Origin of the sequence: Pseudomonas sp. PAMC 25886 (genome assembly GCF_000242655.1) — a bacterium.
In the GTDB taxonomy this organism is placed as follows: Bacteria; Pseudomonadota; Gammaproteobacteria; order Pseudomonadales; family Pseudomonadaceae; genus Aquipseudomonas.
Map to the genome: position 1 here is coordinate 5,001 of NZ_AHHC01000020.1, position 114,843 is coordinate 119,843.

Annotated in this window: 104 protein-coding genes and 1 tRNA gene (2 of these 105 running past the window's edge); 59 read left to right on the forward strand and 46 right to left on the reverse strand. The window is 61.3% G+C overall.

Annotation, left to right across the window (positions count from 1 at the left end):
• Window positions 1–38, reverse strand: the 5' portion of a protein-coding gene (gene tyrS / locus MUM_RS0103970; protein WP_010167201.1) for a tyrosine--tRNA ligase. The gene continues 1,162 nt to the left of window position 1, outside the view; only the first 38 of its 1,200 coding nucleotides appear in the window; its start codon is at window positions 36–38; its stop codon lies off the left edge, out of view.
• A 211-nt stretch (window positions 39–249) separates the two neighbouring features.
• Here tyrS and MUM_RS0103975 point away from each other — a divergent pair, with 211 nt between their 5' ends.
• On the forward strand, window positions 250–1,662 hold the full coding sequence (locus tag MUM_RS0103975; protein ID WP_010167202.1) for a peptidoglycan DD-metalloendopeptidase family protein: 1,413 nt from the start codon (window positions 250–252) through the stop codon (window positions 1,660–1,662).
• Between the two features lie 3 nt (window positions 1,663–1,665).
• Window positions 1,666–2,757, forward strand: a complete 1,092-nt coding sequence (locus tag MUM_RS0103980) for an anhydro-N-acetylmuramic acid kinase (RefSeq protein WP_010167203.1) — start codon at window positions 1,666–1,668, stop codon at window positions 2,755–2,757.
• Between the two features lie 66 nt (window positions 2,758–2,823).
• Here MUM_RS0103980 and erpA read toward each other — a convergent pair whose 3' ends face one another.
• On the reverse strand, window positions 2,824–3,174 hold the full coding sequence (erpA, locus tag MUM_RS0103985) for an iron-sulfur cluster insertion protein ErpA (RefSeq protein WP_003176443.1): 351 nt from the start codon (window positions 3,172–3,174) through the stop codon (window positions 2,824–2,826).
• Window positions 3,175–3,336: 162 nt separating this feature from the next.
• Window positions 3,337–4,371 carry an N-acetyl-gamma-glutamyl-phosphate reductase gene (argC, locus tag MUM_RS0103990; protein ID WP_010167211.1) on the reverse strand — a complete coding sequence of 345 codons (1,035 nt, stop codon included), beginning with the start codon at window positions 4,369–4,371 and terminating at the stop codon, window positions 3,337–3,339.
• A gap of 136 nt (window positions 4,372–4,507) precedes the next feature.
• On the opposite strand from argC, the gene hemJ reads away from it, so the two are divergent.
• The 6 genes from hemJ to coq7 all read left to right on the forward strand — a co-directional run bounded on the left by hemJ (window position 4,508) and on the right by coq7 (window position 9,022).
• Complete coding sequence (hemJ, locus tag MUM_RS0103995; RefSeq protein ID WP_010167213.1) at window positions 4,508–4,936, forward strand: protoporphyrinogen oxidase HemJ; 429 nt, start codon at window positions 4,508–4,510, stop codon at window positions 4,934–4,936.
• Between the two features lie 24 nt (window positions 4,937–4,960).
• Window positions 4,961–5,929: an NAD(P)H-dependent flavin oxidoreductase gene (locus tag MUM_RS0104000; protein WP_010167215.1), complete on the forward strand. Its 969-nt coding sequence runs from the start codon at window positions 4,961–4,963 to the stop codon at window positions 5,927–5,929.
• Between the two features lie 63 nt (window positions 5,930–5,992).
• On the forward strand, window positions 5,993–6,958 hold the full coding sequence (locus MUM_RS0104005) for a DUF805 domain-containing protein (protein WP_010167217.1): 966 nt from the start codon (window positions 5,993–5,995) through the stop codon (window positions 6,956–6,958).
• Window positions 6,959–7,020: 62 nt separating this feature from the next.
• Window positions 7,021–7,809, forward strand: a complete 789-nt coding sequence (locus MUM_RS0104010) for an SDR family NAD(P)-dependent oxidoreductase (RefSeq protein WP_010167219.1) — start codon at window positions 7,021–7,023, stop codon at window positions 7,807–7,809.
• 46 nt (window positions 7,810–7,855) lie between these two features.
• Window positions 7,856–8,194 (forward strand): histidine triad nucleotide-binding protein, encoded by a 339-nt coding sequence (locus tag MUM_RS0104015; protein WP_010167221.1) that lies wholly within the window; start codon window positions 7,856–7,858, stop codon window positions 8,192–8,194.
• Window positions 8,195–8,374: 180 nt separating this feature from the next.
• On the forward strand, window positions 8,375–9,022 hold the full coding sequence (gene coq7 / locus MUM_RS0104020) for a 2-polyprenyl-3-methyl-6-methoxy-1,4-benzoquinone monooxygenase (protein ID WP_010167223.1): 648 nt from the start codon (window positions 8,375–8,377) through the stop codon (window positions 9,020–9,022).
• Window positions 9,023–9,085: 63 nt separating this feature from the next.
• On the opposite strand, the gene MUM_RS0104025 is transcribed toward coq7, so the two are convergent.
• A complete protein-coding gene (locus tag MUM_RS0104025; RefSeq protein WP_005792019.1) occupies window positions 9,086–9,508 on the reverse strand; it encodes an OsmC family protein in 423 nt (140 codons plus the stop codon).
• Window positions 9,509–9,758: 250 nt separating this feature from the next.
• Here MUM_RS0104025 and crp point away from each other — a divergent pair, with 250 nt between their 5' ends.
• A complete protein-coding gene (gene crp, locus MUM_RS0104030; protein WP_010167230.1) occupies window positions 9,759–10,403 on the forward strand; it encodes a cAMP-activated global transcriptional regulator CRP in 645 nt (214 codons plus the stop codon).
• On the opposite strand, the gene MUM_RS0104035 is transcribed toward crp, so the two are convergent.
• The 4 genes from MUM_RS0104035 to MUM_RS0104050 are packed head-to-tail and all read right to left on the reverse strand — an operon-like array spanning window position 10,400 to window position 13,583.
• Entirely contained in the window at window positions 10,400–11,095 is a 696-nt protein-coding gene (locus tag MUM_RS0104035; RefSeq protein ID WP_029615773.1) for a lipoate--protein ligase family protein, read from the reverse strand. The two genes, crp and MUM_RS0104035, sit on opposite strands and share 4 nt — an antisense overlap.
• 2 nt (window positions 11,096–11,097) lie before the next feature.
• Window positions 11,098–11,934 carry an indole-3-glycerol phosphate synthase TrpC gene (trpC, locus tag MUM_RS0104040; RefSeq protein ID WP_010167234.1) on the reverse strand — a complete coding sequence of 279 codons (837 nt, stop codon included), beginning with the start codon at window positions 11,932–11,934 and terminating at the stop codon, window positions 11,098–11,100.
• Window positions 11,931–12,980: an anthranilate phosphoribosyltransferase gene (trpD, locus tag MUM_RS0104045; protein ID WP_010167236.1), complete on the reverse strand. Its 1,050-nt coding sequence runs from the start codon at window positions 12,978–12,980 to the stop codon at window positions 11,931–11,933. Before trpD ends, trpC begins: the two co-directional genes overlap by 4 nt.
• Window positions 12,981–12,989: 9 nt before the next feature.
• Window positions 12,990–13,583, reverse strand: a complete 594-nt coding sequence (locus MUM_RS0104050) for an aminodeoxychorismate/anthranilate synthase component II (RefSeq protein WP_010167237.1) — start codon at window positions 13,581–13,583, stop codon at window positions 12,990–12,992.
• Between the two features lie 411 nt (window positions 13,584–13,994).
• Between MUM_RS0104050 and estP the strand changes: the two genes are divergently transcribed.
• Complete coding sequence (estP, locus tag MUM_RS0104055) at window positions 13,995–15,917, forward strand: esterase EstP (protein WP_010167241.1); 1,923 nt, start codon at window positions 13,995–13,997, stop codon at window positions 15,915–15,917.
• A 138-nt stretch (window positions 15,918–16,055) separates the two neighbouring features.
• On the opposite strand, the gene trpE is transcribed toward estP, so the two are convergent.
• The 10 genes from trpE to MUM_RS0104105 form a co-directional block, all read right to left on the reverse strand.
• The gene (trpE, locus tag MUM_RS0104060) at window positions 16,056–17,537 is read right to left on the reverse strand and encodes an anthranilate synthase component I (protein WP_010167244.1); all 1,482 of its coding nucleotides are present in this window, start codon (window positions 17,535–17,537) and stop codon (window positions 16,056–16,058) included.
• 68 nt (window positions 17,538–17,605) lie between these two features.
• Window positions 17,606–18,424, reverse strand: a complete 819-nt coding sequence (locus tag MUM_RS0104065) for a phosphoglycolate phosphatase (RefSeq protein ID WP_010167246.1) — start codon at window positions 18,422–18,424, stop codon at window positions 17,606–17,608.
• The gene (rpe, locus tag MUM_RS0104070) at window positions 18,421–19,095 is read right to left on the reverse strand and encodes a ribulose-phosphate 3-epimerase (RefSeq protein ID WP_008434441.1); all 675 of its coding nucleotides are present in this window, start codon (window positions 19,093–19,095) and stop codon (window positions 18,421–18,423) included. Before rpe ends, MUM_RS0104065 begins: the two co-directional genes overlap by 4 nt.
• A gap of 84 nt (window positions 19,096–19,179) precedes the next feature.
• A complete protein-coding gene (locus tag MUM_RS0104075) occupies window positions 19,180–20,328 on the reverse strand; it encodes an iron-containing alcohol dehydrogenase (protein WP_010167248.1) in 1,149 nt (382 codons plus the stop codon).
• A gap of 196 nt (window positions 20,329–20,524) precedes the next feature.
• On the reverse strand, window positions 20,525–21,349 hold the full coding sequence (locus tag MUM_RS0104080) for an ABC transporter permease (RefSeq protein WP_010167249.1): 825 nt from the start codon (window positions 21,347–21,349) through the stop codon (window positions 20,525–20,527).
• Between the two features lie 13 nt (window positions 21,350–21,362).
• A complete protein-coding gene (locus MUM_RS0104085) occupies window positions 21,363–22,595 on the reverse strand; it encodes an ABC transporter permease (RefSeq protein ID WP_010167250.1) in 1,233 nt (410 codons plus the stop codon).
• Window positions 22,596–22,807: 212 nt separating this feature from the next.
• Window positions 22,808–23,848, reverse strand: coding sequence for an ABC transporter substrate-binding protein (locus tag MUM_RS0104090; RefSeq protein WP_010167251.1), 1,041 nt, complete (start codon window positions 23,846–23,848; stop codon window positions 22,808–22,810).
• A 43-nt stretch (window positions 23,849–23,891) separates the two neighbouring features.
• Window positions 23,892–25,004 (reverse strand): ABC transporter ATP-binding protein, encoded by a 1,113-nt coding sequence (locus MUM_RS0104095; protein ID WP_010167252.1) that lies wholly within the window; start codon window positions 25,002–25,004, stop codon window positions 23,892–23,894.
• Between the two features lie 214 nt (window positions 25,005–25,218).
• Window positions 25,219–25,848, reverse strand: a complete 630-nt coding sequence (locus MUM_RS0104100) for a response regulator (protein WP_003210977.1) — start codon at window positions 25,846–25,848, stop codon at window positions 25,219–25,221.
• A 25-nt stretch (window positions 25,849–25,873) separates the two neighbouring features.
• Window positions 25,874–28,261, reverse strand: a complete 2,388-nt coding sequence (locus MUM_RS0104105) for a PAS domain-containing sensor histidine kinase (RefSeq protein WP_010167260.1) — start codon at window positions 28,259–28,261, stop codon at window positions 25,874–25,876.
• 77 nt (window positions 28,262–28,338) lie between these two features.
• Between MUM_RS0104105 and MUM_RS0104110 the strand changes: the two genes are divergently transcribed.
• Window positions 28,339–29,313, forward strand: coding sequence for an alpha/beta hydrolase family protein (locus MUM_RS0104110; protein WP_010167262.1), 975 nt, complete (start codon window positions 28,339–28,341; stop codon window positions 29,311–29,313).
• Between the two features lie 118 nt (window positions 29,314–29,431).
• Here the strand turns inward: MUM_RS0104110 and MUM_RS0104115 are convergent, their stop codons facing one another.
• Genes MUM_RS0104115 through MUM_RS0104125 form a run of 3 tightly spaced genes read right to left on the reverse strand, consistent with a single transcriptional unit; the run spans window position 29,432 to window position 31,891 of the window.
• Complete coding sequence (locus tag MUM_RS0104115; protein ID WP_010167264.1) at window positions 29,432–30,199, reverse strand: TerB family tellurite resistance protein; 768 nt, start codon at window positions 30,197–30,199, stop codon at window positions 29,432–29,434.
• Between the two features lies 1 nt (window position 30,200).
• The gene (gene murU / locus MUM_RS0104120; protein ID WP_010167266.1) at window positions 30,201–30,875 is read right to left on the reverse strand and encodes an N-acetylmuramate alpha-1-phosphate uridylyltransferase MurU; all 675 of its coding nucleotides are present in this window, start codon (window positions 30,873–30,875) and stop codon (window positions 30,201–30,203) included.
• Window positions 30,872–31,891, reverse strand: coding sequence for an aminoglycoside phosphotransferase family protein (locus MUM_RS0104125; protein ID WP_010167268.1), 1,020 nt, complete (start codon window positions 31,889–31,891; stop codon window positions 30,872–30,874). The genes murU and MUM_RS0104125 overlap by 4 nt, the downstream gene beginning before the upstream one ends.
• Window positions 31,892–32,021: 130 nt before the next feature.
• On the opposite strand from MUM_RS0104125, the gene MUM_RS0104130 reads away from it, so the two are divergent.
• The 11 genes from MUM_RS0104130 (at window position 32,022) to MUM_RS0104180 (ending at window position 46,100) form a co-directional block, all read left to right on the forward strand.
• Window positions 32,022–34,820: an LPS-assembly protein LptD gene (locus MUM_RS0104130; protein ID WP_010167270.1), complete on the forward strand. Its 2,799-nt coding sequence runs from the start codon at window positions 32,022–32,024 to the stop codon at window positions 34,818–34,820.
• Window positions 34,801–36,138: a peptidylprolyl isomerase gene (locus MUM_RS0104135; protein WP_442962323.1), complete on the forward strand. Its 1,338-nt coding sequence runs from the start codon at window positions 34,801–34,803 to the stop codon at window positions 36,136–36,138. The genes MUM_RS0104130 and MUM_RS0104135 overlap by 20 nt, the downstream gene beginning before the upstream one ends.
• Complete coding sequence (gene pdxA, locus MUM_RS0104140; RefSeq protein ID WP_010167274.1) at window positions 36,135–37,124, forward strand: 4-hydroxythreonine-4-phosphate dehydrogenase PdxA; 990 nt, start codon at window positions 36,135–36,137, stop codon at window positions 37,122–37,124. Before MUM_RS0104135 ends, pdxA begins: the two co-directional genes overlap by 4 nt.
• Entirely contained in the window at window positions 37,121–37,933 is an 813-nt protein-coding gene (gene rsmA, locus MUM_RS0104145) for a 16S rRNA (adenine(1518)-N(6)/adenine(1519)-N(6))-dimethyltransferase RsmA (RefSeq protein WP_010167276.1), read from the forward strand. Before pdxA ends, rsmA begins: the two co-directional genes overlap by 4 nt.
• 107 nt (window positions 37,934–38,040) lie before the next feature.
• The gene (gene apaG, locus MUM_RS0104150) at window positions 38,041–38,421 is read left to right on the forward strand and encodes a Co2+/Mg2+ efflux protein ApaG (protein WP_003210996.1); all 381 of its coding nucleotides are present in this window, start codon (window positions 38,041–38,043) and stop codon (window positions 38,419–38,421) included.
• Window positions 38,421–39,272, forward strand: coding sequence for a symmetrical bis(5'-nucleosyl)-tetraphosphatase (locus tag MUM_RS0104155; RefSeq protein WP_010167277.1), 852 nt, complete (start codon window positions 38,421–38,423; stop codon window positions 39,270–39,272). The genes apaG and MUM_RS0104155 overlap by 1 nt, the downstream gene beginning before the upstream one ends.
• A gap of 34 nt (window positions 39,273–39,306) precedes the next feature.
• Window positions 39,307–39,636: a thiosulfate sulfurtransferase GlpE gene (glpE, locus tag MUM_RS0104160; RefSeq protein WP_010167278.1), complete on the forward strand. Its 330-nt coding sequence runs from the start codon at window positions 39,307–39,309 to the stop codon at window positions 39,634–39,636.
• Window positions 39,637–39,921: 285 nt separating this feature from the next.
• Window positions 39,922–41,844, forward strand: coding sequence for a PrkA family serine protein kinase (locus MUM_RS0104165; RefSeq protein ID WP_003210999.1), 1,923 nt, complete (start codon window positions 39,922–39,924; stop codon window positions 41,842–41,844).
• A gap of 126 nt (window positions 41,845–41,970) precedes the next feature.
• Window positions 41,971–43,242, forward strand: a complete 1,272-nt coding sequence (locus tag MUM_RS0104170) for a YeaH/YhbH family protein (RefSeq protein ID WP_003211000.1) — start codon at window positions 41,971–41,973, stop codon at window positions 43,240–43,242.
• On the forward strand, window positions 43,239–44,801 hold the full coding sequence (locus MUM_RS0104175) for a SpoVR family protein (RefSeq protein ID WP_010167279.1): 1,563 nt from the start codon (window positions 43,239–43,241) through the stop codon (window positions 44,799–44,801). The genes MUM_RS0104170 and MUM_RS0104175 overlap by 4 nt, the downstream gene beginning before the upstream one ends.
• A gap of 63 nt (window positions 44,802–44,864) precedes the next feature.
• A complete protein-coding gene (locus MUM_RS0104180; protein ID WP_010167281.1) occupies window positions 44,865–46,100 on the forward strand; it encodes a multifunctional CCA addition/repair protein in 1,236 nt (411 codons plus the stop codon).
• Here MUM_RS0104180 and folK read toward each other — a convergent pair.
• On the reverse strand, window positions 46,070–46,588 hold the full coding sequence (gene folK, locus MUM_RS0104185) for a 2-amino-4-hydroxy-6-hydroxymethyldihydropteridine diphosphokinase (protein WP_010167283.1): 519 nt from the start codon (window positions 46,586–46,588) through the stop codon (window positions 46,070–46,072). The genes MUM_RS0104180 and folK overlap by 31 nt on opposite strands.
• Window positions 46,579–46,932 (reverse strand): dihydroneopterin aldolase, encoded by a 354-nt coding sequence (folB, locus tag MUM_RS0104190; RefSeq protein WP_003211007.1) that lies wholly within the window; start codon window positions 46,930–46,932, stop codon window positions 46,579–46,581. The genes folK and folB overlap by 10 nt, the downstream gene beginning before the upstream one ends.
• 74 nt (window positions 46,933–47,006) lie before the next feature.
• Here folB and plsY point away from each other — a divergent pair, with 74 nt between their 5' ends.
• Entirely contained in the window at window positions 47,007–47,576 is a 570-nt protein-coding gene (plsY, locus tag MUM_RS0104195) for a glycerol-3-phosphate 1-O-acyltransferase PlsY (RefSeq protein WP_010167285.1), read from the forward strand.
• Between the two features lie 32 nt (window positions 47,577–47,608).
• Here the strand turns inward: plsY and tsaD are convergent, their stop codons facing one another.
• Entirely contained in the window at window positions 47,609–48,634 is a 1,026-nt protein-coding gene (gene tsaD / locus MUM_RS0104200; protein ID WP_010167287.1) for a tRNA (adenosine(37)-N6)-threonylcarbamoyltransferase complex transferase subunit TsaD, read from the reverse strand.
• A gap of 203 nt (window positions 48,635–48,837) precedes the next feature.
• Between tsaD and rpsU the strand changes: the two genes are divergently transcribed.
• The 6 genes from rpsU to MUM_RS0104230 all read left to right on the forward strand — a co-directional run bounded on the left by rpsU (window position 48,838) and on the right by MUM_RS0104230 (window position 57,993).
• Window positions 48,838–49,053 (forward strand): 30S ribosomal protein S21, encoded by a 216-nt coding sequence (rpsU, locus tag MUM_RS1000000133000; protein WP_002551877.1) that lies wholly within the window; start codon window positions 48,838–48,840, stop codon window positions 49,051–49,053.
• A 445-nt stretch (window positions 49,054–49,498) separates the two neighbouring features.
• On the forward strand, window positions 49,499–51,460 hold the full coding sequence (dnaG, locus tag MUM_RS0104210) for a DNA primase (RefSeq protein ID WP_010167378.1): 1,962 nt from the start codon (window positions 49,499–49,501) through the stop codon (window positions 51,458–51,460).
• Between the two features lie 67 nt (window positions 51,461–51,527).
• Complete coding sequence (gene rpoD, locus MUM_RS0104215) at window positions 51,528–53,378, forward strand: RNA polymerase sigma factor RpoD (RefSeq protein WP_010167380.1); 1,851 nt, start codon at window positions 51,528–51,530, stop codon at window positions 53,376–53,378.
• A 121-nt stretch (window positions 53,379–53,499) separates the two neighbouring features.
• On the forward strand, window positions 53,500–57,243 hold the full coding sequence (locus MUM_RS0104220) for a bifunctional diguanylate cyclase/phosphodiesterase (protein ID WP_010167382.1): 3,744 nt from the start codon (window positions 53,500–53,502) through the stop codon (window positions 57,241–57,243).
• A gap of 15 nt (window positions 57,244–57,258) precedes the next feature.
• Window positions 57,259–57,335, forward strand: a tRNA-Ile gene (locus MUM_RS0104225).
• 145 nt (window positions 57,336–57,480) lie between these two features.
• Window positions 57,481–57,993 carry a cupin domain-containing protein gene (locus MUM_RS0104230; protein WP_010167384.1) on the forward strand — a complete coding sequence of 171 codons (513 nt, stop codon included), beginning with the start codon at window positions 57,481–57,483 and terminating at the stop codon, window positions 57,991–57,993.
• Window positions 57,994–58,002: 9 nt separating this feature from the next.
• Here MUM_RS0104230 and MUM_RS0104235 read toward each other — a convergent pair whose 3' ends face one another.
• Both MUM_RS0104235 and MUM_RS0104240 read right to left on the reverse strand, forming a co-directional pair.
• Entirely contained in the window at window positions 58,003–59,253 is a 1,251-nt protein-coding gene (locus MUM_RS0104235; protein WP_010167386.1) for an amidase, read from the reverse strand.
• Between the two features lie 10 nt (window positions 59,254–59,263).
• Window positions 59,264–59,689, reverse strand: coding sequence for a VOC family protein (locus tag MUM_RS0104240; RefSeq protein ID WP_010167388.1), 426 nt, complete (start codon window positions 59,687–59,689; stop codon window positions 59,264–59,266).
• A gap of 113 nt (window positions 59,690–59,802) precedes the next feature.
• On the opposite strand from MUM_RS0104240, the gene MUM_RS0104245 reads away from it, so the two are divergent.
• Window positions 59,803–60,669, forward strand: a complete 867-nt coding sequence (locus MUM_RS0104245) for a LysR family transcriptional regulator (protein WP_010167390.1) — start codon at window positions 59,803–59,805, stop codon at window positions 60,667–60,669.
• A 41-nt stretch (window positions 60,670–60,710) separates the two neighbouring features.
• Here MUM_RS0104245 and MUM_RS0104250 read toward each other — a convergent pair whose 3' ends face one another.
• Window positions 60,711–63,071, reverse strand: coding sequence for a glucose/quinate/shikimate family membrane-bound PQQ-dependent dehydrogenase (locus MUM_RS0104250; protein WP_010167391.1), 2,361 nt, complete (start codon window positions 63,069–63,071; stop codon window positions 60,711–60,713).
• A gap of 193 nt (window positions 63,072–63,264) precedes the next feature.
• Here MUM_RS0104250 and MUM_RS0104255 point away from each other — a divergent pair, with 193 nt between their 5' ends.
• From MUM_RS0104255 to pqqE, 10 genes are all read left to right on the forward strand, one after another.
• A complete protein-coding gene (locus MUM_RS0104255) occupies window positions 63,265–64,176 on the forward strand; it encodes a sugar ABC transporter substrate-binding protein (protein WP_010167392.1) in 912 nt (303 codons plus the stop codon).
• Window positions 64,177–64,232: 56 nt separating this feature from the next.
• Complete coding sequence (locus MUM_RS0104260) at window positions 64,233–64,715, forward strand: Lrp/AsnC family transcriptional regulator (protein WP_050543199.1); 483 nt, start codon at window positions 64,233–64,235, stop codon at window positions 64,713–64,715.
• 167 nt (window positions 64,716–64,882) lie between these two features.
• Window positions 64,883–66,565, forward strand: a complete 1,683-nt coding sequence (locus MUM_RS0104265) for a flavin monoamine oxidase family protein (RefSeq protein WP_029615775.1) — start codon at window positions 64,883–64,885, stop codon at window positions 66,563–66,565.
• Window positions 66,566–66,575: 10 nt separating this feature from the next.
• On the forward strand, window positions 66,576–67,370 hold the full coding sequence (locus MUM_RS0104270; RefSeq protein ID WP_010167394.1) for a carbon-nitrogen hydrolase family protein: 795 nt from the start codon (window positions 66,576–66,578) through the stop codon (window positions 67,368–67,370).
• A gap of 50 nt (window positions 67,371–67,420) precedes the next feature.
• A complete protein-coding gene (gene pqqF, locus MUM_RS0104275) occupies window positions 67,421–69,784 on the forward strand; it encodes a pyrroloquinoline quinone biosynthesis protein PqqF (protein WP_010167395.1) in 2,364 nt (787 codons plus the stop codon).
• 168 nt (window positions 69,785–69,952) lie between these two features.
• Complete coding sequence (gene pqqA, locus MUM_RS1000000133005; protein ID WP_003194766.1) at window positions 69,953–70,027, forward strand: pyrroloquinoline quinone precursor peptide PqqA; 75 nt, start codon at window positions 69,953–69,955, stop codon at window positions 70,025–70,027.
• 77 nt (window positions 70,028–70,104) lie between these two features.
• Complete coding sequence (gene pqqB, locus MUM_RS0104285) at window positions 70,105–71,016, forward strand: pyrroloquinoline quinone biosynthesis protein PqqB (RefSeq protein ID WP_010167410.1); 912 nt, start codon at window positions 70,105–70,107, stop codon at window positions 71,014–71,016.
• Between the two features lie 11 nt (window positions 71,017–71,027).
• Complete coding sequence (pqqC, locus tag MUM_RS0104290; RefSeq protein WP_010167412.1) at window positions 71,028–71,780, forward strand: pyrroloquinoline-quinone synthase PqqC; 753 nt, start codon at window positions 71,028–71,030, stop codon at window positions 71,778–71,780.
• On the forward strand, window positions 71,777–72,052 hold the full coding sequence (gene pqqD, locus MUM_RS0104295; protein WP_010167414.1) for a pyrroloquinoline quinone biosynthesis peptide chaperone PqqD: 276 nt from the start codon (window positions 71,777–71,779) through the stop codon (window positions 72,050–72,052). The genes pqqC and pqqD overlap by 4 nt, the downstream gene beginning before the upstream one ends.
• Complete coding sequence (pqqE, locus tag MUM_RS0104300; protein ID WP_008434380.1) at window positions 72,045–73,184, forward strand: pyrroloquinoline quinone biosynthesis protein PqqE; 1,140 nt, start codon at window positions 72,045–72,047, stop codon at window positions 73,182–73,184. The genes pqqD and pqqE overlap by 8 nt, the downstream gene beginning before the upstream one ends.
• Before the next feature lie 6 nt (window positions 73,185–73,190).
• Here pqqE and MUM_RS1000000133010 read toward each other — a convergent pair whose 3' ends face one another.
• Both MUM_RS1000000133010 and MUM_RS0104310 read right to left on the reverse strand, forming a co-directional pair.
• Window positions 73,191–73,349 carry a YqaE/Pmp3 family membrane protein gene (locus MUM_RS1000000133010; RefSeq protein WP_003211049.1) on the reverse strand — a complete coding sequence of 53 codons (159 nt, stop codon included), beginning with the start codon at window positions 73,347–73,349 and terminating at the stop codon, window positions 73,191–73,193.
• 185 nt (window positions 73,350–73,534) lie between these two features.
• Complete coding sequence (locus MUM_RS0104310; RefSeq protein WP_010167418.1) at window positions 73,535–74,815, reverse strand: aspartate aminotransferase family protein; 1,281 nt, start codon at window positions 74,813–74,815, stop codon at window positions 73,535–73,537.
• Between the two features lie 209 nt (window positions 74,816–75,024).
• On the opposite strand from MUM_RS0104310, the gene MUM_RS0104315 reads away from it, so the two are divergent.
• Window positions 75,025–75,915: a LysR family transcriptional regulator gene (locus tag MUM_RS0104315; protein ID WP_010167419.1), complete on the forward strand. Its 891-nt coding sequence runs from the start codon at window positions 75,025–75,027 to the stop codon at window positions 75,913–75,915.
• A gap of 226 nt (window positions 75,916–76,141) precedes the next feature.
• On the opposite strand, the gene MUM_RS0104320 is transcribed toward MUM_RS0104315, so the two are convergent.
• From MUM_RS0104320 to bioB, 10 genes are all read right to left on the reverse strand, one after another.
• Window positions 76,142–77,920: an acyl-CoA dehydrogenase C-terminal domain-containing protein gene (locus MUM_RS0104320; RefSeq protein WP_010167421.1), complete on the reverse strand. Its 1,779-nt coding sequence runs from the start codon at window positions 77,918–77,920 to the stop codon at window positions 76,142–76,144.
• A 122-nt stretch (window positions 77,921–78,042) separates the two neighbouring features.
• Window positions 78,043–79,827 carry an acyl-CoA dehydrogenase C-terminal domain-containing protein gene (locus MUM_RS0104325; RefSeq protein WP_010167423.1) on the reverse strand — a complete coding sequence of 595 codons (1,785 nt, stop codon included), beginning with the start codon at window positions 79,825–79,827 and terminating at the stop codon, window positions 78,043–78,045.
• A gap of 90 nt (window positions 79,828–79,917) precedes the next feature.
• The gene (locus MUM_RS0104330; RefSeq protein WP_029615777.1) at window positions 79,918–81,207 is read right to left on the reverse strand and encodes a GGDEF domain-containing protein; all 1,290 of its coding nucleotides are present in this window, start codon (window positions 81,205–81,207) and stop codon (window positions 79,918–79,920) included.
• A gap of 205 nt (window positions 81,208–81,412) precedes the next feature.
• The gene (locus MUM_RS0104335; RefSeq protein ID WP_008434376.1) at window positions 81,413–83,218 is read right to left on the reverse strand and encodes a phenylacyl-CoA dehydrogenase; all 1,806 of its coding nucleotides are present in this window, start codon (window positions 83,216–83,218) and stop codon (window positions 81,413–81,415) included.
• Between the two features lie 337 nt (window positions 83,219–83,555).
• Complete coding sequence (locus MUM_RS0104340) at window positions 83,556–83,837, reverse strand: hypothetical protein (RefSeq protein ID WP_010167428.1); 282 nt, start codon at window positions 83,835–83,837, stop codon at window positions 83,556–83,558.
• 107 nt (window positions 83,838–83,944) lie between these two features.
• The gene (gene bioD / locus MUM_RS0104345; RefSeq protein ID WP_010167429.1) at window positions 83,945–84,625 is read right to left on the reverse strand and encodes a dethiobiotin synthase; all 681 of its coding nucleotides are present in this window, start codon (window positions 84,623–84,625) and stop codon (window positions 83,945–83,947) included.
• Window positions 84,622–85,434 (reverse strand): malonyl-ACP O-methyltransferase BioC, encoded by an 813-nt coding sequence (bioC, locus tag MUM_RS0104350; RefSeq protein WP_010167430.1) that lies wholly within the window; start codon window positions 85,432–85,434, stop codon window positions 84,622–84,624. Before bioC ends, bioD begins: the two co-directional genes overlap by 4 nt.
• Window positions 85,427–86,158, reverse strand: coding sequence for an alpha/beta fold hydrolase (locus MUM_RS0104355; RefSeq protein WP_003211068.1), 732 nt, complete (start codon window positions 86,156–86,158; stop codon window positions 85,427–85,429). The genes bioC and MUM_RS0104355 overlap by 8 nt, the downstream gene beginning before the upstream one ends.
• Window positions 86,151–87,329: an 8-amino-7-oxononanoate synthase gene (gene bioF, locus MUM_RS0104360; protein ID WP_010167431.1), complete on the reverse strand. Its 1,179-nt coding sequence runs from the start codon at window positions 87,327–87,329 to the stop codon at window positions 86,151–86,153. Before bioF ends, MUM_RS0104355 begins: the two co-directional genes overlap by 8 nt.
• A 154-nt stretch (window positions 87,330–87,483) precedes the next feature.
• Entirely contained in the window at window positions 87,484–88,539 is a 1,056-nt protein-coding gene (gene bioB / locus MUM_RS0104365) for a biotin synthase BioB (protein WP_010167432.1), read from the reverse strand.
• Window positions 88,540–88,629: 90 nt separating this feature from the next.
• Between bioB and MUM_RS0104370 the strand changes: the two genes are divergently transcribed.
• From MUM_RS0104370 to rarD, 5 genes are all read left to right on the forward strand, one after another.
• Window positions 88,630–89,367, forward strand: a complete 738-nt coding sequence (locus MUM_RS0104370) for a ComF family protein (RefSeq protein ID WP_010167433.1) — start codon at window positions 88,630–88,632, stop codon at window positions 89,365–89,367.
• Window positions 89,368–89,424: 57 nt separating this feature from the next.
• On the forward strand, window positions 89,425–90,189 hold the full coding sequence (locus MUM_RS0104375; protein ID WP_010167435.1) for a TOBE domain-containing protein: 765 nt from the start codon (window positions 89,425–89,427) through the stop codon (window positions 90,187–90,189).
• A 71-nt stretch (window positions 90,190–90,260) separates the two neighbouring features.
• A complete protein-coding gene (locus MUM_RS0104380; protein WP_010167437.1) occupies window positions 90,261–92,159 on the forward strand; it encodes a PhoX family protein in 1,899 nt (632 codons plus the stop codon).
• Window positions 92,160–92,321: 162 nt separating this feature from the next.
• Window positions 92,322–93,296, forward strand: coding sequence for a serine/threonine protein kinase (locus MUM_RS0104385; RefSeq protein ID WP_010167439.1), 975 nt, complete (start codon window positions 92,322–92,324; stop codon window positions 93,294–93,296).
• A 107-nt stretch (window positions 93,297–93,403) separates the two neighbouring features.
• A complete protein-coding gene (gene rarD / locus MUM_RS0104390; protein WP_010167440.1) occupies window positions 93,404–94,288 on the forward strand; it encodes an EamA family transporter RarD in 885 nt (294 codons plus the stop codon).
• 222 nt (window positions 94,289–94,510) lie between these two features.
• Here rarD and MUM_RS0104395 read toward each other — a convergent pair whose 3' ends face one another.
• Window positions 94,511–95,029, reverse strand: a complete 519-nt coding sequence (locus tag MUM_RS0104395) for a glycine cleavage system protein R (protein ID WP_010167442.1) — start codon at window positions 95,027–95,029, stop codon at window positions 94,511–94,513.
• A 420-nt stretch (window positions 95,030–95,449) separates the two neighbouring features.
• Between MUM_RS0104395 and MUM_RS0104400 the strand changes: the two genes are divergently transcribed.
• On the forward strand, window positions 95,450–97,627 hold the full coding sequence (locus MUM_RS0104400) for a malate synthase G (RefSeq protein WP_010167444.1): 2,178 nt from the start codon (window positions 95,450–95,452) through the stop codon (window positions 97,625–97,627).
• Between the two features lie 63 nt (window positions 97,628–97,690).
• Here MUM_RS0104400 and MUM_RS0104405 read toward each other — a convergent pair whose 3' ends face one another.
• On the reverse strand, window positions 97,691–98,137 hold the full coding sequence (locus tag MUM_RS0104405; RefSeq protein WP_010167446.1) for a response regulator: 447 nt from the start codon (window positions 98,135–98,137) through the stop codon (window positions 97,691–97,693).
• Window positions 98,138–98,383: 246 nt separating this feature from the next.
• Between MUM_RS0104405 and MUM_RS0104410 the strand changes: the two genes are divergently transcribed.
• The 8 genes from MUM_RS0104410 (at window position 98,384) to MUM_RS0104445 (ending at window position 107,128) form a co-directional block, all read left to right on the forward strand.
• Complete coding sequence (locus MUM_RS0104410) at window positions 98,384–100,306, forward strand: putative nucleotidyltransferase substrate binding domain-containing protein (protein ID WP_010167448.1); 1,923 nt, start codon at window positions 98,384–98,386, stop codon at window positions 100,304–100,306.
• Complete coding sequence (locus MUM_RS0104415; RefSeq protein ID WP_010167450.1) at window positions 100,303–101,013, forward strand: 3'-5' exonuclease; 711 nt, start codon at window positions 100,303–100,305, stop codon at window positions 101,011–101,013. Before MUM_RS0104410 ends, MUM_RS0104415 begins: the two co-directional genes overlap by 4 nt.
• A gap of 102 nt (window positions 101,014–101,115) precedes the next feature.
• Window positions 101,116–101,634, forward strand: a complete 519-nt coding sequence (locus MUM_RS0104420; protein ID WP_010167452.1) for an RNA polymerase sigma factor — start codon at window positions 101,116–101,118, stop codon at window positions 101,632–101,634.
• Window positions 101,631–102,608, forward strand: coding sequence for a FecR domain-containing protein (locus MUM_RS0104425; RefSeq protein WP_010167455.1), 978 nt, complete (start codon window positions 101,631–101,633; stop codon window positions 102,606–102,608). The genes MUM_RS0104420 and MUM_RS0104425 overlap by 4 nt, the downstream gene beginning before the upstream one ends.
• A gap of 86 nt (window positions 102,609–102,694) precedes the next feature.
• Entirely contained in the window at window positions 102,695–105,124 is a 2,430-nt protein-coding gene (locus MUM_RS0104430; RefSeq protein WP_010167458.1) for a TonB-dependent siderophore receptor, read from the forward strand.
• 62 nt (window positions 105,125–105,186) lie between these two features.
• The gene (locus MUM_RS0104435) at window positions 105,187–106,290 is read left to right on the forward strand and encodes a PepSY-associated TM helix domain-containing protein (RefSeq protein ID WP_010167460.1); all 1,104 of its coding nucleotides are present in this window, start codon (window positions 105,187–105,189) and stop codon (window positions 106,288–106,290) included.
• The gene (locus MUM_RS1000000134565) at window positions 106,287–106,463 is read left to right on the forward strand and encodes a hypothetical protein (protein ID WP_010167463.1); all 177 of its coding nucleotides are present in this window, start codon (window positions 106,287–106,289) and stop codon (window positions 106,461–106,463) included. Before MUM_RS0104435 ends, MUM_RS1000000134565 begins: the two co-directional genes overlap by 4 nt.
• Window positions 106,464–106,498: 35 nt before the next feature.
• The gene (locus MUM_RS0104445; protein ID WP_010167465.1) at window positions 106,499–107,128 is read left to right on the forward strand and encodes a glutathione S-transferase; all 630 of its coding nucleotides are present in this window, start codon (window positions 106,499–106,501) and stop codon (window positions 107,126–107,128) included.
• Window positions 107,129–107,333: 205 nt separating this feature from the next.
• Here MUM_RS0104445 and creD read toward each other — a convergent pair whose 3' ends face one another.
• From creD to rloA2, 4 genes are read right to left on the reverse strand one after another with little or no spacing between them, the layout of a single operon-like run.
• Window positions 107,334–108,665: a cell envelope integrity protein CreD gene (gene creD, locus MUM_RS0104455; RefSeq protein WP_010167469.1), complete on the reverse strand. Its 1,332-nt coding sequence runs from the start codon at window positions 108,663–108,665 to the stop codon at window positions 107,334–107,336.
• Between the two features lie 52 nt (window positions 108,666–108,717).
• On the reverse strand, window positions 108,718–110,157 hold the full coding sequence (gene creC, locus MUM_RS0104460; RefSeq protein ID WP_010167471.1) for a two-component system sensor histidine kinase CreC: 1,440 nt from the start codon (window positions 110,155–110,157) through the stop codon (window positions 108,718–108,720).
• Window positions 110,157–110,825 carry a two-component system response regulator CreB gene (gene creB, locus MUM_RS0104465; RefSeq protein WP_010167473.1) on the reverse strand — a complete coding sequence of 223 codons (669 nt, stop codon included), beginning with the start codon at window positions 110,823–110,825 and terminating at the stop codon, window positions 110,157–110,159. The genes creC and creB overlap by 1 nt, the downstream gene beginning before the upstream one ends.
• 9 nt (window positions 110,826–110,834) lie before the next feature.
• On the reverse strand, window positions 110,835–111,335 hold the full coding sequence (gene rloA2 / locus MUM_RS0104470) for a retropepsin-like aspartic peptidase RloA2 (protein ID WP_010167475.1): 501 nt from the start codon (window positions 111,333–111,335) through the stop codon (window positions 110,835–110,837).
• A gap of 173 nt (window positions 111,336–111,508) precedes the next feature.
• Between rloA2 and MUM_RS0104475 the strand changes: the two genes are divergently transcribed.
• A complete protein-coding gene (locus MUM_RS0104475) occupies window positions 111,509–112,396 on the forward strand; it encodes an acyltransferase (RefSeq protein ID WP_010167477.1) in 888 nt (295 codons plus the stop codon).
• Here MUM_RS0104475 and MUM_RS0104480 read toward each other — a convergent pair.
• The gene (locus MUM_RS0104480; RefSeq protein WP_010167480.1) at window positions 112,393–112,962 is read right to left on the reverse strand and encodes a DUF2780 domain-containing protein; all 570 of its coding nucleotides are present in this window, start codon (window positions 112,960–112,962) and stop codon (window positions 112,393–112,395) included. The genes MUM_RS0104475 and MUM_RS0104480 overlap by 4 nt on opposite strands.
• Window positions 112,963–113,115: 153 nt before the next feature.
• On the opposite strand from MUM_RS0104480, the gene MUM_RS0104485 reads away from it, so the two are divergent.
• From MUM_RS0104485 to MUM_RS0104495, 3 genes are all read left to right on the forward strand, one after another.
• Window positions 113,116–113,751 (forward strand): sigma-70 family RNA polymerase sigma factor, encoded by a 636-nt coding sequence (locus tag MUM_RS0104485; protein ID WP_032881804.1) that lies wholly within the window; start codon window positions 113,116–113,118, stop codon window positions 113,749–113,751.
• The gene (locus MUM_RS0104490; RefSeq protein ID WP_010167484.1) at window positions 113,748–114,425 is read left to right on the forward strand and encodes an anti-sigma factor; all 678 of its coding nucleotides are present in this window, start codon (window positions 113,748–113,750) and stop codon (window positions 114,423–114,425) included. Before MUM_RS0104485 ends, MUM_RS0104490 begins: the two co-directional genes overlap by 4 nt.
• Window positions 114,426–114,510: 85 nt before the next feature.
• Window positions 114,511–114,843, forward strand: partial view of an anti-sigma factor domain-containing protein gene (locus MUM_RS0104495; protein WP_010167486.1) — the 5' portion only. Its footprint extends 126 nt past the window's final position; the window shows 333 of its 459 coding nt (coding positions 1–333); the start codon lies at window positions 114,511–114,513; its stop codon lies beyond the right edge, outside the window.

The window sequence follows — 114,843 nt, forward strand, 5'->3', positions numbered from 1 at the left end:
CGTTTGATCAGCGCTAGCTGCTCTTCAACCGACTTCATAACAGACCCGCAAGGCTCAGATTCAAAAGGGAACCAACCATACAAGATCAGGGACTAATTACAAGTTTTGCCCTGCGCACGGACACCGTTCAGCAAGCCTAGCGTTCGCAAGCTTGCACCACAGATGATTTGGTTATATTTTATACAGTTATTTCATCTTCATCATGTCATTCATCTTTTCCAATTCATCTTTTCAAAGTCAAAATTACTTATGACCACAGAACCGTCTAAAGCGCCGCCGCTTTACCCGAAGACCCACCTGCTCGCCGCAAGTGGGATCGCCGCCCTTCTGAGCCTGGCACTCCTGGTATTCCCTTCCAGCGATGTAGAAGCCAAACGAACGACACTGAGCCTTGACCTTGAAAGTCCGGTTGAGCAACTGACACAAGATCAAGACGCTTCCGACGCACTACAAGCCACAAATGGCGCCGCAGAATCGCCGTTTGCCCAGATCGAAAACAGCGCCGAAGACACTAAAGAGACTGCACAGGCCGAGCCTGCAGTAGAAGCACCCAAGAACCCGCTACACCGTGAAGTGATTGTTGCCAAAGGCGACACCCTTTCGACCCTGTTCGAAAAGGTCGGCCTTCCTGCCGCGACAGTTAACGATGTGCTGGCCAGCGACAAGCAGGCCAGGCAGTTCACCCAGCTCAAGCACGGCCAGAAGCTTGAATTCGAATTCACCCCCGACGGCCAGTTGAACAACCTGCACAGCAACGTCAGTGACCTGGAAAGCATCACGCTGACCAAAGGCGCCAAGGGCTTTGCGTTCAATCGCATCACCACCAAGCCAGTCATGCGCTCTGCCTATGTACACGGCGTGATCAACAGTTCGCTGTCGCAATCCGCCGCCCGCGCCGGCCTGTCCCACAGCATGACCATGGACATGGCCAGCGTGTTTGGCTACGACATCGACTTCGCCCAGGACATTCGCCAGGGTGACGAATTCGACGTGATCTACGAACAGAAGGTCGCCAACGGCAAGGTCGTCGGCACCGGCAACATCCTTTCTGCGCGGTTCACCAACCGCGGCAAGACCTACACCGCCGTGCGCTACACCAACAAACAAGGCAACAGCAGCTACTACACCGCCGACGGCAACAGCATGCGCAAGGCTTTCATCCGTACTCCGGTTGACTTCGCCCGTATTAGCTCGCGTTTCTCGATGGGTCGCAAGCATCCAATTCTGAACAAAATTCGCGCTCACAAAGGCGTCGACTACGCCGCCCCGCGTGGCACGCCGATCAAGGCCGCCGGTGACGGCAAAGTATTGCTGGCGGGTCGCCGTGGCGGCTATGGCAACACGGTGATCATCCAGCACGGCAACACCTACCGTACGCTGTATGGCCACATGCAAGGCTTCGCCAAAGGCGTTCAGACGGGCAGCAACGTCAAGCAAGGCCAGGTGATCGGCTACATCGGCACCACCGGCCTGTCCACCGGCCCGCACTTGCACTATGAGTTCCAGGTCAACGGCGTGCACGTCGACCCGCTGGGTCAGAAGCTGCCGATGGCTGATCCCATCGCCAAGGCCGAGCGCGCTCGCTTCCTGCAGCAGAGCCAGCCACTGATGGCCCGCATGGATCAGGAGCGCTCTACCCTCCTGGCCTCGGCGAAACGCTAAGCCATGTCGCTCTATATAGGTGTGATGTCCGGGACCAGCCTTGATGGCCTGGACGTTGCGCTGATCGAGCAGGCCCCGGCGATCAAGCTGATCGCCACCCACTACATCCCCATGCCTGAGCCCCTGCGTTCCGAGCTGCTCGGCCTTTGTGCCAGCGGCCCGGATGAGATTGCCCGCTCGGCGATCGCCCAGCACCACTGGGTGACACTCGCCGCCCAAGGCATTCATGCCCTGCTGGACCAGCAGAAGCTCAAGCCCCAGGACATTCGCGCGATTGGCAGCCACGGGCAGACCATTCGCCACGAACCTGCACGGGGTTTTACCGTACAGATAGGCAACCCGGCGCTGCTCACCGAACTGACCGGAATCACCGTCGTCAGTGACTTCCGCAGCCGCGATGTCGCCGCCGGTGGCCAAGGCGCGCCGCTGGTGCCCGCCTTTCATGAGGCATTGTTTGGTGAGCGTACCGGCAACCGCGCCGTGTTGAATGTCGGCGGCTTCAGCAACCTCAGCCTGATCGAGACCGGTAAACCGGTCGCAGGCTTCGACTGCGGCCCGGGCAATGTCCTGCTCGATGCCTGGGTTCACCAGCAACGCGGCGAGAACTTTGACCGCGACGGCCAGTGGGCGGCCACAGGAAAGGTTGAACCGCAGCTACTCAAGGCGTTGCTCAGCGACCCATTCTTCGTGACCAAAGGGCCAAAAAGCACTGGGCGCGAAGTCTTCAACCTGGGATGGCTGGAACATCACTTGGGCCGGTTACCGTCATTCGCACCTCAGGACGTGCAAGCCACATTGCTTGAGCTGACCGCCCAGACGATCGTCGAGTCCCTGCAAACCGCACAACCTCAAACCGAGACCCTGCTGGTTTGCGGCGGCGGCGCCCACAACACGACCTTGATGAACCGCCTGAGCGCCTTACTGCCCGCCACTCAAGTGAGCAGCACCGCCACCTACGGCGTAGACCCCGACTGGGTCGAAGCCATGGCCTTCGCCTGGCTGGCCCATTGCTGCCTGGAAGGCATCGCCGCCAACCGCCCCAGCGTCACAGGCGCCCGTGGCCTTCGCGTACTCGGCGCCATCTACCCCGCCTGAACTCCACACAGCAAAACGCCGCTTGACCCTATCCAGGCCAAGCGGCGTTTTTACTTCCGCTGTCGATCAGATCGAGAACGAAGACCCGCAACCACAAGTGGTGGTGGCATTCGGGTTCTTGATCACGAAGCGCGAACCTTCCAGACCTTCCTGATAGTCCACCTCGGCTCCTGCCAGGTACTGGAAGCTCATCGGATCGACGACCAGGCTTACGCCCTCGCGCTCAACGATGGTGTCGTCATCGGCCACGTCTTCATCGAAGGTGAAACCGTACTGAAACCCTGAACAACCGCCGCCCGTAACAAATACGCGCAGCTTCAAGCGATCATTACCCTCTTCATCGACCAGGCTCTTCACCTTGTGCGCAGCACCGTGGGTGAATTGCAAAGCCGTGGGGGTGAAGGATTCAACGCTCATGCTGATAATCTCCCGGCGTAGCGCCGCCATATGCGTGATGGCGGGCATTATCCGCTTCTCCTAGAAAAGCGGTCAACTATTGTTACGGTATATCAATCTGCGCAGCGGCCATTAAAAACACGAAAGGCCCGATCAACGGGCCTTTGCGCAACAGCAGAAAACTTACGGCAGCATGCCCGCGTGGGACAGGCCCAGCTTCTCATCCAGGCCAAACAGGATGTTCATGTTCTGCACGGCCTGGCCAGACGCGCCCTTGACGAGGTTATCGATCACCGACAACACCACCACCAGATCACCATCCTGCGGACGATGCACCGCGATACGGCACACGTTGGCACCGCGCACGCTGCGGGTTTCCGGGTGGCTGCCCGCCGGCATCACATCGACGAACGGTTCATTGGCATACCGTTTTTCAAACAGCGCCTGCAGATCCACCGAACGATCGACGACGGTTGCATACAGGGTGGAGTGGATCCCGCGGATCATCGGCGTCAGGTGCGGCACAAACGTCAGGCCAACCTCTTTGCCGGCTGCGCGACGCAACCCTTGGCGAATTTCCGGCAAGTGACGGTGGCCTTTGACCGCATAGGCTTTCATGCTTTCCGACGTCTCGGAGTAAAGCGAACCGACTGCAGCGCCACGACCAGCGCCGCTGACGCCCGACTTGCAGTCAGCAATCAGCCGCGATGCATCCGCCAACCCGGCCTCCAGCAAGGGCAGGAATCCCAACTGCGTGGCGGTCGGATAGCAACCTGGTACGGCGATCAGTCGCGCTTGCCTGATCTGCTCGCGATTGACTTCCGGCAGGCCATACACCGCCTCTTCCAGCAGCTCCGGCGCGCCGTGTGGCTGGCCGTACCACTTGGCCCACTCATCGGCGTCCTGCAGGCGGAAGTCTGCCGACAAGTCGATCACCTTGGTGCCAGCGGCCAGCAACTCGCCCGCCAGGGCATGGGCAACACCGTGGGGGGTGGCAAAGAACACCACATCACACGCACCCAGCGTCGCGATGTCCGGAACGCTGAACGCCAGGCCGTCGTAATGGCCTCGCAGGTTCGGATACATGTCGGCCACCGCCAGGCCGGCCTCGGATCGGGAAGTGATCACCACCACCTCAGCTTGCGGATGCTGAGCCAACAGACGCAGCAATTCGACACCGGTGTAACCCGTGCCGCCGACGATACCGACCTTGACCATAAACCTGCCCTCAACAAACCCACTGGAAAGCCGTCGATAATAGGGTCCGTATCGTCCTGCGACAACCGTCAACGTGACGTGTAGACGCTTGAGCCACTACTATCTTCAGCTACCGTGAACCTGGGAATAACTAAAAATGCTTTATCTATGGGTCAAAGCCTTTCATATCGTCAGCATCGTCTGCTGGTTTGCCGGGCTGTTCTACCTTCCGCGCCTGTTCGTCTATCACGCCCAAAGCGAGGACACCGTCAGCAAGGAACGCTTCAGCATCATGGAGCGCAAGCTGTACCGCGGCATCATGGGCCCGGCGATGATTGCCACCCTGATATTCGGTGGCTGGCTGATCTACCTCAACCCCGCCATCTTTCAATCCGGCACATGGATCCACGCCAAGTTGACCCTGGTGGTGTTGCTCATCGGCTACCACCACATGTGCGGCGCGCAGGTAAAACGTTTTGCCCGTGGCGAAAACACCCGCAGCCATGTCTTTTATCGCTGGTTCAATGAAGTGCCGGTTCTGATATTGCTGGCTATCGTAATTTTGGTCGTGGTCAAACCGTTCTAATTCCTATTACTCGGGGTACTTCCAATGTCGCTGCCCGCTTCGCTCGAACAAAACCTGCGCCTGCCCGTGGTGGCTGCGCCGATGTTTCTGATTTCCAACCCGCAACTGGTCCTGGCTTGCTGCCGTAACGGGATCGTCGGCAGCTTCCCGGCGCTCAACCAGCGGGAAAGCAGCGGCTTCAAGGCGTGGCTGGAAGAGATCGAAGCGGGCCTGGCGCTGCTGGACAAACCGGCGCCCTATGCGGTCAACCTGATCGTGCACAACAGCAACCCGCGTGTTGAAGCTGACCTGGCGATCTGCGTCGAGCACAAAGTGCCGATCGTCATCACCAGCCTGGGCGCGGTGAAAGAATTGGTGGACGCCGTACACAGCTACGGCGGCCTGGTCTTCCACGACGTCACCACCCGGCGTCATGCCGAGAAAGCCGCTGAAGCCGGCGTGGATGGCTTGATCGCCGTGGCAGCGGGCGCCGGTGGCCATGCCGGCACCTGGAGCCCGTTCTCGCTGATTGCAGAAATCCGTCAGTTCTTCGACAAGACCCTGCTGCTCGCGGGCTGCCTCAACCACGGCCACGAGATCCTGGCCGCGCAACTGCTCGGCGCCGACCTGGCCTATTTCGGTACCCGTTTTATCGGCACCACCGAAAGCCATGCCCCGGATGCCTATAAAGAGATGCTGCTCACATCGCGCGCCGCCGACATCGTGCACACTCCAGCCGTCTCCGGCGTTCCCGCAAGTTTCATGCGCCAGAGCCTGGAAAACGCCGGTTTCGACCTCGCTGCGCTGCAAGGCAAAGGCGAAGTCAATTTCGGCTCCAAGCTCAAGCCACTCAACGACGAAGCCAAAGCCTGGAAGACCGTGTGGTCTGCCGGCCAGGGCGTCGGTGAAATTGATGATTTGCCCAGCGTCGATGAACTCGTGGCCCGCCTGGATGCCGAATACCGCAAGGCGCTCGAGCACGCGGCGCAATTGCCTAAACGCTGGCCACGCTGATCCGCGATGTAAAGCCTGCTGATCGAAGCAGGCCTCCCCCCTTCAAGTGACAAGGATGCCCGCATGAGCGACAACCGTTTCAAGATTGTGTTTGATGGCGCATTGCTCCCGGGTGTCGAAAGCACCACCGCCAAGCTGAACCTCGCCGAGCTGTTCAAAAGCGAAGTGGAAGCCATCGAAAAGCTCTTCACCGGCCGCCCGGTCGCCCTGAAACGCGACCTTTCCCGCGCCGATGCCGAGACCTACCTGCAAGCGCTGAAAAACGCCGGGGTCGATGCGCGCATTGAAGAAGAGCAACCCGTCGCCTTCAGCCTTGCCGAAACCCACGAAACGGACTCCGCCAGCGCCGCTGATTACACCCGCCCGGCCGCTTCGCCTTACGCCCCGCCCCGGGCCGCCGTCGGGGAGAACCTGCCGGAGTTTTCCACCCTTAAAGTATTCACCGTCAACGGACGTATCGGGCGCCTGCGCTTCCTGGCATGGACGCTGGTGTTAAGCGTGGTGATGCTGCTCGTCTCGGGCGCGTTCTTTACTGTCGGGCTGGGGATCGCGGCGGTGTCCCCGACGATTGCCATGGTCATTGGCTTCTTGGTCGGGATCGCCCTCCTCGTGGCCGCGGTGTGGGTGAGCGTGCAGATCACGGTGCAGCGCCTGCATGACCTGGGTTGGTCTGGCTGGCTGTGGTTCCTGCACCTGGTGCCCTTCGTAGGCAGCATCTTCCCGATTCTGCTGATGGTTCTCCCGGGCAATACAGGCGCCAACCAGTACGGCGCACCACCGCCGCGCAACTCTACCGCGGTAAAAATCCTGTCCGCCCTGTGGCTGGCATTCATTCCGCTGGTGTTTGCCGGCGCAGTGTTAGTGGGCATGAGCGGCTACCTGGATCAACTGGAAAGCGACGTAGGCGGCAGCTACGAAAGCAGCTCCATCAATTCCGATGACGACAGCGACCAGGCCACCACGGTCGATGAAGTCGACGTGCAAAGTGCTGACGACACAGCCGAACCTGTAGACTCTACGCAACAGTGAAAAACGCCCGACGCCTGTGACGCCTCTGTCACAGGCCCGGTAGCGTTGCGATGGAGAAACGCATGACCCGTTACGCTCTGATCACCGGTGCCTCCAGCGGTATCGGCCTGGCCTTGGCCGAAGCACTGGCCCGTCGCGGCCGCAGCTTGATTCTGGTGGCCCGCCAGCGTGATCAGTTGGAAAGCATTGCAATCGAATTGACTCAGCGCTTTGGCGTCGAGGTGCTGTTCCGCGCCTGCGACCTGGGCGAGCCCTTGCGGCTGTCCGGGTTCCTGCTGGAGCTTGAGGAAGGCGAACGGCAGATCGACCTGCTGGTCAACTGCGCCGGCATCGGTACCAGCGGCCCGTTCCTGGCGCAGGACTGGATGACCGAGCAGGACCTGATGGAAGTCAACATCCTGGCCCTGACCCGCATGTGCCACGCCCTTGGCAATGCCATGGCCCTGCACGGCGGCGGGCAGATTCTCAACGTCGCGTCGGTTGCCGCTTTCCAGCCGGGGCCGTGGATGAGTACCTACTACGCCAGCAAGGCCTACGTGCTGCACTTCTCCGAAGGCTTGCGCGAGGAACTGAAGACCTGCGGGATCAAGGTCTCGGTACTCTGCCCCGGCCCGACCCGCACGGCGTTCTTCGGCACAGCACAAATGGACACCGCCAAGCTGGACCGCAGCCAACAGCTGATGAGTCCCGAGGAAGTCGCGCTCTACACCGTGCGCGCCCTGGCCAAGAACAAAGCCATCATCATCCCTGGCCGGCGTAATCGCTGGCTGGCGTTCAGCCCGCGGCTGAGCCCGCGCTGGCTGACGCGCAAGATCGCCGGCGCTATCAACAAGGCCTATTGCCCGCGCTGATCGCCTGCGTACACTCACCCTGCACTTTCACAATGGAGAAACAGCTGTGGATACTCTGTTCACCAAGATCATCAACAGAGAAATACCCGCGCGGATCATCTACGAAGATGACCAGGTCCTGGCCTTCCACGACATCGCACCAATGGCACCCGTGCATTTCCTGGTGATCCCGAAAAAGCCGATCCGCACCCTTAACGACCTCACCGAGGAAGACAAGGCTCTGGCCGGGCATATCCTGTTCACCGCCCAACGCCTGGCCGTTGAACAAGGCTGCGAAAAGGGCTTCCGCGTGGTGATGAACTGCAACGAAGACGGCGGGCAGACCGTTTATCACATCCATATGCATGTACTGGGTCAGCGCCAGATGAACTGGCCGCCGGGCTGAGCACTACCTGTGGCGAGGGAGGTTGCTCCCGCTGGGCCGCATAGCGGCCGCATAAAACCGGGAGCGCTGCGCACTCCAGCGGGAGCAAGCTCCCTCGCCACACAAGCAATTTGACCCAGCGCAAACGCTTCCCTCTCTCTTGCGGTAAACTGGCCGCCGAGATTCTTCCCGGAGGTCAGCATGACTACCCAACGTCACTACTCGCCGATTGATCGCCTGTTGCTGCAAGCCGATACGGCCATGCGCACGCTGCTGCCCTTCAGCGGCCAGCCGCACCGCCCGTCGCCCGCCATCGTGCAGCCAGAAGCGCAGATGAGCGAGACCGAGACCCGCCACGTCGCCGGCCTGATGCGCATCAACCATACCGGCGAAGTCTGTGCCCAGGCGCTGTATCAAGGCCAGGCCCTGACCGCCAAGCTGCCGCAAGTGCGCGCCGCGATGGAGCATGCTGCTGAAGAAGAAATCGATCACCTGGCCTGGTGCGAACAACGTATTCGCCAGCTGAACAGCCACCCGAGCGTGCTGAACCCGCTGTTTTACGGTTTATCGTTTGGCATTGGCGCAGTGGCCGGGCTGATCAGCGACAAAGTCAGCCTGGGTTTTGTGGCCGCCACCGAGCATCAGGTGTGCAAACACCTCAATGAGCACCTTGAGCAACTGCCGGCCGAGGACGAAAAATCCCGGGCGATTCTTGAGCAGATGCGCATTGATGAAGAACATCACGCCGAAAGCGCGCTGGACGCGGGCGGTTTCCGCTTCCCGGCACCGGTGAAATTTGGCATGAGCCTGCTGGCCAAGGTCATGACCAAGAGCACTTACCGCATCTAGTTCCAGCAGAAAACAAAAAGGGCGCTTTTTAGCGCCCTTTCTTTTTGCCTGCCGATTGAAGAATCAGCCCAACTCAATGATCTCGTAGTCATGAGTGATGGCAACGCCGGCAGCGCCCAGCATGATCGAGGCCGAGCAGTACTTCTCTGCCGACAGCTCAATGGCGCGCTTGACCTGGGCTTCTTTCAACGCCCGGCCCTTGACCACGAAGTGCATGTGGATCTTGGTAAACACCTTCGGGTCTTCGGTCGCACGCTCGGCTTCCAGGAACGCTTCGCAGCTTTCCACCGCCTGGCGGGACTTCTTCAGGATGCTGACCACGTCGAAATTGCTGCAACCGCCTACACCGAGCAGGAGCATTTCCATCGGGCGTACGCCCAGGTTGCGGCCACCGGCCTCCGGCGGGCCATCCATGACCACCACGTGGCCACTGCCCGACTCACCGAGGAACATGGCTTCGCCCGCCCATTGGATGCGTGCCTTCATCGCCCAGACTCCACTGCTAAAAAAGGGTCGCCAGCTTAGCACAGGGCTTTGGGCCGGCAGCGTTTCCCATGAAAGCGATCAACAGCAGCGTTTGCTGGGTAAATTCCCTAATGGAGTCAGAATGTGTCTGTTAAGCTGGCGCCAAATCAATGGCGCATTGCCATCCACCGGATGATGTAGCTTAACCGTTGATCGCGCTGGACAAAAAAACAAGCTCAACAACACCGTGCAGTCTTTTCGGGATACAACCATGGTTGCTATTACTCCCACACCCAAAATCAAGAACCTCGACAAACTGCTGATGCATTGTCAGCGCCGGCGTCATCCGGCCAAGCACAACATCATCTGCGCGGGCGAGCGCTCGGAATCCCTGTTCTTCATTATCAAAGGCTCGGTCACCATCCTGATCGAGGATGACGATGGTCGCGAAATGATCATCGCCTACCTCAATACCGGTGATTTCTTCGGTGAACTCGGGCTATTCGAACAAGCCGGCAAGGAACAGCAGCGCAGCGCATGGGTGCGGGCCAAGGTTGAATGCGAAGTGGCGGAGATCAGCTATGCGAAATTTCGCGAACTGGCCCAGCAGGATCCCGACATTCTGTACGCCCTGAGCGGCCAGATCGCCCAGCGCCTGCGAGACACCACGCGTAAAGTCGGCGACCTGGCGTTCTTCGACGTCACCGGCCGGGTTGCCCGCTGCCTGTTGGAACTGTGCAAGCAACCAGACGCCATGACCCATCCCGACGGCATGCAGATCAAGATCACCCGCCAGGAGATTGGCCGGATCGTGGGTTGCTCAAGGGAAATGGTAGGCCGGGTGCTCAAGGACCTGGAGGAACGCAACCTGGTCCATGTCAAAGGCAAGACCATGGTGGTATACGGCACCCGTTAATCCGGCAGGAAACTCGCGAGCATCTGGCGGTATAACGTGTCGAGCCGGGCGATCGCGTCTGGCGCAGCAAAGGCCTCGTGCAGGGCGATGTGGCTTTCGGCACGCACCCGTTGTTCCAGGCCGCAGGCTCGATTGAAGCGATTGACCGCCGCGATCAACTCGACGCGATCGTCATCCAGCAGCAATGCACCATGCACCAAGCCCACCGGACGCCCGCCACTCTGGCGCCAGCGCTGGGCGGTACCGACCATTTTGCGGCCATCGAGGTTGACGTTGTAGCGACCGTCGCAAAACGCACCGTCGATCTCACCCACCGACGCATTGCCGCCCAGTTCGATAAGCAGGTCGCAAATCGGCTGGCACAAACGCTGGTAGCCGGTTTCGATGCGGCCTTGGTCACCTTCACTGCGCGGCGGCGCGTAGACCAGCGCGATATTGACCGTGGCGGCCGATTGCGGGACGGGCTCACCGCCCGTTTCCCGCAACAGCACTGGCCAACCGGCGTCAGCCGAGACCTGACTGGCGGTTTCGAATGCCGGAAGCCGGCTCAGACGACGAGGCATCACCAGCGCTTGGTCACTCGGCTGCCAGAACAACAGGCCGAAGGGTTGCTCACCCGCGCAGACGGCGGCGAGCAAATCCTGCTCGGCCTTAAGGCCTGCCTCCACCGTCATCGCCACCGGCTGGGTCATCATCAATCCAGGGTCGAGCCACTGACGGCAACGCCACGCTCCGGGAAGAACAGGCGCTGCAACTCGGCCCCCGGGTTCTCGGCACGCATGAAGGTTTCGCCCACCAGGAACGAGTACACGCCGCTGATCTCCATCAGTTCAACATCGGCGCGATTGACGATGCCACTTTCGGTAATCACCAACCGGTCACGCGGAATACGCGGCAACAGGTCGAGGGTGTTTTCCAGGCTGACTTCAAAGGTGTGCAGGTTGCGGTTGTTGACGCCCACCAACGGTGTGTCGAGGGTTTTCAGTGCGCGCTCCAGCTCATCACCGTCGTGCACTTCCACCAGTACATCGAGGCCGACGCTTTTGGCCACGGCAGCCAGTTCGGCCATCTTCACATCGTCCAGTGCGGAGACGATCAGCAGCACGCAATCGGCGCCCAGCGCGCGGGCTTCGACGATCTGGTACGGGTCGACCATGAAGTCCTTGCGGATCACCGGCAGCGAGCAGGCGGCACGCGCTTGCTGCAGGTACAGGTCGGAACCCTGGAAGTAGTCGATATCGGTCAACACCGAGAGGCATGTCGCGCCGCCCTTCTCATAGCTCTTGGCAATGTCTTCAGGGACGAAGATCTCGCGAATCACGCCCTTGCTCGGCGAAGCCTTTTTGATTTCAGCGATGACGGCCGGCTGCTTGTCCTTGGCCTGCTTGATCAGCGCATTGGCAAACCCGCGCGGTGCATCGGCGCTTTTAGCCAGGCCTTCCAGCTCGGCCAGGCTGACCCGGGCACGGCGCTCGGCGACTTCTTCTGCCTTGCGGGCCAGGATTTTTTCCAGAACGGTCGGAACACTCATCCTTCATTCTCCACTTTGAACACCGCAGTAAACGCACCCAGTTCTTCGAGCTTTTCGCGCGCCAGCCCGGTGTGCAATGCATCATGAGCGAGGGCAACACCCTCTTTGAGACTGTAGGCGTGATCCGCGGCATACAGTGCCGCACCGGCATTGAGCACGATCATTTCTGCGGCTTTCTGGCCGTTTTCGGTCTTGCGACGCCCCAGGGCATCGCGAATCAATTCAAGGGAGGCTGCCGGGCTTTCCACTGCCAGGCCGTGCAGGCTCTGGCTTTTCATGCCGAGGTCTTCGGGTTCGACCCAATACTCGGTGACTTCATCGTTCTTCAGCTCCGCCACGAAGGTCGGTGCTGCCAGGCTGAACTCGTCCAGGCCGTCTTTGGAATGCACCACCAGCACATGCTTGCTGCCCAGGCGTTGCAACACTTCGGCCAATGGCCGGCACAACGCCTGGCTGAACACGCCCACTACCTGATGTTTCACGCCGGCCGGATTCGTAAGCGGGCCAAGCATGTTGAACAGGGTGCGCAAGCCCAACTCTTTGCGCGGGCCGGCGGCGTGTTTCATCGCGCCATGATGGGACTGGGCAAACATGAAGCCGATGCCGACGTTATCAATGCAGCGCGCCACTTGTACGGGGGTCAGGTTCAGGTAGATACCTGCCGCTTCCAGCAAGTCCGCACTGCCGCTTTTGCCCGAAACCGCACGGTTACCGTGTTTGGCCACGGTGCAGCCGGCGGCCGCCACCACAAAGGAAGAAGCCGTCGACACGTTGAAGATATTTGCGCCGTCGCCGCCGGTGCCGACCACGTCGACCACGCCGTCGAGGGTCTTGAGTTCGACCTTGTCCGCCAACTCACGCATCACCGACACGGCGCCGACGATTTCGTCGATGCTTTCGCTCTTCATGCGCATGGCCATCATGAACGCGCCAATCTGTGCGTCGGTGCATTGACCGGTCATGATCTCGCGCATCACATCGCTCATTTCAGCGGTGCTCAGGTCCAGATGGCCGACGATACGGCTCAGGGCAGTCTTGATATCCATAAAAAGTCCTTAGCGCGTGCCGCCGCTCTGCTTGAGAAAGTTAGCGAACAGCTCGAAGCCCTGCTCGGTCAGAATCGATTCCGGGTGAAATTGCACCCCTTCAACGTTCAATGTCTTGTGACGCAGGCCCATGATCTCGTCGACGGAGCCGTCTTCCAACTGGGTCCAGGCCGTCAGCTCAAGGCACTCGGGCAGGGTTTCACGCTTGACCACCAACGAGTGGTAACGGGTCACCGTCACCGGCAGGTTCAAGCCGTGGAATACGCCCTGGTCCTTGTGGAACACCGGGCTGGTCTTGCCGTGCATCACCTGGCGGGCGCGAACCACGTCGCCGCCGAACGCCTGGCCGATGGACTGGTGACCCAGGCACACGCCCAGGATCGGCAGCTTGCCGGCGAAATATTGGATGGCTTCGAGGGAGATGCCGGCTTCGGTCGGCGTGCACGGCCCCGGGGAAACGACGATGCGTTCCGGGTTCAACGCGGCGATTTGCGCCACGGTCAGTTCGTCATTGCGCACCACCTTGACCTCGGCGCCGAGCTCGCCCAGGTACTGCACAACGTTGTAGGTAAAGGAATCGTAGTTATCAATCATCAGCAACATGTGGGCTAAAACCTCTTGAATTCACTGACTTCTAATGACGGCCTTCCAAGGGAGTGACCCGCTGCCAGACGCACGTTCCGGTTGCCGGCGTTGGCCGGCAAGGGGCGTCAAACAGAGGGTGAAGAAGGCAAATCGGTACAGGTCCGGCGTGGCCGGTAGAGAAAAGTTAGGCGCGCCAACGCCAACGGGCGTGTGCCTTGACTACTCGCATCAAGAGTTTGCTGATGATCAACACGGGGAGGGTCTCATTCATACGTCCAAGCACAGTAACGTAGCCTCGCCAGCGGTGCAATATGGAGCCGCAAATACGGGGAAAACTGCCCGACCGATAATTGGCGTCAATTTTTCAGAACCCTTAGGAGGTCGCTACAGTCATAGTGCAGACAAAAAAATAAAAGCATGGACGGACTCATGACCAAAAAGCCCTACTTCGCCCCACTCGTCGGCTGCCTGTTAACCCTGGCCTGCTCCCAGGCGTTTGCCGCACCGTCGCCCTACTCGACCATGATCGTGTTCGGCGACAGCCTGGCTGATGCCGGGACATTCGCCGACCCTGGCGCCCCCGGCTCAACCTATCGCTTCACCAACCGCACCGGCCCGCAATACTTTGACGGCAGCGGCGAAAGCACCTCGCTGATTTCCTCGACGTTATTGGGCGGCAAGCTGGGGGTTGCCCCGGGCGACCTGAATGCCTCCACCTCGCCGGAGCGGGCCGCGCAGGGCCAGGCAGACGGCAACAACTGGGCGGTCGGCGGCTACACCACTCAGCAGATCTACGATGCCATCACCGGTAACTCCACCGTCACCGATAGCGACACCGGGCAAGTGTTGCGTACACGCCCCGGATACCTGGCATCAACGGGTGGCCGAGCCGACCCCAACGCGTTGTACTTTCTCTCCGGCGGCGGTAATGACTTCCTCGACGGCCTGGTCCTCAGCCCCGATCAGGCTTCGGCCGCAGCCGGGCGCCTGGCCAACAGCGCCCAGGCCCTGCAACAGGCAGGCGCCCGCTATGTGATGGTGTGGATGCTGCCGGACCTGGGCCTGACACCTGCGGTCAATGGCACGCCGCTTCAAGGCACCGTCAGCGCCTTGGCCGGCGTCTTCAACCAGACCCTGGTGCAGCGCCTGTCGCAGATCGATGCGCAAATTATCCCGCTGAACATTCCGTTGCTGCTCAAGGAAACCTTTGCCGACCCCGGGCGTTTTGGCTTTGCCACCGACCAGAACCTCAACCAGACCTGCTTCAGCGGCACCACCTGCAGGAATCCGGTGTATGGCGTGGGCGGCACCAACCCGGACCCGACCAAGCTGATTTACAACGACACCGTCCACCCCACCGAAGCCGGCCAGGTATTGATCGCCGACTACGCCTATTCGTTGCTCGCCGCGCCCTGGGAAATCACCCTGCTGCCGGAAATGGCCCAAGGCACCTTGCGCGCCCATCAGGATGAACTGCGCAACCAATGGCAAGCCGACTCCGGCAACTGGCAGGCGGTGGGCCAATGGCGCGCGATTGTCGCCGCCGGCGGCCAGCACCTGGACTTCGATGATCAAAACAGCTCGGCCAGCGGGGACGGCAGCGGCTACAACCTGAACATCGGCGGCAGCTACCGGCTCAATGACGAGTGGCGCGTGGGTGTGGCAGCAGGCCTCTATCGCCAGAGCCTTGAAGCCGGCGCCAGCGATTCGGACTACAAGCTCAACAGTTATATGGGCACCGCGTTCGCCCAGTATCAGGAAGATCATTGGTGGGCCGACGCCGCGTTGACCGGCGGCAAGCTGGACTTCGACAACCTCAAGCGCAAGTTCGCCCTGGGCGTCAGCGAAGGCACCGAGAAAGGCGACACTGACGGCTGGCTATGGGCCTTGAGCGCACGCGTTGGCTACGACATCGCCGAACCGAACAGCGAATGGCACTTCTCGCCGTTTATCAGCGCCGACTATTCGCGGGTCGAGGTGAAGGGTTATTCAGAGAAAGACGTGCGGTCTACGGCGTTGACCTTTGATGACCAACAGCGTGACTCCAAGCGTCTGGGGATCGGCTTGCAAGCCAACTACCGCGTCACTCCGCAAACCCTGGTGTTCGGCGAAGTGGCCCACGAGCACGAGTTTGAAAACGATACGCAGCGGGTAGGCATGTCACTCAACAGCGTGCCGGGGATTGATTTCAAACTGGACGGCTACACGCCACGCAGCAATTCGGATCGCTTGAACCTGGGAATCACCCACAAGCTGACCAAGGACCTCGCGTTGAATGCGGCCTATAACGTGAGAAAGGATGACAACTTTACCCAGCAAGGGGTGAGTGTCGGGGTGAGCCTGGATTTCTGAGGCGATCTTAAATCCCTCACAAAACAACTGTGGGAGCTGGCTTGCCTGCGATAGCGGTAGATCAGTCAACTAATCTGTCGACTGTCACACCGCCATCGCGGGCAAGCCCGGCTCCCACATTTGGATCGAGATCAGCAATTAGCCCTGCGGGGTCTGCTCAGCCAACGCCACCGCCCGGAACATCGCCCGGCGCTTGTTCAGCGTTTCTTCCCATTCCAGGGCCGGCACCGAGTCGGCCACAATCCCGCCGCCCGCCTGCACGTGCAGCTCGCCGTCCTTGATCACCGCCGTACGGATCGCGATCGCGGTGTCCATATTGCCGTTCCAGGCGAAATACCCCACCGCCCCGCCATACACGCCACGCTTGACCGGCTCCAGTTCGTCGATGATTTCCATCGCGCGAATCTTCGGTGCGCCCGACAAGGTGCCCGCCGGCAGGATCGCCCGCAGTGCATCCATCGCGGTCAACCCGGCCTTCAGCTCACCGGTGACGTTGGACACGATGTGCATCACGTTGGAGTAACGCTCGATCACCATCTTCTCGGTGAGCTTCACCGAACCGATTTCCGAGACACGCCCGGTGTCGTTGCGACCCAGGTCGATCAGCATCAAGTGCTCGGCGATTTCCTTGTCGTCGCTCAACAGGTCCTGCTCCAGCGCCAGGTCAGCCTCTTCGGTCGCACCGCGAGGACGCGTGCCGGCAATCGGGCGCACGGTGATCAGGTTGTCTTCGACCCGCACCAGCACTTCCGGCGAACTGCCCACTACGTGGAAGTCGCCAAAGTTGAAGAAGTACATGTACGGCGTCGGGTTGAAGCAGCGCAGCGCCCGGTACAAATCAATCGGGGCGGCCTTGAAGTCGATGGACATCCGTTGCGACGGCACCACCTGCATGCAGTCACCGGCAAGGATGTATTCCTTGATGGTATCGACCGCACGCTCGTAGTCATCCTGGGTAAAGCTGGAGCGGAACACCGGGTCCGCCGCCGGCGGACGGCTGAGGTCCAGGCCACGGCGCGGGGTGATCGGCTGGCGCAGTTTTTCCAGCAGCGCTTCGAGGCTGGCCTGGCCTTGCTCGAAGGCATCGGCCTGGGACGGATCCGCCAACACAATCGCGTGCATCTTGCCGGCAAGGTTGTCGAACACCACCACCGCGTCGGAGACCATCAACAGAATGTCCGGCACGCCCAACGGATCGGGGTTCGGGCACTTGCCCAGGCGTTTCTCCACGTAGCGCACACAGTCGTAGCCGAAGTAACCCACCAGGCCGCCGTTGAAACGCGGCAGGCCGGCGATGGTCGGTACGTTGTAGCGCGCCTTGAAATCCTCGACGAAGGCCAGCGGGTCTTCCACGTCGTGGCTTTCGATTTCGACGCCATCCAGGGTGATGCTCACATGGTGATCATGTACGCGCAGCACCGTGCGGCACGGCAGGCCGATGATCGAATAACGGCCCCATTTCTCGCCGCCCTGCACCGACTCCAGCAGATAGGAGTTGGGCTCATCGGCCAGCTTCAGGTAGATCGACAGCGGGGTGTCGAAGTCGGCCAGGGTTTCGCAGGCCATGGGGATACGGTTGTAGCCGGCAGCGGCCAAACGCAGGAATTCTTCGCGGATCATGAGGTGCCTCGTGGCGTGAGGGTCTAACGGTCAGGTGTGCAAACGTGCCGCAGCGCGGCCAGGATCAGTCAGGCGCGCCAACGCCAGCGGGCCAGGGCCTTGATGACTTTCATCCAGAGTTTGCGAGTGACCACCACGATGGGATTTCCAGAAGGGGATGGAACAGCGTCGGGCAACGTTATCTCAGCGCCCGCTCCCAAGCAACCGGGGATTAACAGGCGCAGGTCATCAATCACCAGCGCCGGGGATTCTTCGGCGATCGGCCGGCCATGGTTGTAGCCATAACTCAAGGCCACGCACTTGACCCCCGCCGCCTTCGCCGCCAGCACATCGCTGCGCGAATCGCCGACAAACAGCGATTGGGAGGCCGGGATATTGGCCATTTTCATCACGAAGAACAGCGCCGCCGGGTCCGGCTTCTTCTGCGGCAAGGTATCGCCACCGATAATCCAGCGGAAATACCGGCCGATCTTCATCTGGTCCAGCAGCGGCGCGACAAAACGCTCCGGCTTGTTGGTGATCAGGGCCATTTCCACACCCTGTTTGTGCAGCCACTTCAGGGTGTCGCGCACACCGGGATAGACCACGGTCAGCTCGTGGCCGTTTTCATACGCCACGTTGAACAGCTCAAGGGCATGCTCGGCCTCCACCTCATCGACACCCTCGGCGTCGATGTTGTTGGCCAGGGCCCGGCGTACCAGCATCTGCACGCCGTTGCCAACCCACTCGCGCACCGACTCGACACCCGCCGGCTTGCGACCGAGCTTGAGCAGCATGGCGTCCACCGCAGCCGCCAGATCCGGCACGGAATCGATCAACGTACCGTCCAGATCGAACATCACCAGCCGTGGCAGTTTGCCGGGGAATAGCTGCTCAAAGCCGCTCATGGACGCGCCAGCGCCAGTTCTGCACGCATCTTGGCGATCACTTCCTGATAATCCGGCGCGTTGAAGATCGCCGAGCCGGCCACAAAGGTGTCGGCGCCAGCGGCAGCGATTTCGCGGATGTTGTTGACGTTGACGCCCCCGTCGATCTCCAGGCGGATATCCCGGCCCGACGCATCGATCAGCGCCCGCGCTTCACGCAGCTTGTTGAGGGTACCGGGGATGAACTTCTGCCCACCAAAGCCCGGGTTGACGCTCATCAACAGGACCATGTCGACCTTGTCCATCACGTACTCAAGCACGCTCAGCGGGGTGGCCGGGTTGAACACCAGGCCGGCCTTGCAACCGCCCTCGCGGATCAACTGCAGGGTGCGGTCCACGTGCAGCGTGGCTTCCGGGTGGAAGGTGATGTAGGTCGCGCCGGCTTCGATGAAGTCGCCGACGATGCGGTCCACCGGGCTCACCATCAAATGGGCGTCGATAGGCGCAGTCACGCCGTATTTACGCAGGGCGGCGCAGACCATCGGACCAATGGTCAGGTTCGGCACATAGTGGTTGTCCATGACATCGAAGTGAACGAAGTCGGCACCGGCGGCCAACACGTTGTCCACTTCCTCGCCCAGGCGGGCGAAGTCGGCGGAGAGAATCGATGGAGCAATGACGAAGGGCTGCATGACGCACCTTTTTTGAGCTAAATCACGATGGCGCGCATTGTATACCTCATGCTTTGCCGCGCGCACCGTGACCTCGCTCAATGGTTAGAACGCTGCCCGGTAGATTTTCTCGATATCCGCCGCGCTCAGCTTGCGCGGATTGTTGCGCATCAACCGCTCGATCCCCGCCGCTTCTACCGCCATGGCCGGGATCGCGTCCTCGGGCACACCGAAGCTGCGCAGCCCTGACGGGATCTCGACTGCGGCACACAGTCGCGTCATCGCATCGACGGCCTGGTCGGCGGCATCCACCGCACTCAGCCCCGTTACATTCACGCCCATGGCCTGGGCAATCTCCTGCATGCGCTCCACGCACGCCAGCTTGTTCCAGTGCATCACGTAGGGCAGCAGCAAGGCATTGCTCACGCCGTGGGCGATATTGAAGCGCCCGCCCAGCGGATACGCCAACGCATGCACCGCGCCCACGCCAGCATTGCCGAACGCCATGCCGGCCATCAGGCTTGCGGTGGCCATGTCGTCACGGGCCTGCAGGTTGGCGGGGTTGGCGTAGGCCTTGGGCAGCGCCTTGGCGATCAGCTTGATCGCGCCGATGGCCAGTGCGTCGGTAATCGGCGAAGCATTCAGCGACAGGTAGGACTCAACGGCATGCACCAGCGCGTCCACACCACTGGCGGCCGTGACGCTGCGGGGGCAGGTCAGGGTCATTTGCGGGCTGATCAGGGCCACGTCCGGCAGCAGGTAATCGCTGACGATGCCTTTTTTCAGCTGCGCGACCTTGTCCGACAGAATCGCCACATTGGTCACCTCCGAACCGGTGCCGGCGGTGGTGGGAATCGCGATCAGCGGCGGGCCTTTGCGTGGCACCTGGTCGACGCCGAACAGGTCGGCCAGGGCACCGTGGTAACCGGCGTAGGCCGCGACGCTCTTGGCGATGTCGATGGCACTGCCGCCGCCGACGCCGATCAGGCCGTCATGCCCGCCTTCGCGGTAGACGCGCATGCAATCTTCGACGATGGCGATTTCCGGGTCGGGCAGCACGCGGTCGAAAATTTCATAGGTCCGTTCGCCCAGGTGTTCCAGCGCCAGCCCCACGGTACCGGACTTGACCAGCGCCGCGTCGGTGACAATCAGCGGGTTGTCGACATCCAGCCGCGTCAGCTCGGCGGCCAGTTGCTCGATGGCACCTGGGCCGGTGAGCAGTTTGTGGGCGATCTTGAATGAGGAAGTACTCATGTGCGCGGCCTCTTATCAGTTATGGGCTGGCACAAGAGTAGCTTCAGATTGCAGGTTGTCAGCCATTCAGCAGCTGAATGGCACGTTCCCTGTGGGAGCTGGCTTGCCTGCGATAGCATCAATTCGGTGCAACTGAAAAACCGAGTCGCCCGCATCGCAGGCAAGCCAGCTCCCACATTTAACCGAGAGTCGGCCTTTAGACTTGGGCCGTACGCAGTTTCTCGCTGCGCCCGCGCAGCCATTCCAGGGTCAGCAACAGCACCACCGAGAAGGCGATCAACAAGGTCGCCGCCGCCGCAATGGTCGGGCTGAGATTTTCGCGGATACCGCTGAACATCTGCCGGGGCAACGTCGCCTGCTCGGGCCCGGCGAGGAACAGCGTCACCACCACTTCATCGAACGAGGTGGCAAAGGCAAACAGCGCACCGGAGATCACCCCCGGTGCAATCAACGGCAAGGTCACCCGGCGAAACGCCGTCAGCGGGGACGCGCCCAGGCTTGCCGCCGCCCGCACCAGGTTATGGTTGAAGCCCTGCAAGGTTGCCGACACAGTGATGATCACAAACGGCACGCCCAACACCGCGTGCACCACGATCAGCGAGAAGAAGCTGTTGCCCAGGCCCAGCGGCGCGAAGAACAGGTAACTGGCCACGCCGATAATCACCACCGGCACCACCATCGGCGAAATCACCAGGGCCATTACCAGTGCCTTGCCGGGAAAATTCCCGCGCGTCAGGCCAATCGCCGCCAGCGTGCCGAACACCATCGCCAGCACCGTCGCCGCCGGGGCGACGATGATGCTGTTCTTCAGGGCGCGCATCCACTCCGCCGAACCGAAGAAGTCCTGGTACCAGTGCAACGAGAAACCTTGCAGTGGGTACACCAGGAAACTTCCACTGTTGAACGACAGCGGGATGATCACCAGCACCGGCAAGATCAGGAACAACAGGATCAGGCCGCAGAGAATCCGCAAGCTGTAGAACCAGACCCGTTCCACGGGGGACATATAAGGGCTCAGCATCGCAACGGTCTCCTCAGCTCAGGCGCAGGCGGCTGGCGCCTACCAGCCAGTTGTAGATCAGGTACAGCACCACGGTAGCCAGCAGCAGCAAGCCGCCCAGGGCCGTAGCCATGCCCCAGTTGATGCTGGTGTTGGTGTAGAAGGCCACGAAGTAGCTGACCATCTGGTCGTTCGGGCTGCCCAGCAAGGCCGGGGTGATGTAGTAGCCGATCGCCAAAATGAACACCAACAGGCAGCCGGCGCCGACGCCCGCGTAGGTCTGCGGGAAGTACACGCGCCAGAAGCTGGCGAACGGGTGGCAGCCCAGTGAAATCGCCGCGCGCATATAGGTGGGCGAGATGCCTTTCATCACGCTGTAGATCGGCAGAATCATGAACGGCAGCAGGATGTGCACCATGGAGATGTAGACCCCCAGCCGGTTGAACACCAGCTCCACCGGTTTGTCGATCAGGCCCATGCCCATCAGCGCACTGTTGATCAAGCCGCCGGACTGCAGCAACACAATCCAGGCCGCCACCCGCACCAGCACCGACGTCCAGAACGGCAACAGCACCAGGATCATCAGCAGGTTGCTTTGCCGCGCCGGCAGGTTGGCCAGCAGGTAAGCCAGCGGGTAGGCCAGCAGCAGGCAGCACACGGTGATGACCAGGCCCATCCAGAAGGTACGGGCGAAGATGTCGAGGTAGATCGCCTGGTCCGGCGTGGCCGGGGCGATTTCGCCGAGGTCGTCGATGCGATGATCGACGGCGGCCAGCAAGTAATAAGGCGTGAGGCTGCTGGTGTTGCGCCGGATCGCCTGCCAGTACGCCGGGTCGCCCCAGCGTTCGTCGAGGTTTTCCAGCGCTTCTTTATAGGAGGCGGGCGCTTCGGTAAACGGCAGCGCCCGCGCGGTTTTCGTCAGCAGGCTGCGATAGCCCGCCAGTTCCATGTTCAAGCGTTTTGAGAGGTCGCCCAGGGTCGAGTTTTTCCGGGCTTCGCCCAGGTCTTCGCTGATGGCCTGGTACACCGGCTCGCCGGGCAGGCCACGACCGTCCCAGGCCGTCACCGCCACCACCGTGCGCGGCAGGCCGCCCACCACTTCCGGGTTGCCGACGCTTTTGTACAGCAGCGCCACAATCGGCACCAGGAACACCAGCAGCAAAAACACCACCAGCGGCGCGATCAAGGCCTGGGCCTTCCAGCGGTTGAGCCGCTCGGCACGCGCCAGGCGCTGTTTCAGGGTGGGGCTGGGAATGGCGATGGCCATGGCGAACTCCGGATCGTAAAAAAGAATGCAGACCTGTGAGGGCCCATACCTGTGGCGAGGGGGCTTGTCCCCCGTTGGGCTGCGCAGCAGCCCCAGTAAAGCCACCGCGGTTTTTCAGGCTGACCGCGGTGGCTGGTTTCAGGGCCGCTTCGCAGCCCAACGGGGGACAAGCCCCCTCGCCACAAAAAGCCCATTCACCCTGGGTGTGGTGGTTACTTGGCCGCCCACGCGTTAAAGCGCTGCTCCAGTTGCTCACCGTTATCCGCCCAGAAGCTCACGTCGATCTGAACCTGGTTGGCGATATTCTCCGGGGTTGTCGGCATGTCCTTGAGGATGTCCTTCGCCAGCAACGGTACCGCCTGGGTATTGGCCGGGCCGTAGGCGATGTTTTCCGAGTAGGTCTTCTGCTGCTGCGGCTGCACCGAGAAGGCGATGAATTTCTTCGCCGCGTCGGCACGGTCTTTCGCCAGGCCTTTTGGAATCGCCCAGGCGTCGAAGTCGTAGATCCCGCCGTTCCACACCACTTTCAGGTTGCTTTCTTTCTGCACGGCAGCGATCCGGCCGTTGTAGGCAGAACTCATCACGACGTCGCCAGAAGCGAGGTATTGCGGCGGTTGGGCGCCCGCTTCCCACCACTGGATGTACGGCTTGAGCTCATCGAGCTTCTTGAACGCACGGTCCTGGCCATCTTTGCCGGCCAGCACTTTGTACACATCCTTCGGTGCCACGCCGTCAGCCATCAAGGCGAATTCAAGGGTGTACTTGGCGCCCTTGCGCAGGCCGCGTTTGCCCGGGAATTTCTTGGTGTCCCAGAAATCTGCCCAGCCGCCTGGCGGTGCTTTCAGTTTGTCGGCGTTGTAGGCCAGCACGGTGGACCACACAAAGAAGCCCACGCCACACGGCTGGATCGCGCCCTTCACATAGTCGCCCGGGTTGCCGAACAGTTTCGGGTCCAGGGGTTCGAACATGTCTTCGTCACAGCCACGGGAGAGCTCCGGCGACTCGACTTCCACCAGGTCCCAGGACACGCTCTTGGTGTCGACCATGGCCTTGACCTTGGCCATTTCACCGTTGTACTCGCCGGCGACGATCTTGCCGTTGCCCGCGCTTTCCCACGGGGCGTAGAAGGCCTTGACCTGCGCCGCCTTGTTCGCGCCACCGAAGGACACGACCGTCAAATCGGGGCCTGCCATGGCCTGTGTCGCGCCCATCAAGCTCAACGCCAGGGCCGAATATTTCAGGGATCTCAACATTGTTGTTCTCTCCACGTGCGAGGTTGGTGAAGCAAGGGGGCGATCAATTCGCCTCTAGAAGTGGGTCGAGTGCGCGAACGTGCTCGACTTGCCAGCCAATCGGTACCACGTCGCCGACCGCCAGGGCTGTGTCCAGCTCGGCGATTGGTTGTTTCACAAAAAAATCGGACTTGCCGCAGACCTCCAGGCGCACCCGCACGTGGTCGCCCAGGTAGATAAATTCCGCCACGCGCCCGGAGAAGCGGTTGACGCAGCTCTCGCTGGAGCCATTCAGGCTGACGCGCTCCGGGCGTACCGACAGGGTCACCGGGCCGCCGACCTGGCCGACGTTCACCGCCAGTGCCTCGACCTTCTCGCCGCGCGCCAGCTCGACCACGCAGCGGTCGCCGGTGTGGCTGTGCAGGCGGCCATTGAGGCGGTTGTTCTCACCGATGAAGTTGGCGACGAAGGTGTTTTTCGGTTCTTCGTACAGGGTGCGCGGCGCGGCAATTTGCTGGATCTCGCCCTGGTGAAATACCGCCACCCGGTCGGACATGGTCAGCGCTTCGCCCTGGTCGTGGGTCACGTACACCACGGTGACGCCGAGGCGCTGGTGCAGGTGCTTGATCTCCATCTGCATGTGTTCGCGCAGCTGCTTGTCGAGGGCGCCGAGGGGTTCGTCCATCAGCACCAGCTGAGGTTCAAACACCAACGCACGGGCCAGGGCCACACGTTGCTGCTGGCCGCCGGAGAGTTGCGCCGGGTAGCGCTGGGCGAAGGCATCGAGCTGCACCATGCTCAGCACGCGCTTGACCCGCTCGCTGATGTCGGTCTTGCTCAGGCCGCGCACCGAGAGCGGAAACGCCAGGTTCTCGGCGACGGTCATGTGCGGGAACAACGCATAGTTCTGGAACACCATGCCGATGTCGCGTTTGTGGGGCGGCACGTTGTTGATGGAGCGACCGGCCAGCTGGATCTCGCCGGCGGTGGGGGTTTCAAAACCGGCGAGCATCATCAGGCTGGTGGTCTTGCCCGACCCGGACGGCCCGAGCAGGGTCAGGAACTCGCCCTTGCGAATCTCCAGGTTGAGGTCTTTGACGATCAGGTTCTCGCCGTCGTAGCTCTTTTGCACGCCACGGAAGCTGACCAGCACATCATTTGAATCCACCTCGCTCATACCCGCACCTTTTTGTTTTGGACTGCCATGGAACAAGCGTAGTCCTACCGCAAGGCCCCGCAAATCGGGGGCCCGGAGAGAATGGCATCAGCAATATGGAAGGTTTGGGGTAGGGATTGCCCTACACGGATGGCGGGGAGGGGACAGTGCGACAGCCACAGGTCGCAGGAATGGGTTTGTTGTGCTCGCGGGGTGGTCGCAAACAGGTATGCGCCTATAGAAGCTTATGCTCCATGGCGTACTTCACCAGTTCCGCCAGGGAGGTAATGTTGAGTTTTTGCATCAGGCGCGCCTTGTGGGTGCTGATGGTCTTGCTGCTCAACGCCAACTGCTGGGCGATGTCGTTGACGTTGGCGCCCTGGGCCAGGCGCTCGAATACCGAGAACTCGCGCTCCGACAGCAGCGAGTGCAAGGGCCGGGAGTCGGTGAGGCCGACTTCGAAGACCATGCGGTCTGCCAGGTCCGGGTCGATGTACCGCCCACCCGCCGCGACCTTGCGGATTGCCGTCAACAGCAGCGCCGGGTCGCTGTCCTTGGTGGCATAACCGGCAGCGCCGACCTTCAGCGCGCGGGCGGCCATTTGCGCCTCGTCGTGCATCGACAGCACCAGGATCGCCGGTGGATTGTTCAGCGCACGAATCCGCGGGATGGCTTCCAGGCCGTTGACGCCCGGCATCGAGATGTCCAGCAACACCACCTCGCAGGGCACATGGCGCAGGGTTTCCAGCAACTGCTCGCCATTGCTCGCCTCGCCCACCACCAGCAGGTCCTTGGCCAGGCCGATCAGTTGCTTGATGCCTTCGCGAACGATGGTGTGGTCTTCAGCTACCAGTACACGGATCACAGTGGATGTCCTCTTCTTTTGGTTATCAATCCAGCGGCACCGTCACGCTCAGGGTGGTGCCCTCGCCCACTTCGCTGTCCAGGCTCAGGTGCCCGCCCATGATCAGCACCCGCTCGCGCATGCCCACCAGGCCAAACGACACCGGGCGCCCGGGCGCCTGCACAAAACCTGCGCCATCGTCGCTGATGGTCAGCCGCAGGTGTGCACCCTCCACCACCAGTGTCAGCTCGACAGTATGCGCCTGGGCATGGCGCATCACATTGGTCAGCGCCTCCTGCAGGATGCGGAACAGGCCGATGGCCTTGGCGTCGCTCAGCACCGGCAGGTTGTCCGGCACCTGCACCAGGCAGGGAATCTGGGTGCGGGCCTCGAAACGCCGGGCCTGCCACTCGATCGCCGAGGCAATCCCGGCATCCAGGATCGGCGGGCGCAAAGCAGTCGCCACATCGCGCACCAGCTGGAACAGCTGGGCAATCAGGCGCTTCATACTGTTCAGGCGCTCGTGCAGGCCGGGGTCCAGTTGCGCGTAGCTCAGCTCACACATCGAGGTTTCCAGCTTGAGCACGGTGAGCATCTGCCCCAGCTCATCGTGCACTTCCCTGGCGATGCGGGCCTTTTCTTCCTCGCGCACGGTTTCCAGGTGAGCAGACAATTCACGCAGTTGCGCGCGGGAGGCATCCAGCTCCAGTTCGATGCGCTTGCTCTCGCTGATGTCCCAGACAATCCCGTCCCACACCACGGCGCCGTCGTCCAGGCGCCGGGTCACGGCCTTGATGTCGGCCCAGCGCTGCTCGCCCAGGCGGGTCAGGATGCGGCCCTGCCAGGCCCAGTTGCTCTCGGTCTCGATGGCCTGGTCCTGGGTGCGGTGATAACTGGCGCGATCATCGGGATGCACCAGGCTGCGAATGCCCATGGCCGGGTGGCTGAGCACCTCGGGGGCGTAACCCACCAGGCCCTCGCTGCCCTGGCTGATATAGGCGAACTCGATCGCTTCACTGTGCGGCAAGCGCTCCAGGCGAAACACCAGCCCCGGCACGTTGGCGGCAATCCCTTGCAGGCGCGCTTCACTTTCCTGCAAGGCCGCGAGGGCCCGGCGGCGCTCGGTGACATCGTTGAGGTAGACCACCAAATACTCGCCTTCGGCAAAGCGCAGGAAACTCAGGGACACATCCGCCGGCAGCACACTGCCATCGGCGCGCAGGCAATTGGTCGCAAAACTCTGCGGCCCGTCTTCACTGGCCCGGGCGCGCTTCCACAAGTTGAGCCAGCGGTCCATGGTCAGCGTCGGGTCGAACTCGATCAGCGGCCGCTCGATCAACGCGCCGGGGGCGTAGCCGAGCATGGTTTCTGCCGCCAGGTTGGCGTAGCGCACATGGCTGTCCCAATTGACCCACAGGATGCCGACGGTGCTTTGGTCGATGGAGAACTGCGTCAGGCGCAGGGCTTCCGCACCGGCGGCGCGGGCGGCGCTTTCTTCCCGGGCGGCCAGCAGGTTGTGTTCCAGCCCGCGTTGCTGGCGGCGCTGCCAGAACACCACGGCCAGGCTGGCCAGTAACAAGAGCCCCAGCAACAGAGTGAGGTTTTGCCAGAAGCCGGGGGACTCGGTCACCCGCGGGTATTTGGGTTGCAGCCAGCGCGTGTGCAGTTGGTCGAGGTCTCTGGCGGGAATCGCACGCAAGGCGCTTTGCATGATGTCGGCCAGTTCCGGCCAGTCGCGTCGCGTTGCCACCCGCAGCAACTGCGGCAGGCCGATGTCGCCCACCACGGCGAGGCCGGCGAACTCGGTTTCGCCAGACAAACGGCTCAATTGCGCCTCGTCCACCACCGCGTACCGTGCTTGCTGGCTCACCAGCAGTTGCAGGGCCTGGCGCTCCATGGGCACGCCTTGCAGGTTGAGGCTCGGGTAGGTGCTGCGCAGGTAATCCGCCACCGCGCTGGGCATGCGCACGGCGACGCGGGATTGGTCGTCGAGTTTCTCCAGGTCAACCGCCGTGCCGCCATCGCGAACCCCGACGATGTGCTGGGGCACACGCATATACGGGTCGGAGAACAACCACAGGCGCAGACCGGCCGGGGTTTGCAGCAGGCCGGGGGCGAGGTCGACCTCGCCGTCACGCACCGCCGCCTCCAGTTGCTCCTGATTGGGGAAGTTGCGCCAGGTCAGCTCGATATCCAGCGCCTTGGCCAGCCATTGCATCAGCTCGACGTTGGCCCCGGACAGCCGCTGCAAACGCCGATCGTATTGGGCATAAGGCGCCTGCAACACCAGGCCGACCCGCAGGTCCGGGTGCTGGCCCAGCCATTCACGCTGGCCGGCATCCAGCTGCGCCTGGTGAGTGGCAGGCGCAGGCACCGCGCCCGCAATCAAGGGAAAGCATAAACAGCCGATAACCAGCAGGTAGCGAAAACCCATGATCCACGTCTCATCTCACTGACAAACACTGACCAACCCATTAGGCTGCCGGAATCACTTCTGGCCGGAAATCAACGATGCCACTTCTCCACCGCTCGGCACTGCCAGCATTGTGCCTGTCGCTGCTGTTTACCAGCGCCTTTTGTGTCGAGGCCGCCGACACTCCCGCTCCCGCCCCGGAAAAACCCGTGGCGCGCCAGCCTTTGCCGGAACGCAGCCAGGAAGAAGCCAACGCCCTGGAGCGACAAATCCCGCAACAGGAGCAGCAACAGCTGCAAGCAGGCAGCGATTCCTTCCTCGCCCTGTGGAAGCCGGCCAACAGTGGCGAGCCTGAAGGCGTGGTGATTATCGTCCCGGGCAACGGCGAAAGTGCTGACTGGCCTCAAGCAATCGGCCCATTGCGCCAGAAACTGCCGGACGCCGCCTGGGGCACCCTGAGCTTGTCACTGCCGGACCTGACCCTCGACACGCTGCCGCCACGGGTCATCGAATCACCCAAAGCGGCGGTGGACACCAGCAGCAAAGACGCGAGCACCGTTGCCAAACCCGTTGAGCAAGCTGCCAGCGCTGAAGCCGAAGGCACCGACCCGGCCGTGGTTCCCGGCAGCGATGAACAAGACAAGACTGACGCCTCGCGAATCTTCGCGCGCATTGATGCCGCCCTCGCCTTCGCCCAGACCCAGAACGCCCGCAGCATTGTGCTGCTCGGCCACGGCACCGGCGCCTGGTGGGCGGCACGTTACCTGAGTGAAAAACAACCGGCGCAGGTGCAGAAATTCGTCATGGTCGCCGCGCAGACGCCAGTGGGCCGTGAACCGGACCTGCAACAACTGGCACCCAAACTGAAGCTGGCGACGGCGGATCTGTTCTATCAGGACAGCGAGCAGGCGCGCAAAACCGCCCTGGAACGTTCCCAGGCCAGCAAGCGCTTGAAGAATGACAACTACAAGCAGGTGTCCCTGAAGGCCTTCCCCGATAACAGCGCGGCCGGACAAGAGCAACTGTACCGGCGGGTACGCGGGTGGTTGAGCCCACAAGCCAGCGGGAGTTGAGCGCAGTTTTTGAAACGCATGAAGACCAACTGTGGGAGCTGACTTACCTGCGATGGCATCACCTCGGCGCATCAGTGAGACCGAGTTGCCCGCATCGCAGGCAAGCCAGCTCCCACCTTTAGCGAAAGTCCCGCCGTTCGCGAATCAGCGCATAGGCGTTATGCAACTCCCGGGTACGTTCGGTCGCCTCGCGCACTTGGGCCGGGCTGGCGCCACTGCCGGCAATCTTGTCCGGGTGATGCCGGCTGAGCAGGCGCCGGTACGCGCGTTTGATCACTGACGGCTCGGTGGTGGCGGTCACCCCCAGAATCCGCAGCGCTTCCTGATACGCCCCACCGCGATTGGCCAATGGCTTGCGCTCAGGCTCGTAGTCAGCGGCCAGTGCCTGGATCTGCTGAACCGTCCACCCCAACCATTTGCCCCATTGCTCAATCAATTCGCGCTCGGCAGTACTGGCCTTGCCGTCCGCCCAGGCCATGCGCCAACAGGCACGCAGCACGCCTTCCGCTGCATGGGGTTGGGCCTTGAGCACGCCCAAATAACTGCGCACCCGGTCCGAGCCGGACTTGCCGCGATTGAACGCGGCAATGGCGCGGCGTTGGGCCGGCTCGGCCATGTCCAGCGAGCGCATTTCCTGGCGCGCCTGCTGGATATGCCCGTCCACCACCCGGCCATTGCTCTTGGCCAGGCGGCCCAGCAACACGAACAGTAATTCATCGTTACGCAGCGCCGGCCGACCGCCGAGGCGCTCGCGCAATTGCGCCCAGCTTTGCAGCTCCAGGCGCCGGTCCAGCGCCTGGCCCAGCAGTGCGCCCAACATGGCCCCCGGAATGCTGGCAATGGCAAAGCCCGCCCCGGCTCCAATCAGAGTCCCTGGCCACAACATCCTAGTGCCCCGCTGTCAGCAGGGTTTCGACTTGCGCCAGGCGCTCCAGCGTCCCGACATCGATCCAGCGTCCACTCATGTGCTCCCCCGTCACCAACCCTTTGGCCATGGCGTCACGCAGCAGCGGCGCCAGCTTGAAGGCACCCGCACTGCACCCCGCGAACAACTTCGGGTCGAGCACGGAAATGCCACTGAAGGTCAGGTTATCGGCACCGGGGGCGGCATCATGAAGCGCACCGTCCTTTATGTAGAAGTCACCGCCGGACGGATGATGCGCCGGGTTGTCGACCATCACCAGGTGGGCCAGGCCGTTCAATGGCCGGTCAAGGCTGGCGAAGTCGTAGTCGGTCCAGATATCGCCATTGACCACCAGGAACGGTTCGTCACCCAGCAGCGGCAAGGCTTTGAAAATCCCGCCGCCGGTTTCCAGCGGCTCGCCTTCAGCCGAGTACTGGATGCGTACGCCGTACTGGGAACCGTCACCCAGGTAGCCTTCAATCTGCTGGCCGAGCCAGGCATGGTTGATGACGATATCGGTAAAGCCCGCTTTCGCCAGCGCCTCAAGGTGATACTCGATCAGGCGCTTGCCGCCGGCCTGGATCAGCGGCTTGGGCGTGTGCAAGGTCAGCGGACGCATCCGCTCACCTTTGCCGGCGGCCAGGATCATGGCCTTCATAAGACCGCCTCGACGCGCAGGCTCGCCAGCAACTCACCCAGTTCGCTCAGCTCTGGCCGGTCCGCCAGCACCGCCTCTATATAAGCAAAGAAGCGCGGCACGTCCGCCAGGTAGCGTGGCTTGCCGTCGCGATGGCAGATGCGCGCGAAGATCCCGATCACCTTCAGGTGACGCTGCACGCCCATCAGGTCGCTGGCCCGCAGGAATTCCTCGAAGTCCGCCTGCACCGGGATGCCCAACGCGCCGGCACGTTCCCAGTACCCGCGCTGCCATTCCCGCACGCGAGCCTGGGGCCAGCTGAGGAATGCGTCCTTGAACAGGCAGGTGATGTCGTAGGTCACCGGGCCGTAGACCGCATCCTGGAAATCCAGCACGCCGGGGTTTGGCTCGCTGATCATCAGGTTGCGCGGCATATAGTCGCGATGCACCAGCACCTTGGGTTGGGCCAGGGCGCTGTCGATCAGGTGGTCGCTCACGCGCTGCCACAGGGCAAGTTGCCGGGCATCAAACTCAATGCCCAGCTCACGGCGAACGTACCACTCCGGAAACAATTCCAGCTCGCGACGTAACAGCGCAACGTCATAGCTGGGCAACGGGGCCTCCATCGGCAATTGCTGGAAAGCCAGCAAGGCGTCGATGGCATCGACGAACAATTGATCGGCATTTTCAGCCTCAATCACGTCTAAATAAGTTTTTTTCCCCAGGTCGCTCAGCAAAAGAAAGCCGCGAAGCAGATCTTGCGCATAAATTTTCGGAACATTTATTCCCGATTGTTCGAGCAAATGAGCGATATCGACGAAAGGTTTGCAGTTTTCCTGGGGGGGTGGAGCGTCCATTACGACGAAACTGCGACCGCCTCCATCCCATCGGAAGTAACGCCTGAAACTCGCGTCACTGCTGGCCGCAGTCAACGTGGCCGGGGGTACGACACCCCAACCCTGAGCGGTAAAAAGGCGAGGCAATTGCTCATCAAGCCAGACTTGCAGCTGTTGCAAACGTAGATCTTGGTCGGGCATTACAAGGGTCTCCGACGGCGCTAGCCGTCAAGCGGGTCATGCTTTATTATCACGCATCTTTTTCAGACCATCGAGAGGCGTGCGGCCCACACCGCGGGCAGATGGCACGCAGGAAGCCCGGACTAATAAGATGGCATTGAAATCCCCCGCGTTTCGTAGAAAATTTCCGTTGCTGGTAACCGGCAGTCTGCTGGCCATGCAACCTTTCGCCACCTCATTCGTGGTCGCCGCGGAACAGTATGACTGCTCAGTCTCTGCTTCGGGTGCCTGGGATTGCGCGCCGAAGACGGCCGCAGCCCCGCTGCCACCACGCCCGGTGCATGACGGCAGTGCCGTCAGCTCCGCCAGCGGCACGCCGCAAGGCGAGTCTGCCGGTGGTGCCGAGGCCGTGCCGCAGACCGCACTGGTCACCGAAGCCAAGGGCCGGGGCCTGCGTTCGCGCAGCGCCGACTACAGCCATCTGGACTGGGTCCCTCGCGAGAAGCTCACCGCTGCGCAACTGGCCGAAACCGGCCCGTATTGCTCCGGCGCGTACATCGAGCCGATTCGTCCTGGCATGAACGACAAGACGAACAAGAGCGACGCACCGACCTTCATCGGTGCCAAGGCCTCTCGTTACGAGCAGGAACAACAGATTGCCTCCCTGGCCGGTGACGTCGTCATGCGCCAGGGCAGCATGCAGGTCGAGGCCGACGAGGCCAACCTGTACCAGGCCGAGAACCGTGGCGAGCTGAACGGCAACGTCCGTCTGCGCGACAACGGCGCCCTGCTGGTGGGCGACCACGCCGAAGTCCAACTGGACACCGGCGCCGCCAAGGTCGACAACGCCGAATACGTGATGCACAAATCGCGCATCCGCGGCAACGCGCTGTACGCCAAGCGTGCAGAGAACGCGATCATCCGTCTCAAGGACGGTACGTACACCACCTGTGAGCCGAACAGCAACGCCTGGCAGCTCAAGGGCAACAACATCACGCTCAACCCGGCTACCGGTTTCGGTACCGCGACCAACGTGACGTTGCGAGTGAAGGACATTCCGATCCTTTACACCCCGTACATCTATTTCCCGATCGACAACCGTCGTCAATCCGGCTTCCTGCCGCCGAGCTTCAGCACCGGCGGCGAGACTGGCTTCACGTTGGTTACGCCGTACTACTTCAACCTGGCGCCGAACTACGACGCCACGTTGTACCCGCAATACATGACCAAGCGCGGCCTGTTGATGGAAGGCGAGTTCCGCTACCTCACCAAGTCCAGCGAAGGCCAGTTCGGCGGCGCGTACCTGAACGATGATAACGACGAGCGCAAAAACCAGACCGACTACGAAAAAACCCGCTACATGCTCAACTGGCAGCACAAGGGCGGTCTGGATTCACGCCTGCTGACACAGGTCGACTACACCAAGATCAGCGACCCGTATTACTTCCAGGACCTGAAGTCGTACCAGATTGGCGTTCAGAGCCAGGAATACGTCAACCAACAGGGTTCCGTAAGCTATCGCGGCGACAGCTATACGGCGCGATTGAACGTCCAGGCTTATCAGCTGGCGACTATCTCCAATATTACGCCTTACAACAGGCTGCCCCAGCTCACGTTCAACGGCACGCTGCCATATCATCCAGCCGGTCTGGAGTTTGCCTATGAGACTGAGGCAGTCAGGTTCGAACGAGACCTTGAGAACGGCACGTTTACCGACGAGGACGGCCTTACATCTGACCGACTCGATAAAAACGTAGCCGGCCTGAACCGTGCGAACGGTAACCGCCTGAACCTGGCACCTAGCGTCTCGCTGCCACTGAACTGGACCTACGGTTTCATCACGCCGAAGTTGAAGTACGTTTACACCAAGTACGATCTGGACTTGGACAGCATCGGCAAGAATGACCTGGTCACCAATCGCCTTGGCTCCTCCTCGCTTGGCGAGAGCTTCAAAAGCTCTGAGGACCGTGCAGTACCGATCGCCAGTATCGATAGCGGCCTTTACTTTGACCGCAATACCCAATGGTTCGGCGACAACTATCGCCAAACCCTGGAACCACGCTTGTTCTACCTCTATGTACCTGAGAAAGATCAAACCGACATTCCGGTATTCGACACCAGTGAGACAACGTTTAACTACTCATCGCTGTTCCGCGACAACCGCTTCGTCGGAAGCGACCGTATCGGCGACGAGAACAAACTGTCCCTCGGCGTGACCAGCCGCTGGATTCAGGACAACGGCTTCGAGCGTCAACGCGTCTCCATCGGCCAGGCCCTGTACTTCAAGGATCGCGAAGTCCAGTTGCCAGGTATTGATGCCAAGACCCGCGACGATGCGCACTCGAACGTCTCCCCTATCGCACTGGATTACGAGTTCCGCTTCAACCGCGACTGGCGCGCTACTGCAGACTATAACTGGGACACCGACAGCCACAGCCCACGCTCCGGGAGCGCGATGTTCCACTATCAGCCGGAAGACAACCCGAACAAGGTTATCAACGTCGGCTACCGCTATCGCAATGACCAGGTCGTCTACAACCAGTCGACGGGCAAGTGGCAGTTCGGCGGCGACTATGGCACTCCGGGCACCGACAACTTCGTGAAGGATTACTACAAAATCCAGCAACACGACTTCTCGATGATGTGGCCGATCATTCCGCAGTGGAACCTGATCACCCGCTGGCAGTATGACTATGCCCGCAACCGCACCCTGGAAGCCTTTGGTGGTTTCGAGTACGACAACTGCTGTTGGAAACTGCGTGTAATCAACCGTTACTGGGTCTCCAACGACGAATACACCCAGGCTGCCCCGCTGAACGAAAAGGGTGACCACGGGCTCTTCTTCCAAGTCGTCCTTAAAGGACTCGGCGGCCTGACCGGCGCCAAGGTAGAGAGCTTCCTCGACAAAGGCATTGAAGGTTATCGTGAACGTGAAGACCAAGCTTTCTGATTGTCTGCGCCCGCTGATGCTGGGCGCGCTGTTCCTGGGTACTGCCGCCGCTCACGCGGCGGTTCAACCGCTGGACAAGGTAGTGGCCATCGTCGATAACGACGTGATCATGCAGAGCCAACTGGACCAACGGGTCAAGGAAGTTCAGCAAACCATCGCCAAACGTGGCGGCGGCGTCCCCCCTACCAGCGTGCTGGACCAACAGGTGCTTGAGCGCCTGATCGTTGAAAACCTGCAACTGCAGATCGGCGATCGTTCCGGTATCCGTATCAGCGACGAAGAATTGAACCAGGCTGTCGGCACCATCGCCCAGCGCAACAACATGAGTGTTGATCAGTTCCGCGCCGCCCTGGCTCACGACGGCCTGTCCTATGAGGACGCCCGTGACCAGATTCGTCGCGAAATGATCATCAGCCGTGTGCGTCAGCGCCGTGTGGCCGAGCGGGTTCAGGTGTCCGAGCAGGAAGTGAAGAACTTCCTGGCCTCTGACCTCGGCAAGATGCAGCTTTCCGAAGAGCTGCACCTGGCCAATATCCTGATCCCTACGCCAGACAGCGCGAATGCCGAACAGCTCAATGCTGCAGCGGCGAAAACCCAGGCTATCTATGACCGTCTCAAGCAAGGTGCTGACTTTGCGCAGATGGCCATTGCCCAGTCCGGCAGCGATAACGCCCTCGAAGGCGGTGACATGGGCTGGCGTAAAGCCGCGCAACTGCCACCTCCGTTCGACCGCGAGCTGAGCGCCATGGAAGTCGGTGGCATCACCCAGCCGGCCCGTACGCCGGGCGGCTTCATCATCCTCAAGTTGCTCGGCAAGCGTGGCGGCGAAGAAGCCCAGATGAAGGACGAAGTTCACGTTCGTCACATCCTGGTCAAGCCAAGCGAGATCCGTACCGAAGCACAAACCAAGGAACTGGCGCAGAAGCTCTATGACCGCATCGAAGCGGGCGAAGACTTCGGCGAACTGGCCAAGAGCTACTCCGAAGACCCGGGTTCGGCGCTTAACGGCGGCGATTTGAACTGGATCGATCCGAAAGCATTGGTTCCAGAGTTCCAGGACGTCATGGCCAAGACTCCGCAAGGCGTATTGTCCAAACCGTTCAAGACCCAATACGGCTGGCATGTGCTGGAAGTCCTTGGCCGTCGCGCCACTGACAACACCGCTCAGGCCCGCGAGCAACAAGCACTGACCGTACTGCGTAACCGCAAGTACGATGAAGAGCTGCAGACTTGGTTGCGTCAGATCCGTGACGAAGCCTACGTTGAGAACAAGCTTCCTGGTGCCGACCAAACAGGCACCGACCAGGCAGCCCAGTGAAACCCAAGCGTTTCGCATTGACACCCGGCGAGCCGGCCGGCATTGGTCCTGACCTGTGCCTGCTGCTCGCCTCGCACCCCCAGCCACACCCCCTGATTGCCATTACCAGCCGCGACCTGCTCATTGAGCGGGCCGCGCAGCTGCGTGTGGTTGTCGATCTGCTGTCGGTAGGCCCGGGCAACTGGCCTGATCTGCCGGCGCCGGCCAACAGCCTGTACGTGTGGGATACCCCGCTGCCAGCCAAGGTCGTCGCCGGGCAACTGGACAAGGCCAATGCTGCCTTTGTCCTGGAAACCCTGACACGGGCCGGCCAAGGCTGCATCGACGGGGATTTCGCCGGGATGATCACCGCCCCCGTGCACAAGGGCGTGATCAACGAATCGGGCATCGCCTTTTCCGGCCATACCGAATTCCTCGCTGAGCTGACCCTTACCGAACAAGTGGTGATGATGCTGGCAACGGGCGACCTGCGGGTGGCACTGGTGACCACTCACCTGCCCCTGCGCGAGATTGCCGACGCCATTACCCCCGAGCGACTGGAGCGTGTCACACGCATCCTGCACGCCGACCTGCAACAGAAATTCGGCATCGCCCACCCACGCATCCTGGTCTGCGGGCTCAACCCCCACGCCGGTGAAGGTGGCCACCTGGGCCATGAAGAAATCGACATCATCGAACCAACCCTGGAGCGTCTGCGCCTTGAGGGCATGGACCTGCGCGGCCCATTGCCTGCCGACACTCTGTTTACCCCCAAATATCTGGAGCACTGCGATGCAGTGCTGGCGATGTACCATGACCAGGGGCTGCCCGTGCTGAAGTACAAAGGCTTCGGCGCTGCGGTCAACGTGACACTGGGCCTGCCGATCATCCGCACCTCCGTCGACCATGGCACCGCCCTGGACCTCGCCGGCAGCGGCAAGATCGATACCGGCAGCCTGCACGTGGCCCTGGAAACCGCCTATCAGATGGCCGAGACCCGTATATGACCGAGCATTACCAACACCGGGCGCGCAAGCGCTTCGGGCAAAACTTCCTGCACGACGCTGGCGTGATTGATCGCATCCTGCGCTCCATTCACGCCAAGCCCGAAGACCGCCTGCTAGAAATCGGCCCGGGCCAGGGCGCCCTTACCCAAGGCCTGCTGAAGAGCGGCGGCCAGCTGGACGTGGTTGAGCTGGACAAGGACCTGATCCCGATCCTCAACCAGCAATTCGCCAGCATGCCCAACTTCAACCTGCATCAGGGCGATGCACTGAAGTTCGACTTCAACAGCCTCAACGCCGCGCCCAACAGCCTGCGTGTGGTCGGCAACCTGCCGTACAACATCTCCACCCCGCTGATTTTTCACCTGCTGAACAACGCCGGCATCATCCGCGACATGCACTTCATGCTGCAAAAGGAAGTGGTCGAGCGTCTGGCTGCGGGCCCTGGCGGTGGTGACTGGGGTCGTCTGTCGATCATGGTTCAGTACCATTGCCGGGTTGAGCATCTATTCAACGTTGGGCCTGGCGCATTCAACCCGCCGCCGAAGGTCGACTCCGCCATCGTGCGCCTGGTGCCTCACGCGGTGTTGCCGCACCCGGCCAAAGATCACAAATTGCTGGAGCGCGTGGTGCGCGAAGCGTTCAACCAACGCCGCAAGACCCTGCGCAATACGCTCAAGGCCTTGCTCAGCAACGCCGAAATCGAAGCCGCCGGCGTCGACGGCAGCCTGCGCCCCGAGCAACTGGACCTGGCCGCCTTCGTGCGCCTGGCTGATCAGCTCGCCATTCAGCCAGCGCCAGCGGCTGAATAAAGCAAAGTCGGGCACGGCCAGACAGCATGTCTGGCCTAGTGCCCATCAGTTGGCCTAGACTGACCGGCATCCGCTGTTCCCCCGCTTTTGCTTTTAAGGCCTCTTGCATGTCCGATCCTCGTTATCAGATCGACGTCAGCGTCGTCACCCGCTTTCTGGCGGAACAATCGCAACCCGAGCAGAACCGTTTTGCGTTCGCCTACACCATTACGGTGCAAAACAACGGTGAACTGCCCGCCAAGCTGCTGTCGCGCCACTGGGTCATCACCGACGGTGACGGCCAGGTCGAGGAAGTACGCGGCGCCGGCGTGGTCGGCCAACAACCGCTGATCGCCCCCGGCAAGAGCCACACCTACAGCAGTGGCACCGTCATGACCTCCCGCGTCGGCAATATGCAAGGCAGCTACCAGATGCTCGCCGACGACGGTAAACACTTCGACGCCATCATCGCCCCGTTCCGCCTGGCAGTGCCGGGAGCCCTGCACTGATGGCGACGTACGCTGTCGGCGACCTGCAAGGCTGTCTGGAACCGCTCAAATGCCTGCTCGACCGTGTGGCCTTCGACCCGGCCAAGGATCGCCTGTGGCTCGTGGGCGACCTGGTCAACCGTGGCCCGCAATCCCTGGAGACCCTGCGCTTCCTTTATGGCATGCGCGATTCCCTGGTGTGCGTGCTGGGCAACCATGACCTGCACCTGCTGGCGGCCGGCAATAACATCGAGCGCCTGAAAAAGGGCGACACCCTGCGGGAAATCCTCGAGGCGCCGGACCGCGCCGAGTTGCTTGACTGGTTGCGCCGGCAAAAAATCATGCACTACGACGAAAGCCGCGACATGGCGCTGGTGCATGCCGGCATTCCGCCACAGTGGACGCTGAAGAAAGCCCTGAAGTGCGCAGGCGAAGTCGAAGCTGCCCTGGCCGACGACAACCTGTACACAGCTTATCTGGACGGCATGTACGGCAACGATCCCGTGAAGTGGGATAACGAACTCACCGGCGTCGCCCGCCTGCGGGTGATCACCAACTACTTCACCCGCATGCGCTTCTGCACCGCCGAAGGCAAGCTGGACCTCAAGAGCAAGGAAGGCGCCGACACTGCCCTGCCCGGCTACAAACCCTGGTTCGCTCACAAGGAGCGCAAGACCCGTGACACGAAGATCATCTTCGGCCACTGGGCAGCCCTGGAAGGCAAATGTGATGAACCGGGCGTGTTCGCCCTCGACACCGGTTGCGTGTGGGGCGGCGCCATGACCCTGATGAACATCGACACTGGCGAGCGTTCCAGCTGCCAGTGCGACGCCCCGATCCCCGAACAACTGCAGGCCACGGCAAAGCGCTGAACCGCGCTTTCATACAGGCCAAAAGGAGCCCGCCATGACTGAATTCAAACGTATCCCGCCCGAACAAGCCCAGGCCCTGCGCGAGCAAGGCGCCGTGGTGGTCGACATCCGCGACCAGCCGACCTACATCGCCGGCCACATCACTGGCGCCCAACACCTGGACAACCACAACATCGCCGACTTCATCCGTGCCGCCGACCTCGACGCGCCGGTGATTGTGGCGTGCTACCACGGCAACTCCAGCCAAAGCGCGGCGGCCTATCTGGTCAGCCAGGGCTTCTCCGACGTCTACAGCCTGGACGGTGGCTTTGAGCTATGGCGTGCGACCTATCCTGCAGAAATTGCCGCAGGCGACGCGCAATAATTTTTTTCAAACCCCTCTATCCCGCGTGACGCTTGGCCTAGCGCCGTTTCTGACGAACGGCGCGGCCAAACTAATTTCGTATCGCGCCTTGACCTCCCTGATTCCGAACTATCCTTAAGCGCAGGCCATCCAAAACAGGGGAGAGCCGGTACACCGGCGTGCGGGTCATCGGTAGCGTTTCAGGGTGTTCTGGGGGGAAAACGGCCATTGGTGTCCACCAATGACTGCCAGCATCGACTGATTGATCCGGCGTCGGCTCCACGTATCGAGCGAGGTGACGACGTCATGAGTATTTTTAGCCACTTCCAACAACGCTTCGAGTCCACCCGCCAGGAAGAGCTCTCGCTTCAGGAGTATCTCGAACTGTGCAAAAAGGACCGCAGCGCCTACGCGTCTGCCGCTGAACGCCTGCTACTGGCGATCGGCGAGCCGGAGCTGGTAGACACCGCAGCCAATTCGCGCCTGTCGCGAATTTTCTCGAACAAGGTGATCCGCCGCTACCCGGCCTTTGAAGACTTCCACGGCATGGAAGAATGCATTGACCAGATCGTCTCGTATTTCCGCCATGCCGCCCAAGGCCTGGAAGAGAAGAAACAGATCCTCTACCTGCTCGGTCCCGTCGGCGGCGGCAAGTCGTCCCTGGCCGAGAAACTCAAACAACTGATCGAGAAGGTGCCGTTCTACGCCATCAAGGGCTCGCCGGTGTTCGAGTCGCCCCTGGGGCTGTTCAACGCCACGGAAGATGGCGCGATCCTCGAAGAAGACTTCGGCATTCCACGACGCTACCTCAACACCATCATGTCGCCCTGGGCGACCAAGCGCCTGGCCGAGTTTGGCGGCGACATCAGCCAATTCCGGGTGGTGAAGCTCTATCCATCGATCCTCAACCAGATTGCCGTGGCCAAGACCGAACCGGGTGACGAAAACAACCAGGACATCTCGGCGCTAGTGGGTAAGGTCGATATCCGTAAACTGGAAGAATTCCCGCAGAACGATGCCGACGCGTACAGCTACTCGGGCGCACTGTGCCGGGCCAACCAGGGCCTGATGGAATTCGTGGAGATGTTCAAGGCCCCTATCAAGGTGCTGCACCCACTGCTCACCGCCACCCAGGAAGGTAACTACAACAGCACCGAGGGCCTGGGGGCAATTCCGTTTACCGGGATCCTGCTGGCCCACTCCAACGAATCGGAATGGCACACCTTCCGCAACAACAAGAACAACGAAGCCTTCATCGACCGGATCTACATCGTCAAGGTGCCGTACTGCCTGCGGGTCAGCGATGAAATCAAGATTTACGACAAACTACTGTTCAACAGCTCCCTGGCCAAGGCCCATTGCGCGCCTGACACCCTGAAGATGCTTGCCCAGTTCACCGTCCTGTCGCGCCTCAAGGAGCCGGAAAACTCCAACATCTACTCGAAGATGCGGGTATACGACGGCGAAAACCTCAAGGACACCGATCCGAAGGCCAAGTCGATCCAGGAATACCGCGACACCGCGGGCGTGGATGAAGGCATGAACGGCCTGTCGACACGCTTTGCGTTCAAGATCCTGTCCAAGGTCTTCAACTTCGACCCGCACGAAATCGCCGCCAACCCGGTGCACCTACTCTACGTGCTGGAACAGCAGATCGAACAGGAACAATTCCAGGCTGAAACCCGCGAGCGCTACCTGCGCTTCCTCAAGGAATACCTGGCACCGCGCTACATCGAGTTCATCGGCAAGGAAATCCAGACCGCGTACCTGGAGTCCTACAGCGAATACGGCCAGAACATCTTCGACCGCTACGTGCTGTACGCAGACTTCTGGATTCAGGACCAGGAATACCGCGACCCGGAAACCGGCGAAATCCTCAACCGCGTAGCCCTCAACGAGGAGCTGGAAAAGATCGAAAAACCCGCCGGCATCAGCAATCCGAAGGATTTCCGCAACGAAATCGTCAACTTCGTGCTGCGCGCCCGGGCCAACAACAACGGCAAGAACCCTACCTGGCTCAGCTACGAGAAGCTGCGGGTGGTCATCGAGAAGAAAATGTTCTCCAACACCGAGGATCTGCTGCCGGTCATCAGCTTCAACGCCAAGGCCAGCAAGGAGGATCAGCAAAAACACAACGACTTCGTCACTCGAATGGTCGAGCGTGGCTACACCGACAAACAGGTACGACTGCTCTCCGAGTGGTACCTGCGGGTTCGCAAATCGCAGTAAGGCAGCGACAAGCGTGAAAGGCCAGGCTCCCGGTACGCCGGACAGCCTGGCAATCGACCGCTTGTCTTTAAGCTTCCAGCTTGCCGCTTGAAGCTTGTAACTTGAAGCTGCCCGGAGGGCTCCCACATGAGCTATGTGATCGACCGACGTCTCAATGGCAAGAACAAGAGCACGGTAAACCGCCAGCGTTTCCTGCGGCGTTACCGTGACCACATCAAAAAGGCCGTCGAAGAGGCCGTCAGCCGCCGCTCCATCACCGACATGGAGCATGGCGAACAGATCAGCATTCCCGGACGTGACATCGATGAACCGGTGCTGCACCACGGCCGGGGCGGCAAACAGACTGTCGTGCACCCCGGCAACAAGGAATTCACCAGCGGCGAACATATCCAGCGCCCCCAAGGCGGTGCGGGCGGCAAAGGCCCGGGCAAGGCCGGCAACTCTGGTGAAGGCATGGATGAATTCGTGTTCCAGATCACCCAGGAAGAGTTCCTGGAGTTCATGTTCGAAGACCTGGAACTGCCCAACCTGGTCAAACGTAATCTGACCGGTACCGACACCTTCAAAACCGTACGTGCCGGCATCAGCAACGAAGGCAACCCGTCACGGATCAACATCATCCGCACCCTCCGCTCGGCCCATGCGCGACGTATAGCCCTGTCTGGCAGCAGCCGGGCGAAACTGCGGGATGCCAAAGCCGAACTGGAACGCCTGAAACGCGAAGAACCGGACAACTTCGGCGATATTCAGGAAATCGAGGCCGAAATCGCCAAACTCAGCGCTCGGATTCACCGCGTGCCGTTTCTCGACACCTTCGACCTGAAGTACAACCTGCTGGTCAAGCAACCCAACCCCAGCTCGAAGGCCGTGATGTTCTGCCTGATGGACGTGTCCGGCTCCATGACCCAGGCGACCAAGGACATCGCCAAGCGCTTCTTCATCCTGCTGTACCTGTTCCTCAAGCGTAACTACGACAAGATCGATGTGGTGTTCATCCGCCATCACACCAGCGCCCGGGAAGTCGACGAAGAGGAGTTCTTCTACTCGCGGGAAACCGGCGGCACCATCGTTTCCAGCGCCTTGAAGCTGATGCAGGAGATCATGGCCGAGCGTTACCCGGCCAACGAGTGGAACATCTACGCCGCCCAGGCTTCCGACGGCGACAACTGGAACGACGACTCGCCGATCTGCCGCGACATCCTGATCAACCAGATCATGCCGTTCGTGCAGTACTACACCTACGTCGAAATCACCCCGCGCGAGCATCAGGCCCTGTGGTTCGAATACGAGCGCATCAGCGAAGCCTTCGCTGACACCTTCGCACAGCAACAATTGGTCTCGGCCGGCGATATCTATCCGGTCTTCCGTGAACTCTTCCAGCGCAGGTTAGTGACATGACCGCCAAAGAGCATAAGCGCCAACCCATATCCACGGGGTCCGAATGGACCTTCGAACTGATCCAGGCCTATGACCGGGAAATCAGCCGCATCGCGGCGGGTTACGCCCTGGATACTTACCCCAACCAGATCGAAGTGATCACCGCCGAACAGATGATGGACGCCTATGCGTCCGTGGGCATGCCCTTGGGCTATCACCACTGGTCCTACGGCAAACACTTCCTCAGCACCGAAAAGTCCTACACCCGCGGCCAGATGGGCCTGGCCTACGAAATCGTCATCAACTCCGACCCATGCATCGCCTACCTGATGGAAGAAAACACCATCTGCATGCAAGCGCTGGTGGTAGCCCACGCGTGCTACGGGCATAACAGCTTTTTCAAGGGCAACTACCTGTTTCGCACCTGGACCGATGCCAGCTCGATCATCGATTACCTGGTGTTCGCCAAGCAGTACATCATGCAGTGCGAGGAGCGCCACGGCATCGATGCGGTGGAAGACCTACTGGATTCCTGCCACGCCCTGATGAACTACGGCGTCGACCGCTACAAGCGCCCTTACCCGATCTCCGCCGAAGAAGAACGCCTGCGCCAGAAGGACCGGGAAGAGCACCTGCAAAAGCAGATCAACGACCTGTGGCGCACCATTCCCAAACGCGCCGGCAAGAACAGCGACAAGGACAATGCGCGCTTCCCCGCCGAACCGCAGGAAAACATCCTGTACTTCCTCGAAAAACACGCGCCGTTGCTGGAGCCCTGGCAGCGGGAAATCGTGCGGATCGTGCGCAAGATTGCCCAGTACTTCTATCCACAGCGCCAGACCCAGGTGATGAACGAGGGCTGGGCCACGTTCTGGCACTACACCCTGATGAACGACCTGTACGACGAAGGCCTGGTCACCGACGGCTTCATGATGGAGTTCCTGACGTCCCACACCAGCGTGGTGTTCCAGCCGGGCTTCGACAGCCCCTACTACAGCGGTATCAACCCGTATGCCCTGGGTTTTGCCATGTACCGGGACATCCGGCGCATGTGCGAACACCCCACCGAAGAAGACCGCCGCTGGTTCCCCGACATCGCCGGCAGCGATTGGCTGTCCACCATCAAGTTCGCCATGAGCAGCTTCAAGGATGAGAGCTTCATCCTGCAGTACCTGTCTCCCCAGGTGATTCGTGACCTCAAGTTGTTCAGCATCATGGATGACGACCTCAAGGACGATCTGCTGGTACCGGCGATCCATGACGAACCGGGTTACCGCACCATCCGCGAAACCCTGGCGGCGCAGTACAACCTGGGCAACCGCGAACCCAACGTGCAGATCTACAGCATCGACGTACGCGGCGATCGCTCGCTGACCCTGCGCCACCAGCAGCACGACCGCAAACCGCTGGGAGAGTCCACTGAGGAGGTCCTCAAGCACCTGCACCGGTTGTGGGGGTTCGATATCCACCTCGAAACGCTGCAAGGCGATCAGGTGATGAAAACCCACCATGTTCCACCCCGCAACGACCACAGCGATAATGACTACGGGCGCCTCGACCTGGCCGTTGTGCATCTGTGAAACCGCAAAGCCTCCATTGGCGCGCTGCAGGCGTTATCCTGTGCCGCTAATGGAGGCTTTTTCATGCAAATCTACAAAGTCGGTGGTGCGGTACGTGATCGCCTGCTGGGCATCCCCGTTACCGATGTCGACCGCGTCGTAGTCGGTGCTACCACTGAAGAAATGCTCGCCTTGGGCTACAAGCCCGTGGGCGCTGACTTCCCCGTATTCCTTGACCCGAAAAACGGCGACGAGTACGCCCTCGCCCGTACGGAGCGCAAGAGCGGCCGGGGTTATGGCGGGTTTGTGTTTCACGCCAGCCCCGAAGTCACCCTGGAAGAAGACCTGATCCGCCGCGACCTGACCATCAACGCCATGGCCGAGGATGACAACGGCAACCTCACCGATCCGTATCACGGCCAGGAAGATCTGGAAGCACGCATTCTGCGCCACGTTTCTCCCGCATTTGCCGAAGATCCGCTCCGTGTCCTGCGCGTTGCCCGCTTTGCTGCGCGTTACGCCAGCCTCGGCTTTGCCGTCGCACCAGAAACCCTGGAGCTGATGCGCGAACTCAGCGACTCCGGCGAACTGGGAGCCCTCACGCCCGAACGCAGCTGGAAGGAGATTTCCCGCGCCCTGATGGAAAATCAGCCGCAGGTGTTTATCCAGGTACTGCGCGATTGCGGCGCCCTGAAAACCCTGATGCCGGAAATCGACGCGCTGTTTGGCGTACCGCAGCCCGAAGCTCATCACCCCGAGATCGATACCGGCGTGCACACCCTGAGCGTGCTGGAACAGGCTGCCCTCCATGCCCAACCGCTGACCGTGCGCTGGGCCTGCCTGTTGCACGATCTGGGCAAGGGCATCACGCCTGTGGACAAGTTGCCGCAGCACATTGCCCATGAGCATCGCGGCCTGAAGCTGATCAAGGCGGTGAACGAACGCTTCAAGGTGCCAAGGGATTGCCAGGAACTGGCGCTGCTGGTGGGCGAATATCACACCCACGCCCATCGAGCGCTGGAGCTGAGGCCCTCGACGTTGCTGGAGTTGCTGCAAAGCTTTGACGTTTACCGTCGCCCGCAGCGTTTTGAAGAGTTCGTGGTGGCGTGCGAAATGGACGCCCGCGGCCGCAAAGGCCTGGAACAGAGAAGTTATCCACAGGCGGATTATTTACGTGGCGCGGCGCTGGCGGCCAGAGGTGTGGCGGTCGCGCCGCTACTGGAACAAGGCTTCAAAGGCCCCGAGCTGGGCGAAGCGCTCAAACGCGAACGCCTCAAGGCGTTGAAAGCCTACAAGAGCGCATCCGGCGTCAACGACTGATCCCGCCACACGAATGCGACCGGCGCCAATACCTGATCGATCTGTGCATCCTGCCAAAGCGCGGCAAATGACTTGCCCGCCTCAGGATGCACACGCTCCGGCGCCATCAACGACAGCGGCCACAGCACAAACGCGTTCTTCAGGATCTCGGCCCGGGGCAGAATCAGGCCATCGAAGTTACCCACCAGCTCGCCGTACAGCAGCACGTCGATGTCCAGAGGCAAGCCCTTGCGGTCCGGGGCGTAGCGGCCATTGTCGGCCTCAATGAACTTCAGTCGGCGGTCCAGTTCCATCAACGGCAGGTCGGTATAGGCCGACACCACCAGATTGAAGAATGGCCCGCTCTTGATGCCCACCGGCTGACTTTCAAACACCGGCGAGCAACGAATATCCGTCAGGAAGCCCGCCAGCGCGTCGAGGCCTGCGCACAAGTGCGCCTCACGCTCGATATTGCTGCCAAGGCCAAGGTAAACCTGAGTTAGCGACATCCGCGCTCGATCTCCACGCCCACGCCCTTGGCAGCCGGAACGGCGCCGGGCTTGGTCAGTTTGAGGTGCAGCCAGGGAATCTGGAATTCACTCATCAATACTTCGGCCAGGCGCTCGGCGAAGGTTTCCACCAGCTGGAATTGTGCCTGCTCGGCAAAGGCCTGGATGCGGGCGGACACGCTGGCGTAATCCAGGGCCAGGGTCAGGTCGTCACCGGCAGCGGCCGGGCGGTTATCCCAGGCGAAGCTCAGGTCCAGACGCAGGCATTGCCGGATACCGCGCTCCCAGTCGTAAGCCCCGATCACGGTGTCGACTTCCAGGCCTTCGATAAACACTCTGTCCAAGCACTCTTCTCCGCTGCACGACAAGGGCGCGATGCCCCGTTAGAATCAGGGCGTCCTCGCCCGGAATAGTTAGCATGTTTTGGTTACTGGCGACTCTCGCCTACCTGCTCGGCTCGCTGTCCTTCGCCATTTTGCTCAGCCGCCTGACGGGAAATCCCGACCCGCGAATGAGTGGCTCAGGCAATGCCGGCGCCACCAACATGTTGCGCCTGGCCGGCAAGAAACTCGCCGTACTGACGCTGTTCGGCGACGTCTGCAAGGGCCTGTTGCCGGTGCTGATCGCCGACCTGGCCGGGCTTTCGCTGCAACAGCAAGCCTGGATTGGCGTCTGCGCCGTACTCGGCCACCTGTTCCCACTGTACTTCCGCTTTCGCGGCGGCAAGGGCGTCGCGACAGCGGCCGGCATGCTGCTGGGGATCTACCCACCGGCGGCGCTGCTGGCCATCCTGGCCTGGCTGCTGACCTTCTACCTGACCCGCACCAGCTCGCTGGCCGCACTGATCGCCACGCCCCTGACCCTGCCATTGCTGGCCTGGCAGGCGCCGGCGGCGCTGGTGCCGATGAGCGTGCTTACGCTGCTGATCGTCTGGCGCCACCGGGGCAATTTACGCGACCTGTTTGCCGGGCGCGAACGGCATTTTTAAATACGCCCGTCGAACCTGGCTCACGTTGCCGATTACAACGGCGGCAACTGCTCCATCGGCCAGCGCGCCTGCACGCTGATAGCCAGGCTCTCATGTTGGCCGGCCTGCAAGCGCTGGCAACCGGCATAGGCGATCATCGCGCCATTATCGGTGCAGAATTCGGGACGGGCATAAAACACATCGCCCTTCATGTCGCCGAGCATTTTCTCCAGTGAGCTGCGCAATGCCTTGTTGGCGCTGACGCCGCCGGCGATCACCAGGCGCTTCATACCCGCCTGCTTCAGGGCCCGCTTGCACTTGATGGTCAAAGTCTCCACCACGGCCTGCTGGAACGCCAGAGAGATGTCGCAACGGGCTTGCTCACTGTCGTCTCCGGCGCTGACGCTCTGCTGCCAGGTGTTCAGGGCAGAGGTTTTCAGGCCGCTGAAGCTGAACATCAGGCCCGGGCGATCACACATCGGACGCGGGAAGGTGTAGCGCCCCGGGATGCCTTTTTCCGCCAGCCGCGCGATTTCCGGGCCGCCTGGATAATTGAGGCCCATCATCTTCGCGGTCTTGTCGAATGCTTCACCGGCGGCATCGTCCAGGCTTTCGCCCAAAAGCGTGTACTGGCCGATTCCGTCCACCTGAACCAGCTGCGTATGGCCACCCGAGACCAACAAAGCGACGAACGGGAACTGCGGCGGATTTTCTTCCAGCATCGGCGCCAATAAATGGCCTTCCATGTGGTGCACGCCGAGGGCCGGAATACCCCAGGCAAAGGCCAGCGCCTGGGCGCAAGAGGCCCCAACCAGCAGGGCTCCGACCAATCCAGGGCCTGCGGTATAAGCAATGGCGTCGATCTCGGTCGGCACGCAGCCGGCCTCGTCCAACACCTGGCGAATCAAAGGCAGCATGCGTTTGACATGGTCACGGCTGGCCAGCTCCGGCACCACGCCACCATAGGCACGATGCAGGTCGATCTGACTGAACAGCGCGTCGGCCAAAAGCCCGCGTTCACTGTCGTAAAGTGCGACACCGGTTTCGTCGCACGAGGTTTCTAATCCCAGAACTAGCATGGGTTTGCGCCTTGTAGAGGCTGAATTCGAAGGCGCGCATAATAGTCGTCGCTCCCCCTCCCGACTAGCGGTTTTCGATCAGAGGCTTTGCATTCCGGGCAATGAGGGGTTAACATCCGCAACCCTTAAAAACCGACGACCTCAGCCGCGAATTTTTTGCGACGAGAACGTTGATTCCCGGTAATGAAAGAAGGTAGCTCTGGATGCCAGCCGTCAAAGTAAAAGAGAACGAACCCTTCGACGTAGCTCTGCGTCGTTTCAAGCGCTCCTGCGAAAAAGCCGGTGTTCTGGCTGAAGTTCGTAGCCGCGAATTTTATGAGAAGCCAACTTCTGAGCGTAAGCGTAAAGCAGCAGCCGCTGTTAAGCGTCACGCCAAGAAAGTTCAGCGCGAGCAGCGCCGCGCCGTTCGTCTGTACTAATACACAGACGTTCGTAGCAAGCTTCTGCCAAGCCCGGCCCTCAGCCGGGCTGTTGGCATTTGCGGATATCGCTTGATGCTTCATCGTTGACGCCGCACATGCGACTGAAACGAACTGCTTCACACGTCAGGACTGGCTCTTTTGCCAGCGGTGCACGTCTCTTCTGACGAGCCTAACAAGGCTACTGACGAGCACACTTACTTTTTAACAGGCGATCAACAGGTCGGCTGCGCCCACCGATGAGCTTCCGAGGCCCCCACATGGCCAAGACCGGACTCCCGGGCAACATTTCTACGCCGGGCACTGATCGGAACTAACGTCAGTGAATGTTCGGCAGATACACTTCCTGACAGACCAAGCAGACGACAGTTGATCGAGCCGCACACCCTGCGTGCCTTGAGCACGTTGCGGGCCCTCTTTTACACGCAGTGATGACGAGAACGCCATGGCCGGGCTAATTCCCCAGAGCTTTATTGACGACCTTCTGAACCGCACCGACATCGTCGATGTTGTCAGCTCGCGCCTGCAAATGAAAAAGGCCGGCAAGAACTACACCGCCTGCTGCCCGTTCCACAAGGAAAAGACGCCATCGTTCAGCGTCAGCCCCGACAAGCAGTTCTACTACTGCTTCGGCTGCGGCGCCGGCGGCAATGCCCTCGGCTTCATCATGGACCACGACAACCTGGACTTCCCCCAGGCCGTCGAGGAACTGGCGAAAGCCGCCGGCATGGAAATCCCCCGCGAAGAAAGTGGCCGCCCGCACAAACCGCGGCAACCCACCGATTCGCCGCTGTACCCGCTGCTCACCGCCGCCGCCGATTTTTACCGCCAGGCGCTGAAAAGCCACCCGCAGCGCAAAGCCGCCGTCGATTACCTCAAGGGCCGCGGCCTGACCGGTGAAATCGCCCGCGACTTCGGCCTCGGCTTCGCCCCGCCTGGCTGGGACAATCTGTACAAGCACCTGAGCAGCGACACCCTGCAGCAAAAAGCCATGATCGACGCCGGCCTGTTGGTGGAAAACGCCGAGACCGGCAAGCGTTATGACCGTTTCCGCGACCGGGTGATGTTCCCGATCCGCGACAGTCGCGGCCGTATCATCGCGTTCGGCGGCCGGGTGCTGGGGGACGACAAACCCAAATACCTGAACTCACCGGAAACCCCGGTGTTTCACAAAGGCCAGGAACTCTATGGCCTGTTTGAAGCGCGCAAGAACAACCGCAACCTCGACGAAATCATCGTGGTTGAAGGCTATATGGACGTGATTGCCCTGGCCCAGCAAGGCTTGCGCAACGCCGTGGCGACCCTGGGTACCGCGACCAGCGAAGAGCACTTGAAGCGCCTGTTTCGCGTGGTGCCCAACGTACTGTTCTGCTTCGACGGCGACCAGGCTGGCCGCAATGCGGCATGGCGCGCCCTTGAATCGACGCTGTCGAGCCTGCAGGACGGGCGGCGCGCGCGCTTCCTGTTCCTGCCCGAAGGCGAAGATCCGGACACCCTGGTCCGCTCCGAAGGCACCGACGCGTTCCGCGCGCGCATCAACCAACATGCACAACCGCTGGCCGATTACTTTTTCCAGCAACTGACCGAAGAGTCCGACCCGCGCTCCCTCGAAGGCAAGGCCCACATGGTCACCCTCGCGGCACCGCTGATCGACAAGGTCCCGGGCGCCAACCTGCGGACCCTGATGCGTCAGCGCCTGCTGGAAATTACCGGTTTGAGTGGCGAGGCCGTCAGCCAGCTGGTGCACAGCGCACCGCAAGAGGCACCGCCGGCCTACGACCCGGGCATGGATTACGACGCCATGCCGGACTATTCCGACTTCCACCAACCGCAGGAGGCCTACACGCCCCAGCAGGAGTGGACACCGAAGAAACCCGGCGCCGGCGGCAAGAAATGGGACAAGAAACCCTGGGACAAAAACGGTAAACGTGGCGGTGACCGTGACGAACCGCGCGGCCCACGCGTCCCAGCAGCAGTAGAGCCACCCACCATGGCGGCCCTGCGTACGTTATTGCACCACCCGCAGTTGGCACAAAAAGTCGAAGACGCGGGGCACTTTGCGGCCGAAGACCACACCAATACACAACTGTTGGTGGCCCTGCTCGAAGCCGTACAGAAGAATCCTAAGCTAAACTCATTCCAGCTGATTGCACGCTGGCACGGCACTGAACAGGGCCGCTTGCTGAAGGCATTGGCAGAAAAGGAATGGCTGATTGATGGCGATAACCTTGAACAACAGTTTTTCGACACCATTACTAGCTTGGTAGCTCGTCAACGCGAGCGAAACCTGGAACAACTTCTTCGAAAAGCGCGTCAGAGTGAATTGACCGCCGAAGAGAAAAATCAACTGCGCGACCTTTTAAGTCGCAATGTTTCCGCATCAAACCCGACCTCAGCTGGCGTGTGAGGTCATAGCTCGGGTATAATCCTCGGCTTGTTTTTTGCCCGCCAAGACCTTCAGTGGATAGGGTGTTATGTCCGGAAAAGCGCAACAGCAGTCTCGTATCAAAGAGTTGATCACCCTTGGTCGTGAGCAGAAGTATCTGACTTACGCAGAGGTCAACGACCACCTGCCTGAGGATATTTCAGATCCAGAGCAGGTGGAAGACATCATCCGCATGATTAATGACATGGGGATCCCCGTACACGAGAGTGCTCCGGATGCGGACGCCCTTATGTTGGCCGACGCCGATACCGACGAGGCAGCCGCTGAAGAAGCAGCCGCCGCGTTGGCAGCGGTCGAGACCGACATCGGTCGCACGACTGACCCTGTGCGCATGTATATGCGCGAAATGGGTACGGTAGAGCTGCTGACACGTGAAGGCGAAATCGAAATCGCCAAGCGTATCGAAGAGGGCATCCGTGAAGTGATGGGCGCAATCGCGCACTTCCCAGGCACGGTTGACCACATTCTCTCCGAGTACACTCGCGTCACCACCGAAGGTGGCCGCCTGTCCGACGTCCTGAGCGGTTATATCGACCCGGACGACGGCATTGCGCCACCTGCGGCTGAAGTTCCGCCACCGATCGATGCCAAGGCTGCGAAAGCAGACGACGATACCGACGACGACGAAGCTGAAGCCAGCACCGATGACGAAGAAGAAGTCGAAAGCGGTCCGGATCCGATCATCGCAGCCCAGCGTTTCGGCGCGGTCTCCGATCAGATGGAACTGGCTCGCAAGGCCCTGAAGAAGCACGGTCGCGGCAGCAAGCAGGCAACTGCTGAATTGCTTGCACTGGCTGAACTCTTCATGCCAATCAAACTGGTACCGAAGCAATTCGAAGGCCTGGTTGAGCGGGTTCGTAGCGCCCTTGAGCGTCTGCGTGCACAAGAGCGTGCGATCATGCAGCTCTGTGTCCGTGATGCGCGCATGCCGCGTGCAGATTTCCTGCGCCAGTTCCCGGGCAACGAAGTCGACGAAAGCTGGACCGACGCACTGGCCAAAGGCAAAAGCAAATACGCTGAAGCCATTGGTCGCTTCCAGGCCGACATCGTTCGTTGCCAGCAGAAGCTGACTGCATTGCAGACCGAAACCGGTCTGACGATCGCCGAGATCAAGGACATCAACCGTCGCATGTCGATCGGTGAGGCCAAGGCCCGCCGCGCGAAGAAAGAGATGGTTGAAGCGAACTTGCGTCTGGTGATCTCCATCGCCAAGAAGTACACCAACCGTGGCCTGCAATTCCTCGATCTGATCCAGGAAGGCAACATCGGCTTGATGAAGGCTGTAGACAAGTTCGAATACCGTCGCGGCTACAAGTTCTCGACTTATGCCACCTGGTGGATCCGTCAGGCGATCACTCGCTCGATCGCCGACCAGGCCCGCACCATCCGTATTCCGGTGCACATGATCGAGACGATCAACAAGCTCAACCGTATTTCCCGGCAGATGTTGCAGGAAATGGGTCGCGAACCGACCCCGGAAGAGCTGGGCGAACGCATGGAAATGCCTGAGGATAAAATCCGCAAGGTATTGAAGATCGCTAAAGAGCCGATCTCCATGGAAACCCCGATCGGTGATGACGAAGACTCCCATCTGGGTGACTTCATCGAAGACTCGACCATGCAGTCGCCAATCGATGTGGCTACCGTTGAGAGCCTGAAAGAAGCGACTCGCGACGTACTGTCCGGCCTCACTGCCCGTGAAGCCAAGGTACTGCGCATGCGCTTCGGCATCGACATGAATACCGACCACACCCTTGAGGAGGTTGGTAAGCAGTTCGACGTTACCCGTGAGCGGATTCGTCAGATCGAAGCCAAGGCGCTGCGCAAGCTGCGCCACCCGACGAGAAGCGAGCATTTGCGCTCCTTCCTCGACGAGTGATCACAAAAACCCCGGCCCAGGCCGGGGTTTTTGCTTTCTGCAGTTTAAATTCTCCCCGCCTCACCTCCCCCGCAATGCCCGTCTACACTCGAAACATTCCCCGTGCCATAACGAGACCGTTATGCCCAGATTGCCGACCGTGTTACTGCTGTCGCTGCTGACCTGGACCGCAACGGCTGGCGCGTTGACTCTCACTGATGAAGAGCGTGTCTGGTTGGCGGACCACCAAGAGTTGCGCCTGGGCGTCGATGCGTCTTGGCCACCCTTTGAATACCGCGATGAAGACGGTCGTTACCAGGGCCTGGCCGCTGATTACGTGCGGCTGATGCAGGATCGCCTTGGGGTCCGGCTGAAGCTGATTGAGCCGGTGAACTGGAGCGCGGTGCTGGAGCAGGCCCGCAACAACCAACTCGACCTGCTGCCGGGCATCATGTCCACGCCGGAACGCCAGGGCTTCCTGTCGTTTACCCGGCCTTATCTCGACTTCCCCATTGTCATCCTCGCCCATGAAGGCGGCCCGCAACCGCGCAACCTCAAGGACCTGTATGGGCTGAAGGTGGCCGTGGTGGAAAACTACGCCCCTCACGAACTACTGCGCACTCACCACCCGGACCTCAACCTGGTGGCCATGCCCAACGTCAGCTCGACGCTGCAGGCCCTGGCCACCGACAAGGTCGATGCAGTAGTCGGCGACCTGGCGTCCAGCGTATGGAGCCTGCGCCAGCTCAAACTGGAAGGCTTATACGTCAGTGGCGAAACGCCCTACCGATATCAATTGGCCATGGGCGTACCCAAGGACGACAAGATGCTGGTAGGCATCCTCGATAAAGTCCTGGCCGACATCAGTCCGGCCGAGACCGAGGCTATCCAGCAACGCTGGGTCGGCAATGTCATCGACCACCGCACACTCTGGACCGACGTGCTGCTCTACGGGCTGCCGGCCGTGCTGTTGCTGAGCACTGTGCTGGCCGTGGTTATCCGGATCAACCGCCGGCTCAGCTCGGAGATTTCCCGCCGGGTCGCCCTCGAACAGGAATTGCGCAGCAGCGAATACCATTATCGTGGCCTGGTGGAGAGCCTTTCCGCGATCGCCTGGGAAGCCAGCATCAGCGATTTCACCTACAGCTACGTGTCGCCCCACGCCGAGGAACTGCTGGGTTATCCGCGGGCCCATTGGCTGATCCCGGGCTTCTGGCGCAACATCATTCACCCCGCCGACCTGACCCGCACAGAGTCCTATTGCTACGCAGAAACCCGAGCCAACCGCGACCACAGTGTCGACTACCGGGTGATCACCGCCGATGGCCGCTGCCTGTGGGTGCGGGACATCGTCAGCCTGATCGAACACGGCCACGAGCCGGTACTGCGCGGCCTGATGATCGACATCAGCGAAGCCAAGCGCACCGAGGAAGCGTTGCAGCTTTCGGAGCAGAAATTTGCCTCGGTGTTCCAGCAATGCCCGGACATCCTGGTGATCGCCCGGCTGTCCGACGGCTGCCTGATGGAGGTCAACAAGGCCTTCGAAGACCAGATCGGCCTGAGCGCCGAAGAAGTCGTGGGAAAAACCGCCACCGAACTGAATATCTGGGGCATTCAAGGTGTAGGCCCCGGCCTGCTGCAACGGGTACAGACCACCAGCATCCGCAACCTGGAAATGCCGTTCCTGCGCAGCAACGGCCAGGCCTTCACCGGACTGATTTCCGCCGAACCGTTTCAACTCGACACCATCGAAGCCCTGGTGGTGGTGGTGCGCGACATCACCCAACTGAAAGAAACCCAGCAGCGCCTGCAAACCTCCGAAGAGAAATTCGCCAAGGCCTTCCACGCCTCGCCCGACGGCCTGCTGCTATCGCGTCAAAGCGACGGCCTGCTGATTGAGGTCAACGAAGGCTTCAGCCGCATCACCGGTTTCAACAGCGTAATGTCACTGGACCAGTCAACCCTGGACCTCGGCATCTGGGTCGACCTGAACGAACGCAAAGACATGCTGGAGCGGCTGCAACGGGACGGGTTTGTCCGCGACTTTGTCTGCCACATCCGCCGCAACGACGGCGAGATTCGCCTGTGTGAAGTCTCCAGCCGCCCGCTGCCCATCGGCGACGAGGACTGCATGCTGACCATCGCCCGGGACATCACCGAGCGCCAGCTGATGCAGGAAAAACTGCAACAGGCCGCCACCGTCTTCGAGAGCACGGCCGAAGGCGTACTGATCACCGACACCCGGCAAAACATCAGCGCCGTGAACCGCGCCTTCAGCGAGATCACCGGCTACAGCGAAGCCGAAGCCCTCGGCCAAACCCCGCGCCTGCTTGCCTCGGGCCTGCACGACAGCGCCTTCTACGCAGCCATGTGGCACCAACTGACGGCCAACGGCCACTGGCAGGGCGAGATCTCCAACCGGCGCAAGAACGGCGAGTTGTACCCCAGCTGGCTGACCATCAGCGCGGTGCGCAATCGAGAGCAGTCGATTACCCACTTTGTTGCCGTGTTTGCCGACATCTCCAGCCTCAAGCACGCCCAGGCGCGCCTCGATTACCAGGCCCACCACGACCCATTGACCGGCCTGCCCAACCGCACCCTGTTTGAAAGCCGCCTGCAGGCCGCCCTCAACCATCAACAGGAAACCGGCAGCCAGGGCGCCGTGCTGTTCCTCGACCTCGACCGTTTCAAACACATCAACGACAGCCTAGGCCACCCGATTGGCGACCTGCTGCTCAAGGACATTGCGGTGCGCCTCAAGGACCAACTGCGGGACGTCGACACCGTTGCGCGCCTGGGCGGCGACGAATTCATCATCCTGTTGCCCGGCCTGCAACAAGCCAGCGACGCCGAACACCTGGCCAATAAACTGCTGGCCTGCTTCACCCCGCCGTTCCAGGCGGGCGAACATGAGTTCTTTATCAGCGCCAGCATCGGCACCAGCCTGTACCCACGGGACGGCGTCGACGTTGCGACCCTGGTGAAAAACGCCGACGCCGCCATGTACCGCTCCAAGGCAAAAGGCCGCAACCGCGTCGAAAGCTACACCGAGGACCTCACCGCCCAGGCCAACGAACGGGTGGCGCTGGAACACGAACTGCGCCGGGCGATCGAGCGCGACGAACTGTTCCTCTACTACCAGCCAAAACTGAGCCTCGACACCCAACAACTGATCGGGGCCGAAGCGCTGATTCGCTGGCTCCACCCCACCTTTGGCGAAGTGCCGCCCGAGCACTTCATCGCCCTGGCCGAAGAGAACGGCATGATCCTGCAGATTGGCGACTGGGTACTGGAACAGGCCTGCCGGCAGATGCACGACTGGAGAGAGGTCTTTGATGACTTCGGCCCACTGTCCGTCAACCTCGCCGGCGCGCAACTGCGCCACCCCAACCTGCTCGCGCGCATCGAACAGCTGCTGCGGGACAACCACCTCGAGCCCGGCTGCCTGCAACTGGAAATCACCGAAAACTTCATCATGAGCCAGGCCGAGGAAGCACTGGAGGTGCTGCACCAACTCAAGGGCCTGGGCGTGCAACTGGCCATTGATGACTTCGGCACTGGCTACTCGTCCCTCAGCTATTTGAAGCGCCTGCCGCTGGACTTCCTGAAGATCGACCAATCCTTCGTCCGCGGCCTGCCCGATGACCCACACGACGCGGCCATCGTGCGCGCCATCATTGCCCTGGGCCACAGCATGCAATTCACCATCATCGCCGAAGGCGTGGAAACGCCTGCCCAGCAAGCGTTTCTGGCGGCTGAAGGCTGCGAACAGATGCAAGGCTACATCGTCAGCCTGCCGCTGCCGCCGGACGTTTTCGCCGCTACGTTCCTTCGCATGAGTGTTTCGGACTTTTCGGATGGCACAGCGAAGAAACCATCGCTATAATCCGCGGCCTACTGAGGGCCTATAGCTCAGTTGGTTAGAGCAGGGGACTCATAATCCCTTGGTCGTAGGTTCGAGTCCTACTGGGCCCACCATCTTGAAAGCCGCGCATTGCGCGGCTTTGTCGTTTCTGGCGCCTGAAGCGTGCAGCCATGAAACATTAGTTAGTTGTCCCGCACGGCTACGGCTAAGACCATGATTCCCAGTCAACGCCACTCCAGCACGAGGGAAACTTGTTCCATGCATCCGAAGAAACGTTCGCCGCACAACCCAATCCACCGCCTGGGCCTGCGTGCCGCGGCCACCGTCGCAATCACCCTCGCCACCTTGAGCGGTGCACAAGCCGCCCCCGCCAACACTGACACCATCAAGGCATTCAAGCTGTGCACGGGCGCCGACAACAACTCCCACGTACTGGAAGGCACCATCGACCAGAGCATGCGCAATGACGTGACTGCTATTCACTTCAAGCAAACCCCGGCGCATTCCTCGTACAGCTGGCATAACGACCCGGAGCCTCAGTACGTGATGACGCTGTCCGGCACGCTGGCGTTCGTGACGCGCGGCGGTGAAAAGTTCACGCTGCATCCGGGTGAAGTGCTGATTGCCGAAGACAATACCGGCACAGGCCATCGCTGGAATCTGGTGGACGATCAACCGTGGCGACGCGGGTACGTGGTGCTGAAGCCTGGCGCGCCGGATTCGTTCATCCCGAACGATCCTGCCGCTGCCAAGGTGTGCAAGGCGTCTTAATCTCGCCGATCACGCCAACGCATCAACAATGACTTGCGCCGTGCTCAGCAACGGCGCATCCCCTCTAAACGCCCCAATCACCTGCAACCCCACCGGCAATTCCCCATCCCCACGCAACACCGGCACATTCACCTGCGGCAAGCCAAACGCGCCCCAGAACTTGATGAAGTCCGACGGTCCCGTGGTCTCCAACCCCACCGGCGCCAACATCCCGCAGGAAACACTCAACATCGCATCAAACGGCTGGCAGATCTGCGCCAGCTGCGGGGCCAGTTGTGCCAACCGCGCCTTGGCTGCCGACTCCTGCTCCCAACTCGTCGCCCTGGCACGCTCGATCATGGCCAAGGTCGAGTCGCTGAGTAATTCAGGATGTGCCTGAAACTCCTTGGCCAATGACCGGGCACCTTCGCAGTCGTTGATCAACAGGTGATCCTCGAACACTCCGTCGAATGCTTCGGGCAGCACGACTTCACTGACCGGAAACCCCAACCGGGCGATCGCTTGTTCAATCGCCTGAGCCACCACCGGCTGCACATCCGGCCAGCGAGAGGTGCGGCAGAAGCCAAGCCGCAAAGGCTTGCGCGCTGCCTCTACAGCCGGAAACCCCGGGATCAACACCCGCGCCACCCGCTCAAGATCGCGCACCGAACGCCCATACCAACCCACCGTATCGAAGCTGGGCGCGAGGGGTTTCACGCCCTCCAGCGAGACCAGCCCAAACGACGGTTTGAAGGCATACAACCCGCAGTAAGCCGCAGGCTTGAGCAACGATCCAGCCGTCTGGGTACCCAACGCCAACGGGAAAAACCCGGCCGCCATCCCCGCCGCAGAACCCGCACTGGAGCTACCCGGCGTACGGGCCAGATCAAGCGGATTCCGCGTGGGCCCCGTGTTCATGTAGGCAAATTCAGTGGTGTGGGTCTTGCCCATGATGATCGCGCCCGCCTGGCGCAGCAGCGTCACCACATGGGCATCCCGCGAAGGACGATTACCCTGGTAAATCGGCGAATAGAATTCCGTTGTATGGTCGGCCGTATCAAAGATGTCCTTGATCCCAACCGGCACGCCTGCCAGCAGGCCGGCACTTCCCTCAAGCTGCCTTGCCTGCTCGCGTACCGCTTCAGGCTCGAAGGATACAAAAGCCTGGATCTGCGGCTCGTCGGCACCTGTCCGCGCAAGAAAATGCTCAGCAACCAAGGCAGGCGTAATACCAGCAGCAACCACCGCCTCAGCGATACCCGTCGCGTCGAGTTGATTCATCGACGCCCCCTCACTTGGCAAACAACTGCCCAATATCCTTGAACGCCTTGAACTCCAGCGCATTGCCGCACGGATCGAACAGAAACAACGTCGCCTGCTCACCCACCTGGCCCTTGAAGCGAATATGCGGCTCCAACACAAACCGGGTGTTGCGCGCCTGCAGACGTTCAGCCAGCGCATGCCAATCATCCCAACTCAGCACCACGCCAAAATGCGGCACCGGCACATCGTGGCCGTCCACTGCATTGGTGTGCGCCGCCTCTTGAGAAGCAGTTTTCGGATGCTCGTGAATCACCAGTTGGTGGCCGAAGAAGTCGAAGTCGACCCAGTGATCACTGGCCCGCCCTTCCTCCAGTCCAAACACCTCACCGTAAAACTGCCGTGCAGCCGCCAGGTCGAATACCGGAATTGCCAGGTGAAAAGGAGCCAGTGCCATCAGGTCTAACCTCTGTGGGTATTAAGTCCTTCCGAGTCTAGCCTTGCCGTCATCGATAGAAAGACGATAGTTTTCGCATCGAGCTCAAATTATTTCGATCAATCGAGACGTCCATGCTGCGGGAACTGAAAACCTTTATCGCCGTTACCCGTCATGGCACGTTCGCGGCGGCGGGCATGCATATCGGGCTGACGCAGTCGGCGGTCAGCGCGCAGATCCGCCAGTTGGAGCAGGTGCTTGGCGTGCAGTTGTTCGATCGCACCGGGCGCCAGGCCACGCTGAATGCGGCGGGTATCCGCGCGCTGCCGCTGGCCAAGGAAATTCTCGAGACGTTTAACCGCATGGCCGTGCCGGTGGACGCCAATGAATACCGTGGCGAGTTGAAAGTCGGCGCCATCACCACCGCCCAAACCGGCCTGCTACCGCAAGCCCTGGTGCGCCTGCGACACGCGGCGCCGACGGTGGAGTGCAAGTTGGTGCCGGGGGTTTCCCTGGAGCTGCTCAGCCAGGTGGACGCGGGCGAACTGGACTCGGCGATCATCATTCGCCCGCCCTTTGACTTGCCCAAGGAGTTGCACGTGCAGGTGCTGCGCAAGGAGCCGTTTGTGCTGATCGTGCCGCAAACGGTCAAGGGTGATGACCCGCTGCAGCTGCTCGCCGCTCAGCCCCATGTGCGCTACGACCGTGCTTCGTTTGGCGGGCGGCTGGTCAGCCGTTTTCTGCGGGATCAGCGGTTGGACGTGCAGGTTGCGCTGGAGCTGGACGAGATAGAAGCCCTCGTCAAGATGGTCGAATGCGGCCTGGGCGTTTCACTGGTTCCCCACGCCGGGCTATGGCTGGACCGATCCCCGCAGGTGCGGGTCATCCCGCTGGGCGAACTGACCTTTCACCGGGAAATCATCCTGCTGAGCCGCTACAGCCAACGCAACCTTCCCGTGCCGCAACTCTTTGCCCGGTGCCTGCTGGCTGACGTGAGCTAAGACGCAAAAAAAGCCGCACATCCGTGCGGCTTTTTCAGGCCCTATTTCTTGGGCAACGCATAGGCAATCACATAATCCCCGCGGTCCGGCGACTGTCGCGCGCCGCCGGCGGTGAGCACGATGTACTGCGTGCCCGTCTTGGGCGACACGTAGGTCATCGGCCCGGATTGGCTACCGACAGGCAAACGGGACTTCCAGATTTCGTTGCCGTTGCCGGTATCGAACGCGCGCAGGTAGAAGTCCTGGGTGCCGGCGAAGAACAACAGGCCAGACTGGGTCGCCAGCGACGCGCCGAGGGTCGGCATGCCAATCGGAATCGGCATGTGCATGCGGATGCCCAGCGGCCCGGTGTCTTCAACCGTGCCCACCGGTACTTGCCACATCAGCTTGTGGGTTTTCAAATCGATGGCCGACATGGTGCCGAACGGTGGTTTCTGACACGGAATGCCCGCTGCCGAGAGGAAGCGCTCGCGCATGGCGCCAAACGGCGTACCGGCCTGCGGCACCACACCCATCTCGATGCCGCTGGCACCGGCTGCGATCTTGTCGCGCGGGATCATATAGTTGGCCAAACCCAGGCGCATATCGTTGACGAACATGTAATTGGTGTTCGGGTCCACCGACACGCTGCCCCAGTTCATACCACCCAGCGAACCCGGGAATTGCAGCGCCCGGTCCAGGCCAGGCGGCGTATAGACGCCCTCATGACGCATGCCTTTGAACTGGATGCGGCACATCAACTGGTCAAACGGTGTGGCGCCCCACATATCGGATTCGGTCAGTTGCTGATTGCCGATCGACGGCATGTCCACCGAGAACGGCTGGGTCGGCGAATACCGCTCGCCGGGCACATTGCCCTGAGGCACCGGACGCTCTTCGACCCGGGCGATGGGCACGCCGGTTTCGCGGTTGAGCAGGAAGATTTCACCTTGTTTGGTGACTTGAGCCAGGGCCGGCTGTACGCCGCCGTTTCCATCCGGAATATCGTAGAGCAGCGGTTGCGCTGGCAGGTCGAAATCCCACAGGTCATGGTGCGTGGTCTGGAAGTGCCATCGCACCTGGCCGGTCTTCACGTCAATGGCGACGATGGAGGAGCTCCACTTGTCGTCATAGGCAGTACGCTCACCGGCAAAGAAGTCAGGGGTAGCGTTACCGGTGGGCAGGTAGACCAGGCCGAGCTTCGCGTCGTAGGACATGGCCGACCACACGTTCGGCGTCCCCCGAGTGTAAGTCTCACCCGCGGGTGGCCGTTTGGTGGTGTTCGGGTTGCCCGGGTCCCAGGCCCACACCAGTTCGCCGCTGTGCACGTCAAAGGCGCGCACCACGCCTGGCGGTTCGCCGGTGGAGAAGTTGTCTGCCACGCGGCCGCCGACGATCACCACATTGCCCGCCACCAGTGGCGTCGAGGTTTGCTGGTAATAACCGGCCTTCACTTCGCCCATGTCGGTTTTCAGGTCGACGGTGCCGTGGTCGCCGAAGTCTTCGCAGGGCGCGCCGGTTTCAGCATTGATCGCAATCAACCGGGCATCGCCGGTCGGCAGAAACAGACGTTTCACACAGGCTTTTGCGCCGGCAGGTTGCTCACTGGCGCTGCTGTCGAAATAACCCAGGCCCCGGCAACGCTGCCAGTTGGGACCGCTGCCCTGTGGGTCGAATTTCCAGCGCTGGGCGCCGGTGTCGGCATCCAGGGAGAAGACTTTGCCGTAGGCGGTGCACACGTAAACGCTGTCACCGATCTGCAGCGGGGTGTTCTGGTCTTCGGCGCCGGCGCCGTTGCTTTCAGGGATGTCGCCGGTGTGAAAGGTCCAAGCCACCTGCAACTTGTCGATGTTGCCTTTGTTGATCTGGTCCAGCGCGGCAAACCGATTGCCGGCGGTGGTATTGCCCCAGTGGGCCCAGTCTTTTTGCTCGGTGCCCGGTGTCACCGCAGTCACCGCAGGCTCACCGCTGGCCTTGACCACGTGAGTCGGCACAAACATGTACGCCAGGGTGGCGACCACGCCAAGGCCCAGCAGCCCGGCGACACCATAGGCACCACGCCCGGGTGTTGACCCCGAGGCGCGGGCGAGTTGTGGATAAATCAGTGCGACCACCAGGCCGATGACGGCAAAGGTCAGGACCCGCGACACCAAAGGCCAGTATTCCAGGCCCGTGTCCCACACTGCCCAGATCGCGGTCAGCACCAAGGCCAAGGCGTATAGCCACGCGCCTTGAGGCTTGCGCTTGGCGATCAGCACGCCGGAAACAAGCATCGCCAGGCCCATCAGCAGGAAATACCAACTGCCACCCAGCGCCACGAGGTAACCGCCACCGCCCGCCAAACCCAGGCCGATCAACGCGATCAGCAGGCCCAGCCCCATCAGCAAAAATCTGCTGCCGGTGGCAGCCCCAAAGTTATTCATCTCACAAACGTCCTTCCTGAATACCTAACGGGAAATAATGTACCAAATAGTTACTTTTAACAATCTGACCCAAATTAATGTGTTCGATCAGCGGCGAAAATAAATTCCGGGCGTTACTTGAAGTGGAATTTTATTTCCAATAGTGTTTGTTTCAGAATCTTTGTCGCACTAAAACAATAAAAAGGAACCTGTCATGAAGCGCCTGCTTGGCTGTGCCTGTGCCCTGTTGCTGTCCACCGCTGCCCACGCTGAATTGCGCATTGGGGTATCGGTCGGACAGTTTGATAACTACGTTTCCTACCTGGTGCAGGCCATGCAGGACCGAGCCAAGGCCTCGCCCGATGCAGTCAAGCTGCAGGTGGAAGATTCCGCCAGCGACGTAGTCCGCCAGTTGAACCAGGTGGAAAGCTTCATCAGCCAGAAAGTCGACGCGATCATCGTCAACCCGGCCGACACCGCCGCCACCCGCAAAATCACCGAAAAGGCCAACGCCGCCGGGATCCCGCTGGTGTATATGAACAGCCGCCCCGAGGTTGAAACCTTCCCGCCGGGCGTCGTCTTCGTCGGCACCGACGAGCGCGCGATTGGCCGGATGCAGATGGAATACCTGGCCGAGAAGATGGGCGGCAAAGGCAACCTGGCGATCATCCTCGGGCGCCTCGCCCACAGCGACACCGGCAAGCGCACCAGTGGCGTCAAGGATGTGCTGGCCAAGTACCCCGAGATCAAAGTCGTTGAAGAACAGTCCGGCGACTGGCAGCGGGAAAAAGGCATGGACCTGATGAATGAATGGCTGACCAAGGGCCAGACCATCAATGCCGTGGCCTCCAACAATGACGAGATGGGTATTGGCGCCGCCATGGCCCTGCGCCAGACCGGGCGCCAGGACATTCTGGTGGGCGGCATCGACGGCACGCCGGACGGTTTGCAGGCGCTGAAGAAAGGCCAACTGGCAGTGACCGTATTCCGCGACCCGGTGGCCATCGGTGCGGGCTCGGTGGACGCGGCGCTGATGCTGATCAAGCACGCTGCCCTGCAAGGCGATGTATGGGTTCCGACCCAACTGGTCACCCCGGAAAACTACCCGCAGTTCCTGCACAACTGAGCCTAACGCCGCCGCGAGCATCAAGGGGAATGAGCCTGTAACATGCTTGCCCATTGATGCCCGCGCCGGAGAACACCTTGCCCGCCTCTCACCCTCCCGTCCTCGATGAAATCGATCGCCAGTTGATCGCCGCGTTGCAGATCAACGCCCGCGAAAGCGTGGCCATGCTCGCCCGGCAACTGGGCATCGCGCGCACCACCGTCACCTCGCGCCTGGCGCGCCTGGAAAAAACCCAAGTGATTACCGGCTATGGCGTGCGCCTGAGCCAGCGGGTGGTGGATGGCGGTTTACAGGCCTACGTGGGGATTACCGTGCAACCGCGCTCCGGCAAGGAAGTGCTGCGCCGGATCAGTGCCATGGCGCAGGTTCAGCAACTGTGTGCGGTCAGCGGCGAGTTCGATTACGTGGCCTGGCTGCGCACCGATTCGCCGGAGCAGCTGGATCAACTGCTGGACCAGATCGGCAGTGTCGACGGTGTAGAGAAGACCACCACCTCGATCATCCTCAGTAACAAACTGGATCGCGGGCAACCAATCTGACCATCACCTTCGTCACTCTGACTAAAAACAATTCAATCCGACGACACATTGCGTCTTATTAACGAACGCTACGCTCCCTAGAATGGCTGCCATCTTTTCCTATACTCAGCGGGTCGCGCCCCGCCGAGCCGCCAGCAAGGTCAGCCATGAGCATTCCTTCCAGCACCATCAGCAAGCCCAATCGCCACCCTGCCAACGGTAAAAAACCGATCACCATCTTTGGCCCGGACTTCCCGTTCGCCTTCGATGACTGGATCGAACACCCGGCCGGCCTGGGCAGCATTCCAGCGGCCAACCATGGCGCCGAAGTGGCGATCGTCGGCGCCGGGATTGCCGGCTTGGTGGCCGCCTATGAGCTGATGAAGCTCGGCCTGAAACCGGTGGTGTACGAAGCCTCGAAAATGGGTGGCCGCCTGCGTTCCCAGGCGTTTGAAGGCGCCGAAGGCATCATTGCCGAGCTGGGCGGCATGCGCTTCCCGGTGTCCTCCACCGCGTTCTACCACTACGTGGACAAACTCGGGCTGGAGACCAAACCGTTTCCCAACCCGCTGACGCCCGCTTCCGGCAGCACGGTCATCGACCTCGAAGGCCAGACTCACTACGCACAGAAACTCGCCGACCTTCCTGCACTGTTCCAGGAAGTGGCTGACGCCTGGGCCGACGCCCTGGAAGCCGGATCGCAGTTCGCCGATATCCAGCAAGCCATCCGCGACCGTGACGTACCGCGCCTGAAAGAGCTGTGGAATACGCTGGTTCCGTTGTGGGACGACCGCACCTTCTACGACTTCGTCGCTACCTCCAAGGCGTTCGCCAAGTTGTCCTTCCATCACCGCGAAGTGTTCGGCCAGGTCGGCTTCGGCACCGGTGGCTGGGACTCGGACTTCCCCAACTCGATGCTGGAAATCTTCCGCGTGGTGATGACCAACTGCGACGACCACCAGCACCTGGTGGTCGGCGGTGTCGCCCAGGTACCCATGGGCATCTGGCGCCATGTGCCGGAGCGTTGTGCCCACTGGCCCGAAGGCACCAGCCTCAGCTCCTTGCACCACGGCGCGCCACGGGCCGGGGTCAAGCGCATTGCCCACGCATCGGATGGCCGTTTCGCCGTCACCGACAACTACGGCGACACCCGCGAATACGCCGCCGTGCTGACCACCTGCCAGAGCTGGCTGCTGACCACCCAGATCGAGTGCGACGAAACCTTGTTCTCGCAGAAGATGTGGATGGCCCTCGATCGCACCCGCTACATGCAATCGTCGAAGACTTTCGTGATGGTCGACCGCCCGTTCTGGAAGGATAAGGACCCGGAAACGGGCCGCGACTTGATGAGCATGACGCTGACCGACCGCCTGACCCGTGGCACCTATCTGTTCGACAATGGCGACGACAAGCCTGGGGTGATTTGCCTGTCCTACTCGTGGATGAGCGACGCGCTGAAGATGCTCCCGCAGCCGATCGAAAAACGCGTAAAACTGGCCCTCGACGCGCTGAAAAAGATCTACCCGAAAGTCGATATTGCCGCGCGGATCATCGGCGATCCGATCACCGTGTCGTGGGAAGCCGACCCGCATTTCCTCGGTGCTTTCAAGGGCGCGCTGCCGGGCCACTATCGCTACAACCAACGGATGTACGCGCACTTCATGCAGAAGGACATGCCGGCAGAGCAACGCGGTATTTTCATTGCCGGTGACGACGTATCCTGGACGCCTGCGTGGGTTGAAGGCGCGGTGCAAACCTCGCTGAACGCGGTGTGGGGCATCATGACTCACTTCGGTGGTAGCACTCACCCACAGAACCCGGGGCCGGGCGATGTGTTCGATGAAATCGGGCCGATCGCACTGCCCGAGTAAGGAGTTGCCCATGCGTGTCGCCCTGTATCAATGCCCGCCTTTGCCGCTGGACGTGGCCGGCAATCTCAAGCGCCTGCATCAACTGGCGCAAGAGGCTACCGACGCCGACCTGCTGGTGCTGCCGGAGATGTTTCTCACCGGCTATAACATCGGCCTGGAAGCGGTCGGCGCCCTGGCGGAAGCTCAGGACGGCCCGTCTGCGCAGTCCATCGCTGCGCTGGCAAAAAACTCGGGTGTGGCGATTCTCTATGGTTATCCGGAACGCGGGGCTGACGGGCAGATCTACAACGCCGTGCAGTTGATCGACGCCAACGGCCAGCGCCTGTGCAACTACCGCAAGACCCACCTGTTTGGCGACCTCGACCACTCGATGTTCAGCCCCGGAGACGATGAGTTTCCGCTGGTGGAATTGAACGGCTGGAAGCTGGGGTTCCTGATTTGCTATGACCTGGAATTCCCGGAAAACACTCGGCGCCTGGCGCTGGCGGGGGCGGAGTTGATCCTGGTGCCGACGGCCAATATGGTGCCCTTCGATTTCGTCGCCGATGTCACCGTGCGGGCGCGGGCGTTTGAAAACCAGTGTTATGTGGCCTACGCCAACTATTGCGGGCAGGAAGGCGAGATCCAGTATTGCGGGCAAAGCAGCATCGCCGCGCCGGATGGCCAGCGGATTGCCCAGGCGGGTCTTGATGAAGCGTTGATTGTCGGCACTCTGGATCGACAACTGATGATCGACTCCCGCGCGGCCAATCGCTACCTGCTGGACCGTCGCCCGGAGCTCTACGGTGCGTTGCACAAGCACTGATCCGGCAGGTTTGCGCTAGCATAGGCACTTCCTACGTTTCGGAAGTGCCCATGCCTGCGCCGGCCCACCCTCATCACCTTCAATTGACCCTGGCCAACGGCCTGCAGGTTTCCTTGCATCATGCGCCGCGTTTGAAGCGCTGCGCGGCGGCCTTGCGCGTTGCAGCGGGCAGTCATGATGTGCCCTTGGCGTGGCCGGGACTGGCGCATTTCCTTGAGCATCTGTTGTTTCTGGGGACTGAGCGTTTTCCTGCAAATGAAGGGCTGATGGCTTACGTGCAGCGTCAGGGTGGCCAGGTCAACGCCAGCACTCGCGAACGCACTACCGACTTTTTCTTTGAGGTGCCGGTTCCGGCATTTGATGCGGCGCTGGAGCGCCTGGGGGATATGCTCGCCCATCCGCGCCTGGCCCCGGAAGACCAGTTGCGTGAGCGTGAAGTGTTGCACGCGGAATTTATCGCCTGGTCGCAAGATGCCACGGCCCAACAGCAACAGGCGTTGCTGCAAGGCGTTGCGGCGGATCATCCGCTGCGGGCGTTTCATGCGGGCAACCGGGATAGCTTGCCGGTAGAGCGTGAGGATTTTCAGCAAGCGTTGCGGGATTTTTATGAAGGCTTCTATCAGACCGGGCAGATGACCTTGAGCCTGGCGGGCCCTCAATCACTGGCGGAGCTGGAGGCTTTGGCGAAGCAGTTTGGCGCTGCGTTGAAGACCGCACCGCTGAAGCCACAGGTGCCTGCACCCGCGTTGCTGGCCGGCATTCAACGGACCTATCAACACACCAATGAACACCACTGGCATCAGGTGGTGGTGAGCGAAGCATCCCCTGAAGCCCTGGATTTCCTGTGCCTGTGGCTGAACGCTTCGGCCCCGGGTGGGTTGCTCGCCGAGTTGCAGGCGCGACAGTGGGTCAGCGCCCTCAGCGCGACGGTGCTGTATCAGTTCGGCGGCCAGGCGCTGCTGGATATCAAGTTCACCCTGGACACGCTCGGTGCCCGGCAAACCACCGTGATCGAAGAACTGTTGCACGACTGGTTGAGCTTTTTCGCACACAGCGATTGGACGCTGCTGCGGGAAGAGTACGCCTTGCTGCTCGCGCGCAAACGACAGGTCAGCGGCGCCCTGGCACTGGCCCGGCAGGACAGCGAGCCGGTCCTGTCCGAGCACAGCGCCACGTCCCTCAAGGCGCTGCTGGACTCACTGCAACTGCCGCCGTCCCGGCACGCCTGGCAACTGCCACCTGACAATCCGTTCCTGCGTCCGGCAGCCCGGGAGGAACGCCCTGGGCTGATTCGCGGCCAAACCAGCGCCCATCGCGGTTTGCGCACGTTCGCCCAGGATCGCTCCCGCGGACGAAAGGATCTTTCGGCGCTGACCTTCAGCCAGGCGTTGCCAGGTGACACAGACGAGGGGGCGATTTACCTCCGCTGGCAGCTGGATTCGCCGCTACCCACAGACCTTTTCCCACGCCTGCGCGAGAACGCTAGCCAAGCGGGCGTCGAACTTGCCTTCGAGACCATTGGCAATCACTGGCAACTGAAAATGGTCGGGCTTCACGACCCCATGCCGGCGGTATTGGCAGAAGTGGCGCGCAGCCTGATACAACTTGATGAAAAAGCTGGAGCATCCACCCGTGCGGCACCGGCAATGGCCATCCGGCAGTTGCTCAAGGCATTGCCCTCTTGTTGCGCAGGCATCACGCCCGCAAGCCCACCACCTCACGAGGACCGATGGTCAACGGCCCGCTGGCAAGGGCTTGCAGTCGGGCTGCCCGCCAGCTGCGAAGAGGCCATTAAAACTGCTGCCGGGAAACTGCCCGGCCAACCGGCAACGGCCATCACTGAACGTCCTTCATCCGGCGGCCAGCACTTTTGGCACGAGGTAAGTACCGATTCCACCGACGCCGCGTTGCTGCTGTTCTGCCCGACACCGACCCAATCCCTGGCCGACGAAGCATGCTGGCGTTTGCTTGCACACCTGATGCAGGCGCCGTTCTACCAGCGCCTACGGGTCGATTTGCAACTGGGCTACGCGGTGTTCAGCGGCATCCGACAGTTCAATGGGCAAACCGGGCTGCTGTTCGGGGTGCAATCTCCCAGCGCTTCCCTCGCGCAAATTCTCGATCATCTGCAAACGTTCCTGAAACAGCTGCCCGCCCTGATCAACAGCAGCGAACTGCCGGCTGATCTGGCCCGGCAATTTGCCCTCGATGCCCTGCCCACTGCCCAAGCCGCTGAACTGCTCTGGCACGCCCATTTGGCGGGCCACCCGTCGGATTACATCAATCAGTTGCAAGATTTCATCCAGACCCGCACCCGCAAGGATTTAATGGACGCTGCACAGCGACTCAATGCGGCTGCAGGCGGCTGGCACTGCGTGGCCAATGGCCCGCTCAGCGCCGGTCTCTGGCAATGATCAGGCTGATCATTGCCGCTTCGGTAAAAGGCTTTTTCCCACAGGACAGCGCTATCTTCAAAAGAAGTACGTAACATTCACATGCACACATCTGAACATCTCCGCTTGGAGGTGGACTATATGTATTACCTGGTAGTAAACGTCCCATCCCATCGTAGGAGTAAGAACATGACTTGGTCCAAACCTGCTTACACTGATCTGCGCATCGGCTTTGAAGTCACCATGTACTTTGCCAGCCGCTGATTGGCTTTGTATCGCAATGCAACGCCTCGGCTCGCCCGGGGCGTTTTTATTTTTGAGTTGTGTGTAATGGAGCGGCCATGTTTGTCCAGATTCTTGGTTCCGCCGCGGGCGGTGGTTTCCCGCAATGGAACTGCAACTGCGTGAACTGCGCAGGTTTTCGCGACGGTAGCCTGCGGGCCGAGGCGCGCACCCAATCGTCCATCGCGATTTCCGATGACGGCGTGAACTGGGTCTTGTGCAACGCCTCGCCGGACATTCGCGCCCAGCTTCAAGGGTTCGCCCCGATGCAACCCGGCCGTGCCCTGCGGGACACCGGCATCAGCGCGATCATCCTGATGGACAGCCAGATCGACCACACCACCGGCCTGCTCAGCCTGCGCGAAGGCTGCCCGCACCAGGTGTGGTGCACCGACATGGTCCATGAAGACCTGAGCACCGGCTTCCCGCTGTTCACCATGCTGACCCACTGGAACGGCGGGCTGGCCTGGAACCGCATCGAGCTGGACGCCAGCTTCACGATTCCCGCCTGCCCCAACCTGCGCTTTACGCCGTTGCCCCTGCGCAGCGCAGCACCGCCCTACTCGCCTCACCGATTCGACCCACACCCGGGCGACAACATCGGCCTGATCGTCGAAGACCTGCGCACCGGCGGCAAGCTGTTCTATGCGCCGGGCCTGGGCAAGGTCGACGGGCCGTTGCTGGAAATCATGGCCGGCAGCGATTGCCTGCTGGTGGACGGGACGATGTGGGATGACGACGAAATGCAGCGCCGTGGCGTCGGCACCCGTACTGGCCGCGAGATGGGCCACCTGGCACAAAATGGCCCCGGCGGCATGCTGGAAGTGCTGGAGCAGTTGCCCAAGCAGCGCAAGGTGCTTATCCACATCAACAACACCAACCCGATCCTGGATGAGGACTCGCCCGAGCGAGCCGAGTTGCTGCGGCGCAATGTGGAAGTGGCGTACGACGGCATGAGCATTGAATTGTAGGAGCGAGCCAAATGACTGACATACCGCTGACCACCGCCGAGTTCGAACAGGCCCTGCGGGCCAAGGGCGCCTTCTACCATATCCATCACCCGTATCACGTGGCGATGTATGAAGGCCGTGCCACCCGCGAACAGATCCAGGGCTGGGTCGCCAACCGCTTTTATTATCAGGTGAACATTCCCCTCAAGGACGCCGCCATCCTGGCCAACTGCCCGGACCGAGAGATCCGTCGTGAGTGGATCCAGCGCCTGCTGGATCACGACGGTGCCCCTGGCGAAGACGGCGGCATCGAAGCCTGGCTGCGTCTGGGCCAGGCAGTCGGCCTGGACCCGGATCAACTGCGCTCCCAGGAATTGGTACTGCCCGGCGTACGATTTGCCGTAGACGCCTACGTCAACTTCGCCCGCCGCGCCAGCTGGCAGGAAGCCGCCAGCAGTTCCCTGACCGAGCTGTTCGCGCCGCAGATCCACCAGTCGCGTCTCGACAGCTGGCCGCAGCATTACCCATGGATCGACCCGGCCGGCTATGAGTATTTCCGCACCCGCCTGGGCCAGGCCCGCCGGGATGTGGAGCACGGTCTGGCAATCACCCTGCAGCACTACACCACCCGCGAAGGCCAGGAGCGCATGCTGGAAATTCTCCAGTTCAAACTGGACATTCTTTGGAGCATGCTCGATGCCATGAGCATGGCTTACGAACTGAAACGCCCGCCGTACCACAGCGTGACTGATCAGCGTGTATGGCATAAGGGGATCACCCTATGAGCTTCGATCGCAGCAAAAAACCGGCCTGGCGCCAGGGCTATCGCTTCCAGTACGAACCGGCGCAAAAAGGCCATGTGCTGCTGTACCCGGAAGGCATGATCAAGCTCAACGACAGCGCCGCATTGATCGGTGGTTTGATCGATGGCGAGCGCGACGTCAGCGCGATCATCGCCGAGTTGGACCAGCAATTCCCGGGTGTGCCCGAACTCGGTGAAGACATCGAGCAATTCATGGAGGTTGCCCGTGCTCAGCACTGGATCGAACTTGCCTGACCTGCCACCCAAGCCGGAAATCGGCCTGCCGCTCTGGTTGCTGGCCGAGCTGACCTACCGCTGCCCGCTGCAATGCCCGTATTGCTCCAACCCGCTGGATTTCGCCGAGCAGGGCAAGGAGCTGAGCACTGAACAGTGGATCAAGGTATTTCGCGAAGCCCGGGAAATGGGCGCCGCGCAACTGGGGTTTTCCGGCGGTGAGCCGCTGGTGCGCCAGGACCTCGCCGAACTGATCGCCGAGGCGCGCAAACTGGGGTTCTACACCAACCTGATCACCTCCGGCATCGGCCTGACCGAGCAGAAGATCAGCGACTTCAAGAAGGCTGGGCTGGACCATATCCAGATCAGCTTCCAGGCCAGCGACGAGCAAGTGAACAACCTGCTGGCCGGCTCGAAAAAAGCCTTCGCGCAAAAACTGGAAATGGCCCGGGCAGTAAAAGCCCATGGCTACCCGATGGTGCTGAACTTCGTCACCCATCGGCACAATATCGACAAGATCGACCGCATCATCGAGCTGTGCATTGCGTTGGAAGCGGACTTTGTCGAGCTTGCCACCTGCCAGTTCTACGGCTGGGCCCAGCTCAACCGGGTCGGCCTGTTGCCGACCCAGGAACAACTGGTGCGCGCCGAACGCATCACCAACGAGTACCGCGCCAAGCTCGAAGCCGAAGGCCACCCGTGCAAGCTGATCTTTGTTACGCCGGATTACTACGAGGAGCGCCCGAAAGCCTGCATGAATGGCTGGGGCAGTATCTTTCTGACGGTGACACCGGACGGCACTGCCCTACCGTGCCACGGTGCCCGACAGATGCCGGTGCAATTTCCCAACGTGCGCGACCACAGCATGCAACACATCTGGTACGACTCGTTCGGCTTCAACCGCTTTCGCGGCTATGACTGGATGCCCGAGCCATGCCGCTCATGCGACGAGAAGGAAAAGGACTTCGGTGGCTGCCGCTGCCAGGCGTTCATGCTGACCGGAGATGCCAGCAACGCCGACCCGGTGTGCAGCAAATCGGAGCATCACGGGATGATCCTCCAGGCCCGCGAGGAAGCGGAGCATGCCACCCAGACCATCGAGCAACTGGCCTTTCGCAATGAGCGCAACTCACGGCTGATTGCGAAAGGCTGAGGCCTGTTAACGTTTGGCGATGATATACACGGCGTGCACGATGCCCGGAATGTAACCGCACAAGGTCAGCAGAATATTCAGCCAGAACGCGCCAGCGAAACCCACTTGCAGGAACACACCCAGTGGCGGCAGCAGAATGGCGATGATGATGCGAATGATATCCATGGGTTTAGCTCCTGAAAATCGGCTCGTGTGAGCCGTACAAGCTAATCGACCTTGGGCGTTCGTGAGGGTTCAGTGGGATCTGGCACGAGGCCATCCTCTAATCAGCAAACAAAAAAACGCCCCCAGCCAAAAGAATCAGGCTGGAGGCGCCGCGTATACCGCGAGACGGTTCAGGAAATACGGGGTTAAACGGCAATGCCCTTGCGGCATTGCAGCTGCGCGGTGCGCACCCGGGAAAAGGCCCGGGCCAGGCGCAGGAGCATTTCGTCGACGTTGCTTTTGCTCAGCGTGAGCGCCGGGGTGAAGCGCAGGCAGTCGGGTTGCGGCGCGCCCAGGATCAGACCTTCACTCAGCGCTGCCTTTACCACTGCATCTGCCGAGTCTTCCGACAGGGTCAGTCCCCATAGCAGGCCCTGGCCGCGCAATTCGCCCTGGCCATAACGATGCGCCAGGCGTGCCAGCCCTTCGCCCAGGTAGGCACCGACGTCGCATAGGTGTTCAAGAAATCCGTGGTTCAGCACCGTATCGAGCACCGCCACGCCAGCAGATGCCATCAGCGCGTTGCCGTGGTGGGTGCCTTCCAGCTCACCGAGTTCAAAACAACACGCCTTGCCCCGCGCCAGCAACGCCGCCAATGGCACACCACCACCCAGGCCTTTGCCCAGGGTGATGATGTCGGCGCGGACGCCATAGTGCTGTTCGGCGAGTAAAGTGCCACAACGGCCGGTGCCGGTTTGCACTTCATCGAGGATCAGCAGGATCCCCAGCTCGCGGCACAGGCGCTCGACGCCCTTGAGGTAATGCTCGGTCGCGGGGATCACGCCGGCATCGTTCTGGATCGGTTCCAACATGATTGCCACGGTTTGCGCGTCGACCGCTGCATGCAGCGCCGGCAGGTCGTTGAACGGCACGTGACTGAAGCCTGGCAACTGCGGCTCGAAGCGGTTTTCACTGGCGGCCGCCGAGGCCGACATCGCGGCAAAACTGCGACCATGGCAACCGTTGCTGGCGGTGATGATGCGATAGGCGCCGCCGCGATGGAGCTGACCCCATTTGCGCGCCAGCTTGATCGCCGCTTCGCAGGCTTCGGCACCGCTGTTGAGCAGGTAGGCCTGGTCGCTGCCGGTGCGATGGCATAGGCGGTCGGCGAGGTTCAGTTGAGCGCGGTTGTGCAGGCCGTTACCAGGATTAATCAGCGACTGGGCCTGATCGGCTAGCGCCTTGGTCAATACTTGCGGGCTGTGACCCAGGCTGTTGGCGCCGCCGCCCTGATTGAAATCGAGGTAGGCACGGTCTTCGCTGTCCCACAGCCAGGAACCCTGGCCGCGTATAAACACTTGGGGCGGACGCGTCACGCTGGGCATCAAACAATCGCTGGAAAGGTCGTCGCGCAGTGTCGGGGTTTTCGCGTCGAGAATCAGATCATCCAGACTGGGGACCGGGCGACGCAGGTTGAACAGGTTCATGAATGAACCCCGCTGGCAATCGCACCTTGGTCGGTACTGCCGCTCAACCCATGGCTGAGGTTTTTTGCCCTGCCTATGCAAACACCGTCAACATAAACACTACTCATCGCGCTTTCCGGCCCTGTAAGCCCTGTGAATAGGCGCTAGACTAGGCGTCTCGGGGGCACTCGGCCATTTCGATTTTCCAGCTTTTTCGATAAGCGTTACTTATGGATTTCAAGCAACTGCGTTATTTCGTCGCGGTGTATGAAGAAGGCCACGTGGGGCGGGCTGCAGAGCGCCTGTCGATCTCCCAGCCGGCTTTGTCGCAGCAGATTCGCCAGCTCGAACAGAACCTCGATGTGAGCCTGTTCGAACGCAGCAGCAAGCGCCTGCTGCCGACCCTCGCCGCCCACACGTTGTACAACCATGCCCTGCCCCTGCTCGACGGCATGCAGCATGCCGTGGAAGCGCTGCGCAACTTCAAGGGCCAGGCGTTGCGCACCCTGGCGATCGGCGTGCTGCAAACCGTGCACACCAGCCTGGTGCCGCAGATGCTCGAGCGGGTGCGCAAGGCGCAGCCGCACCTGGTGGTGCAGATCTACGAATTGACCGGTATGGAAATCGAACGCCGGCTGCTCAATGGCTCGCTGGATATCGGCATCAGCTACCTGCCGCCGCGCCAGCCGGGATTACACGGCGTGCTGCTGTATGAAGATGAACTGAAAGTGGTCATCCCGTCCGACCACCCGCTGCGGGAATTCAAGAAAGTCTCCTTGAAGCAGGCCGCCGAGTTGCCGATGTTACTGCTCGGGGAAGAGTTTCAGGTGCGGCAGATATGGCAAGGCCAACTGGCCAACCTGGGTCGACGCCCGCAAGTGCAGGCAGAGTTGAATACGATGGTGGGGATTCTCGACAGCCTGCCCCACACCAAGCTGGCGACAGTGCTGCCCGGACGCTCCCAGGACGAACACAACAGCAAGGGGTTGCTGTGGAAACCGTTGAGCGAACCACGGGTGCCGTTGAAAGTCGGGTTGGTGTGCCGGGATGTGCAGCGTCAGCAGGCGACGCTGGAGTTGTTGCGCACGCTGCTGGAAGACGTGATGAACGCGCCTGTCTGACTTTTTCGCAGGCAAAAGAAAACCCCGCCGAAGCGGGGCTTTGCAGACTGTTTCCCTGACATCCATTTCACTCCGCCTTCCTGGCAGAATCCTACGTGTCCGTGTTGTTGCTTTGCGCTTCCTGCGCGACGTCCATGTGAAGTAGATTATCCGTGGATCCAATATGGCGATAGAGGACGAATAGCAGCACGTCATGTAAGAGAATGCTTACACGCCCTCCAAGCCCTTAGAACTGGCCTTCATCCAGCAAAAACAGCGATTCGCTACCGGCTTTTACCGAAGCACTGAGGGACGCGATCCGCGGCAGCAGGCGGGCAAAGTAGAACCGCGCGGTGCCCAGTTTGCTGGCGTAGAAATCTTCCTGAGCTTCTTTGCCCAAGGCCGCCTTGGCCATCAGCGCCCACATGTAGGCGTATGCCATGTAGCCGAAGGCGTGCAGGTACTCCACCGACGCCGCACCGATTTCATTCGGGTTCGACTTGGCGCGATCCAGCAACCAGGCGGTCAGTTCGTCCAGGTCATCCACCGCCGCGTTCAGCGGTTTGGTGAACTCGGCCAGTTCGGCACCGGCCGTGCCGGTGAAATGGCGAATCTCGTCGGCGAATAACTTGTAGAACGCCCCGCCGCTGCCGACGATCTTGCGGCCTACCAGGTCCAGGGCCTGAATGCCGTTGGTGCCTTCGTAGATCTGGGTGATGCGTACATCGCGTACCAGTTGCTCCTGGCCCCATTCGCGAATGTAGCCGTGGCCGCCGAAAATCTGCTGGCCGTGCACGGTGGTTTCCAGGCCCAGGTCGGTCAGGAACGCCTTCGCCACCGGGGTCAGCAAGGCCACCAGGTCGTCCGCACGTTTGCGGGCGGTGGCGTCTTCACTGAACTTGGCGGTATCCAACTGCATCGCGACGTAGGTGGAGAATGCGCGGCCACCTTCGTTCGAGGCTTTCATGGTCAGCAGCATGCGACGCACGTCCGGGTGGACGATGATCGGGTCGGCGACCTTGTCCTTGGCCTTCGGACCGGTTGGCGAACGGCTTTGCAGGCGGTCGCGGGCATATTCGATAGCGTTCTGATAAGAGCGCTCGCCGGAGGCCAGGCCCTGAATGCCGACGCCCAGACGCTCATAGTTCATCATGGTGAACATCGCCGCCAGGCCACGGTTGGGTTCGCCCACCAGGTAGCCCACGGCTTCGTCGAAGTTCATCACGCAGGTCGCGGACGCCTGGATGCCCATCTTGTGCTCGATGGAGCCACAGGTCACCGGGTTGCGCGCGCCCAGGCTGCCATCGGCATTCACCATGAACTTGGGCACCAGGAACAGCGAGATCCCCTTGGGACCCGCCGGTGCGTCCGGCAGCTTGGCCAGCACCAGATGGATGATGTTGTCAGTGAGGTCGTGCTCGCCACCGGTGATGAAGATCTTGGTCCCGCTGACCTTGTAGGAACCGTCCGCCTGAGGCTCGGCCTTGGTCCGAATAATCCCCAGGTCAGTGCCCGCATGCGGCTCGGTCAGGCACATGGAACCGGCCCACACGCCGGAGTACATATTCGGCAGGTAAGTGGCTTTGAGTTCTTCGCTGGCGTGGGTGTTGATCGACACGCAGGCGCCGGAGGTCAGCATCGGGTACAGGCCGAAGGCCAGGCCCGAGGAGTTGATCATCTCTTCAACCTGGGCCGACACCGCCTTGGGCATGCCCATGCCGCCGTAGGTTGGGTCGCCGCCCACGCCCACCCAACCGCCTTCGGCGTAGGTTTTGTAGGCGTCCTTGAAGCCGGCCGGGGTGAAGACTGCGCCATTCTCCCAGCGGCAGCCTTCTTCGTCGCCGCCGCGGCTGAGCGGGGCGACGGTCTTGGAGGTGACTTTGCCGGCTTCTTCGAGGATTGCCTCAACGGTCTCGGCGTCGACGGTCTCTGCCAGCGCGGGCAGTTGGGCCCAGAGTTTGGCGACCTCGAAAACTTCGTTGAGGACGAAGCGCATATCGCGCAGCGGCGCTTTGTAGTCAGCCATGGCAAACCTCGTGAGAACTTAAAAGTGATTCGGGTGGTGTCAGTTTTACAGACCCCGAGTGTAACCGAACAACTTTTGTGACACATAGGGTCTGCTTGTGACCAACAAGTATTTTACGGTCACTAAAGTGCAAACAGCTCCGCCGGCAGACTCATCAGACACTCACTGCCCGCCTCTACCGCCGCCCGATGGGCGGCCGTGCGTGGCAACAGGCGCTTGAAGTAGAACTCGCACGTGGCCAGTTTGCCCCGATGGTAATCGGCATCACCGCTGCTGCTGTCCAACTGCTCTTGTGCCACCAGTGCCATGCGCAGCCACAGGTAGGCGAGGATGATGTAGCCGCTGTACATCAAGTAATCCAGAGCGGCGGCGCCGACTTCATCGGGGTTTTTCATCGCCGCCATGCCCACCTTGACCGTCAGCTCGCCCCACTGCTGATTCAACTGGTTGAGCTGCGCCACATGGGCCTTGAGTTGCGGATGCTCCGCATTGGCTGCACAGAACTTGTGGACGACTTTGGTAAAGCCCCGCAGCAGCTTGCCCTGGCTGCCGAGCACCTTGCGCCCGAGCAAATCCAACGCCTGGATACCGTTGGTGCCTTCATAGATCGGCGCAATCCGGCAATCGCGAACCAGCTGCTCCATGCCCCATTCACGAATAAAGCCATGGCCGCCGAACACTTGCATGCCGTGGTTGGTCACCTCCAGCCCGGTTTCGGTCATGAAGGCCTTGCAGATCGGCGTGAGAAACGCCAACAAGTCTTCAGCCTCCTGGCGCTGGCCCTCGTCAGCACTCAGGTGCGCGGTATCGAGCAACTGTGCGGTGAAATAGGTCAACGCCCGGTTGCCTTCGTTGAAGGCTTTCATGGTGAGCAACATGCGCCGCACATCCGGGTGGACGATGATCGGGTCGGCGGCTTTTTCCGGAGCCTTGGCGCCAGTCAGCGAGCGCATCTGCAAGCGATCGTTGGCGTACTTGATCGCGCCCTGGAAGCTGGCTTCACCCAGGCAAAGGCCCTGCATCCCGGTACCCAGGCGTGCATGGTTCATCATGGTGAACATGCAGTTGAGACCCTTGTTCGCCTCACCAATCAGGAAACCCCGGGCGCCATCGAAGTTCAGCACGCAGGTGGCCGAAGCCTTGATGCCCATCTTGTGCTCGATGGAGCCACAGCTCACACCGTTGCGCTCACCCGAATCGGCGTGGAACTTGGGCACGATAAACAGCGAGATACCCTTGGTCCCGGCCGGTGCGTCCGGCAGCTTGGCCAACACCAGGTGGATGATGTTTTCACTCATGTCGTGCTCGCCGGCCGAGATGAAAATCTTGCTGCCGGTGACCGCGTAGCTGCCGTCTGCCTGAGGCACGGCGCGGGTCTTGATCAGCCCCAGGTCGGTGCCGCAATGGGCTTCGGTCAGGCACATGGTGCCGGTCCACTGGCCTGCGGTGAGTTTGCTCAGGTACGTGTTTTTCTGCTCGTCAGTGCCGTGGGCGTGGATCGCCGACATCGCACCGTGAGTCAGGCCGGGGTACATGCCCCAGGAGGTGTTGCTGGAGGCGATCATCTCGGCAAGCACCAGCCCGAGGGACATCGGCAAGCCTTGCCCGCCGTAGGCCGGGTCTGCCGCCAAACCGTGCCAGCCGCCTTCTACGTACTGGGCGAAGGCTTCCTTGAAGCCTTTCGGCGTGGTCACCACACCGTTGTCGAAATGGCAGCCTTCTTCATCGCCGGAGCGGTTCAACGGCGACAGCACGTTTTCGCAGAATTTCGCGCCTTCTTCGAGGATCGCGCCCACCATGTCAGGGCTGGCATCGTTCGCCCCCAGCGCCGCGTAGTGGCCATGGAAATCAAAGACGTGATCGATCAGAAAGCGCATGTCGCGCAGGGGAGCTTTATAGTCAGGCATGGCAATGTCTCCGGCAGCAGATACCTTCAACCTACTGCCGCACGGCCTGCCGGACAATCACTGTAGGGCCGCTGAATACAGCACCATCACTCAACCGGCAGCGCCGCCCATGCGCACCGCGCCCCGGCGACTTTGCCCTGCGGCCACCACGCAATTACGCCCGGCGCCCTTGGCGCTGTACAGCGCCTGGTCGGCGGATTTGAGCACTTCTTCGGGCGTACGCTGCTCAGCCTGGCGCTCGGCCACGCCGATGCTGACGGTCACCGACACGCTCGACGCGCCACTGCCAGCACGACGCTGGCGACCCTGCTGGTCGTCGTGGGGACGGTCCGGGTTACGCAGCTTGATGTCGTAGTTGGCGATGATTTCGCGAATCTCTTCCAGGTGCGGCAGGCATTCATCGAGGGTCTTGCCGGCGAACACCACCGCAAACTCTTCACCGCCATACCGGTAGGCGCGGCCGCCGCCGTTGACCTTCGACAGCTTGCTGGCGACCAGGCGCAATACCTGGTCGCCCACGTCGTGGCCATGGGTGTCGTTGAAGCGTTTGAAGTGATCGACGTCGCCCATGGCCAGCACATAGTTGCGCCCCAGGCGCTGCATACGCTCATTGAGCGCGCGGCGCCCCGGCAGCCCGGTCAGCTCGTCACGGAAGGCCATTTGATACGCCTCGTGCGCCACCCCGGCGGCAATCATCAGCATCACCTGGCTGCACATGATATTCAGCGTGAACGGCAGGATGAAAGTCTGCGGCAACATCCAGAACAACCCGATCAAGCCCACCAGTTGCGCGGCGTGCAGCGGCCTTGGCTGGTACCAGTACTGCGCGGCCAGGGTGACAAAACCAATCAGGAACATCGGGTAGGACAACTGGATCAGGCTCATCCAGCGGCCATGCAAGGCGGGCCAGCGAATCTCGGCCAACCAGTTCAACAAGGCGTGGGGGAAACTTTGCTCAAGGGCCAGCGCCACGCTGCCAACCGCGAGCAACACCGCGCAACGTGCGACGAAGTCGCGAAACAGGTGGGTTTTTTCCTGCCACACCGCATAGATGCCGAACAGCAGTGGCAGCAACAGGCAGCACAGATGGAAGACCACCGCCGCGTCTTCCCGGACCCGGCCATTGTCACGGTAGTAATCAGTCTGGGTGTCCAGCAGGAAATAGATGACGTACACCGTGATCATCAGGAACAGCTCGCGCTGGCGACGGTAGACCGCGCAGTACGAGCCGCCCAGCAGCAACACCAGGGTCGGCAGTACGTTGAACAGTGAAGTGAAGAACACATTGAGATCCTTCACGTACGCAGCCGAGAGCCCCGCCAGCAGTAATAGCAGTGAAGGTAAAAAATGACTGAAACGTACAGCGGACGCGCGCGACAAGGGTAAAGCTCCGACCCACTAAAAAGATGGCACAGTGCCTTCACTGATCACAGTTAAGCACATTCAATGTGATGCGTATCACATTGCCATCACTTTAACGGCCGCACGGCGCAATCCCTGAGTGCTGCGCTGTGGTTTTTTATCGCGCAAAAAAAACCGCCGCTCCCGAAGGAGCGGCGGCTTTTTGAAATGAACCCGCCGAGGCTTAGTAGCCCAGGTCGAAGTTCTCTTCTTTCATGTCCATCAGGTTGTTGGCGCCCGACAGCATGGTTGCAACGTGGGTGCGGGTACGCGGCAGGATGCGCTGGAAGTAGAAGCGCGCAGTCTGCAGCTTGGCGGTGTAGAAGCCTTCTTCGGTGGTGCCGGCAGCCAGTTTCTCGGCAGCCAGGCGGGCCATGTCGGCCCAGAAGTAAGCCAGGCACGCGTAGCCGGAGTACATCAGGTAATCCACCGAGGCGGCACCGACTTCTTCGCGGTCTTTCATGGCTGCCATGCCGACCTTCATGGTCAACTCGCCCCACTCTTTGTTCAGTGCAGCCAGCGGTGCAACGAATTCCTGTACGGCTTCGTTGCCTTCGTTAGCCTGGCAGAACTTGTGCACGATCTTGGTGAAGCCCTTCAGCGCTTCGCCTTGGGTCATCAGCACTTTACGGCCCAGCAGGTCGAGGGCCTGGATGCCGGTGGTGCCTTCGTACAGCATCGAAATGCGGCTGTCGCGAACGTTCTGCTCCATGCCCCACTCGGCGATGAAGCCGTGGCCGCCGTAGATTTGCACGCCGTGGTTGGCGGCTTCAAAACCGACTTCGGTCATGAACGCCTTGGCAATCGGGGTCATGAAGGCCAGCAGTGCGTCAGCCTGTTTCTTGGCTTCGTCGTCGGTGCCGTACTTGACCACGTCAACCTGCTTGGCGGTGAAGTACACCATCGCGCGGTTGCCTTCGGCGAAGGCTTTCATGGTCAGCAGCATGCGGCGCACGTCCGGGTGCACGATGATCGGGTCGGCTGCCTTGTCCGGCGCTTTCGGGCCAGTCAGGGAGCGCATTTGCAGGCGGTCACGGGCATATTTCAGGCCGCCCTGGAAGCCGATTTCAGCGTGGGACAAGCCTTGCAGCGCGGTACCCAAACGAGCGGTGTTCATAAAGGTGAACATGCAGTTCAGGCCTTTGTTCGCCGGGCCGATCAGGAAACCGGTGGCCGCGTCGAAGTTCATCACGCAAGTGGCGTTACCGTGGATGCCCATCTTGTGTTCCAGGGAACCGCAGGACACCGCGTTGCGCTCGCCAATCGAACCGTCTGCGTTCGGGACGAACTTGGGAACGATGAACAGCGAAATGCCTTTGGTGCCGGCCGGTGCATCCGGCAGGCGGGCCAGCACGATGTGGACGATGTTGTCGGCCATGTCGTGTTCACCGGCCGAGATGAAGATCTTGGTGCCGGAAACCTTGTAGGAACCGTCAGCCTGAGGTTCGGCCTTGGTGCGCAGCATGCCTAGGTCGGTGCCGCAGTGCGGTTCGGTCAGGCACATGGTGCCGGTCCACTCGCCCGACACCAGCTTGGTCAGGTAAGCCTCTTGCTGCTCGGGAGTGCCGTGCTCGGAAATGGTGTTCATCGCGCCATGGGACAGGCCCGGGTACATGCCCCACGACCAGTTGGCTTCGCCGACCATTTCGCTGACCGCCAGGCCGAGGGACTCCGGCAGGCCTTGGCCACCGTGCGCCACGTCGTGGGCCAGGCTCGGCCAGCCGCCTTCAACGAATTGTTTGTAGGCTTCTTTGAAACCGGTAGGGGTTTTAACGCCTGACTCGCTCCAGGTGCAACCTTCGATGTCACCCACGCGGTTCAGCGGTGCCAGTACCTGCTCACAGAACTTGGCGCCTTCTTCCAGAATGGCGTCAACCATGTCCGGGGTAGCGTCCTGGCAAGCCGGCAGGCTCTGATAGTGCGCTTCATAGCCAAGCAGTTCGTCACGAACGAAGCGAATATCACGCAAGGGGGCCTTGTAGTCAGGCATAGCGATAAACCTCTGCTGATGTATCTGGGATGAACAACCGCGTGGATGTGTTATTGCGGTCAAACAGTTGTTTGAAACATACGTTTACGACCAATCCTTGTCAAGCGTCGCGCAAATGCCGTTTGTCATGACGTGGGTCAACGTCAGGCACGGCAAGGCCTGCAGCGAAATGCCGCATGACGATTCAGGGTGAAAAAAGATTATTGAGCGGTGAAGATCAATGTGGGAGCTGGCTTGCCTGCGATGCAGGCGCCGCGGTGTATCAGGAGGATCGAGGTGACGCTATCGCAGGCAAGCCAGCTCCCACAGAGAAGCCAGCTCGCACGATAAGAGGGGGTTATGCGTAAGTGTCGATCAACGTGCCGAGCATTTCGTCGGAAGCCTTCGCGACTTTGGCGCCCAACTCGACCTGGAACTTGCCTTGGGCCATCTCGACCATATTGCTGGCCGAATTGCTTGCCTGATTGGCGTCTACCGAACGCAGCCGATCATTTTGTGCGTCCGAAGGCTGGGTAGTGGCGGCGCTGGCGATCTTGCCGGCGGCCTGGTCGACACGGTTCTGCCCGGTCTGAATCGCGCTCAGCCCCGAGTAAAACGCACTGCTACCAGAGATTTCCATGGCGTGAACCTGCCTTTAAGAGAATCGTGAACCATTATTGAAGCAGACCTACTGGCAAAACGCCCGTTAAAAACACTAATGGCATAATGCCTTAGCCATAGGCAAAACTAGTCAAGCAGGTCCAGTTGCAAGTACTCCGCCACCGCTTCAGCGCCGGGATGCTTGAGTTTCGGCACCCTTCCCAGGCATGGCGCAGGCAGCCGCTCGGCCAGGGTCGCGAGGTTTTCTTCCAGACGAGAGGTCTTGGGGTCGATGATATTCGCCACCCAGCCTGCCAGCGGCAGACCGTCCCGGGCGATCGCTTCAGCGGTCAGCAACGCATGGCTGATACACCCCAGCCGCACGCCCACCACCAGAATCACCGGCAGCTTCAGCGCCTGGGCCAGGTCCGAGAGGTTGTCCTGATCCGCCAAGGGCACGCGCCAACCGCCCGCGCCCTCAATCAGGGTGAAGTCGGCCTGCTTGGCGAGAATATGCTGCATGGGCTTCAACAACGATTGAACCGTCAGCGCCACTCCGGCTTCGCGGGCCGCCAGATGCGGTGCGATGGCCGGCTCGAACGCCACCGGGTTGACCTCGGCATAGGTCAAGGGCAACGAACACTCGGCCAGCAACGCCAGGGCATCCGAATTGCGCAGGCCCTTGGGCGTCAGCTGGCAGCCCGAGGCCACCGGCTTGCCCGCCGCGGTGCTCTTGCCGGCTTGCCGTGCGGCATGTAGCAGGCCGGCGGCGACGGTGGTCTTGCCGACGTCGGTGTCGGTCCCCGTGATGAAGTAAGCGGCACTCATAGAGGTTTCTCCAGGACGGCGTACACCACTTGATAGGTCGCCGGCAGGCCTTGGGCCTGGCGGAACTGCTCGTAGGCTTGCACCAGTGCAACAATCCGCGCCCGGCCCGTCAAGCCTCCGGGGCGCCCCGGGTTCAAATTGTGCGCACCCAAGGCTTTCAATTCGTGGGTCAGGCTGCGCACGTCGGGGTAATGCAGCACATGGGGACGCTGCTCCAGGCTACGCACCCGCAAGCCACTGGCCGCGCACAACTGCTCATAAGCACTGAACGGCCGGAAGCGGTTCACGTGAACCATGCCATCCGCCGCGCGCCAGCTTTCGCGCAACTCATCCAGCGTACCCACGCACAGGCTGGCAAACGCCAGCACACCGCCGGGCTGCAACACACGACGCGCTTCGCTGAGCACTGCTGCAAAATCCGAGCACCACTGCACCGCCAAACTGGAGTAGATCAGCCCGCAGCTGGCGTCCTGCAAGGGCAAGCGCTCGGCATCGCCAGCGATAAAGTGCTGCGCGCCGCCCAAGGGCCTGGCGTGGTTGAGCATGCCTTCGGCAATGTCCAGGGCCACGCCTTGGCTGTCCGGAAATGACTGGCCCAGCACGCGACTGAAATAACCCGTGCCGCAGCCCAGGTCCAGCCAGCGTTGCGGCGAAATACCTTCCGGCAGACGCCGCAGCAGCTCGCTGCCCACCGCGCGTTGCAATTCGGCAACGCTGTCGTAACTGGCCGCTGCGCGAGAAAAGGAGGCCGCTACCTGGCGCTTGTCTGGCAAGCCGCCGGGCAGCGCAGGATGGGATAAATCAGTCATCACCGCACTCATGCAAAAAAGCCTGGATGGCCCCCGCCACACCGTGGGGGTCCTCCAGTAGAAAAGCGTGACCGGCCTGTTCAATCAGGCCGATTTCAACATCGGGCAACAAGGCGAACAACTCACTGGCCACTTCAGCCGGAACCAGCCCGTCCAGCCCGGCAAACAGATGCAACTGCGGCCCTTGAAAGTCGACCAACGCCTGACGGGTGTCCAATCGGCCCAACAGCTCCAGACCACTGAGCAAGGTCTGCGCGGAGGTTTTAGGGGCACCCGCCAGCAATAGCCGAGCAAGTGATCGAGGATCGCTGGAACCCCGGGCGCAAAGCAGACTGAAGCGTTTTAACGTCGCAACCGGATCAAGGCGGCAACCGTTAAGAAACGCAATAAAATCCTCTTCGTGCATGCCATGGTCCCAGCGGGACCAGGCCACGAAGCTTGCGTTGCTGGCAAAGGTGAGCAAACCGCAACAATGATCACCGCGCCGGGCGGCCAACTCGGCAGCAAGCATGCCGCCGAGGGACCAACCACCCAGCCAGACGTCTTGGGGCAAGGTCGAATCCAGCTCATCGAGCCACTCTTGAAGGTCGTCCGACTCCACGTCCGGCAACGGTTCGATCTGCACCTGCAAGTGTTCATCCAGCCCCTGCAACGCCGCCGCCAACGGCTCCAGCGGCGAAACGCCGAGGCCCCAGCCGGGCAGCAATATCAGTCGATCACGCATGGTCGGGCTCCTGGCCTAACAAGCGGAAACACTCTTCCAATGCGCTTAACAATAGCTGCACCTGCGCCTCACTGTGGGCCGCTGTCAGGGTCACCCGCAGTCGCGCGCTGCCAGCGGGCACAGTCGGTGGACGGATCGCGGTCACCATCAGCCCACGCTCGCGCAACATCTGCGACAAACGCACGGCACGGGCACTGTCGCCAATCATGATCGGCTGGATCGGCGTGAAACTGTCCATCAGCTCCAGGCCGATCTGCTCGGCGCCCAGGCGGAATTGGCGGATCAGCCCGTTGAGATGCTCACGCCGCCAATGCTCGGTGCGCAGCAGTTCCAGGCTTTTCAGCGTGGCGCAGGCCAGCGCCGGCGGTTGGCTGGTGGTGTAGATATACGGGCGGGCAAACTGGATCAGGCTTTCGACCAGTTCCTCACTGCCTGCCACAAACGCCCCGGCAGTACCAAACGCCTTGCCCAGGGTGCCCACCAATACCGGCACGTCCTCCTGGCTCAGGCCAAAATGCTCGACGATCCCGCCACCGTTGGCGCCCAAAGGCCCGAAGCCATGGGCGTCATCCACCATCAGCCATGCGCCCTTGGCCCTGGCTTCACGGGCCAGCGCCGGCAGGTCGGCCACATCGCCGTCCATGCTGAACACGCCGTCGGTCACCACCAGCGTATTGCCGGTGGCTTTCTCCAGACGCTTGCCCAGGCTTTCCGCGTCGTTGTGCAGGTATCGATTGAAGCGCGCCCCGGAGAGCAAACCGGCATCCAGCAACGAGGCGTGGTTAAGGCGGTCTTCGAGCACCGTATCGCCCTGCCCCACCAACGCCGTGACGGCGCCGAGGTTGGCCATGTAACCGGTGGTGAACAGCAGTGCTCGCGGGCGACCGGTGAGGTCGGCCAGGGCTTCTTCCAGTTCATGGTGCGGCGTACTGTGGCCAATCACCAGGTGCGAAGAGCCACCGCCCACACCCCAGCGCGCCGCGCCCGCACGCCAGGCTTCGATCACTTGCGGGTGATTGGCCAGGCCCAGGTAGTCGTTGTTGCAGAACGCCAGCAACGGCTGGCCATCGACCACCACTTCAGGGCCTTGCGGGCTCTGCAGCAGTGGACGTTGACGATACAGGTGTTCGGCACGACGGGCCGCAAGACGCGCGGCGAGATCGAAAGACATGAGACCTCGATTAAGCAAACCGAACGCGGTCAACCCTGTGGGAGCTGGCTTGCCTGCGATGACGGCGGCACATTCAGCATCAATGCGTCTGATAGACCGCTATCGCAGGCAAGCCAGCTCCCACACTGGATCGCACGTCGGCAGGAGAAATGGCTTAAACAGCCGCGTTGTAGAACTGCTCGCTGCTCTTTTGCTCCACCAGCGCCTGCTCGATCGCCGCCTGGTGCACTTCATCGGCGTGCTCTTCACGGGCTTCCGGCAAGATGCCCAGGCGCGAGAACAGCTGCATGTCCTTGTCCGCCTGCGGGTTGGCGGTGGTCAGGAGTTTATCGCCGTAGAAAATCGAGTTGGCGCCGGCAAAAAACGCCAGGGCCTGCATCTGCTCGTTCATCGCTTCACGCCCGGCCGACAGCCGCACATGGGACTGCGGCATCAGGATGCGCGCCACCGCCAGCATGCGGATGAAGTCGAACGGGTCGATGTCGTCGGCATTTTCCAGCGGGGTACCGGCGACTTTCACCAGCATGTTGATCGGCACCGATTCCGGATGCTCCGGCAGGTTGGCCAGCTGGATCAGCAGGTTGGCGCGGTCGTCCAGCGACTCGCCCATGCCGAGGATGCCGCCCGAGCAGATCTTCATCCCCGATTCACGCACGTACGCCAGGGTTTGCAGGCGTTCGCTGTAGGTGCGGGTGGTGATGATCGAGCCGTAGAACTCCGGCGAGGTGTCGAGGTTGTGGTTGTAGTAATCGAGGCCGGCCTGGGCCAGGGCTTCGGTCTGGTCCTGGTCGAGACGGCCGAGGGTCATGCAGGTTTCCAGGCCCATGGCTTTCACGCCTTTGACCATTTCCAGCACGTAGGGCATGTCTTTGGCCGACGGATGCTTCCAGGCGGCGCCCATGCAGAAACGGGTCGAACCGATGGCCTTGGCGCGGGCGGCCTCTTCGAGGACCTTCTGCACTTCCATCAGCTTTTCTTTTTCCAGGCCCGTGTTGTAGTGGCCCGACTGCGGACAATATTTGCAATCTTCCGGGCAGGCACCGGTCTTGATCGACAGCAGCGTGGAAACCTGGACGCGGTTGGCGTCGAAATGCGCGCGGTGCACGGTCTGCGCCTGGAACAACAGGTCATTGAAGGGCTGGACAAACAGCGCTTTGACTTCGGCTAAAGACCAATCGTGACGCAGGTTGGCAGTGATACTGGCGCTCATGGGCGATTCCTTGATTATGCTTTGGCAAGCCCTGCGGGGAGTAATACCCACAGGCACGACACGGATGCTCGGCATATTTAAGGAAGATTCATGCACTGTCAACTCGACAACAAACACAAGGTTTACATCTGGTTAAAAAGCAACCAACCCTGTTTAGTCTGCGACGAGCACAGCGAAACCGCCCATTCCATCTGCAACGTCTGCGAAACCGAGCTGCCGTGGCTGATGGATCAGTGCGACGTGTGCGCACTGCCGTTACCCATGGCGGGCCTGGTGTGCGGCCAATGCCTGAAGCGACCGCCGGCGTTTAAACAGGTGGTTGCACCCTGGGCCTACAGCTTTCCCGTCGACAGCCTGATCAGCCGCTTCAAGCATCAGGCGCGCTGGCCGCTGGGCCATTTGCTTGCGCACCTGCTGGGGCAATTCCTGCAACACCGGTATGACGATGCCGGCCTCGCGCGCCCCGACTGCCTGCTGCCCGTACCCTTGGCCCGCAAACGCCTGCGCCAACGGGGTTACAACCAGGCGGCGATGCTCGCACGCTGGCTGAGCAAAGACCTGAACATCCCTTACGATGAGCACCTGCTGTTACGGCCTCATGAAACCGTGGCGCAACAGGCCCTGGACGCCAAGACCCGTCAGCGCAACCTGCTCCAGGCCTTTGCCTTGGCGGACAATGCCCTGGTCAAAGGCCGGCACCTGGCGCTGATCGACGACGTACTCACCACCGGCGCCACCGCCAACAGCCTCGCCCGGCTGTTGATGGACGCCGGCGCGCGGCAGGTTGATGTGTATTGCCTGGCGCGTACGCCCAAGCCGGGCACATGACTTGACTCCGAGGCGCCCTGCCCGCAACGTCTGCCCATTCCATCAAAGCGTGTGCCCATGTCCCTGCCAACCCTCCTGAGCCAACACATCGTCCGCCGTCCCCAGCGTATTGCCCTGCTGCAACACATTGCCGAGCAAGGCTCCATCACCCGCGCGGCGAAGAGCGCGGGCTTGAGCTACAAGGCCGCGTGGGACGCCATCGACGAGTTGAACAACCTGGCGCAAAAGCCCTTGGTGGAACGCAGCGTCGGCGGCAAGGGCGGCGGCGGCGCCAGGCTGACGGCCGAAGGTGAACGGGTACTACGCCTCTACCAACGCCTGCAGGTGGTGCAAGCCCAGGTGCTGGATTCCGCCGAAGACGCCAGCGACTTCAACCTGCTGGGCCGCCTGATGCTGCGCACCAGCGCGCGCAACCAGTTGCACGGCAAGGTCATTGCGATTCACAGCCACGGTCGCAACGACCTGATTCGCCTGGAACTGGCCGCAGGCCTGAGCCTGGATGCGCAAATCACCCACGACAGCACCTTGCACCTGGAACTGGAGACCGGCACCGAAGTCGTCGCCCTGATCAAGGCCGGCTGGCTTGAAGTGCTGGCCGCGAAGCAGTCCGCAACACCTGGACACAATTGCCTGGAAGGAAAAATCGAGGCCATTCTCGACGCCGATGATGGCCCCAGCGAGGTCCGTATCACCCTGCCCAATGGCCAGGTTTTATGCGCCCTGGCCCAGCCCGACGCGCTCGTACAGCTCAAGGCCGCCGAAGGCCTGCAGGTGAAGGTGCAGTTCTCCCCCAGCAATGTGCTGCTGGGCACCCCCGCGTAACGCTTCAAACTGCAACAATTTCGTCACGACCGCTCCCTAAGGTGGCTGCAAAAACCCGCAGGGAGCCTGAAATGAGCCTATTAGAAGAAAACCAAGCCACCGACCTGGAACAGATGATCGGCCTCACCCGCCGGCGTTTTATCGGCGCCGGCGCCCTCTGCGGTGCGGCGATGTTCCTCGGCGGCAACTTGCTGACCCGCAGCGCCCTGGCGGTCAACGCCGCGTCGAACAGCCCGTTGCTGGGTTTCGCCAGCATCGCCGCAGCCACCAGCGACACCATCACGTTGCCGCCCGGCTACAGCGCTTCGGTGCTGATCAGTTGGGGCCAGCCACTGCACAAGAATGCGCCAGCCTTCGACCCCAGCGGCAACGGCACTGCCACGGCCCAGGAACAGCAGTTCGGCGACAACAACGACGGCATGAGCCTGTTCGCCTTCCCCGGGGACAACAACCGAGCGCTGATGGCGATCAACAACGAATACACCAACTACCGCTACCTCTACGCCCACGGCGGCGCGCCACAATCGGCCGAAGACGTGCGCAAGGCGCTGGCCAGCGAAGGTGTGTCAGTGATTGAAGTACGGCGTAAAGGCGACACCTGGCAGTTCGTCCAGGACTCGCGCTACAACCGGCGCATCCACGGCAACTCGCCGATCCGCTTCGGCGGCCCCGCCGCGGGCCATGCCTGGCTGAAAACCAGCGCCGACAAGACCGGCAAAAAAGTCCTCGGCACTTTCCAGAACTGCGCCAATGGCAAGACTCCGTGGGGCACTTATCTCACCTGCGAAGAAAACTTCACCGACTGCTTCGGCAGCAGCAACCCGCAACAAACCTTCGACGCCGGGCAGAAACGCTACGGCGTGGTGGCCGCCAGCAAAGATATCAACTGGCATCAGCACGACTCGCGCTTCGACATGGCCAAGAACCCCAACGAACTCAACCGTCATGGCTGGGTGGTAGAAATCGACCCGTTCGACCCGCAATCCACCCCTGTCAAACGCACCGCCCTGGGCCGCTTCAAGCACGAAAACGCCGCCCTGGCTGAAACCCGCGACGGCCGCGCCGTGGTGTACATGGGCGACGACGAGCGCGGCGAGTTCATCTACAAGTTCATCAGCCGCGACAAGATCAACCACAAGAACCCCAAGGCCAACAAAGACCTGCTAGACCACGGCACCTTGTACGTGGCGATCTTCGATGCGGGCGACGGCAATGCCGACCATCCCAAGGGCCAGGGCCAATGGGTCGAACTGACCCACGGAAAGAACGGCATCGACGCCAACACCGGCTTTGCCAGCCAGGCCGAAGTGCTGATCCACGCACGCCTGGCCGCCAGCGTGGTGAAAGCCACCCGCATGGACCGCCCGGAATGGATCGTGGTCAGCCCTACCGACGGCCAGGTGTATTGCACCCTGACCAACAACGCCAAGCGCGGCGAAGACGGGCAGCCGGTGGGCGGCCCGAACCCGCGGGAGAAAAACGTCTACGGGCAGATCCTGCGCTGGAAGGCCTCTGCCTCCGACCATGGCGCGCCGGATTTCAGTTGGGACTTGTTTGTGGTGGCTGGCAACCCGACCGTGCATGCCGGGACGCCAAAGGGCGGCTCGTCCAACATCAACCCGCAGAACATGTTCAACAGCCCGGACGGCCTGGGCTTCGACAAGGCCGGGCGGTTGTGGATCCTCACTGATGGCGACTACAGCAACGGCGGCGACTTTGCCGGCATGGGCAACAACCAAATGCTCTGCGCCGACCCGGCGACCGGTGAAATTCGCCGGTTCATGGTAGGGCCGGTGGCCTGTGAGGTGACCGGGATCAGCTTCTCGCCAGACCAGAAAACCCTGTTTGTGGGGATTCAGCATCCAGGGGAAACCGGTGGCTCGACCTGGCCGGAGCACCTGCCGAATGGCAAGCCACGGTCTTCGGTGATGGCGATTCGTCGGGATGATGGCGGGATCGTCGGCGCCTGACAAGGCACCATCGCGGGCAAGCCCGGCTCCCACAGTTGACCGAGTCCTCCTGTGGGAGCCGGGCTTGCCCGCGATGGCGGACTAACAGTCACCACCTATCTCGACCCCGGTGCGTTACCATACCCGGCCGGACGCGGCGCCCTGCTGCGCGCAGGAGTTCGCATGGCACACCCGTTTGAAACACTGACCCCTGACCTGGTGCTCGACGCAGTCGAAAGCATCGGTTTCCTCAGCGACGCCCGCATCCTCGCGCTCAACAGCTACGAAAACCGCGTCTATCAGGTCGGCATCGAAGACGCCGAGCCCCTGATCGCCAAGTTCTACCGGCCCCAGCGCTGGACCAACGAAGCCATCCTCGAAGAACACAGCTTCACCTTCGAGCTGGCCGAGTGCGAAGTGCCCGTGGTGGCACCGATGATTCACAACGGCGAAAGCCTGTTCGAACACGCCGGTTTCCGCTTCACCCTGTTCCCGCGCCGTGGTGGCCGCGCGCCGGAGCCGGGCAACCTCGACCAACTGTATCGCCTCGGCCAACTGCTCGGCCGTCTGCACGCGGTCGGCTCCACCCGCCCTTTCGAACACCGCGAAGCCCTGGGCGTGAAGAATTTTGGTCACGATTCCCTGAACACCCTGCTGGAAGGAAATTTCATTCCCAAAAGCCTGCTGCCGGCCTACGAGTCCGTGGCCCGCGACCTGCTCAAGCGTGTGGAAGAGGTCTACAAGGCCACGCCCCACAAGAACATCCGCATGCACGGCGATTGCCACCCCGGCAACATGATGTGTCGCGACGAGATGTTCCACATCGTCGACCTCGACGATTGCCGTATGGGCCCCGCCGTACAAGACCTGTGGATGATGCTCGCTGGCGACCGCCAGGAATGCCTGGGACAACTCTCGGAATTGATGGACGGTTACCAGGAATTCCATGACTTCGACCCGCGCGAACTGGCCCTGATCGAACCACTGCGGGCCCTGCGCCTGATGCACTACAGCGCCTGGCTTGCACGCCGCTGGGACGACCCGGCGTTCCCCCACAGTTTCCCGTGGTTTGGCAGCGAGCGTTACTGGGGCGACCAGGTGTTGGCGTTGCGCGAGCAATTGTCGGCGCTCAATGAAGAACCGCTGAAGCTGTTCTGATCCCTACCGTCTGGGCCCAAGCCTTGGGCCCTACACTTTCAACACACATCCCCTGACAAATATCCTTACAATCGCGGCTTTGTTAGCTGCCTAAGCAAGGATTCTGCATGCAAGCCGCCAACCCCCGTCGCGGGTACATATTGGGCCTGAGCGCCTACGTCATCTGGGGCCTGTTCCCGATCTACTTCAAAGCCATCGCCAGCGTTCCCGCCGCAGAAATCATCGTTAACCGCGTGCTGTGGTCTGCGCTGTTCGGCAGTTTGCTGCTGCTGGTCTGGAAACACCCGGGCTGGCTTCGTGAACTGCGGGACAACCCCAAGCGCCTGGCGATCCTGGCCCTGAGCGGCACCTTGATCGCGGGTAACTGGCTGACGTACGTGTGGTCGGTGAACAGCGGCCGCATGCTTGAGGCCAGCCTGGGTTATTACATCAACCCGCTGGTGAACGTGCTGTTGGGCATGGTGATCCTGGGCGAGCGCCTGCGCCGCCTGCAATGGGTGGCCGTGGGCCTGGCGGCGGTCGGCGTGGCGCAACAGGTGTGGCAAGTCGGCAGCCTGCCGTGGGTGTCGCTGGTACTCGCCGCGACCTTTGGTTTCTACGGGTTGATCCGCAAGCAGGCGCCGGTCAAGGCATTGCCCGGACTGGTGGTGGAAACCTGGATGCTGGTGCCGATTGCCATCGCATGGCTGCTGTTCAATCCGTCCGCCCACAGCGCGCAGATGGCGTTCTGGAGCACCTCGGAGGCGTGGTGGCTGGTAGCGGCAGGCCCGGTGACGTTGATCCCGCTGGTGTGTTTCAACGCCGCCGCGCGGCATTTGCCCTACACCGCCTTGGGCTTCCTGCAATACGTGGCGCCCACCCTGGTGCTGCTGGAAGCCGTGCTGCTGTTCAACGAACACCTGGCGCCCGCCACGCTGATCGCTTTCTGCTTTATCTGGGCCGGCCTGGTGGTCTACAGCCTCGACGCCTGGCTGACCGTGCGGAAAAACTGATCAAATAACGTACAAACCCCTGCAAGCCATAGCCGGCGTGGCTTGCAGCCATTCACCCCAAGGTTATCCACAGCCTGGTCCCCGGCGTTTGTGCACAAGCCCTTGAAACTGCTCGTTTTTTGCTCAACCGGCGAAGAACCACGGCCCGCGCGGGCTGGACGCGGGTCTCTACAGGTTATCCACAGGCCCATGCAAGATTTCCATGCATAACCTTGTGGGCAACTATTCCTCGCTGCGTAGTTCCAGTTCCACCATCAAGTCATCCGCCAGGGTTTCCAGCGCGGCCTGCAACGTCTCCAACGGCAGCGTCAACGGCACCGCCAGCAAGGCTTCGGCGTGAAACAACAGGTCGCTGCTCATCGGCGCCGGACGCACGTCTGTGATCAAGCGCTCCAGGTTGACGCCCTGCTTGCTGAGCAGCGCGGTGATGTCGCGAACAATTCCCGGCCGGTCATTGCCCACCAGCGCCATGGCGATCGGTTGCGACTCACTGGCGGCGACCGAACTGCTTTCCCCCAGCAGCACGCGAATGCCGTGAGTGGACAAGTCTTCCAGCGCCCCAATCAAATCCAGACGGTTTTCCGCCGGCACGCTCACGCGCAAAATCCCGGCAAACTGCCCGGCCATGTGCGCCATGCGGCTTTCCAGCCAGTTGCCGCCGTGGGACGCGATGCATTGGGCGATGCGTTCGACCACGCCGGGTTTGTCCGGGGCGATGACAGTCAGTACGAGATGGTCCATGGTGTCGTCCTCTTCTTATGAAAATCAGGTAGGAACCAGGTGTTCCCCTCGCACCTATCAAGGTGGACTCAGGTAGGCACGAAAACAAATCGTGTACCATTTTTATATTTATCTGGAACAATCTAATAGTTTTTTGAGAACATCCCGTACCCCACTGTGACCGTATAACCAAAGTGGGTCGCTAAACGACGTATTTAGTCTAATTTTCACAACCGCAACTCATCATGTAGTATGCCCAATCGCGCACTACATAACGTTAGGTCGATGTCTGCCAAGGCAACCACGCACCGCGACGCAGCCCGCCCAGCCGCCTTCATCGGCATGTACTGGTGCGGCGTATTCGCGGTTTACATGGCCAGAGGCTTCATTGGTAAATTGAAAAGCTGAAAAGCGCATAAGCTCCGCAGAGTGAGGCAAGCAATGACTGAACACGTTCAAGTCGGTGGCCTGCAGGTCGCCAAAGTCCTGTTCGACTTCGTGAACAACGAAGCCATTCCTGGTACCGGCATTACCGCCGACCAGTTCTGGGCCGGTGCCGACAAGGTCATCCACGACCTGGCGCCGAAGAACAAAGCCCTACTCGCCAAACGCGACGATTTTCAAGTGCGGATCGACACCTGGCACCAGGCACATGCCGGCCAGGCCCACGACGCGGTGGCCTACAAAGCCTTCCTTCAAGATATCGGATACCTGCTGCCAGAAGCCGCGGATTTCCAGGCATCGACCCAAAACGTCGACGAAGAAATTGCCCACATGGCCGGCCCGCAGCTGGTCGTGCCGGTGATGAACGCCCGTTTCGCCCTCAACGCCTCGAACGCGAGGTGGGGCTCCCTGTATGACGCGCTGTATGGCACCGACGCCATCAGCGAAGCCGACGGCGCCGAAAAGGGCAAAGGCTACAACAAGGTGCGTGGCGACAAGGTTATCGCCTTCGCCCGCGCCTTCCTCGACGAAGCCGCGCCTCTGGCTGCCGGCAGCCACGTGGACTCCACCGGCTACAAGATCGTCGACGGCAAGCTCGTGGTCAGCCTCAAGGGCGGCAGCAACAGCGGCCTGCGCAGTGATGCCCAGTTGATCGGCTACCAGGGCGATGCTGCCAAGCCGACCGCAGTCCTGCTGAAGCACAACGGCCTGCACTTCGAAATCCAGATCGACGCCAGCACCCCGGTCGGCCAGACCGACGCCGCCGGCGTGAAAGACGTGCTGATGGAAGCCGCCCTCACCACCATCATGGACTGCGAAGACTCCGTCGCCGCCGTCGATGCCGATGACAAGGTAGTGATCTACCGCAACTGGCTCGGCCTGATGAAAGGCGACCTGTCGGAAGAAGTCGCCAAGGGTGGCAAGACCTTTACCCGCACCATGAACGCCGACCGTGTGTACACCGGCGCAGACGGTAAAGACGTGACACTGCACGGTCGTTCGCTGCTGTTCGTGCGTAACGTTGGTCACTTGATGACCATCGACGCGATCCTCGACAAAGACGGCAACGAAGTACCAGAAGGCATTCTCGACGGCCTGCTCACCAGCCTGTCGGCGATCCACAGCCTCAACGGCAACACCAGCCGCAAGAACAGCCGCACCGGTTCGGTCTACATCGTTAAACCGAAAATGCACGGCCCGGAAGAAGCCGCGTTCACCAACGAGCTGTTCGGCCGCATTGAAGACGTGCTGAAGCTGCCACGCAACACCCTTAAAGTCGGGATCATGGACGAGGAGCGCCGCACCACGGTCAACCTCAAGGCCTGCATCAAGGCGGCCAGCGAGCGCGTGGTGTTTATCAACACCGGCTTCCTCGACCGCACCGGCGACGAAATCCACACCTCCATGGAAGCTGGCGCGATGGTGCGCAAGGCTGCCATGAAGGCTGAAAAATGGATCGGCGCCTACGAGAACTGGAACGTCGATATCGGCTTGAGCACCGGCCTGCAAGGCCGTGCACAAATCGGTAAAGGCATGTGGGCGATGCCCGACCTGATGGCCGCCATGCTGGAGCAGAAAATTGCTCACCCGCTGGCCGGCGCCAACACGGCGTGGGTCCCGTCGCCAACGGCGGCCGCGCTGCACGCGCTGCATTACCACAAGGTTGACGTATTCGCCCGCCAGGCCGAACTGGCCAAGCGCGAACGCGCTTCGGTGGACGACATCCTGACCATTCCTCTGGCCCAGAACACCGATTGGTCCGACGAAGAAATCCGCAACGAACTGGACAACAACGCCCAGGGCATCCTCGGTTACGTGGTGCGCTGGATCGACCAGGGCGTGGGTTGCTCGAAAGTGCCGGACATCAACGACGTCGGCCTGATGGAAGACCGCGCCACCCTGCGTATCTCCAGCCAGCACATTGCCAACTGGCTGCGCCACGGCATCGTCAATGAAGCCCAGGTGATGGAAAGCCTCAAGCGCATGGCGCCGGTGGTGGACCGTCAGAACGCCGGTGACGCACTGTACCGCCCGCTGGCTCCCGATTTTGACAGCAACATCGCGTTCCAGGCGGCGGTGGAGTTGGTAGTTGAAGGGACCAAGCAGCCGAACGGCTACACCGAGCCGGTGTTGCACCGTCGGCGCCGGGAGTTCAAGGCCAAAAACGGCCTGTAATCAAGCGCTGGAAACGAAAAAGCCCTGATTTTCCGATCAGGGCTTTTTTTTGGTCACCGGATTTTACTGCACCATCCCCAACTCCCGCTTCACCATCTTCGCCAGCTTTGCGCTATCAATGGGCTTGAGCAAGAAGTCCACCACGCTCAAATGCATGGCATCAATCACGTCCGGCGCTTCAGCGTCCCCCGACATGATGATGATCGGCAGCGCCGCCCGGGTAGACCCGCGCACCTGGCGAATCAATTGCAGCCCGTTGCTCGGGGTCATGCGCAGGTCGGTGATCAGCAAGCCAATGGAGGTGCTGGAGCTCAACAAGTCCCACGCCGCCTCGCCACTGTCTGCGGTCATGCAACGAATGCCGTCCAGGCCAAGAATTTCCGCCAACAGTTCGCGAGAGTCCTTGTCGTCATCCACGATCAAAACCCGTTGTGGCGGTAAATCAGGCTCCTGCATAACAGCGCTCAGGGCCTCGCGCTCGGCGTCACTCAAAATATCGTGGTCGGACATACGTTTCTCGGCAGTTCTGATCAATCTCCCAGCACAGAACTCAGACATCGCCGGAAGGGCGAACAATGTGCACTTCGTCGGAAAGTTTTCCTAGTGGGCGTTCTACGGGGTTTGGACGATATTCATGTAAGGTTTTTCCCTAGTCGTTGAGGACAATTCGCTACCTAGACTTACGTCCAATGGGCACCCGCAGCGCAGGAGTCGACCATGAGGCACGATAACGACAAAAAAACTGCGGTCATAGGTATGAGTAAAGCTGATGCTTTCACACAAGCGGGAAAAACCGCTGTGTTGCAGAACATCCACGGCACCCTGCAATTCCTGCAACGTTTCCCGCCGTTCAACCAGATGGAAAACGCCCACCTGGGATTTCTGGTAGAGCAGTGCCAATTGCGCTTCTACGGCCCCGGCGAGAGCATTCTCAAGCCGTCGGGCGGGCCGGTGGAGCATTTTTATATCGTCAAGCAGGGGCGCGTGGTCGGCGAGCGGCCGGATTCCACAGAAACCACCTTTGAAATCACCACGGGTGAATGTTTCCCGCTGGCCGCGTTGCTGGGCGAGCGGGCGACCCGCACCGAGCATAAAGCCGCCGAAGACACCTTCTGCCTGCAACTGAACAAGCCGGCCTTTATCAAGCTGTTCGCGCTTTCCAGTGCCTTTCGCGACTTTGCCTTGCGCGGGGTGAGCAGCCTGCTGGATCAGGTCAACCAGCAAGTCCAGCAAAAAGCCGTGGAAACCCTCGGCACCCAGTATTCGCTGAACACCCGCCTGGGCGAGTTGGCCATGCGCCACCCGGTGACCTGCAGCCCGCTGACGCCCCTGCGCGAAGCGGTCACGCAGATGCACGAGCAGCAAGTGGGCAGCATCGTGATCGTCGATGAGCACAAGGCGCCCCTGGGGATTTTCACTCTGCGGGACCTGCGCCAGGTGGTGGCCGATGGCACCAGCGATTTCAACCAGGGCATCGAGCGCCATATGACCCAGGCGCCGTTCTTTCTCACGCCGGACCACAGCGCCTTCGACGCCGCGATCGCCATGACCGAACGGCATATTGCCCACGTGTGCCTGGTCAAGGATCAGCGCCTGTGTGGCGTGGTGTCCGAACGTGACCTGTTTTCCCTGCAACGGGTCGACCTGGTGCACCTGGCCCGGACTATCCGCAACGCGCCAAAGGTAGAAAACCTGGTGGCGATGCGTGGCGAAATCGGCCAGTTGGTGGAGCGCATGCTGGCTCACGGGGCGTCCTCCACGCAGATCACCCACATCATCACCTTGCTCAACGATCACACGGTGTGCCGCGTCATCGAGCTGACCCTGGCCGACAAGGGCGGCCCCGGCGTGCCGTTCAGCTGGCTGTGTTTCGGCAGCGAGGGCCGCCGCGAGCAGACGCTGTATACCGACCAGGACAACGGCATTCTGTTTGAAGCCAAAGACGCCGCTGAAGCCGCCGAGATTCGTGGCCGCCTGCTGCCCCTGGCGCAACAGATCAACCAGAGCCTGGCGCTGTGCGGTTTTACCCTGTGCAAGGGCAACATCATGGCCGGCAACCCGGAGCTGTGCCTGTCCCGGGCGGAATGGGCGCGGCGGTTTGCCGGGTTTATTCGCGAGGCCACGCCGGAGAACCTGCTGGGTTCGAGCATCTATTTTGATTTGCGGGTGGTGTGGGGCGATGAACACGGGTGCGAGCAATTGCGCCAGGGCATTCTCGATCAGGTGGCGGACAACCGTTTGTTCCAGCGCATGCTGGCCGAGAACGCGTTGCGCCAGCGCCCGCCGGTGGGGCGTTTCCGGGATTTCGTGCTGACACGCAAAGGCGCCGACAAGGCGACACTCGACCTCAAGGTGCAAGGCCTCACGCCCTTTGTCGACGGTGCCCGGCTGCTGGCCCTGGCCAATGGCATCAGTGCTATCAACACCCTGGAGCGCTTGCGCCAATTGGTGGCCAAGGAAGTCATCGAACGCCTGGACGGCGCGGCCTATGAAGAGGCCTACCACTTTATCCAGCAAACCCGCATGCAACAGCACCAGCTGCAAACCCGCGAGAATCTGCCCTACTCCAACCGCGTCGACCCCGACAGCCTCAACCACCTGGACCGGCGCATCCTGCGTGAGTCCCTGCGCCAGGCCCAACGCCTGCAAAGCAGCCTGACCCTGCGGTACCAGCTGTGAGCTTGTTTGGCTGGTTGCGCAAAGCCACCAAGCCGGGCCTGGACGCAGCGCAACAGCGGCGGGTCGAGCAACTGCCAAAACCCCGGGCGCTGGGGGACGGTTCGTTGCGAGACCAGCGCTGGGTGGTGGTGGACCTGGAAACCAGCGGCCTGAACCTCAATCGTGACCAGGTGTTGTCGATTGGCGCGGTGGTGATCGAAGACGGCGCGGTGGACTTCTCCCAACTGTTCGAACGCACCCTGCAACGGGCCGAAACCAAGCTCAACCCCAGCGTGCTGATCCACGGCCTGGGGCCCAGCGCCATTGCAGCGGGCAGTGATCCGGCTGAAGCGTTGATGGACTTTATGGCGTTTGTCGGCGACAGCCCGTTGCTGGCGTTCCATGCGCCCTTTGATCAACACATGCTCTGCCGGGCCCTCAAGGACAGCCTGGGTTATCGCTTGAACCACCCGTTCCTGGACGTGGCCGACATCGCCCCGCTGCTGTGTCCCGACGCGAACATCCGCGAAGCCGGGCTGGATGACTGGATCGGGCATTTCAAGCTGCAGGTGGGCGAGCGTCACCATGCGAGTGCGGATGCGCTGGCCACGGCGGAGTTGATGTTGATTCTGTTCAGCCGCGCAAGACAGCAGCAGATCGACAGCCCCAAAGCCTTGCAGGAGCGCCTTGGCCAGTGGAAACGTCGCAAACAAGCCCCGTCTTTTTAAACACAGTGCCATCACCCGACCAACGCCAATTGCACCCGTACGACGCCTCTGCCACAATCGCGAATAATTCTCGTTAGTTTAAACTTTCCGATCGGTGTCGCCTTGTCGTCAATCCAAAGTCCCCACAGTGAGCTTGTTGGCGCGTTGTACCGCGACCATCGCAGCTGGCTGTTGGCGTGGCTGCGACGCAACGTGGCCTGCCCCAGCCGTGCCGAAGACCTGAGCCAGGACACCTTCATGCGCCTGCTGGGCCGTGAAGAACTGCGCGAACCCCGCGAGCCCCGAGCGTTTCTGGTGGCCATCGCCAAGGGCCTGTTGTTCGATTACTTCCGTCGCGCAGCGCTGGAACAGGCCTACCTCACTGAACTGATGCTGATCCCGGAAAGCGAACATCCGTCCCCGGAAGAACAGCAACTGATCCTCGAAGACCTCAAGGCCATCGACCGCCTGCTGGGCAAACTCTCGAGCAAAGCCCGCGCGGCCTTCCTCTATAACCGCCTCGATGGCATGGGCCACGCCGAAATCGCCCAGCGCCTGGGGGTTTCCGTGCCCCGTGTGCGGCAATACCTGGCCCAGGGCATTCGCCAGTGCTACATCGCCCTGTATGGCGAGCCGCTGTGAGCCAGGTCGGTTCCAAACCGGTGTCGGCACGGGTGCTCGACGCGGCGATTGCCTGGCAGTTGTCCCTCGACTCGGGCGACGGCAGCGCCGTAGAACAGGAAGAGTTCGCCAAATGGCTGGCCAGTGATGAAGAACACGCCCGCGCCTGGCGCCAGTTGGGCATGCTCGATCAGCGTTTCAGCGTGGCCTCGGGCCCTGCCCGTGCGGCGCTGCTGCAGTCGCGCGAAGGTATTCGCCGCCGCGTGCGCAAGCTCGGCAGCGGCCTGGCCAGTGTGGTGCTGGTATGCGGCCTGGTGGTGTTCGCCGGCCAGCGCTACGTGCCGTTCGACTACTGGCTGGCGGACCAGCGCACCGCCACCGGCGAACAGCGCACCCTGAAGCTGGCCGACGGCACCGTGATCAACCTCAACACCCACAGCGCCATCGACGTGCGCTTTGACGAGAAACGCCGGGTGATCGTGTTGCAGGAAGGCGAGATCCTCGTCGAAACCGGCCACAACGACGCCCGCCCGTTTTTTGTCGAAACCCGCGAAGGCAGCCTGCGCGCCCTGGGCACGCGGTTTATCGTCAAGCGCGAAGAAGACGGCACGCGCCTCAGCGTGTTGCAGTCTGCCGTTGGCGCGCAACCCGAGGCGCTGCCTCAGGAGCAGATCTTCAAGGAAGGCCAGCAAGTGCTGATGCGCCGCGACGGCCTCGGCCCAATGCTCGCCGTCAGCCCCGGCACCGACGCCTGGACACGCGGCATGCTGGTGGTGGACAACGCGCGCCTCGGCGATGTGGTTGCTGAGCTGAGCCGCTACCGCACCGGGTACCTGGGTGTGGATAAACAGGTGGCCGACCTGCGGATCACCGGCAGCTTCCCGCTGCACGACACCAACCTGGCGCTGAACGCGTTGCTGCCGACCTTGCCCGTGCAAGTCGAGCAGCACACGCCGTGGTGGGTGACGGTTTCCGGCAAGCCTGCAACCCAATAGAAATTATTTTCATTCAGCCCTATCACTTTTTGCATCTCGTTCGGCACATAGGCAATTGAGAAATATTTCCATTCAGGAGCCGCCGTATGTCCCGCACGCTAGACACCTTGTTGCGCCCCAGCCTGTTAGCCGTGGCCATTGCCCTCAGCGCCCCGCTGGCCAGCACCCAGCTGATCGCAGCCGAACAGGCCTCCAGCGTGCGTGCCTACAACCTGCCGGCAGCACCGCTGGCCACCACCCTGAACCAGATCGCCAGCCAGGCGGGCTTGGCGCTGACGCTGAATCCTGGATTGGCGTCGGGCAAGACGTCTGCACCGGTGAAGGGCCAATTCGATGCGCAGGGTGCGTTGCGTGAAGCGTTGCGTGGGACCGGTTTGCAGCTGGAGCAAAGCAGCGCGGGCACGTTCAGCCTGGTAGCGATTCCGGATGGGGTTGTGGCGTTGCCGGAGACAAGCATTACCGGGCAGGCCAATGCGGAAAGTGCATGGGGGCCGGTGGAGGGTTACCTGGCGACTCGCACCGCCGCTGGCACCAAGACCGATACCGCGCTGGTCGAAGCGCCGCGCTCGATTTCTGTCGCCACCCGCGAGCAAATGCAGGACCGCAACGTCCAGAACCTGGATGACGCCGTGAAGTACATGCCCGGCATCGTGTCCGCCAGCTATGGCAGCGACACCCGCTACGACTGGATGCGTGTTCGCGGTTTCGAACCCACCCAGTTTCTCGACGGCCTGCCGCTGCCTCGCGGCGTGTATGCCAACCCGAAAGCCGAAACCTGGAACCTCGACCGCCTCGCGCTGCTGCGCGGGCCGGCTTCGTCGGTCTATGGCCAGACCCCGCCGGGCGGCCTGCTGGACATGGTCAGTCGCCGCCCCAGCGCTGAATCGAGCAATGCCATCCAGGTGCAATACGGCAGCGACAACTATCGCCAGATCAACTTCGCCAGCACCGGCAAGATCGATGATGAAGGCCAGTTTCTCTACGGACTCAGCGGCGTGGTGCGCGATGCCGGCACTCAGGTCGATCACATCGACAACAAGCGCTACAACATCGCGCCCAGCCTGACGTGGAATATCGACACCGACACCAAGCTGACTTTCCTGTCGCAGTTCACTCGTGACGATACCGGCGCCACCAGTCAGTTCCTGCCGATTGTAGGCACCAAGATCCACTCGCCACTGGGCGACATATCTCATCACAAAAACCTCGGCGATCCGGACTACGAGTACTACGACCGCACCTACTACGCACTGGGCTATGCCTTTGAACATCGCTTCAACGATACCTGGCAGTTCAAGCAGAACCTGCGCTACACCAAATCGGAATTGTCCTTCCAGCAACTGACCGTCGGTTCCTACGGATACTCGACCATTGATGCCGAAGGCAACACCAGCCGCTCGTCGACCAACGTGGACGAAAACATCGGCCAGTTCGCCGTCGACAACAATTTCCAGGCTGACTTCGCCACGGGCGACATCACCCACACCTTGCTGCTGGGCCTGGATCATCAGCGCACCGACACCTCGTATCTGTCGATCTTCGGTGACGGCGGGACGGTCAATCTCTACAACCCGGTCAACACCAAGCCGGTGGTGCGCCCGGCGCGCTCCACGGCGTATTACGACTACAACCAGAAAACCATCCAGACCGGCCTTTATGCCCAGGACCAGATGGCCCTGGACAAGTGGCGCCTGACCCTGGGCGGTCGTGAAGACTGGGTGCACCAAGGCACCACATACTTCAACAAGAACGACGCGACCAATACCGACCGCAGCAAGAACTTCAGTGGCAACGCGGCGCTGAGCTATGTGTTCGATTCCGGGTTCGTGCCGTACCTCTCCTACGCCGAATCCTTCCAGCCAGCGAGCAACGCCAGCGTTTCGCCGACCGAGTCGTACAAACCCACTGAAGGCAAGCAATGGGAACTCGGGGTCAAGTATCAGCCGCCTGGCTCAAATACTCTGCTGAGTGCCGCGGTGTATGACCTGACCCAAAAGAACGTGCTGGTTACCAGCTTCGGGGCCGGTGGCCAGTCAATCACCAACCAGACCGGCGAAGTGAAGGTCAAGGGCCTGGAGCTGGAAGCGGTGTCTGACGTGACCGAGAACCTCAAGGTCATCGCCGCTTACACCCTGGCCAAGTCCGAGGTACAAAAAGGCCAATACAAAGGCAACCGCCTGCAACTGATGCCCAACCAGCAAGCCTCCCTGTGGACCGATTACACCTGGCACTCTGGCGTGCTCGACGGCTTCGGAGTCGGCGCGGGCGCCCGCTACACCGGCAACACCTATGGCGACCAGGGCAACACCTGGCTGGGCAAGGCTGACGCCTACACCGTGTTCGATGCCTCCGTGCATTACGACCTCGGCCGTCTGAACAACAGCCTCAAAGGCGCATCGGTGAAGCTCAACGCCACCAATCTGTTCGACAAGGACTACATTTCCACCTGTGATGCCTCCTACTGCTACTACGGCGACCAACGCAGCGTGGTCGCCAGTGCCACCTACCAGTGGTAATCGACTGAGTTAACAACCAGGCCGCCCTTATGGGCGGCTTCGGTGTGTCTGAAGGCTAGAAAATGAAAAGCAAAACCATCCGCCGCTGGTCCTTCATCCACACCTGGACCAGCCTCGTCTGCACGGTATTTCTGCTGCTGCTCGCCCTCACCGGCCTGCCGTTGATCTTCCACCACGAGATCGATCACCTGCTGGGAAACGAGCCCGAGCTGGCGCAAATGCCCGCCGACACCCCGCAGCTGAACCTCGAACAACTGGTGGCCAAAGCCCAGGCCCATCGCCCCGGCGAAGCCATGCAGTACCTCGCCTGGGACGAAGACGACAAGAACGGCGTGATCGCGATCATGGCCGCCACTGCCGGCACCGAACCCAATTCTTCCCATACCTTCATGCTCGACGCCCGCACCGGCGAAGCCGTGGAAACCCCTTCGGCCAACGGCGGGCTGACGATGTTCCTGCTGCGCCTGCACGTCAACATGTTCGCCGGGCTGCCGGGCAAGTTGCTGCTGGCGTTCATGGGCATCCTGTTTGTGTTGGCGATCATTTCCGGCACGGTGCTGTACCTGCCCTTCATGCGTCGGCTGAAGTTCGCCACCGTGCGCCAGGACAAATCCACGCGCCTGCGCTGGCTCGACCTGCACAACCTGATCGGCGTCGTCACCCTGACCTGGGCGTTGGTGGTGGGCGTGACCGGCGTGATCAGCGCCTGCGCCGACCTGATCATCGCGGCCTGGCGCACCGACAGCCTCAGCGCGATGATCGAACCCTACAAGAACGCCCCGCCACTGACCTTGCGCGCGCCCGCCACCGACCTGCTGACAATCGCCGCCAAGGCCGCGCCCGGCATGGAGCCGGACTTTATCGCATTCCCCGGCACGCGCTTTTCCAGCGAGCATCACTACGCGGTGTTCATGAAAGGCAGCACCCACCTGACGTCGCACCTGCTGACGCCAGTGCTGATCGACGCGAGCAACCTGCACGTCACCGCCATCGCCGAACGGCCGTGGTACATGGACGCCATGGGCATGTCGCAGCCGCTGCACTTTGGTGACTACGGCGGCATGCCGATGAAGATCCTCTGGGCAGTGCTGGACGTGCTGACCATCATCGTCCTGGGCAGCGGCGTGTACCTGTGGCAGGTACGGCGCAAGGCGGCCAAGTCATGAAGCCGCGGCAGTCGAGTTTCTGGAAGGTGTTTGGCATTCCGCTGGCCATCGGGCTGCTGAGCGCGGCCGGGTTGTTTGCGGCGTTGCTGGGGGACGGGTTGTGGGATTCGTTGAGCTGGGTCGGGCTAGGTATTCCGGCGGTAATTGGCAGCTGGGCGTTGCTCAAGCGTTGAGATAGATTAGCGCTGCCCTTTTCCGAGGAATGCCCATGTCCATCCCCAGCATGACGTTGTTCCACAACCCCGCCTCGCCGTTTGTGCGCAAGGTACGGGTGCTGTTGCACGAGACCGGCCAACTGGACCGCGTGACCTTGCACGCCTGCATGCCGACACCGATCGCGCCCGACGCCGATGTGATCCTGGACAACGCGGTGGGCAAGATCCCCGCGCTGCGCCTGGCCGACGGCAACGCGCTGCATGACAGCCGGGTGATCCTCGATTACCTCGACCACCAACACACCGGCACCCCGCTGATCCCCCGAGACGGCCCGGCCCGCTGGCGACGCCTGACCCTGGCCTCGACCGCCGACGGGATCATGGATGCCGCCGTGCTAGTGCGTTACGAAACCGCCATGCGCCCGGTGGAAAAACACTGGGACTTGTGGCTGGAAGGCCAGCGCGACAAGATCCGCCGCGCCCTCGACATGCTGGAACAGGACGCCATCACCGAACTGACCGGGCCGTTTGATGTGGCGGCGATCAGCGTGGCCTGTGCGCTGGCTTACCTGGATTTCCGCCACCCGGACATGCAGTGGCGGTCCAGCCATCCGAAGCTGGCGGCGTGGTATGCCGAGGTGAGTCAGCGGCCGTCGATGTTGCAGACCCAGCCGCCGGCCTAACCGACTGCAAGGGCTCTTCTGTGGCGAGGGAGCTTGCTCCCGCCGGGCTGCGCAGCGGCCCCAAAAATCCTGGGAGCGCTTCGCACTCCAGCGGGAGCAAGCTCCCTCGCCACAAACAGCTCTCGGGCAACAGGGAATAGCGCGTTGATCCTCGCCACCAATTGCGCGCCCTCTTGCTGATCCTCCCGCAACCCCAACGACCGACTCATCGCTTGCCCACCCCATACCAATCCAGCTTGCGGGTCAGCACCATCACCGTGCCCAGTAACCCGAACAGCAGCAACGAGCCCATCAACAACGCGTAATCTTCCGCACTCAACAACCCGTACAACAAGCCATACAACGCCGCCAACCCCACCGAAAACCCCAGGCCATGGGCGACGCTGCGCAGCACATGGCAGACGTAAAACCCAATCAACAGCACACAGGCAGCCGCCGATATCAGGTACGCCGGGCCAAACCCGATGTGCTCCGACAACGACAACAGCAGCAGGTAGAAAAACGCCAGGGCAACCCCCACCAACGCGTACTGGATCGGGTGCACCGCCAGGCTCTTGAGCACCTCGAACAGGAAGAAGCCGGCAAACGTCAGGGCGATAAACAGCAGCGCATATTTGATCGCCCGGTCACTCTTGAGGTACTGGTCCACCGGGTCGATAAAACTCACGCCGAAGCTGCGGCTGTTGAAGTCATCACACACCTGATCCCAGGTGCAACCGCCCATGGTTTCTTCCAGGTTGGTGGAGAAGAACGTGGTCTGCCAGTTGGCGGTAAAGCCTTGGGCGGTGACCTCGCGCTGGGTCGGCAGGAAGTTGCCGATAAAGCTCGGGTGCGGCCAGTTCGACGCCAGCTTGACCTGGCTGGTCTTGCCCACCGGCACCACTTGCAGTTGCTCGGTACCTTGCAGGCGCAGGTTGAAGGCGAAATCAAAAGGTGACGGCTTCTTGCTGTCCTGCTCGGGCAGCATCACGTGAACGCCCTCCCCCAGCCACGCCACTTGAGTGCCCGGCGAAAACGCCAGTTGCTGGCTGCCCAGCTCCAGCTTCAGCGCGTTTTCGATGCCACGAATGTCGCTGATACCCACCGCCAGATACGCCGGGTCAAACTGGTAATCACCAAAGTTCTCCTTGATACCCCACTGCTCCGGCAACACAAACCGCCCGCTGATACGGTTGTCAGCGTGGAACAGCCGCGCCTGGTAAATGCCCCGGGCGCGCACTTCGGTTTGCACCTGGCCGTCGAGGGCAAATTGCTCCGGCAGGAAATACAGACGACCGCGCACTTCACGGGTTTCTTCGTAGCGTTCGTTGAGCTTTTCATTGAGCTTCCACTCCCGGACGGTCTTGCGATACGGCACCACCAGCACCGGGCCACTGAGGCGCTGGCTGTAGCTGGAACTGCGGGCGATATCCTGCAAGACGTCGTCGCGCAACTGCTGACGGTCGGTAATCACGCCGTGGATCATCAGCAACGGAATCAACAACAGCACGATCAGCAGCGCGATGGCGCCCAGTTTGAAAAGCAGATTGCGGTTCATGAAGCTCTCCCTGTTTTGATGGGGGAGAGTCTGGCCGGCGCTTAAGGGGGATTTATGAAGGGAATGTGGAGACTGTGTGGAGATGCAGTTTGACCTGCACGCCGCCGGGCACGTTGCCGATCTGCAATGAACCGCCGTGCAGCTTCATCACTTCCTCGACAAAATTCAGCCCCAGGCCCGTGCTCTTACGCCCGCTGGCCGGGCGCGGCAGGGAATAAAAGCGTTCGCTGAGACGCGGCAAGGCGTATTCGGGGATCGGTTCGGCCTGGTTGAACAGGGTGAATTCGATGCCGTCATTCAGGGCCCGGGCGCTGAACCGCAATGCGCCACCGGACGGGGTAAAGTCCAGGGCGTTTTCCAGCAGATTGCCCAGTGCCTGGCGCAGCAGGAACGGCTCGCCGTACACCTGCACATCCACTGCAATCGCCTGTTCGACCTGCAATCCGGCGCCTTCGATGCGCGCGCATTGGGCCTTGAGCACTTCGTCCACCAGCGCCGCCAACGACATACTGGCCTGGTCTTCCAGGCCCTGGCGCTGCTCCACCTGGGCCAGGTTCAGCAGGCGCTCGATCAACTGCTGCAAGCGCGCGCTTTCACTGTCGATATTGCCCACGAAGCGCTGCTGCTGGTCACGGGACATGTCGCCCTGCAACAGCTCCGCCGCGCCGCGAATCGCCGCCAGCGGGCTTTTCAATTCGTGGGTCAGGGTGTGCACATAACGCTCGACGTACGCCTTGCCTTCCAGCTGGGTGCGCATGTGTTCCACGGCGGTGGACAGTTGCTCCAGCTCACCACCGCGATAGTGCGGCAACTCGGCACGCCGGCCTTCGCTGACCGCCTGGGCATACGCCGTGAGCCGGCGCAGCGCGACACTCAACCACCACGACAACAAAGCGCCGAACAGCAGGCCCAGGCCCACCAGCCCGGCGCCGTACCACAGCAGCCGGTCTTCGGTACGATCCACATAGGGCTGCAACGAGCTGTTGGGTTTGGCCACGGTGACCACGCCGATGATCTGCCCGTTATCGCGGATCGGCGCGCCAACGTGCATCACCGATGAGGCCGGGTCGTCCAGTTCGCTGCGGGTGGAACGTGCGCCGTATTCGCCGCGCAAGGTCAGGTACACGTCGTTCCATTTCGAGTAGTCCTCGCCTACCGCCTCGCCGGTGGAGTCCAGCAACACGATGCCCTTGGCGTCGGTGACGTAGATGCGGTGGTTGACCTGGTTTTTCGGCAGGCCCCAGATATTCGCGCCCGGCTGACGTTCGCCGTACGCCTTGAGCAGCTCGGGCCAGTGGCTCTGGCCGAGGGTGCCGTTCTTCACATCGTCACGCAGGATTTCCGCCAGCAGGTTGGCGGTGTCCACCAGGGTTTCTTCGGTGGACTGGCGCACGCCGGGGCGGATTTCCTTCATCACGGTGCTGAGCACAAAGTAACCGGTCAGGCCGATAAACAGCGCGTACACCAGGAAAAACCGGATCCCCAGGCGCATCAGCTGTTGCCCGGGCTGTAGCTGTAGCCCAGGCCGCGATGGGTCTGGATGGGTTCGGCGTCAGGCGCCACCGTGCGCAATTTGCTGCGAACGCTCTTGATGTGGCTGTCGATATTGCGCTCGTAGCCAGCATCCGCAGCCACGCCCACGGCGTCCAGCAGTTGTTCGCGGCTGAAGACCCGCTCGGGTTGCTCCAGCAGGCTTTGCAGCAGGCGAAACTCATGGCGCGTGAGGCTCAGGGGCTGGCCGCGGTAACTGATCTGCATGCGCTCCAGGTCCACCTGGAACATCGCCGGTGCGACACCGGGGCCCACACGCTTGAGAATCGCCCGTACCCGCGCCGCCACTTCACGTGGGCTGAAGGGCTTGACCACATAGTCGTCGGCACCGATCTCAAGGCCCACCACGCGGTCGATCTCGCCGTCCCGGGCACTGAGGAACATCACCGGCACTTCGCTGAAGCGCCGCAGCTGTTTGCAGGTTTCAAAGCCGGTGATGTCCGGCAGGCCGATGTCGAGGATGATCAGGTCCGCCGGGGTTTGCCGCTGATGGGCCAGCGCCGCCTGGCCGAGGCTCAGCCAGGTGGTGGTGAAGCCCTCGCCTTGCAGGGCAAAAATCAGCGTGTCGGCGATGGCCGCTTCGTCTTCGACAATCAGGATATGCGGCATGGTGGTCCGTCAGCAGTCCGGTTTGTCCGCAGTGTAACGGCGAGCAGGGTTCACCGCAGCGCCGAATTCACGCAAGGCCTTGGCGCCGATCAGCAGCGGGTAGTTGAAGCTGCTGCGGTCGGTGAGGTTGACCTCGACGGTGCGCTTGACGTTGCCCAGGCACATTTCCAGGTCGATCACCGGGCGCTTGGCCACGGTAGCCTCGTCCTTGTCGTCATCTTCGTCGGCGCGGCTTTTGATTTTGCTGATGCGCGAGACCTTGTGCTCGTACACCTTGTTGGTGGCCTCCTTGCCGCCGAGGCGGAAGCGTACCCAGTCGTCGCCGTCACGGGTGAAGGTCTCGATGTCCCGGGCCGACAGCGAGGCAGTCAGCGCACCGGTGTCCATCTTGGCCTTGAAGGTCTCGCCGATTTCCGGCAGTTGAATGTATTCGTAGCGACCGTAAAGGGTCGGCTCAGCGGCCATGACAGGCAAGGCCACGAGAGTTAGCAGGGCAAGGATGGATTTCACGTAGGAGGTTTCCTTGAAATAAGTGGGCGAATTCTAGACCGCAAAACCGCTGCTTAGTTGGGCGCCTAAGCATACCGGGGCTTAAGTGAAACATTCATCATCACATCTGCGATTTGGCCTCTCGACACAAGCTGCTTATCATGGCGGGCCAAAAATGATTCCAAGAGTTACTTATGCGCCGCCTGCTCACCGGCTGTTTCGTCACATTCCTGCTGTTGCTCAACACCCTGGTGCTGTTCGGGCCACTGATGGTGTTTGCCCTGCTCAAGCTGGTGGCCCCCGGTCGCTTTCGCGACTACGCCTCATGGGCGGTCATGTGGATCGCTGAAACCTGGGCCGAGATCGACAAGCTGATCTTCGCCCTGTGCATCCCCACCCAATGGGACATTCGCGGCGGTGGCGACCTGCGGGGCGACACTTCCTATCTGGTGATCAGCAACCACCAATCCTGGGTCGACATCCCGGCGCTGATCCAGACCCTCAACCGACGCACGCCGTTCTTCAAGTTCTTCCTGAAAAAGGAACTGATCTGGGTACCGTTCCTGGGCCTGGCCTGGTGGGCGCTGGATTACCCGTTCATGAAGCGCTACACCAAAGCGTTCCTGGCCAAACACCCCGAGCTGGCAGGCCAGGACCTGAAAATCACCCAGGAAGCCTGCGAGCTGTTCAAGCGCCAGCCGGTCACGGTGGTCAATTACCTGGAAGGCACCCGATTCACCCCGGCCAAGCGTCAACAACAGGACTCACCCTACAAGCGCCTGCTCAAACCCAAGGCGGGCGGTGTAGCGTTCGTGCTGGCGGCGATGGGCGAACAGCTGGACGCGGTGCTCGACGTCACTGTGGTTTATCCCCAAGAGAACATTCCGGGTTTCTGGGACTTGATCAGCGGCGCGGTGCCGAAGGTAATCGTAGATATCCGCACCCGTGAGTTGGATCCGGCATTGTGGCAGGGGGATTACGAGAACGATCCGGCGTTTCGCCAGACCGTCCAGAACTGGGTCAACCAGCTCTGGATGGAGAAGGATACGCGCATCGAACAACTGCGCGCAGAGCGACCTTAGCCGCCCGTGCCCCAGGCCGAAGCCAGCTTGCCCAGTACCGATTCGCTGGCGCCCTGGCCGCCCAGGTATTTCAGGATAACCGGCGCAAACTGGCCCACCATCCCACTGTCCATGCCCAGCGCGCTGAATGCAGTGTTCAGGTCGCTGGTATTCTTCACGTTACCCAATACGCCATCCAGGCCCGAGGTCTTGCTGCCGCCGCTCTGGCCAAGCATGCCGCTCAGGGCGCCGAGGCTGCCCAGGGAGTTGCTGCCGGAGAGCTTGTCCAGGCCCGGAACGCTCTGGGTCAACTGCGAGTAATCACCGCCGCCCAATTTATTCTTGGCCAGGCCCAGCATCGCGCCGGTGCCGCCGACGGCCTGCTCAGGGGTCACGTTCAGTTGCGAGGTCAGGGCGCCCAGCAGACCGGCGGTCTGTGAGGTCGGTGCAGCCGCTGCCGCCTTGTCGCCACCCTGTGCACCCGAAACGGCATTGGCCACGTCGCCGAGGCTGAAACCTGCCGCAAACACCGGGCTGGCCGCCACGGTCAACAGGCAGGACAGGGCAAAACCGCGTGAAATCTTCATCAAGACAACCTCTGAAAGTAAGCGCTAAAAGCAGGGGTTTGACTGGGCAGGGCGAAGGATTGTTCCCACCTCTCAGATTAGTTCAGAAAACCACTGCATCCGAACAGCCCTGCGCTGCGTATATCCATCACGAGCCGCACGGAGCTGGATGGAATGAACGCCCAAGCTGGACTAACCTCAGCCTGCCCTCTTTACCGTGCGCCGTCCCATCGCCCTGATGCAAGTGCCTGGAGAAGCCCCATTTCGACCCACGATGCCGATCAACTACGGCAATTGCTGGCCCAGTGTTCACTGGGTAACCGCCAGGCGTTCGAAACGCTCTATCGCAGCGTTTCCCCGCGTTTGCACGGTGTTGCCCTGCGTTTCATGGGCCGCCAGGACCTGGCCGAAGACGTGCTGCAGGAGAGTTTCGTGCGCATCTGGTTCAACGCCTCGCGGTATGAGGCCCACTTGTCGGCGCCGCTGACCTGGATGATCAACATCACCCGCAACCTGGCCATCGACCAGTTGCGCAAACACCGCGAACAACCCTTGAGCGACGGCCAGCAAGACGCAATGGCCGACGAAAGCCCCAGCGCCCATGAATTGCTCGACAGCGAGCGTGAAGCCCACGCCCTGAACCGCTGCCTCGACAGCCTTGAAGGCATGCAGCGCCAATCGATCACCGTGGCTTACTTCCAGGGCTTGTCGTGCTCGGAATTGGCCGACCACCTGGCCGCGCCCCTGGGCTCGGTCAAATCCTGGATTCGCCGCGGCATGGAGCGTTTGCGCAGGTGCCTTGAATCATGAACTACCAAACCACCGCCCTGCGCCGCGCCCTCGCAGCGGATTACGCCATCGGGCTGATGCCCGCCACGGCGCGGCGGCGCTTTGAAGCACTGCTGCTGGACGATGCAGCCCTGCGCGTCGAACTGGGACACTGGCAGGATGCCCTCGCCCGCCTGACCGGGCCATTGCCCGAACGGCCGGTGCCGGATCATGTGTGGGAAGGGATCAAGGCGCGCATTGAACCGCAAGTGCTGCATATGCCGGCGAAGAAACCGTTCTGGATGAACCTGCGGTTGCTGGCAGCGGCGTGCGGGGTAGCGATCGCCGTATTGGTGGGTGTGCTGTACCAGCGCGATCTTGGGGTGGAATACAACGCCACGCTGGTGGCGGCGGATCAACAGCCGGCGCTGAAGATCCAGGCGTATGCGGATCATCTGCAGGTGGAACCACTGGCGCTGGCGGCGGTGGCACCGGCACGTGCGCTGGAACTGTGGGCAATCCCGGCGGGTGGCAAACCGATCTCGCTGGGGTTGGTGCCGGTGTCGGGTAAAGGGCGGATTCAGCTGAGCAAAGAACAACAGGCACTGCTGACGGCACCGTTGACGCTGGCAGTCAGTCTTGAACCTCAGGGCGGCTCACCCACCGGACAACCGACCGGGCCGGTGCTGTATCAAGGCCAATTGGCATCACTCTGAGCCAGGACCCAAGTCGATGGATTGAGGAACTGATCGCCGTAACCTGGGTCCATGAAAGACTACAAAACATGTCAGGAAGAGCCTAATGACTGCGATCAACCCCCAAGTGATTGAGCACAAGCCTTCATTCTGGAACCGCCCACGCCTGTTCGTCGGCGCCTGTCTGGTGGTAGTGGCGGGCGTCGGCGGTGCCCTCTACACCAAGGACAGCGTCAAATCTGCCGCATTGCTGGTGAACACCACCCAGCAACCGGCCACGCAGATCGTGGCCCACAAGGATTACCTTGAAGTGCAGCCGATTGCTGCCACCGCACCGGCTCCAGACCAAAGCCTGGAACTGTGGGCTGTGCCGGCGGACGGTAACCCGGTTTCACTGGGCCTGTTGCCTGAAGACGGCAAAGGCATTATTGGCATCAAC

Excerpts from the sequence above, each read along its gene's own strand:
- MUM_RS0103975 (WP_010167202.1), top strand. The coding sequence starts at position 250 with ATGACCACAGAACCGTCTAAAGCGCCGCCGCTTTACCCGAAGACCCAC.
- MUM_RS0103980 (WP_010167203.1), top strand. The coding sequence starts at position 1,666 with ATGTCGCTCTATATAGGTGTGATGTCCGGGACCAGCCTTGATGGCCTG.
- erpA (WP_003176443.1), bottom strand. The coding sequence starts at position 3,174 with ATGAGCGTTGAATCCTTCACCCCCACGGCTTTGCAATTCACCCACGGT.
- argC (WP_010167211.1), bottom strand. The coding sequence starts at position 4,371 with ATGGTCAAGGTCGGTATCGTCGGCGGCACGGGTTACACCGGTGTCGAA.
- hemJ (WP_010167213.1), top strand. The coding sequence starts at position 4,508 with ATGCTTTATCTATGGGTCAAAGCCTTTCATATCGTCAGCATCGTCTGC.
- MUM_RS0104000 (WP_010167215.1), top strand. The coding sequence starts at position 4,961 with ATGTCGCTGCCCGCTTCGCTCGAACAAAACCTGCGCCTGCCCGTGGTG.
- MUM_RS0104005 (WP_010167217.1), top strand. The coding sequence starts at position 5,993 with ATGAGCGACAACCGTTTCAAGATTGTGTTTGATGGCGCATTGCTCCCG.
- MUM_RS0104010 (WP_010167219.1), top strand. The coding sequence starts at position 7,021 with ATGACCCGTTACGCTCTGATCACCGGTGCCTCCAGCGGTATCGGCCTG.
- coq7 (WP_010167223.1), top strand. The coding sequence starts at position 8,375 with ATGACTACCCAACGTCACTACTCGCCGATTGATCGCCTGTTGCTGCAA.
- MUM_RS0104025 (WP_005792019.1), bottom strand. The coding sequence starts at position 9,508 with ATGAAGGCACGCATCCAATGGGCGGGCGAAGCCATGTTCCTCGGTGAG.
- crp (WP_010167230.1), top strand. The coding sequence starts at position 9,759 with ATGGTTGCTATTACTCCCACACCCAAAATCAAGAACCTCGACAAACTG.
- MUM_RS0104035 (WP_029615773.1), bottom strand. The coding sequence starts at position 11,095 with ATGACCCAGCCGGTGGCGATGACGGTGGAGGCAGGCCTTAAGGCCGAG.
- trpC (WP_010167234.1), bottom strand. The coding sequence starts at position 11,934 with ATGAGTGTTCCGACCGTTCTGGAAAAAATCCTGGCCCGCAAGGCAGAA.
- trpD (WP_010167236.1), bottom strand. The coding sequence starts at position 12,980 with ATGGATATCAAGACTGCCCTGAGCCGTATCGTCGGCCATCTGGACCTG.
- MUM_RS0104050 (WP_010167237.1), bottom strand. The coding sequence starts at position 13,583 with ATGTTGCTGATGATTGATAACTACGATTCCTTTACCTACAACGTTGTG.
- estP (WP_010167241.1), top strand. The coding sequence starts at position 13,995 with ATGACCAAAAAGCCCTACTTCGCCCCACTCGTCGGCTGCCTGTTAACC.
- trpE (WP_010167244.1), bottom strand. The coding sequence starts at position 17,537 with ATGATCCGCGAAGAATTCCTGCGTTTGGCCGCTGCCGGCTACAACCGT.
- MUM_RS0104065 (WP_010167246.1), bottom strand. The coding sequence starts at position 18,424 with ATGAGCGGCTTTGAGCAGCTATTCCCCGGCAAACTGCCACGGCTGGTG.
- rpe (WP_008434441.1), bottom strand. The coding sequence starts at position 19,095 with ATGCAGCCCTTCGTCATTGCTCCATCGATTCTCTCCGCCGACTTCGCC.
- MUM_RS0104075 (WP_010167248.1), bottom strand. The coding sequence starts at position 20,328 with ATGAGTACTTCCTCATTCAAGATCGCCCACAAACTGCTCACCGGCCCA.
- MUM_RS0104080 (WP_010167249.1), bottom strand. The coding sequence starts at position 21,349 with ATGCTGAGCCCTTATATGTCCCCCGTGGAACGGGTCTGGTTCTACAGC.
- MUM_RS0104085 (WP_010167250.1), bottom strand. The coding sequence starts at position 22,595 with ATGGCCATCGCCATTCCCAGCCCCACCCTGAAACAGCGCCTGGCGCGT.
- MUM_RS0104090 (WP_010167251.1), bottom strand. The coding sequence starts at position 23,848 with ATGTTGAGATCCCTGAAATATTCGGCCCTGGCGTTGAGCTTGATGGGC.
- MUM_RS0104095 (WP_010167252.1), bottom strand. The coding sequence starts at position 25,004 with ATGAGCGAGGTGGATTCAAATGATGTGCTGGTCAGCTTCCGTGGCGTG.
- MUM_RS0104105 (WP_010167260.1), bottom strand. The coding sequence starts at position 28,261 with ATGGGTTTTCGCTACCTGCTGGTTATCGGCTGTTTATGCTTTCCCTTG.
- MUM_RS0104110 (WP_010167262.1), top strand. The coding sequence starts at position 28,339 with ATGCCACTTCTCCACCGCTCGGCACTGCCAGCATTGTGCCTGTCGCTG.
- MUM_RS0104115 (WP_010167264.1), bottom strand. The coding sequence starts at position 30,199 with ATGTTGTGGCCAGGGACTCTGATTGGAGCCGGGGCGGGCTTTGCCATT.
- murU (WP_010167266.1), bottom strand. The coding sequence starts at position 30,875 with ATGAAGGCCATGATCCTGGCCGCCGGCAAAGGTGAGCGGATGCGTCCG.
- MUM_RS0104125 (WP_010167268.1), bottom strand. The coding sequence starts at position 31,891 with ATGCCCGACCAAGATCTACGTTTGCAACAGCTGCAAGTCTGGCTTGAT.
- MUM_RS0104130 (WP_010167270.1), top strand. The coding sequence starts at position 32,022 with ATGGCATTGAAATCCCCCGCGTTTCGTAGAAAATTTCCGTTGCTGGTA.
- rsmA (WP_010167276.1), top strand. The coding sequence starts at position 37,121 with ATGACCGAGCATTACCAACACCGGGCGCGCAAGCGCTTCGGGCAAAAC.
- apaG (WP_003210996.1), top strand. The coding sequence starts at position 38,041 with ATGTCCGATCCTCGTTATCAGATCGACGTCAGCGTCGTCACCCGCTTT.
- MUM_RS0104155 (WP_010167277.1), top strand. The coding sequence starts at position 38,421 with ATGGCGACGTACGCTGTCGGCGACCTGCAAGGCTGTCTGGAACCGCTC.
- glpE (WP_010167278.1), top strand. The coding sequence starts at position 39,307 with ATGACTGAATTCAAACGTATCCCGCCCGAACAAGCCCAGGCCCTGCGC.
- MUM_RS0104165 (WP_003210999.1), top strand. The coding sequence starts at position 39,922 with ATGAGTATTTTTAGCCACTTCCAACAACGCTTCGAGTCCACCCGCCAG.
- MUM_RS0104170 (WP_003211000.1), top strand. The coding sequence starts at position 41,971 with ATGAGCTATGTGATCGACCGACGTCTCAATGGCAAGAACAAGAGCACG.
- MUM_RS0104175 (WP_010167279.1), top strand. The coding sequence starts at position 43,239 with ATGACCGCCAAAGAGCATAAGCGCCAACCCATATCCACGGGGTCCGAA.
- MUM_RS0104180 (WP_010167281.1), top strand. The coding sequence starts at position 44,865 with ATGCAAATCTACAAAGTCGGTGGTGCGGTACGTGATCGCCTGCTGGGC.
- folK (WP_010167283.1), bottom strand. The coding sequence starts at position 46,588 with ATGTCGCTAACTCAGGTTTACCTTGGCCTTGGCAGCAATATCGAGCGT.
- plsY (WP_010167285.1), top strand. The coding sequence starts at position 47,007 with ATGTTTTGGTTACTGGCGACTCTCGCCTACCTGCTCGGCTCGCTGTCC.
- tsaD (WP_010167287.1), bottom strand. The coding sequence starts at position 48,634 with ATGCTAGTTCTGGGATTAGAAACCTCGTGCGACGAAACCGGTGTCGCA.
- rpsU (WP_002551877.1), top strand. The coding sequence starts at position 48,838 with ATGCCAGCCGTCAAAGTAAAAGAGAACGAACCCTTCGACGTAGCTCTG.
- dnaG (WP_010167378.1), top strand. The coding sequence starts at position 49,499 with ATGGCCGGGCTAATTCCCCAGAGCTTTATTGACGACCTTCTGAACCGC.
- rpoD (WP_010167380.1), top strand. The coding sequence starts at position 51,528 with ATGTCCGGAAAAGCGCAACAGCAGTCTCGTATCAAAGAGTTGATCACC.
- MUM_RS0104220 (WP_010167382.1), top strand. The coding sequence starts at position 53,500 with ATGCCCAGATTGCCGACCGTGTTACTGCTGTCGCTGCTGACCTGGACC.
- MUM_RS0104230 (WP_010167384.1), top strand. The coding sequence starts at position 57,481 with ATGCATCCGAAGAAACGTTCGCCGCACAACCCAATCCACCGCCTGGGC.
- MUM_RS0104235 (WP_010167386.1), bottom strand. The coding sequence starts at position 59,253 with ATGAATCAACTCGACGCGACGGGTATCGCTGAGGCGGTGGTTGCTGCT.
- MUM_RS0104240 (WP_010167388.1), bottom strand. The coding sequence starts at position 59,689 with ATGGCACTGGCTCCTTTTCACCTGGCAATTCCGGTATTCGACCTGGCG.
- MUM_RS0104245 (WP_010167390.1), top strand. The coding sequence starts at position 59,803 with ATGCTGCGGGAACTGAAAACCTTTATCGCCGTTACCCGTCATGGCACG.
- MUM_RS0104250 (WP_010167391.1), bottom strand. The coding sequence starts at position 63,071 with ATGAATAACTTTGGGGCTGCCACCGGCAGCAGATTTTTGCTGATGGGG.
- MUM_RS0104255 (WP_010167392.1), top strand. The coding sequence starts at position 63,265 with ATGAAGCGCCTGCTTGGCTGTGCCTGTGCCCTGTTGCTGTCCACCGCT.
- MUM_RS0104260 (WP_050543199.1), top strand. The coding sequence starts at position 64,233 with ATGCCCGCGCCGGAGAACACCTTGCCCGCCTCTCACCCTCCCGTCCTC.
- MUM_RS0104270 (WP_010167394.1), top strand. The coding sequence starts at position 66,576 with ATGCGTGTCGCCCTGTATCAATGCCCGCCTTTGCCGCTGGACGTGGCC.
- pqqF (WP_010167395.1), top strand. The coding sequence starts at position 67,421 with ATGCCTGCGCCGGCCCACCCTCATCACCTTCAATTGACCCTGGCCAAC.
- pqqB (WP_010167410.1), top strand. The coding sequence starts at position 70,105 with ATGTTTGTCCAGATTCTTGGTTCCGCCGCGGGCGGTGGTTTCCCGCAA.
- pqqC (WP_010167412.1), top strand. The coding sequence starts at position 71,028 with ATGACTGACATACCGCTGACCACCGCCGAGTTCGAACAGGCCCTGCGG.
- pqqD (WP_010167414.1), top strand. The coding sequence starts at position 71,777 with ATGAGCTTCGATCGCAGCAAAAAACCGGCCTGGCGCCAGGGCTATCGC.
- MUM_RS1000000133010 (WP_003211049.1), bottom strand. The coding sequence starts at position 73,349 with ATGGATATCATTCGCATCATCATCGCCATTCTGCTGCCGCCACTGGGT.
- MUM_RS0104310 (WP_010167418.1), bottom strand. The coding sequence starts at position 74,815 with ATGAACCTGTTCAACCTGCGTCGCCCGGTCCCCAGTCTGGATGATCTG.
- MUM_RS0104315 (WP_010167419.1), top strand. The coding sequence starts at position 75,025 with ATGGATTTCAAGCAACTGCGTTATTTCGTCGCGGTGTATGAAGAAGGC.
- MUM_RS0104320 (WP_010167421.1), bottom strand. The coding sequence starts at position 77,920 with ATGGCTGACTACAAAGCGCCGCTGCGCGATATGCGCTTCGTCCTCAAC.
- MUM_RS0104325 (WP_010167423.1), bottom strand. The coding sequence starts at position 79,827 with ATGCCTGACTATAAAGCTCCCCTGCGCGACATGCGCTTTCTGATCGAT.
- MUM_RS0104335 (WP_008434376.1), bottom strand. The coding sequence starts at position 83,218 with ATGCCTGACTACAAGGCCCCCTTGCGTGATATTCGCTTCGTTCGTGAC.
- MUM_RS0104340 (WP_010167428.1), bottom strand. The coding sequence starts at position 83,837 with ATGGAAATCTCTGGTAGCAGTGCGTTTTACTCGGGGCTGAGCGCGATT.
- bioD (WP_010167429.1), bottom strand. The coding sequence starts at position 84,625 with ATGAGTGCCGCTTACTTCATCACGGGGACCGACACCGACGTCGGCAAG.
- bioC (WP_010167430.1), bottom strand. The coding sequence starts at position 85,434 with ATGACTGATTTATCCCATCCTGCGCTGCCCGGCGGCTTGCCAGACAAG.
- MUM_RS0104355 (WP_003211068.1), bottom strand. The coding sequence starts at position 86,158 with ATGCGTGATCGACTGATATTGCTGCCCGGCTGGGGCCTCGGCGTTTCG.
- bioF (WP_010167431.1), bottom strand. The coding sequence starts at position 87,329 with ATGTCTTTCGATCTCGCCGCGCGTCTTGCGGCCCGTCGTGCCGAACAC.
- bioB (WP_010167432.1), bottom strand. The coding sequence starts at position 88,539 with ATGAGCGCCAGTATCACTGCCAACCTGCGTCACGATTGGTCTTTAGCC.
- MUM_RS0104370 (WP_010167433.1), top strand. The coding sequence starts at position 88,630 with ATGCACTGTCAACTCGACAACAAACACAAGGTTTACATCTGGTTAAAA.
- MUM_RS0104375 (WP_010167435.1), top strand. The coding sequence starts at position 89,425 with ATGTCCCTGCCAACCCTCCTGAGCCAACACATCGTCCGCCGTCCCCAG.
- MUM_RS0104380 (WP_010167437.1), top strand. The coding sequence starts at position 90,261 with ATGAGCCTATTAGAAGAAAACCAAGCCACCGACCTGGAACAGATGATC.
- MUM_RS0104385 (WP_010167439.1), top strand. The coding sequence starts at position 92,322 with ATGGCACACCCGTTTGAAACACTGACCCCTGACCTGGTGCTCGACGCA.
- rarD (WP_010167440.1), top strand. The coding sequence starts at position 93,404 with ATGCAAGCCGCCAACCCCCGTCGCGGGTACATATTGGGCCTGAGCGCC.
- MUM_RS0104395 (WP_010167442.1), bottom strand. The coding sequence starts at position 95,029 with ATGGACCATCTCGTACTGACTGTCATCGCCCCGGACAAACCCGGCGTG.
- MUM_RS0104400 (WP_010167444.1), top strand. The coding sequence starts at position 95,450 with ATGACTGAACACGTTCAAGTCGGTGGCCTGCAGGTCGCCAAAGTCCTG.
- MUM_RS0104405 (WP_010167446.1), bottom strand. The coding sequence starts at position 98,137 with ATGTCCGACCACGATATTTTGAGTGACGCCGAGCGCGAGGCCCTGAGC.
- MUM_RS0104410 (WP_010167448.1), top strand. The coding sequence starts at position 98,384 with ATGAGTAAAGCTGATGCTTTCACACAAGCGGGAAAAACCGCTGTGTTG.
- MUM_RS0104430 (WP_010167458.1), top strand. The coding sequence starts at position 102,695 with ATGTCCCGCACGCTAGACACCTTGTTGCGCCCCAGCCTGTTAGCCGTG.
- MUM_RS0104435 (WP_010167460.1), top strand. The coding sequence starts at position 105,187 with ATGAAAAGCAAAACCATCCGCCGCTGGTCCTTCATCCACACCTGGACC.
- MUM_RS1000000134565 (WP_010167463.1), top strand. The coding sequence starts at position 106,287 with ATGAAGCCGCGGCAGTCGAGTTTCTGGAAGGTGTTTGGCATTCCGCTG.
- MUM_RS0104445 (WP_010167465.1), top strand. The coding sequence starts at position 106,499 with ATGTCCATCCCCAGCATGACGTTGTTCCACAACCCCGCCTCGCCGTTT.
- creD (WP_010167469.1), bottom strand. The coding sequence starts at position 108,665 with ATGAACCGCAATCTGCTTTTCAAACTGGGCGCCATCGCGCTGCTGATC.
- creC (WP_010167471.1), bottom strand. The coding sequence starts at position 110,157 with ATGCGCCTGGGGATCCGGTTTTTCCTGGTGTACGCGCTGTTTATCGGC.
- creB (WP_010167473.1), bottom strand. The coding sequence starts at position 110,825 with ATGCCGCATATCCTGATTGTCGAAGACGAAGCGGCCATCGCCGACACG.
- MUM_RS0104475 (WP_010167477.1), top strand. The coding sequence starts at position 111,509 with ATGCGCCGCCTGCTCACCGGCTGTTTCGTCACATTCCTGCTGTTGCTC.
- MUM_RS0104480 (WP_010167480.1), bottom strand. The coding sequence starts at position 112,962 with ATGAAGATTTCACGCGGTTTTGCCCTGTCCTGCCTGTTGACCGTGGCG.
- MUM_RS0104485 (WP_032881804.1), top strand. The coding sequence starts at position 113,116 with ATGAACGCCCAAGCTGGACTAACCTCAGCCTGCCCTCTTTACCGTGCG.
- MUM_RS0104490 (WP_010167484.1), top strand. The coding sequence starts at position 113,748 with ATGAACTACCAAACCACCGCCCTGCGCCGCGCCCTCGCAGCGGATTAC.